The sequence below is a fragment of the Carboxylicivirga agarovorans genome, from assembly GCF_050589845.1.
Classification (GTDB): domain Bacteria; phylum Bacteroidota; class Bacteroidia; order Bacteroidales; family Marinilabiliaceae; genus Carboxylicivirga; species Carboxylicivirga agarovorans.
Genome location: NZ_JBNGPA010000010.1, coordinates 57,672 through 173,014 on the forward strand (window position 1 = coordinate 57,672; position 115,343 = coordinate 173,014).

89 protein-coding genes (2 of these 89 cut by a window edge) are annotated in these 115,343 nt (G+C 39.5%); 45 read left to right on the top strand and 44 right to left on the bottom strand.

What is annotated here, in order from left to right; translation table 11 throughout:
• Positions 1 to 943: the 5' portion of an L-glyceraldehyde 3-phosphate reductase gene (mgrA, locus tag ACRD69_RS12300; RefSeq protein WP_430815393.1), read on the bottom strand. The gene continues 53 nt to the left of window position 1, outside the view; 943 of the gene's 996 nt are visible here — the first part of the coding sequence; its start codon is at positions 941 to 943; its stop codon lies off the left edge, out of view.
• Between the two features lie 12 nt (positions 944 to 955).
• On the bottom strand, positions 956 to 2,236 hold the full coding sequence (locus ACRD69_RS12305) for a M64 family metallopeptidase (protein WP_430815394.1): 1,281 nt from the start codon (positions 2,234 to 2,236) through the stop codon (positions 956 to 958).
• Between the two features lie 136 nt (positions 2,237 to 2,372).
• On the opposite strand from ACRD69_RS12305, the gene ACRD69_RS12310 reads away from it, so the two are divergent.
• Both ACRD69_RS12310 and ACRD69_RS12315 read left to right on the top strand, forming a co-directional pair.
• Complete coding sequence (locus ACRD69_RS12310) at positions 2,373 to 3,668, top strand: mechanosensitive ion channel family protein (protein WP_430815395.1); 1,296 nt, start codon at positions 2,373 to 2,375, stop codon at positions 3,666 to 3,668.
• Between the two features lie 237 nt (positions 3,669 to 3,905).
• Positions 3,906 to 4,370, top strand: a complete 465-nt coding sequence (locus tag ACRD69_RS12315) for an Lrp/AsnC ligand binding domain-containing protein (protein ID WP_262327816.1) — start codon at positions 3,906 to 3,908, stop codon at positions 4,368 to 4,370.
• Between the two features lie 49 nt (positions 4,371 to 4,419).
• Here ACRD69_RS12315 and ACRD69_RS12320 read toward each other — a convergent pair whose 3' ends face one another.
• The 6 genes from ACRD69_RS12320 to agaR all read right to left on the bottom strand — a co-directional run bounded on the left by ACRD69_RS12320 (position 4,420) and on the right by agaR (position 9,502).
• Entirely contained in the window at positions 4,420 to 4,977 is a 558-nt protein-coding gene (locus tag ACRD69_RS12320) for a hypothetical protein (RefSeq protein WP_430815396.1), read from the bottom strand.
• Positions 4,970 to 5,881, bottom strand: coding sequence for a bifunctional metallophosphatase/5'-nucleotidase (locus ACRD69_RS12325; protein WP_430815397.1), 912 nt, complete (start codon positions 5,879 to 5,881; stop codon positions 4,970 to 4,972). The genes ACRD69_RS12320 and ACRD69_RS12325 overlap by 8 nt, the downstream gene beginning before the upstream one ends.
• Entirely contained in the window at positions 5,871 to 6,629 is a 759-nt protein-coding gene (locus tag ACRD69_RS12330; protein ID WP_430815398.1) for a 5'-nucleotidase C-terminal domain-containing protein, read from the bottom strand. Before ACRD69_RS12330 ends, ACRD69_RS12325 begins: the two co-directional genes overlap by 11 nt.
• 274 nt (positions 6,630 to 6,903) lie before the next feature.
• Positions 6,904 to 7,617, bottom strand: a complete 714-nt coding sequence (locus ACRD69_RS12335; protein ID WP_430815399.1) for a hypothetical protein — start codon at positions 7,615 to 7,617, stop codon at positions 6,904 to 6,906.
• A gap of 177 nt (positions 7,618 to 7,794) precedes the next feature.
• Positions 7,795 to 8,571 carry a peroxide stress protein YaaA gene (yaaA, locus tag ACRD69_RS12340; RefSeq protein WP_430815400.1) on the bottom strand — a complete coding sequence of 259 codons (777 nt, stop codon included), beginning with the start codon at positions 8,569 to 8,571 and terminating at the stop codon, positions 7,795 to 7,797.
• A gap of 148 nt (positions 8,572 to 8,719) precedes the next feature.
• A complete protein-coding gene (gene agaR, locus ACRD69_RS12345) occupies positions 8,720 to 9,502 on the bottom strand; it encodes a transcriptional repressor AgaR (RefSeq protein WP_430815401.1) in 783 nt (260 codons plus the stop codon).
• Positions 9,503 to 9,802: 300 nt separating this feature from the next.
• Between agaR and ACRD69_RS12350 the strand changes: the two genes are divergently transcribed.
• The 6 genes from ACRD69_RS12350 (at position 9,803) to ACRD69_RS12375 (ending at position 15,694) form a co-directional block, all read left to right on the top strand.
• Positions 9,803 to 10,840, top strand: a complete 1,038-nt coding sequence (locus ACRD69_RS12350) for an amidohydrolase family protein (protein ID WP_430815402.1) — start codon at positions 9,803 to 9,805, stop codon at positions 10,838 to 10,840.
• Positions 10,841 to 10,857: 17 nt separating this feature from the next.
• The gene (locus tag ACRD69_RS12355) at positions 10,858 to 11,802 is read left to right on the top strand and encodes a tRNA-dihydrouridine synthase (protein ID WP_430815403.1); all 945 of its coding nucleotides are present in this window, start codon (positions 10,858 to 10,860) and stop codon (positions 11,800 to 11,802) included.
• 175 nt (positions 11,803 to 11,977) lie between these two features.
• Entirely contained in the window at positions 11,978 to 12,592 is a 615-nt protein-coding gene (locus tag ACRD69_RS12360; RefSeq protein ID WP_430815404.1) for an SIS domain-containing protein, read from the top strand.
• Between the two features lie 2 nt (positions 12,593 to 12,594).
• Complete coding sequence (locus tag ACRD69_RS12365; protein WP_430815405.1) at positions 12,595 to 14,115, top strand: phosphohexomutase domain-containing protein; 1,521 nt, start codon at positions 12,595 to 12,597, stop codon at positions 14,113 to 14,115.
• Positions 14,116 to 14,117: 2 nt separating this feature from the next.
• Complete coding sequence (locus ACRD69_RS12370; protein WP_430815406.1) at positions 14,118 to 14,660, top strand: hydrolase; 543 nt, start codon at positions 14,118 to 14,120, stop codon at positions 14,658 to 14,660.
• Positions 14,661 to 14,737: 77 nt separating this feature from the next.
• Positions 14,738 to 15,694, top strand: a complete 957-nt coding sequence (locus tag ACRD69_RS12375) for a PfkB family carbohydrate kinase (protein WP_430815407.1) — start codon at positions 14,738 to 14,740, stop codon at positions 15,692 to 15,694.
• Between the two features lie 3 nt (positions 15,695 to 15,697).
• Here ACRD69_RS12375 and ACRD69_RS12380 read toward each other — a convergent pair whose 3' ends face one another.
• Entirely contained in the window at positions 15,698 to 16,705 is a 1,008-nt protein-coding gene (locus ACRD69_RS12380) for a substrate-binding domain-containing protein (RefSeq protein WP_430815408.1), read from the bottom strand.
• Between the two features lie 126 nt (positions 16,706 to 16,831).
• Here ACRD69_RS12380 and ACRD69_RS12385 point away from each other — a divergent pair, with 126 nt between their 5' ends.
• Both ACRD69_RS12385 and ACRD69_RS12390 read left to right on the top strand, forming a co-directional pair.
• Complete coding sequence (locus ACRD69_RS12385; protein ID WP_430815409.1) at positions 16,832 to 18,604, top strand: methyl-accepting chemotaxis protein; 1,773 nt, start codon at positions 16,832 to 16,834, stop codon at positions 18,602 to 18,604.
• A gap of 215 nt (positions 18,605 to 18,819) precedes the next feature.
• Positions 18,820 to 20,106 carry a KamA family radical SAM protein gene (locus ACRD69_RS12390; protein WP_430815410.1) on the top strand — a complete coding sequence of 429 codons (1,287 nt, stop codon included), beginning with the start codon at positions 18,820 to 18,822 and terminating at the stop codon, positions 20,104 to 20,106.
• A gap of 29 nt (positions 20,107 to 20,135) precedes the next feature.
• Here the strand turns inward: ACRD69_RS12390 and ACRD69_RS12395 are convergent, their stop codons facing one another.
• Together ACRD69_RS12395 and ACRD69_RS12400 are read right to left on the bottom strand one after the other, a co-directional pair.
• Positions 20,136 to 21,755, bottom strand: a complete 1,620-nt coding sequence (locus ACRD69_RS12395) for a diflavin oxidoreductase (RefSeq protein ID WP_430815411.1) — start codon at positions 21,753 to 21,755, stop codon at positions 20,136 to 20,138.
• 320 nt (positions 21,756 to 22,075) lie between these two features.
• Positions 22,076 to 23,278: a transaldolase family protein gene (locus ACRD69_RS12400; RefSeq protein WP_430815412.1), complete on the bottom strand. Its 1,203-nt coding sequence runs from the start codon at positions 23,276 to 23,278 to the stop codon at positions 22,076 to 22,078.
• A gap of 168 nt (positions 23,279 to 23,446) precedes the next feature.
• On the opposite strand from ACRD69_RS12400, the gene ACRD69_RS12405 reads away from it, so the two are divergent.
• The 15 genes from ACRD69_RS12405 to ACRD69_RS12475 all read left to right on the top strand — a co-directional run bounded on the left by ACRD69_RS12405 (position 23,447) and on the right by ACRD69_RS12475 (position 48,713).
• Positions 23,447 to 24,667 (top strand): L-serine ammonia-lyase, encoded by a 1,221-nt coding sequence (locus ACRD69_RS12405; protein WP_430815413.1) that lies wholly within the window; start codon positions 23,447 to 23,449, stop codon positions 24,665 to 24,667.
• A 123-nt stretch (positions 24,668 to 24,790) separates the two neighbouring features.
• Complete coding sequence (locus tag ACRD69_RS12410; RefSeq protein ID WP_430815414.1) at positions 24,791 to 25,231, top strand: NfeD family protein; 441 nt, start codon at positions 24,791 to 24,793, stop codon at positions 25,229 to 25,231.
• Positions 25,232 to 25,258: 27 nt separating this feature from the next.
• The gene (locus tag ACRD69_RS12415) at positions 25,259 to 26,179 is read left to right on the top strand and encodes an SPFH domain-containing protein (protein WP_430815415.1); all 921 of its coding nucleotides are present in this window, start codon (positions 25,259 to 25,261) and stop codon (positions 26,177 to 26,179) included.
• A gap of 392 nt (positions 26,180 to 26,571) precedes the next feature.
• Entirely contained in the window at positions 26,572 to 27,870 is a 1,299-nt protein-coding gene (locus ACRD69_RS12420; protein ID WP_430815416.1) for a NapC/NirT family cytochrome c, read from the top strand.
• A 2-nt stretch (positions 27,871 to 27,872) separates the two neighbouring features.
• On the top strand, positions 27,873 to 29,171 hold the full coding sequence (locus ACRD69_RS12425) for a Gfo/Idh/MocA family protein (protein ID WP_430815417.1): 1,299 nt from the start codon (positions 27,873 to 27,875) through the stop codon (positions 29,169 to 29,171).
• 274 nt (positions 29,172 to 29,445) lie between these two features.
• On the top strand, positions 29,446 to 29,754 hold the full coding sequence (locus ACRD69_RS12430) for a hypothetical protein (RefSeq protein ID WP_430815418.1): 309 nt from the start codon (positions 29,446 to 29,448) through the stop codon (positions 29,752 to 29,754).
• 17 nt (positions 29,755 to 29,771) lie between these two features.
• Positions 29,772 to 29,936 carry a hypothetical protein gene (locus ACRD69_RS12435; protein WP_430815419.1) on the top strand — a complete coding sequence of 55 codons (165 nt, stop codon included), beginning with the start codon at positions 29,772 to 29,774 and terminating at the stop codon, positions 29,934 to 29,936.
• 364 nt (positions 29,937 to 30,300) lie between these two features.
• Entirely contained in the window at positions 30,301 to 31,830 is a 1,530-nt protein-coding gene (gpmI, locus tag ACRD69_RS12440) for a 2,3-bisphosphoglycerate-independent phosphoglycerate mutase (protein WP_430815420.1), read from the top strand.
• Between the two features lie 289 nt (positions 31,831 to 32,119).
• A complete protein-coding gene (locus ACRD69_RS12445; protein WP_430815421.1) occupies positions 32,120 to 32,785 on the top strand; it encodes a ferredoxin--NADP reductase in 666 nt (221 codons plus the stop codon).
• A 2-nt stretch (positions 32,786 to 32,787) separates the two neighbouring features.
• Positions 32,788 to 33,831 carry a dual-specificity RNA methyltransferase RlmN gene (rlmN, locus tag ACRD69_RS12450; protein WP_430815422.1) on the top strand — a complete coding sequence of 348 codons (1,044 nt, stop codon included), beginning with the start codon at positions 32,788 to 32,790 and terminating at the stop codon, positions 33,829 to 33,831.
• A 626-nt stretch (positions 33,832 to 34,457) separates the two neighbouring features.
• Positions 34,458 to 35,264 (top strand): outer membrane protein assembly factor BamD, encoded by an 807-nt coding sequence (locus tag ACRD69_RS12455; RefSeq protein WP_430815423.1) that lies wholly within the window; start codon positions 34,458 to 34,460, stop codon positions 35,262 to 35,264.
• Between the two features lie 339 nt (positions 35,265 to 35,603).
• Positions 35,604 to 45,287, top strand: coding sequence for a putative Ig domain-containing protein (locus tag ACRD69_RS12460; RefSeq protein ID WP_430815424.1), 9,684 nt, complete (start codon positions 35,604 to 35,606; stop codon positions 45,285 to 45,287).
• 11 nt (positions 45,288 to 45,298) lie between these two features.
• Positions 45,299 to 46,276, top strand: a complete 978-nt coding sequence (locus ACRD69_RS12465; protein ID WP_430815425.1) for a PorP/SprF family type IX secretion system membrane protein — start codon at positions 45,299 to 45,301, stop codon at positions 46,274 to 46,276.
• On the top strand, positions 46,227 to 47,783 hold the full coding sequence (locus tag ACRD69_RS12470) for a hypothetical protein (RefSeq protein WP_430815426.1): 1,557 nt from the start codon (positions 46,227 to 46,229) through the stop codon (positions 47,781 to 47,783). The genes ACRD69_RS12465 and ACRD69_RS12470 overlap by 50 nt, the downstream gene beginning before the upstream one ends.
• Before the next feature lie 36 nt (positions 47,784 to 47,819).
• Entirely contained in the window at positions 47,820 to 48,713 is an 894-nt protein-coding gene (locus ACRD69_RS12475) for a radical SAM protein (protein WP_430815427.1), read from the top strand.
• Position 48,714: 1 nt separating this feature from the next.
• Here the strand turns inward: ACRD69_RS12475 and ACRD69_RS12480 are convergent, their stop codons facing one another.
• From ACRD69_RS12480 to ACRD69_RS12490, 3 genes are all read right to left on the bottom strand, one after another.
• Positions 48,715 to 49,863, bottom strand: a complete 1,149-nt coding sequence (locus ACRD69_RS12480; RefSeq protein ID WP_430815428.1) for an MFS transporter — start codon at positions 49,861 to 49,863, stop codon at positions 48,715 to 48,717.
• A 99-nt stretch (positions 49,864 to 49,962) separates the two neighbouring features.
• A complete protein-coding gene (locus tag ACRD69_RS12485; RefSeq protein WP_430815429.1) occupies positions 49,963 to 50,337 on the bottom strand; it encodes a DUF3127 domain-containing protein in 375 nt (124 codons plus the stop codon).
• A gap of 9 nt (positions 50,338 to 50,346) precedes the next feature.
• A complete protein-coding gene (locus ACRD69_RS12490; RefSeq protein WP_430815430.1) occupies positions 50,347 to 50,802 on the bottom strand; it encodes a peptidylprolyl isomerase in 456 nt (151 codons plus the stop codon).
• A gap of 308 nt (positions 50,803 to 51,110) precedes the next feature.
• On the opposite strand from ACRD69_RS12490, the gene ACRD69_RS12495 reads away from it, so the two are divergent.
• From ACRD69_RS12495 to ACRD69_RS12505, 3 genes are all read left to right on the top strand, one after another.
• Positions 51,111 to 51,689: a hypothetical protein gene (locus ACRD69_RS12495; RefSeq protein WP_430815431.1), complete on the top strand. Its 579-nt coding sequence runs from the start codon at positions 51,111 to 51,113 to the stop codon at positions 51,687 to 51,689.
• 503 nt (positions 51,690 to 52,192) lie between these two features.
• Positions 52,193 to 52,771, top strand: a complete 579-nt coding sequence (locus ACRD69_RS12500; protein WP_430815432.1) for a hypothetical protein — start codon at positions 52,193 to 52,195, stop codon at positions 52,769 to 52,771.
• A gap of 502 nt (positions 52,772 to 53,273) precedes the next feature.
• Complete coding sequence (locus ACRD69_RS12505; RefSeq protein ID WP_430815433.1) at positions 53,274 to 53,852, top strand: hypothetical protein; 579 nt, start codon at positions 53,274 to 53,276, stop codon at positions 53,850 to 53,852.
• Positions 53,853 to 53,955: 103 nt separating this feature from the next.
• Here the strand turns inward: ACRD69_RS12505 and ACRD69_RS12510 are convergent, their stop codons facing one another.
• The 4 genes from ACRD69_RS12510 to ACRD69_RS12525 form a co-directional block, all read right to left on the bottom strand.
• A complete protein-coding gene (locus tag ACRD69_RS12510) occupies positions 53,956 to 54,933 on the bottom strand; it encodes a PorP/SprF family type IX secretion system membrane protein (RefSeq protein WP_430815434.1) in 978 nt (325 codons plus the stop codon).
• A gap of 16 nt (positions 54,934 to 54,949) precedes the next feature.
• On the bottom strand, positions 54,950 to 55,855 hold the full coding sequence (locus ACRD69_RS12515) for an Ig-like domain-containing protein (RefSeq protein WP_430815435.1): 906 nt from the start codon (positions 55,853 to 55,855) through the stop codon (positions 54,950 to 54,952).
• Between the two features lie 378 nt (positions 55,856 to 56,233).
• Positions 56,234 to 57,250: a PorP/SprF family type IX secretion system membrane protein gene (locus ACRD69_RS12520; protein WP_430815436.1), complete on the bottom strand. Its 1,017-nt coding sequence runs from the start codon at positions 57,248 to 57,250 to the stop codon at positions 56,234 to 56,236.
• Positions 57,251 to 57,258: 8 nt separating this feature from the next.
• On the bottom strand, positions 57,259 to 61,782 hold the full coding sequence (locus ACRD69_RS12525; protein ID WP_430815437.1) for a T9SS type B sorting domain-containing protein: 4,524 nt from the start codon (positions 61,780 to 61,782) through the stop codon (positions 57,259 to 57,261).
• A gap of 671 nt (positions 61,783 to 62,453) precedes the next feature.
• On the opposite strand from ACRD69_RS12525, the gene ACRD69_RS12530 reads away from it, so the two are divergent.
• A complete protein-coding gene (locus ACRD69_RS12530; protein WP_430815438.1) occupies positions 62,454 to 63,728 on the top strand; it encodes a S28 family serine protease in 1,275 nt (424 codons plus the stop codon).
• An 81-nt stretch (positions 63,729 to 63,809) separates the two neighbouring features.
• Here the strand turns inward: ACRD69_RS12530 and ACRD69_RS12535 are convergent, their stop codons facing one another.
• The 3 genes from ACRD69_RS12535 to ACRD69_RS12545 form a co-directional block, all read right to left on the bottom strand.
• On the bottom strand, positions 63,810 to 64,178 hold the full coding sequence (locus ACRD69_RS12535; protein WP_430815439.1) for an arsenate reductase family protein: 369 nt from the start codon (positions 64,176 to 64,178) through the stop codon (positions 63,810 to 63,812).
• Positions 64,179 to 64,371: 193 nt separating this feature from the next.
• On the bottom strand, positions 64,372 to 64,827 hold the full coding sequence (locus tag ACRD69_RS12540; protein ID WP_430815440.1) for a hypothetical protein: 456 nt from the start codon (positions 64,825 to 64,827) through the stop codon (positions 64,372 to 64,374).
• 141 nt (positions 64,828 to 64,968) lie between these two features.
• A complete protein-coding gene (locus ACRD69_RS12545; protein ID WP_430815441.1) occupies positions 64,969 to 65,940 on the bottom strand; it encodes an HAD family hydrolase in 972 nt (323 codons plus the stop codon).
• 195 nt (positions 65,941 to 66,135) lie between these two features.
• On the opposite strand from ACRD69_RS12545, the gene ACRD69_RS12550 reads away from it, so the two are divergent.
• The 3 genes from ACRD69_RS12550 (at position 66,136) to ACRD69_RS12560 (ending at position 68,468) form a co-directional block, all read left to right on the top strand.
• On the top strand, positions 66,136 to 66,414 hold the full coding sequence (locus tag ACRD69_RS12550; protein WP_430815442.1) for a hypothetical protein: 279 nt from the start codon (positions 66,136 to 66,138) through the stop codon (positions 66,412 to 66,414).
• Positions 66,415 to 66,709: 295 nt separating this feature from the next.
• Positions 66,710 to 67,897 (top strand): hypothetical protein, encoded by a 1,188-nt coding sequence (locus tag ACRD69_RS12555; protein WP_430815443.1) that lies wholly within the window; start codon positions 66,710 to 66,712, stop codon positions 67,895 to 67,897.
• A 4-nt stretch (positions 67,898 to 67,901) separates the two neighbouring features.
• On the top strand, positions 67,902 to 68,468 hold the full coding sequence (locus tag ACRD69_RS12560; RefSeq protein ID WP_430815444.1) for an FMN-binding protein: 567 nt from the start codon (positions 67,902 to 67,904) through the stop codon (positions 68,466 to 68,468).
• Between the two features lie 162 nt (positions 68,469 to 68,630).
• Here the strand turns inward: ACRD69_RS12560 and dinB are convergent, their stop codons facing one another.
• Positions 68,631 to 69,698 carry a DNA polymerase IV gene (gene dinB, locus ACRD69_RS12565; protein WP_430815445.1) on the bottom strand — a complete coding sequence of 356 codons (1,068 nt, stop codon included), beginning with the start codon at positions 69,696 to 69,698 and terminating at the stop codon, positions 68,631 to 68,633.
• A 220-nt stretch (positions 69,699 to 69,918) separates the two neighbouring features.
• On the opposite strand from dinB, the gene ACRD69_RS12570 reads away from it, so the two are divergent.
• Together ACRD69_RS12570 and mnmC2 are read left to right on the top strand one after the other, a co-directional pair.
• Entirely contained in the window at positions 69,919 to 71,349 is a 1,431-nt protein-coding gene (locus ACRD69_RS12570) for an MATE family efflux transporter (RefSeq protein ID WP_430815446.1), read from the top strand.
• A gap of 126 nt (positions 71,350 to 71,475) precedes the next feature.
• Positions 71,476 to 72,153: a tRNA (5-methylaminomethyl-2-thiouridine)(34)-methyltransferase MnmC2 gene (gene mnmC2, locus ACRD69_RS12575; RefSeq protein ID WP_430815447.1), complete on the top strand. Its 678-nt coding sequence runs from the start codon at positions 71,476 to 71,478 to the stop codon at positions 72,151 to 72,153.
• Between the two features lie 164 nt (positions 72,154 to 72,317).
• Here the strand turns inward: mnmC2 and ACRD69_RS12580 are convergent, their stop codons facing one another.
• Positions 72,318 to 72,449 carry a hypothetical protein gene (locus ACRD69_RS12580; protein ID WP_430815448.1) on the bottom strand — a complete coding sequence of 44 codons (132 nt, stop codon included), beginning with the start codon at positions 72,447 to 72,449 and terminating at the stop codon, positions 72,318 to 72,320.
• A 213-nt stretch (positions 72,450 to 72,662) separates the two neighbouring features.
• Here ACRD69_RS12580 and ACRD69_RS12585 point away from each other — a divergent pair, with 213 nt between their 5' ends.
• Positions 72,663 to 74,297, top strand: a complete 1,635-nt coding sequence (locus ACRD69_RS12585; RefSeq protein ID WP_430815449.1) for a dipeptidyl-peptidase 3 family protein — start codon at positions 72,663 to 72,665, stop codon at positions 74,295 to 74,297.
• A gap of 140 nt (positions 74,298 to 74,437) precedes the next feature.
• Here the strand turns inward: ACRD69_RS12585 and ACRD69_RS12590 are convergent, their stop codons facing one another.
• The 6 genes from ACRD69_RS12590 to ACRD69_RS12615 all read right to left on the bottom strand — a co-directional run bounded on the left by ACRD69_RS12590 (position 74,438) and on the right by ACRD69_RS12615 (position 83,136).
• The gene (locus ACRD69_RS12590) at positions 74,438 to 74,755 is read right to left on the bottom strand and encodes a rhodanese-like domain-containing protein (RefSeq protein WP_430815450.1); all 318 of its coding nucleotides are present in this window, start codon (positions 74,753 to 74,755) and stop codon (positions 74,438 to 74,440) included.
• A 91-nt stretch (positions 74,756 to 74,846) separates the two neighbouring features.
• On the bottom strand, positions 74,847 to 76,850 hold the full coding sequence (locus tag ACRD69_RS12595; protein WP_430815451.1) for an FAD-dependent oxidoreductase: 2,004 nt from the start codon (positions 76,848 to 76,850) through the stop codon (positions 74,847 to 74,849).
• A 247-nt stretch (positions 76,851 to 77,097) separates the two neighbouring features.
• Positions 77,098 to 77,736: a Crp/Fnr family transcriptional regulator gene (locus tag ACRD69_RS12600; protein WP_430815452.1), complete on the bottom strand. Its 639-nt coding sequence runs from the start codon at positions 77,734 to 77,736 to the stop codon at positions 77,098 to 77,100.
• A gap of 16 nt (positions 77,737 to 77,752) precedes the next feature.
• Positions 77,753 to 81,457 (bottom strand): metallophosphoesterase, encoded by a 3,705-nt coding sequence (locus ACRD69_RS12605; protein WP_430815453.1) that lies wholly within the window; start codon positions 81,455 to 81,457, stop codon positions 77,753 to 77,755.
• On the bottom strand, positions 81,457 to 82,329 hold the full coding sequence (locus ACRD69_RS12610) for an SdiA-regulated domain-containing protein (RefSeq protein ID WP_430815454.1): 873 nt from the start codon (positions 82,327 to 82,329) through the stop codon (positions 81,457 to 81,459). The genes ACRD69_RS12605 and ACRD69_RS12610 overlap by 1 nt, the downstream gene beginning before the upstream one ends.
• 132 nt (positions 82,330 to 82,461) lie before the next feature.
• Complete coding sequence (locus ACRD69_RS12615; RefSeq protein ID WP_430815455.1) at positions 82,462 to 83,136, bottom strand: Pycsar system effector family protein; 675 nt, start codon at positions 83,134 to 83,136, stop codon at positions 82,462 to 82,464.
• A 138-nt stretch (positions 83,137 to 83,274) separates the two neighbouring features.
• Here ACRD69_RS12615 and ACRD69_RS12620 point away from each other — a divergent pair, with 138 nt between their 5' ends.
• From ACRD69_RS12620 to ACRD69_RS12655, 8 genes are all read left to right on the top strand, one after another.
• Positions 83,275 to 84,513 (top strand): threonine/serine exporter family protein, encoded by a 1,239-nt coding sequence (locus ACRD69_RS12620; RefSeq protein ID WP_430815456.1) that lies wholly within the window; start codon positions 83,275 to 83,277, stop codon positions 84,511 to 84,513.
• Positions 84,514 to 84,700: 187 nt separating this feature from the next.
• Positions 84,701 to 85,876 carry a THUMP domain-containing class I SAM-dependent RNA methyltransferase gene (locus tag ACRD69_RS12625; RefSeq protein WP_430815457.1) on the top strand — a complete coding sequence of 392 codons (1,176 nt, stop codon included), beginning with the start codon at positions 84,701 to 84,703 and terminating at the stop codon, positions 85,874 to 85,876.
• Between the two features lie 100 nt (positions 85,877 to 85,976).
• Complete coding sequence (locus ACRD69_RS12630) at positions 85,977 to 86,933, top strand: NAD(P)H-dependent flavin oxidoreductase (protein WP_430815458.1); 957 nt, start codon at positions 85,977 to 85,979, stop codon at positions 86,931 to 86,933.
• Positions 86,933 to 88,171 carry a M16 family metallopeptidase gene (locus ACRD69_RS12635; RefSeq protein ID WP_430815459.1) on the top strand — a complete coding sequence of 413 codons (1,239 nt, stop codon included), beginning with the start codon at positions 86,933 to 86,935 and terminating at the stop codon, positions 88,169 to 88,171. Before ACRD69_RS12630 ends, ACRD69_RS12635 begins: the two co-directional genes overlap by 1 nt.
• A gap of 3 nt (positions 88,172 to 88,174) precedes the next feature.
• The gene (locus ACRD69_RS12640; protein WP_430815460.1) at positions 88,175 to 89,452 is read left to right on the top strand and encodes a M16 family metallopeptidase; all 1,278 of its coding nucleotides are present in this window, start codon (positions 88,175 to 88,177) and stop codon (positions 89,450 to 89,452) included.
• 262 nt (positions 89,453 to 89,714) lie between these two features.
• Complete coding sequence (locus ACRD69_RS12645) at positions 89,715 to 91,943, top strand: RelA/SpoT family protein (protein WP_430815461.1); 2,229 nt, start codon at positions 89,715 to 89,717, stop codon at positions 91,941 to 91,943.
• A 295-nt stretch (positions 91,944 to 92,238) separates the two neighbouring features.
• Positions 92,239 to 92,700, top strand: coding sequence for a Fur family transcriptional regulator (locus ACRD69_RS12650; RefSeq protein ID WP_430815462.1), 462 nt, complete (start codon positions 92,239 to 92,241; stop codon positions 92,698 to 92,700).
• Positions 92,701 to 93,070: 370 nt separating this feature from the next.
• A complete protein-coding gene (locus tag ACRD69_RS12655) occupies positions 93,071 to 94,336 on the top strand; it encodes an adenylosuccinate synthase (RefSeq protein WP_430815463.1) in 1,266 nt (421 codons plus the stop codon).
• Positions 94,337 to 94,511: 175 nt separating this feature from the next.
• On the opposite strand, the gene ACRD69_RS12660 is transcribed toward ACRD69_RS12655, so the two are convergent.
• The 4 genes from ACRD69_RS12660 to ACRD69_RS12675 form a co-directional block, all read right to left on the bottom strand.
• Positions 94,512 to 95,885, bottom strand: a complete 1,374-nt coding sequence (locus ACRD69_RS12660; RefSeq protein WP_430815464.1) for an MFS transporter — start codon at positions 95,883 to 95,885, stop codon at positions 94,512 to 94,514.
• A 75-nt stretch (positions 95,886 to 95,960) separates the two neighbouring features.
• Positions 95,961 to 97,424: an aminoacyl-histidine dipeptidase gene (locus ACRD69_RS12665; protein ID WP_430815465.1), complete on the bottom strand. Its 1,464-nt coding sequence runs from the start codon at positions 97,422 to 97,424 to the stop codon at positions 95,961 to 95,963.
• A gap of 128 nt (positions 97,425 to 97,552) precedes the next feature.
• Entirely contained in the window at positions 97,553 to 98,653 is a 1,101-nt protein-coding gene (locus ACRD69_RS12670; RefSeq protein WP_430815466.1) for a DUF4831 family protein, read from the bottom strand.
• Positions 98,654 to 98,985: 332 nt separating this feature from the next.
• Positions 98,986 to 100,494 carry an NAD(P)H-hydrate dehydratase gene (locus tag ACRD69_RS12675; RefSeq protein WP_430815467.1) on the bottom strand — a complete coding sequence of 503 codons (1,509 nt, stop codon included), beginning with the start codon at positions 100,492 to 100,494 and terminating at the stop codon, positions 98,986 to 98,988.
• A gap of 359 nt (positions 100,495 to 100,853) precedes the next feature.
• On the opposite strand from ACRD69_RS12675, the gene ACRD69_RS12680 reads away from it, so the two are divergent.
• Positions 100,854 to 102,389, top strand: coding sequence for a peptide MFS transporter (locus ACRD69_RS12680; RefSeq protein WP_430815468.1), 1,536 nt, complete (start codon positions 100,854 to 100,856; stop codon positions 102,387 to 102,389).
• Between the two features lie 48 nt (positions 102,390 to 102,437).
• Here ACRD69_RS12680 and ACRD69_RS12685 read toward each other — a convergent pair whose 3' ends face one another.
• The 10 genes from ACRD69_RS12685 to ACRD69_RS12730 all read right to left on the bottom strand — a co-directional run bounded on the left by ACRD69_RS12685 (position 102,438) and on the right by ACRD69_RS12730 (position 113,148).
• Positions 102,438 to 103,250: a universal stress protein gene (locus ACRD69_RS12685; RefSeq protein WP_430815469.1), complete on the bottom strand. Its 813-nt coding sequence runs from the start codon at positions 103,248 to 103,250 to the stop codon at positions 102,438 to 102,440.
• Positions 103,251 to 103,523: 273 nt separating this feature from the next.
• The gene (locus ACRD69_RS12690) at positions 103,524 to 103,883 is read right to left on the bottom strand and encodes a hypothetical protein (protein ID WP_430815470.1); all 360 of its coding nucleotides are present in this window, start codon (positions 103,881 to 103,883) and stop codon (positions 103,524 to 103,526) included.
• A 133-nt stretch (positions 103,884 to 104,016) separates the two neighbouring features.
• Positions 104,017 to 104,475 (bottom strand): hypothetical protein, encoded by a 459-nt coding sequence (locus tag ACRD69_RS12695; RefSeq protein WP_430815471.1) that lies wholly within the window; start codon positions 104,473 to 104,475, stop codon positions 104,017 to 104,019.
• Between the two features lie 22 nt (positions 104,476 to 104,497).
• Entirely contained in the window at positions 104,498 to 106,306 is a 1,809-nt protein-coding gene (locus ACRD69_RS12700) for a V-type ATP synthase subunit I (protein WP_430815472.1), read from the bottom strand.
• An 8-nt stretch (positions 106,307 to 106,314) separates the two neighbouring features.
• Positions 106,315 to 106,923 carry a V-type ATP synthase subunit D gene (locus tag ACRD69_RS12705; protein ID WP_430815473.1) on the bottom strand — a complete coding sequence of 203 codons (609 nt, stop codon included), beginning with the start codon at positions 106,921 to 106,923 and terminating at the stop codon, positions 106,315 to 106,317.
• Positions 106,923 to 107,426 carry a DUF2764 family protein gene (locus tag ACRD69_RS12710; protein WP_430815474.1) on the bottom strand — a complete coding sequence of 168 codons (504 nt, stop codon included), beginning with the start codon at positions 107,424 to 107,426 and terminating at the stop codon, positions 106,923 to 106,925. The genes ACRD69_RS12705 and ACRD69_RS12710 overlap by 1 nt, the downstream gene beginning before the upstream one ends.
• 2 nt (positions 107,427 to 107,428) lie before the next feature.
• Entirely contained in the window at positions 107,429 to 108,043 is a 615-nt protein-coding gene (locus ACRD69_RS12715; protein WP_430815475.1) for a hypothetical protein, read from the bottom strand.
• A 116-nt stretch (positions 108,044 to 108,159) separates the two neighbouring features.
• Positions 108,160 to 109,470, bottom strand: coding sequence for a V-type ATP synthase subunit B (locus tag ACRD69_RS12720; RefSeq protein ID WP_430815476.1), 1,311 nt, complete (start codon positions 109,468 to 109,470; stop codon positions 108,160 to 108,162).
• Positions 109,467 to 111,242 carry a V-type ATP synthase subunit A gene (locus ACRD69_RS12725; RefSeq protein ID WP_430815477.1) on the bottom strand — a complete coding sequence of 592 codons (1,776 nt, stop codon included), beginning with the start codon at positions 111,240 to 111,242 and terminating at the stop codon, positions 109,467 to 109,469. The genes ACRD69_RS12720 and ACRD69_RS12725 overlap by 4 nt, the downstream gene beginning before the upstream one ends.
• A 631-nt stretch (positions 111,243 to 111,873) precedes the next feature.
• Positions 111,874 to 113,148, bottom strand: a complete 1,275-nt coding sequence (locus ACRD69_RS12730) for a cystathionine gamma-synthase family protein (protein ID WP_430815478.1) — start codon at positions 113,146 to 113,148, stop codon at positions 111,874 to 111,876.
• 127 nt (positions 113,149 to 113,275) lie between these two features.
• On the opposite strand from ACRD69_RS12730, the gene ACRD69_RS12735 reads away from it, so the two are divergent.
• Complete coding sequence (locus ACRD69_RS12735) at positions 113,276 to 113,764, top strand: Lrp/AsnC family transcriptional regulator (protein ID WP_430815479.1); 489 nt, start codon at positions 113,276 to 113,278, stop codon at positions 113,762 to 113,764.
• On the opposite strand, the gene ACRD69_RS12740 is transcribed toward ACRD69_RS12735, so the two are convergent.
• On the bottom strand, positions 113,761 to 115,343 hold the end of the coding sequence (locus ACRD69_RS12740) for a ligand-binding sensor domain-containing protein (RefSeq protein WP_430815480.1). It continues 1,774 nt past the right edge of the window; the window shows 1,583 of its 3,357 coding nt (coding positions 1,775–3,357); its start codon lies off the right edge, out of view; it ends in the stop codon at positions 113,761 to 113,763. The two genes, ACRD69_RS12735 and ACRD69_RS12740, sit on opposite strands and share 4 nt — an antisense overlap.

Sequence of the window (115,343 nt, forward strand, 5' to 3'; positions counted from 1 at the left end):
ATTCAAGGTTATTCAATGCTGCAAGGTTGTTTGCCAATTGTTGTGATGATGACGCACCAACCAGTACCGATGTCACTGTTTTGTTACTCAACAACCAGGCTATAGCCATCTGAGCCAGTGATTGGTCGCGCTTTTGTGCCATTTCATTTAGAGTAACAATAGCGTTTCTCTTCTCTTCCGTTAAAGCCGATTCTTTAAGAAAATGTGCTTTAGCCATTCGTGAATCAGACGGTATATCTTTCAGATAGCGATCAGTGAGCAGCCCCTGTGCCAATGGTGAGAACGGAATACATCCAATTCCCCTCTTATCAAGCACCTCTGTTAGTCCATTTTCAACCCACCGGTCAAACATATTATAACGTGGCTGATGAATGAGGCAGGGCGTTCCCAATTCGCGCAAAATCGATTCGGCTTTCTGCGTTTGTTCTGCACTGTAATTTGATAGTCCCACATACAAGGCCTTTCCCTGACGAACAATTAAATCCAGTGCCGCCATAGTTTCCTCAAGTGGGGTATCAGGATCGGGACGATGGTGGTAGAAAATATCCACATAATCCAGCCCCATACGTTTCAGGCTTTGGTCAAGACTTGAAACCAGGTACTTTTTCGAACCCCATTCCCCATATGGACCGTCCCACATCAGGTAACCTGCTTTGGTGGAAATAACCAACTCATCGCGGTAGGCTCTCATATCCTGTTTCAAAACCCTTCCCAATGTTTCTTCAGCTGACCCTGGAACAGGTCCGTAGTTATTGGCAAGGTCAAAATGCGTCACTCCGTTATCAAAAGCATACAACAAAATATCACGCGCATTACTAAAGACATCCTCTGAACCAAAGTTATGCCATAAACCCAGAGATATGGCCGGCAATTTTAAACCACTACGTCCGCATCGCTTGTATAGCATTTTGTCGTACCTGTTAGTTGAAGCCAAATAATCCATTATTATCGTATTTTAATCAGTTACAAATTCAATCATTTTCGTTAAAGCTGCCTGGCAGGCAGGACAAAAACCTTCAGCCTCATTGGTTTTCATGCGACAGTTAACTGCCGGTCGATAAACGCCCTTTTCAACATATCCGCCTCCTTCAAATACCCCGGAAACATCTTCATATTTCTTACTCACCGGGGTTGGAATTGGTGTTGATGGATCTACCAGGTGCTTCCATTTACTATCAAAGTTAACCAATGTAGTGATATTTGGTTGCCATGGCTCCACATTTAAATCAAAGAAATTTTGATAAGCTACATCTGAAGTATAATATTCATCGGCCAGCCCCCCGAAACCATGCCCGATTTCATGCAGCATAACTTCCCTGGCACTCGGATGATCAGAAGTACCTATTGAAAAATGATTATAAATACCTCCTCCTCCGTACTTATCAGAGTTAACCAGAACACAGATATGATCATAAGGGGCACACGCTGCTATATCACGAATGGATATAACATCGCCTGTTTCAAGGTAACGATCAATATAAAAGGTATTAAACGAAGAATTAACAGCCGTATTTACCCACTTATCCCTCCTCGGATTATCTGCCTCCGAATCTATTGAAGGAGAACAAACAGCCCAGAAATTGATCTTATGCTGTTGTGATTTATAAGGCTCCATGGATAAAATATAATCAGCCATTCTTTTTACATCGGCTTTAAATTTATCCATCTCATCCAATTGGTATCCTTCAGCAATAAAAGTCAAATCGACCATATTGGCAGGCTCTCCATTATCAACAAGTTTAACAACCTCATAGTCGGGTACTTTTTCTTTCCTGATATTCGTATCATCAGGATTAATGACCATGGTGAGTAAAGCATTATAACTTCCATCTTTCCTGCGCTCATTCAATGTGAATATAACCTCCTCCTTTGGGTATGGGAAAGTTACGGTCTGATAAAACGCTTTATTAATAGATTTAGCTTCTTCGGTTGTTCGCCACTCTTCAAACAGCGTACAAAACCCTCTTGAGTAGATAAGCTCATCACTTTCCTTATTTCTGATCGTAAAATGATATTCGCCATATCCCAGCTCATCAACAAGATTATTTATTGAACCGCCCCAAAATGGCTCTTGCTTTATCTCTAATAAATAGACTGACTGCATATGTTTATTACCACCCAATATCAAATCAACCCGCATCGATTGATTTTCAAAGTATTTATCAAAGTCAGTCTGTGCATTGCTGCAGGCAGCAAACAGCAAGTAACTGATGATTCCAAAAATTACTGTTCTCATAAAATGAAATTACATTATATTGTACTGGTGTTGTATCAGGGTAATTTTTATCCTTTTTACAACTGCCAATTTATTACAGAATATTATTCTTTACAATTATACTAGTTTTATAACACTAAATCAGAAATTATACTTTATGGATGTCGTGAACTTAAATAAATTAAGCAAACTGCTCACTGAGCAACTAACTTCTGCCGGGGTTACTGATCTTTACATTAAGTACATTTTAACGGCTTTATGGCTATGTGTTACTCTTCTGGTATGCTGGCTTGCCAACTTTATTACCCGGAAATTCATTACCAAAGCTCTTGAGAAGGTCATTCGAAAAACAAAGTCTAAGTATGACGACCTCTTAGTTGACCGAAATGTATTAAGCAGAATTGCGAACCTGGTACCTGCTGTCATCATTTATGTCATGCTGGGTATTATATTTGAGCCCTTTGGCCACACCGACATTGTTATGCATCTGCAAAAAATAGTTAGCAGTATTATTGTCTTTATTATATTATGGGCCTTTATTGCACTGCTGGCTGTTATCAATGACATTTACAACACCTTTTCGTATGCCAAAGAGCGCCCTATAAAAGGCATGATTCAAATTATACAAATAGCTGCCTCCTTTTTAACAGGCATTGTCATTATATCCATATTATTTACAATTGACATCTCAAAAATATTGACAGGGCTTGGCGCAACTGCAGCCATTTTACTGTTGATATTTAAAGATACCATACTCGGCTTCGTAGCAAGTATTCAACTATCAGCCAATAAAATGGTAAGCAACGGCGACTGGATAACAATGCCTACTTATAAAACAGATGGAACAGTGATAGACATTTCACTTAACACTGTAAAAGTTCAAAACTGGGATAAAACAATTACAACCATTCCTACCTACAAAATGGTGGAAGACTCATTTATTAACTGGAAAGGAATGGAGCAATCGGGAGGTCGTCGTATTAAACGATCTGTCAATATTGATATGCAAACAGTTAAGTTCTGTTCATCTGAAATGATCGAGCGCTTTAAGAAAATTCGTCTGCTTAAAAAGTACATCCAGCAAAAAGAAGAAGAAATAGTAAATCATAATGCGCTTATCGAAGGACAATCAGCATCCGAAAGCCTGGCTAATGGTCGCAGACTGACGAACCTTGGTTTATTTAGAAGGTACCTGGAAGAATATCTGCGCGAACATCCAATGACACTCAACAACATGACTTTCATGGTCAGGCAATTACAATCAACAGAGAAAGGTCAACCCATTGAAATTTACGCTTTCAGCAAAGACCAGGAATGGGCCAATTACGAATCAATACAAGCTGATATTTTTGATCATATACTTGCCGTTGTTAGTGAGTTTGATTTAAAAATATATCAATTGCCCAGCGGCGCTGATATCAATCTGGCGAATTATGGCAATCCCTCTTTATAATCGTTATAAATTGTAGCAGGTATTAATGAATTAAAAAGAGGTACATTTTGTAATTAATTGTTAATTAGTAGTTTTTAAGAACTTTGCTATGGTTTGAATTTAAAAGGATTATATAAACAATTGCAACGATGCCTGTTAAATTCCGTTGGATATTTACTTATAATGTTTTATTTTCGTACCAAACTATTAATAAAAGAGTATAATTAGTTACGAATCCTAACATTTGTCATATAGAGCATGGAGACCAGTTTACAAATCGATAGTTTAGATAAGAAGATCTTATCACTTATCACAAAAAATGCAAGAATTCCATTTCTTGAAGTAGCACGTGAATGTAAAGTTTCAGGTGCAGCTATTCACCAACGCATTCAGCGCTTGATGAACATGGGAGTTATTAAAGGTTCAGAATTTATTATTAATCCTGCCAAAATTGGTTATCACACCTGTGCTTTTATGGGTATCTTCCTAAAGAAAGCAAGCTTGTTCGATAAAGTTGTTAAGATGTTGGAAGAGGTACCACAGATCGTTGAGTGTCATTACACAACAGGCCAGTACGCTATCTTCATCAAAATATACGCCAAAAGTAACGAGCATCTGAAACGCATCTTACACGATAAGCTTCAGGCAATAGCAGGTATCTCAGCTACAGAAACGATTATCTCACTGGATGAAAGTTTCAAAAGACAATTACCTATTGATTAATACCAGAATCTAAGATATAGATGAAAGGCTCCACAACGGGAGCCTTTTTTTATAGCTGATGAGTACCATTAATAATATCAAACAAGGCGGGATTAAATCTTTCGAATGCTTGACTTAACAGCCTATACAAACTCGATTGTTTAACATCGTCCCCGCTTAAGACCTTCTGATGTAAAACGCCCATTTCAAATTTATCACTGTGACCATTAAGAATTAGATGCGGCAATGTATTCATCGTTGCTTCCACAGGGTATTCGCCATCCTTAAATACACCTTTATCTAACAAAACAGGATGAGCTTCGAAAAAATTAAACGTATTATCACCAAGGAACAAGTGAACATTTAATCGCAAGCTTAATGGTATCACATAAAAGAAATGAAACTTTTTTCTATCGTCTACCAATGATATGCTTACACAGTTTTCGGATCGATTAACAAGTGAAAACTTAACATTCCAAAGGAGATCATGATGAGCACTTAGTTGTTGCCTAACAGCATTAATAAAAATTAAACGAGGCAGAGCAATGCTTTCAAAGTGCTCATTACCTTCAAAGCGTTTACTTAAAACGCCTATTCCTTCTTTACTTAAAATAATTGTTTCAGACATGGTAAATTGAATTGACCAAAGCTACTGATTTATTATTATTTGCTGTTAAAGTAAGATCAAGACGCCCCAGGCGAAGACCTCCCCAGCCGGCCTGACTAACAATCACCTCATCACCGTCGAGGTTCACAATCCGATCCGGCTCATCCATAAACGTATGAGTATGGCCGCCAAGTATTACGTCAATATTTCTTGTATTCCGGGCAACCACAACATCTGACACTTTTGCATCCCTGTACTTATATCCCAGGTGTGACAGAGCAATAACAACATTGCAATTTTCCTCCTTTTTTAATTGATGAGCCAGTTCGTTTGCAAGCTCAACAGGCTCCAGATAAACAGCCTCTTTATATGATTTAGGATTCACTAATCCTGCCAATTCAATGCCCAAACCTATCAGGCCAATTTTTAACGATCCTTTTTCAATGACCTTATGGGGAATGGTCAAACCATTCAATACCGATTTAGAAAAGTCGTAGTTACTGCAAATAAAAGGGAAATCAGCTCTTCTAACATTGCCTGCAAGTGCATCAATCCCATTATCAAATTCATGATTACCCAATGTGGCGGCATCATAGCCCATTTTATTCATCAGTTCAATCTCAAGCTTCCCTTTGTAGATATTAAAGTAGGGTGTTCCCTGAAAAATATCGCCACAATCCAGTAAAATAACATTCTCCTGCTCTTCTCTGATATTGCTTATTAATTGGGCTCTGCGGGCAAATCCTCCCTGCCCAGGCCATCGTGAATGAGACGCTGGAAATGGATCGATCTGACTGTGGACATCATTCGTATGTAAAATGGTCAAACGGGCATTGGATGAGGCACAACTATTTAACAAAGGACTTAAACCTATTGCAGATGCACCTAGCATGGTCTTCTTAATAAAATCTCTTCTACTCTGCATAATATATCCTTTTATCCAGTTCGCTATTTACCTTTTCACCTTCAGCCGATAGTTGCTTGATATGTTGAATTATGGCATCCCGCACCTTTAAGCCTGTACCTTCCCGCTTTAAAGCTTTACTAAACACTGCGAAATGATCACCCCCATCTGCCAGATAATCGGACGTAGCCACAATATATGTTCTGTCTTCAAGTGGCTTATTGTTAACTTTTATATGAATCGCCTTTCTATCTTTAATTCCAAATGACGCACCAGATATCCCATCGCCTCCAACACTGGCCATGAAGTTAAACAGCTCTTTCATCTGCTCATTTGTCATTGTCAAATAAACAATTTCATTCTCAAATGGCATCAGCTGGTAAATATTTTCAACTGTGATATTACCTTTTTGTAAAGGTACACGTAGTCCTTTTACGTTGACAACACATACATCTACCTGTTCAAAACTATTCAGGCTATTGCATTGCCGACGAACCAAATCTGTTACAAAGTTAGACAGTAAGCCTTCCGGAAATCCCCCGCTTAATTCTTGTTCTGCCACTCCTATAGTTTTTTGCATTTCAGCCTGCAAACTATCACGGTAAGGCTGAATTAGTTTTTCCAATCCATCACTCTCACCGACCAAACTGTCTATTATTACATATTTGCTCGAACTGTTTTCTATTCTATAATCAGTGTTTTGGCATCCGGACAACAAAACCACAAAGACAATGTAAACACTGATAATCTGCCTATTAATATATTTCATCGATTATTTTACGGGTTAAACCATCTAATATTATAAGGCACAAGAATACAAAAAGGTTTCAATAATATTGTTAAAATGTCATGAAATTTCGGTTAGAAAGGATGCAGATACTACTTACACCAAAAAAACTAAGAACGCTTTATTGTAATTAATACTGAAAACGACACATCTTCTTAAATCAAACACAAAGGACACTAATATATCATAGTGTCCTTTGCAAACTAGTATATCATTCTCATAATCTGTCTACTATAGCACTAATAATTACATATTACTACTTGATACGATCAAGATATAACTTTCTTATTCCCATTAAATACTCCCTGTCAATATTAGGATTATATATACGCACCATATCAACAACACCAAAATTCTGGTGAAAATGTCCGACGGCTGCATCAAACTTACTGAAATCCCAATTGTTCTTTACTTTCTTGGTCAAGTCTTCAAAGTATTTCCATGGTAATTTATGAGGAATGGTAAAATAACCATGATCTTTCTCGTCTAAATCAAAGTATACCCCTTCTTCAATCTCCTCCAGGGTAAAGAATTTTTTCAGGCGTATGATAGCCTGACCTGTAATATTCTTTGGTTTCTTTTTAAACTCTATCCCTTCATCACTATATCCGGCTTGCAAATCAATAATCTCATTGAACGAATCCAGATGTCGTACCCGGATTACATCATAATCCTTGTTATAAAGGTGCACATTACCTGCCGCGGCATTAAAATCAGAACTAAAATACTTTTTAATGTTCTGAGTAGCACGTGTTACCTCCTCAAGCGTATATAATTTTTTTAGAACCAAATAAATATACAATGGTTTCGAATCAGAAGGAATATCGCTATAATAACCAAAATAGCCGGGGAAAGGCTCTGGTGCTTCCAATACAAATGTATTTGGAAGGATCTTGTCTTGCATGGTTACCAATGATTCCTGTTTCAGAAGGTTCCCATACCTTTGCAAAATAATTTTTTTAGAACTCATAGATGTGTGTTTTAAAAATTAAACTCTCGACTTAATTGATGGGCTTTAGAGGCTTTTCAACAATGTCTGGGCAACCCACATTACATTCATCATTCAACAAGTCAAAGTGTAAAGCGGTCGTTTGTCATCTAAAAAGTTATTAAAAAAAATGTTTGCAATCAAACACACTGATTCTTTTTAACCTTCGTGATCACGTACAAACACCAATTCATCTTTTTTTGACAGATCAGCTTTGTAATAGTAACCACTCTCATTGAAGGCTATCAGATCTTCAGCCAATGTAATCTGATTTTGAATGATAAAGCGGGTCATCAAACCACGTGCTTTTTTGGCAAAGAAACTTACAACTTTATACTCTCCATTCTTCCAGTCTTTAAATACCGGTGTTATTACTCGTTGCTTAAATACCTTTTTATTGATTACCTTAAAGTATTCATTGGAAGCCAGGTTAACCAACACATCAGACCCTTGTTCTTTCATATCCTTCTCCAGCAATTTGGTAATCTCATCACCCCATAGCTGGTACAGGTGCTTATTATTACCAACCCTTAATTTGGTTCCCATCTCTAATCGATAGGGCATAATACCATCCAGAGGACGCAGCAGTCCATAAAAGCCTGAAAGCATTCGCAACTTTTCATTGGCAAAAGCAATCTCCTCAGCATTTAATGAATAAGCATCTATGCCATTATACACGTCGCCTTTAAAAGCAAAGAGTGCTGCTTTTACTTCATCTTCCTTAAAAGGATATTGCCATAGCTGAAATCGATGATAATTAAGCTGAGCCAACTGTGAACTTATCTTCATCAAAGACATCAGTTCTTCAGGCTTTTTCTTCTTTAATTCTTTAGCAATGGTCTTTGCCTGTTTCGGAAATCGAATATCCGATAATGTCAATTGTGGCGCCTGGGTTTCATAATCCAATGACTTGGCAGGTGATATAATGATATGCATACTCTTATTTGTTTTTAACTCTAAATCTGTATCTGATATAACTTTCGAATCTCAGTTTAAAACAGTAATGAAATTTAATGGTTCAGATGCTGAATCAAAAAAAGGACTACAATCGCAGCCCTTTTCAATAACTCACTCTAAGAAAATATTATTCTGTAATTATTACCTCAACTCCGGCATTCAGGAGCTTTTCCTTATCCTCTTCTGTAATGCCTTTATCGGTAACCAATATATCTACTTCATTTATTTGACCTATTACAGCCAAACTTCGCTTTTTAAATTTGCTTGAATCCATAACCAGAATAACCTTTTTAGCCATTTTTAGCATGGTTCTGTTTAGGGCTGCTTCTTCAAGATGAGGGGTACTGAATCCAAGGTTTACATCAATTCCATCAGCACCAATAAACAATTTATCGCAAAAGAAATTCTTAAAGTTGTTTTGTGCGATAGAACCAACCAAAGACAAGGATTTTTTACGCATTACTCCCCCTGGCATAATCACATTTATCTGCTCCAGCTCAGCCAGTGGACCTGCGATATTTAAAGCATTCGTTATCACTGTAAGATTTTTAAACTTACTTAAGTGAGTCGACACTTCTTTAGTTGTCGTTCCGCTATCTAACACAATCGTATCACCCTCTTCAATAAGGCGGGCCGCTCGCTTACCTATAGCCTCTTTTTCTTTGGCATTTTTCACCTTTTTATCTGAGAGCTTCATATCAAGAGTCACCTTATCGGTTTTGATAGCTCCGCCCCGTGCCCTTATCAACAGGTTTTTGTGCTCCAGCTGAGTGAGGTCGTTTCGGATGGTAACCTCACTTACATTAAATTGCTCACTTAACTCATGAACATTCACCTGGCCTTTTTCATCTAATAATTTAAGAATTAAACCACGACGGCCAACTGTAGTATTCGGATCAAAATCATTCATCTTAACATTCTTTTCTTATCAAACAGTGTTTGATCAGTATAACACTGCGCTTTTTCTTACAAAATAAGTAAAAATATCATTAAGCAAGCATATGAAAGCAACTAAGTTATCATTCATTACTAAAACAATCTTATCAAAAAGCCATATTACTTATTTATCATTACAAATGCTGATTTTTCGAAAGACACCCAAATGATAAACTAAGGATACGCAAACTGTAATTTGAAAAAACAAGTGACTCCCAATTTTCCTGACTTTTATTTGTTTAATTTGTCAACAATTTATTGAGAAATGCGAGATATGGAAAAGGAATCATCCTATTCAATGAACGATTTTTATTCAATCAAAAAAATTGACGCTCACCTTCATTATTATACCTACAATGAAGCATATATTCGTTTTGCCCAAAAGAATAACATGCACCTTGTTTCGATCAATGTAGATTTTATGGAGGATGAATGGATGCAACTTTCCGAACAAAAAAAGATTGCCGGTTTTCATAAAGAAAAAAGCCCGGACATTTACTCATATATTGGTGCAGTTCCTTTAAAAGAAAACATTTCACCGGATGTTATTGAAAAAGCCTGTCAACAGCTTGAACAGGCGATAAAAAACAAAGCCATCGGTGTAAAGATCTGGAAGAATGTAGGAATGAAGATTTCTTTCAATGATAGCCTTGTAATGATTGACAATGCTGTTTTTACTCCACTCCTGAAGTGTCTTGAAAATCTTAAATTTCCTTTACTCGGACATTTTGGTGAACCGCTGAATTGCTGGCTCCCTTTAGATAAAATGACTGTGGAATCGGATAAAAAATATTATTCTTCACATCCTGAATTTCATATGAACCTGCAGCCAGACATGCCCGGTCATGCTGATCAGATAAATGCCTGTAATCAAATGCTGGCTGATCATCCCCGGCTAAACTTTATCGGTGCCCATCTGGGAAGCAGCGAATATAGTATTGATGAAATAGCCCGAAGACTCGATAAATATCCGAATATGAATATGGATCTGGCAGAACGAGTTTGTCATCTTCAACATCAGGCTATCAGCGACCATCAGAAAGTTTATGACTTTATGATTAAGTATCAGGATCGGTTGATTTATGGCTCCGACATGGTATTTACAGACAATAAAAGCGAAGAAGAACAGATAAGGGAACTTGAAAGACGATGGATCAGTCAATGGCAATTCTTCACTCAAACCAACACTCAGAATACATGGGAAGTAAATGGTTCTTTTAAAGGATTAGGTCTCCCAAAAGAAGTGATTAATAAAATATACTTCGGCAACGCCATAAAAACTTATCCCGCATTGAATTTAAAAACGTATTAAAACAAGTAGCTACGAACATGGTATCAGACACGCCTGTGAAATTATATATGGCTCCTCTCCAAAGCTACACGACTTCATTTTACCGAAAAGCTCATGCCATGACTTTTGGTCATATGGACAAGTATTTCACGCCGTTTTTTGACGATGCCGACACCAGCCTTAACAACCTAAATAAACATTTGGAGTTACTACCATCGTTCAATAAAAAACTGAGAATTGTTCCTCAGTTAGCAAGTAACAGCCCCCGGTTTTTAATTGATTTTGCCAATGAGGTACGCTCCCTCGGCTATCATGAGATCAACTTAAACATGGGATGCCCCTTTCCAATGCTGGTTAAGCGCGACAAAGGCGGTGGATTATTGGCTAAACCTGAATTGGTCAAACAACTATTGGAAAGCTTTTATTCCGAAACAGAGAATATGCAACTATCCTTAAAGATCAGGCTCGGCATTAATGATATTGAAGAAGGCAGAACAATTGTTAAACTGGCAAACGATTATCCAATAGAAGAATTAATAATTCACCCACGTTTGGTAACTCAGAAATATAGTGGAGATGTTAATTGGGACGAATTTGAAACTTTGTGCTCCTTAAGCGATCACAGGTTAATAGCAAATGGCGATATTAACAGCCATGCTGATGCCTGTACTATTATTGATCGTTTTTCTTCTGTCAAAGGCCTTATGCTGGGACGTGGATTACTGATGCACCCGGCCTTACCTGCTTCCATTCTTAAACACAAGCATAATAATCAATTAATGGACCTCCATGAGAATTATTTTCACCTTATAACTGATCATTATACAAACTGGAACCAGGCATTCAATTATCTGCTAACTTTTTGGCATTATCCGTTAAGCATCAATCAGGATCTAAAGCGACATTTACGCAAATTAAAAAAGCACAACAAACCCGACATTTACCAGGATTGGCTAAAACAGCTCAGAATCCTGGTTAGTTAGAATGCTCGTAATACCTGCAATATGATCTATTAAGATTCTCACGAACCAATATCTACAAGAAGATCTTTTATATGATCAAAAATTAAAAACTACCTGTAACGTCGCTTTTCAATGATAAAGCTCAAAATAAATTCGTAATTAAAATGGTACATTTGTAGCCTAAAAAAATACAACCATGGTTTTAGAAGACATAAAAAGCATATTAGAACATGAGGCGCAGGCGGTAAGTAATATTCCTGCAACCGATGATTTTATTAAGGCTGTTGATTTAATTCATCAATATGTTCACGAAAAGGGTGGCAAACTTATCACCTCGGGTATGGGTAAAGCCGGACAAATTGCTATTAACATGGCAACGACATTCAGCTCCACAGGAACTCCATCTTGTTTCCTGCACCCAAGCGAGGCCCAGCATGGAGATCTTGGGGTTGTTCAGGAAAATGATGTTTTACTGATGATCTCTAACTCAGGTAAAACAAGGGAAATAATTGAATTAATTGATCTGGCCCGTGGCCTTCGTCCTAATATCCCAATTGTGGTTATAACCAGTAATACTGAATCTGTTCTTGCAAAGGAAGCCAATGTATGCATCAGCACTGGTAATCCGAAAGAAGTTTGTATCCTGGGATTAACTCCTACTACATCAACCACTACCATGACTGTTATTGGCGACGTATTGGTTGTTCTTCTCATGAAAAAGATAAATTTCTCCAATACTGATTATGCGAAACGACACCATGGTGGCTACCTTGGACATAAATCGCGCGAAGCAGCAGGACTAAACAAGTAACTATGGAATTTAACTGGAAAAAACTACAGAATGGCTCTGACATTCGCGGTGTTGCTTTAACTGGCGTTGCCGGTCAGGAAGTAAACCTTGATACCACTATTGTAGCCAAACTGGGCACTGCCTTTTACCAATGGTTGTCTGAACGCAATACAAACAGTAATACTGTAAAAATTGCAGTTGGTATGGATTCACGATTATCTGGTCCTGAGTTAAAAGCTGCTTTTATTGAGTCACTGGTCAATGCCGGTGCTGAAGTAATGGACTGTGGCATGGCTTCGACGCCAGCTATGTTCATGACCACTGTTACTGAACCATTCAATGCACACGGAGGTGTAATGCTAACTGCCAGTCACCTGCCTTTCAACCGTAACGGTTTAAAGTTTTTCACACCAGAGGGAGGTCTGGAAAAACACGATATCACTGCTATTCTTGACATAGCAGAGTCATTGCCTGATCAATCAGAAAAGAAACATGGTTCGGTCAATGAAGTGGATTTTATTGACATTTATTCGAATATTTTAGTTGAGAAAATCAGAAAAGAAGTCAATTCCAAAGATAATTATGAGCAACCTCTTAGCGGCTTTAAAATGACTGTCGACGCCGGTAATGGTGCAGGAGGCTTTTATGCCAATAGGGTGCTTGAAGTATTGGGTGCCGATGTGAGCAGTAGCCAGTTTCTTGAACCTGATGGAAAATTTCCAAACCATGTACCCAACCCGGAAGATGCTATTGCAATGAAATCCATTTGTGATGCTGTAAAAAAGCACCAGACCGATTTAGGTATTATCTTCGATACTGATGTTGACCGCGCCGCTATTGTTGATGAAAATGGCCAACCAATAAACAGAAATGAGTTGGTGGCTCTTTCTGCTGCCATCGTTAATGAAGAACACCCAGGCTCAACCGTAGTAACCGATTCAATTACATCAGATGGTTTAGCATGGTTTATCAACGATGTGTTAAAAGGTAAACATCACCGTTTCAAACGTGGTTATAAAAATGTTATTAACGAAGCCATTCGCTTGAATGAAACAGGAGAAGAATCGTGGTTAGCGATTGAAACTTCAGGCCATGCCGCTTTAAAAGAGAACTTTTTCTTAGATGATGGTGCCTACCTTGTTACCAAGTGCGTCATCAAAATGGCCCAGTTGAAACTAGAAGGTAAATCCTTAAACTCACTTATCGAGAAAATGCCTGCTCCGGCCGAAAGTAAAGAATTTCGTATCAATATCATTACCGATGATTTTAAAGCTTATGGCGAAAAGGTAATTAGCGAACTGGGACACCTGGCTGCTGCCAAGAATGGCTGGGATCTTGTACCTAATAATTACGAAGGCGTAAGGGTAAGCGTTGACAATGGCACCAAAGGCTGGTTTCTTCTTCGATTATCCTTGCACGACCCAGTTATTCCGCTCAACATTGAATCGGATAACGAAGGTGGCGTTGAAATGATAGCAAAAGAACTGGTTTCATTTTTTGAAACCTTTGAACAATTAGACTTAAAATCATTAATAAACAGATAGAAATGAGATTATTAAAGGAGAATGTAATTGGTGTTGTAGTTGACATTCAGGAACGCTTGTTTCCACATATCAACGAAAACGAAAAGCTTGAGAATAATACCAAAATATTAGTTCAGGGATTAAAAGCTCTTGATGTTCCTTTTTTAGTAACTGAACAATACAAAAAAGGCCTTGGTGATACCATTGCCGGCATTGAGGAATTAGTAAAAGAAGATCCGCATTTTGAAAAACTGGCTTTTAGCTGCTGCGATGACCCTGCTTTTATGGAAGCTCTGGAGACCAGCACTAAACGTGTTGTTATTCTGGCAGGTATGGAAACTCACATTTGCATGTTGCAAACAGCTGTTGACCTTAAAGAAAGAGGTTTTACCCCCGTTATAGTAGAAAACTGCGTTAGCTCCCGTACTGAAGAAAACAAACGTATTGCTATGGAGCGTTTTCGTAAAGAAGGCATTATTATCACAAGCTACGAATCAATACTTTTCGAATTGTGTCGGGTAGCTGGTTCTGATGCATTTAAAACCATCAGCAAGTTGGTTAAGTAATTGAAATTACATATTTTGCAAGCCACCTTTATTTTAAAGGTGGCTTTTTTTATTGGGATATTGGAAGAGACGTGAGTATGAGAAGAATATTTGGGATTGGAGAAACGGTATTAGACATCATCTTTAAAAATCATCAACCTATTGCAGCTAAAGCAGGAGGAAGCGCATTAAACACTCTGGTTTCCTTAGCCCGTGTGGATGTACCGGTTAATTTCATAACTGAAATTGGCAGAGATAAAGTCGGTGAAAACATCATGCAGTTTTTAGTCGATAATAAATTGAGCACGGATTACGTTTGCCGCTTTACCGAGGGCAAATCCGCTTTGGCACTGGCCTATCTTAATGAAAACAACGATGCTGAATATGAATTCTTTAAAGAATATCCCAAACAACGCCTGGTAGGAGACATACCTGAATTTAATGAAAATGATATTGTTATTTTTGGCTCTTACTTTGGTTTAAATCCAGCCATTCGCCCCCGTTTGCTTGAGTACTTAAAAGTAGCTAAAGACAATGGGGCGTTAATTATTTATGATCCTAATTTCAGGAAGCACCACCTGAAAAACCGTGAAAAGTTAATTCCGGTTATTGAAGAGAATTTTCGTATTGCTGATCTGGTAAGAGGGAGTAATGAAGATTTTGAAAATATTTTTAAGCTGAGTAATCCCACTGAAGTATATGCTAAGGTTGCTGCCCATTGCAACAATCTGGTTATCACAGCTGGCTCAAGAGGCGTATATACTTTTGGCAATGCCTACCACCATCATTACAAAGTACCTATTATCAATCCGGTCAGTACTATTGGAGCTGGTGATAATTTTAATGCAGGCATTATTAAGGCATTGCTTGACTTCAATATTTTGAAAGAAAATGACCAACTTAAATTGTCAGCTGACGACTGGGTTCATATGGCGGCATATGCCATTGAATTCTCATCAGAGGTATGCATGAGCATTGACAATTATGTTGACGTTCACTTTAAAAGCAGTTTTGCCTCTAAAGTTGAACGCCGCATTGCTTCTTCAAGTAATTAACTACTACTCATAGATCTCTTCGTAGGTATAGAAGCCTGTGTCCTTAATAAGAACCTGGTCTACATTATCCCTGGTGACTGCAATTGATGGCACTCTTAAAGTAGGCACCTCAATCTGGCCATTATTTGTCGTACCGCTGATCAGATCATTGATCTTTTTATCATTCGACACTAACAGTAGCATTGCCTCAGCAGCCTGGCTGGCAGATTCTTTCAAGGGATGAAAAGCCGTCATTTGCTGCTTACCGGCAACTATATTCCTAACGCCATTAATAGTTGCATCTTGTCCTGAAATATAAACCGGCTTATCGACATTGTATTTTTCAAGTACTTCAATACAACCATTTGCTATTCCGTCAAAGCCTGCAAATATTATATCAGGAACCTGTCCCGATAATGAAATAAATTGATCCAGCTCGTAAGCAGCATTAACACCACTCCAGTCCTCAACAAAGGTATCGTACAATAAATTAATATTACCCGACTCCATATGTGGCTTAAGGTTCTTATGAATGGAAGATGCTAATCCTACTGCATTTCTGTCATATTTATCACCTCCCAGAATAATCACATCACCAGATGGCTTCACCTTAATGATCTCTTCAACCATCATTTTACCCAACTCAAAGTTATCACCAGACACAAAAAAATCAAGCTCACAATTCTTGATTAGCCTGTTATAGGCCAGCACTTTAACTCCTCGCTCCCGCCCTTCCCTCACAATGGCAGCTGCGGTATTGGCATTGACAGCGATTATGGCCAACCCGTCAATACCTTTATCAAACATTTCAAGCGCTTTCTGATACTGAGTCGCTTCATCTCCATTAGCATGCTCTACATATACAGTGGCTCCTTGCTTTTGTGCATAATCCTTAAAAAAGTCAGCTTCCTTGTTATAGCGAGCCGTTTCTGATGTAGAATAAAGAAATCCAAGCTTTACAGACGAATCAGATTGGCAGGCGTTAATTAAAATAACAAGACAAAAAATTATTGGAAATTTTATGTTGCGCATATTTAAATTGATTTTAAATGACAGGTTTAAGCGCTAAAATTAATATTTTATGACAATAATATTTTTAAAACATGATTTTTTTCACATATTTCGTAACGTATTTGCAACTAAAAACAACCAACAAGTATGAAGTGGAAAGATCTTAAAATTCGCTCCAAAATCGGGAGCGGTTTTGCTCTTATTATGTCGGTAATAATAGTGATTGGCATTGTACTATTCATCAACTTACTGAATATCAATAAGGGAGTCAAAGAACTAACCAATACCTATATACCCATCGTCCGTGAAGCTGGTAAACTAGACCGTTATTGGCATGAAACTCGTGAATTTGCCCGCTCCTATGACTTTACAGGCAACATCTATTACAAAAACAGGGCGGAAAAGAGCTTTGAAAAAATGGCAACTGCTCTGGGTGAAATTAAGGAGATCCTAAATAACGACCTTGAAATAATGACCGATGCAGGTGTTGATATGCCTTTGCTTATCAACCAGGTTGAGCTGTATCAAAAAACAACATCTTCTTATTATGCCCTGTTAGTTGAATCTTCGAAAAATAAAATCGATTACCTGGATGCCCTGCAGCAAATAAACGCATTAAACAGCTATAACGCCAAACAGGCAAGTCAGGCTTTTTCTAAGCTAATTCTTAAGGTTTACAATAACGATGTAAGGCTGGATTATAGCAACATCACAGAGATCACAGAGATTTTTGACGAGATAAAGAATAAGCTCAGTACTAAAAACTTAAACTCAAGTGAAAGTAATTTGATTGAAAAAGCGCTTGAGTCCATGGGTAACTATTTAGGCTCGTTAAGACAGCTTAAAACAGAAGAATTAAAGCAGTTTGAATTAGCTAAGAGCATCATGTGGGAAGTAGGGGCAACAGCTGACGTTGGCCTGGACATGATGATGAAAATGGGGGACCAGAGTGAGCAAATAATCTCCATGCAACGCCATATACTAACCTACTCATTAATTGCCATATTAGTCTTATGGTTCAGCCTGGTATTCTTTTTGTCAAAAGCTATTGCCAAACCGGTTGAACGGAGCATTGAGCAAGCTCAACGACTGGCCAAAGGAGATTTATCAGTACAGTTCATTGCTGACCGTAATGACGAGGTAGGGAAACTTTCGAACGCACTTAACACAATGGTTACCAACCTCAAAAACATGGTTGAACAAATTACAAGCAGTGCCACTGAAATAGTAAGTGCCAGTACACAGTTATCCAATGGAGCCAATGAACTATCTGATGGTGCGACTCAGCAGGCCTCATCAGCCGAAGAGGTGTCTTCATCGATGGAAGAGATGTTTGCCAATATTCAGCAAAATACCGATAACTCAAGAACAACTGAGAAAATTGCCAACCAGGCTTCAAAGGGTATTGCCGATAGTAATAAGGCATCTAAAATAGCAAGCGACAACATTGAAGAGATCGCTGAAAAGATCAGCATCATCAGTGACATAGCTATGCAAACCAATATTCTTTCACTTAATGCTGCGGTTGAAGCAGCTCGTGCCGGTCAGGAAGGAAGAGGTTTTGCTGTGGTTGCCGCAGAGGTAAGAAAATTAGCGGAACGCAGTCAACAAGCCGCCAATGAGATAACATCGGCTTCAATGGAAACAAAAGATTCATCACGCATCGCCAGGGATAAACTGGATACCATTACCCCTGAAATTGAAAAAACGGCACACCTGGTTAAAGAAATCTCAACAGCTTCAATGGAACAGTTAAGTGGCGTCGAACAAATTAACAGTGCGCTTCAGCAATTGAACCAGATCACACAGCGAAATGCGGCAAGTGCAGATGCTATTAATAATGCAGCACACTCGCTTGAACAATTATCACTTCAACTTGAAGAGGCTGTTAAATTATTTGACAACAATAAATCCGTATAAATCTGAAAAGGATGATAAAGGAAGCAGAGAGCTACTAAATTATCATAACTCAGATACAAAAATAAAACGATGCCTGATCAACTGATCGGCATCGTTTTTTTTATGCCTTCAATCTCCTTCTTGAAAGTTTATTGGCACAAACTAAATATTGACACAAAACAATTCTTTCTAATCAATGTTGCTATTGATAAGGACCAATAGAAAGAGTTTTTAATATGAAAATATTTAGTTACAACGTTAAGAATTTCAGACAGATTGAATACATAAAAATGCTTCCGGAAAGTGTGAAGCAGGAAATTGAAATTGTTTCAAAGGTTTTACCGTTCAAGGCCAACAATTATGTAGTTGATTACCTGATAGACTGGACCAATTATGAAACTGACCCGTGCTATATCCTTACTTTCCCTAACAAACACATGTTAAGGCCCGAGGATTATGACAAAGTAAAATGGGCAGTTGAAAACGGGAAGTCAGAACAGGAAATCACGGCAATAGCAAATGGTATTCGTCTGGGACTTAATCCACATCCGGCCCAACAGCAATCAAATATCCCATCGTTAAATGGCACACCACTACCTGGAGTGCAGCATAAGTACCGTGATATTGCCTTGTTTTTTCCAACACAGGGTCAAACATGCCATGCCAATTGTACATTTTGTTTTCGCTGGCCACAATTTGTAAAAGACCTGGACCTGCAGTTTTCAATGAAGGAAATTGACCAGGTATGTCAGTACTTTAAACAGCACGAACACCTGCACGAGCTTTTATTTACTGGTGGCGACCCAATGATCATGAGTCCCAGAACAATCAGTAAATACATCGATACCATTTTTAATGCTGATATTAAAAATTTACGTACCATAAGGTTTGGTACCAAGTCATTAACCTGGTGGCCATTTGTATTTTTACCTCAATACAACGAAGAGGCGCAGGAGATGCTTGACTTGTTTAAACGAATTGTCGACAAAGGTATTCACCTGTCAATAATGGCTCACTTTAATCATTACCAGGAAATGTCCAATAGTGCAGTGGCCGAAGCCATTGATAATATACGTGCTACCGGTGCGGAGATCAGAACCCAATCCCCATTATTAAATAATATTAATGCTTCGGCTGAAGTGTGGTCAACCATGTGGGAACAGCAGGTTAATATGGGAATGGTACCTTATTACATGTTTATTGAACGGGAGACCGGACCCTATGAATATTTCCAGGTTCCTCTGGCTAAAGCCTACAATATTTACACTGATGCCATGCGAACAACTTCAAGTCTGGCCAAAACTGTTACAGGACCATCCATGTCAGCGGCTATGGGTAAAGCCCAGGTTATGGGTATCGTTGAAAATCCTTTAAATGGGGAAAAATACTTCCAGATTCAATACATACGTCATCGCGATTACAAAGAATCGTACAAACCATTTTTAATGCATTACGATGAGCATGCGACCTGGATTGATCAGCTTAAACCGGTTGAACCGGCAAACATTAAGCAAACAGTCTGATGATACTGAAATAAAAAAGGAAGAAGTGCTTAATACACTTCTTCCTGGTATTGTTTATTTGCTTTTAATTGATCAAAATGTTGCTGCGCCTCATTGTCGCTAATACCATTGTGTCTACTTAAAATATTCACAAAGCTTTTTCGCACCGAAGCCCCTAACCTATCTTTACTTCCACACACATAAACCACTGCACCTTTATTGATCCAGCTTAGCATGTCTTCAGCTTTTTCTTCAATTATGTGGTTCACATAGAACTTCTCGGCCTGATCACGCGAAAAGGCAGTACTCAGCTCATGTAGCATACCTTTATTTTTTAGCTCCATGAATTCTTCCTGATAAAGAAAATCAGATTCACTGTTTCGCTCACCAAACAACAGCCAGTTTTTTCCTTTGGCATTACGGGCGAGACGCTCCTGCAAGAATCCCCTGAAAGGCGCAATTCCAGTGCCGGCTCCAATCATGATGATGGGCACATTATCATCTTCCGGTAATCTGAATTTTGATATGGTTTCCAACGTAACAGGTACCATGTCCCCCACATTAAGACGATTCCAGAGAAATGATGAGCAGACTCCATTTCTCATCCTTTTTTCATCACCGTTTTCAATCACCTTTACTGTAATATCAGCAATCTCGCCTACCTCACTTCTACTTGAGGCGACGGAATACAATCGTTGACTCAGTTTTCGTAAAACACTTAAAAACTGCTCAACGCTGTAACTGCCAGGAAAGTCACTCACCAGATCAAGTACATCTTTTTCAAAAGCATAAACCTCCAGCTCTCCCGGCTTATTTATCAGTTCAGTAAGCGCATCATTGTGAGCTATTTCAGCATACTTTTGAACAACAAGAGGCGTAATCAATGTCAGCTCATAATCATGTATCAGAACATCCTTTAGTAAACGGGTGCTGTCTTTATCGCTAACGGGGTAGGCCTTATCAAAATTGAGTGTCCTTAACAATTCATCCACGTAGCTTCGTGAATTGGTTCCGTAAACACCAATGGCATCACCAGGCAAATATTCTATCCCTGAGTTTTTAAGTGATAAACTCACATGAAGTACTTTTTTACTACTATTAAGGCCTGTTAGAAGTCGCTTCTCAAGCAGTTCTGCCTTATAAGCCGAATGGGTATCTCCATCCAGCTTCAAATCAAATGTAAAACCTTCTTTAACAGGCTCATTTACAATCGGCAATTGACCTTTAAAAACGTCAAACACATCAAGTACCCATTGCTTGGCTGTCTCTTCGAAGTCAATATCACACTTAACATGTTGCATTACTGCACTGGCACCCAAATCATTCAATCGCTTATGAATATCCTCACCTGTTTGACAATAGTACCTGTAACTACTGTCTCCCAGTCCAAGAACAGCAAATTTCGCATGCTGCTTTGAGATGGCATCACTGTGAAGAAATTCATAAAAACCTTCAGCTTGAACAGGAGGCTCTCCTTCTCCATGTGTACTAACAATTACCAACAGATTTTCCATTTTCTCAATTTCCTGGAAATCCATTTCAGGCATTGCCAGCAAGACTGACTGATAACCTATACTTTTAGCATATTCATCGGCAAGAACAGCCACGGATTTTGCATTCCCGGTCCGACTGCCATAGATAATGTGTAGTGTATCTTTATATTGACTCATTTTAATTACTTTTTTGACTACAAAAGGAATTAAAAGAGGAATTGTTCAGCTGCTCTCCAATAAATCATGGAATAAATTCAATCAGGAAAGCGATATGGCCTCTGAAGTATCAAACATTACATTTAAGTAATTAATTTTCAAATCTAAAGAGGCACTCTGTTCCATGATTCATACACGGGCATTATGGATAGTTTCAATTCCTTGGCTGTCACACTAAACACCTGTTATTGCGACAACAACAGACTTATACCCCTAACTCACAACACCATAACACACCTCCCATCACTGCTCTCTTCCTACGTCTCCGATCTTTGGAACTGCTACAAATAGCTAACAATTCGCCCGTCCAATGCAGCCTGATCTTTCATAAAAGCATATAAACCAGCCTTATTAAGTAAAGTATCGATACCTATTTCAAAATTCTCGATTCTGCCACTCCATTTATTATGCTGTGGTATTTTACCGTCTTCCTCAATTTGCTTAAGTTCATTTTCATTGAGCTCCGGAAAAATATCATGGCAACCGTATTTATGGAATTGTTCAACCAACACATTCTGATTGGCAGGAACCTTTGTTGACAGTTTAACTGCAACCCCACGCTCCTGATCATTAACCTGCCACAAGTGCTTTAAGTTAAGCTGCTTGATTAATGCGTCACTTGGCATCTCGATCGAAGAATCAGCCTCATATCCCCGATTATTAAACTCTTTAACCCCACCTACCGGAATGGTCAACACATCTGTTCCTGCCAAATCACTAATCTGTTCCGCGGTTCTTATACTTGCTGCAATCAGTTTGGTAGTGGCGTAGCCCCTTTCATTTACTTTACGCAGACACTTCTGCGCCTCAGCTGTTACTTTTTCACCAATATGGCCGGCAGTTGTAAAACCGTTGTTCGCAAAATAGGCGCCCACCCTGCCAACAAACACATTGGAATAAGCTGGCTTGGCAATCATACTTGCCAAAACATTCTGACGCACACTGAAGCATAAAGTCATATTAACAGGAATTCTTTCGTCATGTAATTTTCGGGCGGCAATTAAACCTGCTGCTGTAAACGGCACTTTGATAATAAACTGTTCTTTACACAACTCAAACAAGCGCTTTCCAACCTGGTATGTCATTTCAATATCATGGGCATAATCGGTGTGCAATTCAACACTTACCTTACATTTAAACGCTTTAGCCAAACGCAAACCATGGATCGCATTAAGGCAAAATGCCACTTCATTCACTTTTTCTTCCTGGCTTAAGCCATTAAGTTGTTTTCCTACGTCGTTAATAACAGCATCATAAACACCTTTCTGCACTTCGGCATTAAGCAAGGTATTATTGGTTGTTAATGCCGAAAATTCATTGGTCCACAATTGCGAAACGGCATCAAAATCACCGGTGTCCATCCATAAATTACTGCCCGAGCATAGTAGCTTAGACCAGTTATTATCAGATTCTGCTTGCTGTGGATGGGTTTGATGTTGATTGACAACATCGAAAAGAAATTGATCAGGTATTGAATTTTTCATAGTATGGAGGATTGATTGTAATAAATTTAACAGATACTTTTCTGTAATTCAAGACCCGGGCAATATTTAAAATTGATAAAAATCAGCTCTTAAGCTCTGTTTTTTTATCTCAAAGGAGTAGTTCGATAATGCCACCTTCCTTACATTTGTCAATGTAAATCAATTAATATGATGGAGTCAATCAGAGAGATATATAAAATCGGAAGCGGCCCTTCCAGCAGTCATACAATGGGCCCCAAAAAAGCTGCGGAATTGTTTATAAAACGTCAGCCCGATGCTGCTTCATACAAGGTTACTCTTTATGGAAGTCTGGCTGCTACCGGTAAAGGCCACTTAACAGATTATGCCATCGAGCAGGTATTTGAAAAGAAGCAATTGCCTTTAAGTGTTGAATGGAAACCGGATGAGTTTCTTCCGCGCCATTCCAATGCACTTACCTTTTACTCGTTCGATGCGGATAACAAGGAAACTGATCGATGGACTGCCTACAGTGTTGGAGGAGGAACTATTATTGATGACTTCACGCAGGACGAAACAAAAACCGTATATGAACTCACCACTCTTGATGAAATTTTAAAATGGTGCGACACTAACGGCAAACACCTTTGGGAGTATGTTGAGGACGTTGAAGGACCAGAAATATGGACATACCTGGAGAAAGTCTGGAAGGTCATGAAATCGGCCATCAAAAAAGGTTTAGATGAGGAGGGTGTATTACCTGGCGCTTTAAAACTTCCCAGAAAAGCAGCTTCTTACTATACAAAAGCGAAAAACTTCAGTGGACGCATGGAGCGACGTTCAATGATTTTTGCCTATGCACTGGCCGTTTCTGAACAAAACGCGGCAGGTGGGACCATCGTAACAGCACCAACCTGTGGGGCCAGCGGGGTATTGCCGGCTGTTCTTAAATTTGTTGAAAGCTATTACGAAACATCTGATAAGAAGATTCTAAGAGCACTGGCAACTGCCGGTCTGATTGGTAACCTGGTTAAGTACAATGCCTCCATATCTGGTGCAGAAGTTGGCTGTCAGGGTGAGGTTGGAACAGCCTGCGCTATGGCTTCGGCTGCTGCCACTCAATTATTTGGGGGAACAATCTATCAAATTGAGTATTCAGCCGAAATGGGACTGGAACATCACCTGGGATTAACCTGTGATCCTATTGCGGGTTTGGTTCAAATACCTTGTATCGAACGTAATGCTTTTGCTGCAGCCCGGGCCCTTAATCATAATACCTATGTTTTATTGTCAGACGGACGACATCGGATTACCTTTGATGAAGTGGTTAAAGCAATGAAGCAAACCGGACACGACCTGCCAAACATATACAAGGAAACATCAACCGGAGGTTTAGCAGTATTTCATCAGGCAAGAAACATGATGGATTAATTATAATAAACAGTAAGAGGCTCAAACGAGCCTCTTTTTTTTAACGTTTATTATGGTAATCCCCGGTTGTTACATAATCAAATTTTCCTATATTTAATCTTACTAAACCAAACACATTAAATCATGGAAGTCTTATCAAATGCCGCAGTTATCTGGTTTATAGCCGGGGCTGTTTTACTACTACTCGAGTTTATAATCCCGGGGGTTTTTATCTTATTTTTCGGTGTCGGTGCATTAATTACCGCACTCTGTGTTTACCTGTTTGAACCATCGTTGGCTGTACAGTTCCTCATTTTTAGCGCTACATCAGTCCTTTCACTTATTTTTCTGCGATCATTTCTTCTCAAAAAACTATACAAAATGCCCGATCTGGTTGACGATCCGGATGAGGAGTTTGTTGGTGAAGTGGGTGAATGTATCAGTAACATTCATCCTGAATCTGATGGAAAAGTAGAATTCAAAGGTACAACATGGACTGCTTCGGCAGGTGTTGAAATAATTGCCGGCGCAAAAGTCAAAATCATCAGAAAAATAGGCCTCATACTTGAAGTTGAGCCAACTTAATTTTAAACCTCTAATTATTTTCATTTTATGGATGCACAAAGTATTGTATTAATTGCGGTTATCGTCGTAATTGTAATCATTCTTCTATCTTGTATTAAAATCGTACCTCAACGTTCTGCATACATCGTTGAACGCTTGGGTAAGTTTAACGGAACCTTAACGGCAGGATTCCACTTTTTAATGCCATTCCTGGATAAAGTATCGTACAAACACACACTAAAAGAAGCCGCCATTGATGTTGCTTCTCAGTCATGTATTACCAAAGATAATATTGCAGTGGAAGTAGACGGCGTATTATACCTGCAGGTAATTGACCCGAAAAAAGCTTCATACGGAATTGACAACTATGGCTTTGCAGCCATTCAAATTGCTCAAACCACAATGCGTAGTGTCATTGGTCGTCTCGACCTGGATAAAACATTTGAAGAACGCGAAACCATTAACACCAGTATTGTTGAAGCTGTTGATAAAGCAAGTGACCCATGGGGAGTAAAAATTACGCGCTATGAGGTAAAAAATATTACTCCTCCGCAAAGCATTAAAGATGCCATGGAAAAGCAGATGCGTGCTGAACGTGAAAAACGTGCCATGATCGCTGAATCGGAAGGTCAGAAACAAGCTAAGATAAATGTTGCTGAAGGTGATAAACAAGAGTTGATCGCCAAGTCGGAAGGTGAAAAACAAAAACGAATCAATGAAGCCGAAGGTAAAGCTGCTGAAATTGAGTTTGTAGCCACTGCTACCGCTAAAGGTATTCGCGAAATCGCCGCTTCTATCAATGAAAAAGGTGGCATCGATGCTGTTAATCTTCGCGTAGCTGAACAGTACCTGGGTGAATTTGGTAAATTGGCGAAAACCAATAATACCATGATCATTCCTTCTAATATGTCTGATGTTTCAAGCATTATCGCTACTGCCACATCTGTATTAGATCAAACAAAAAAATAGTCATGTAATTCAATGACTTAAAAGCGGACTTAGGTCCGCTTTTTTTATCTACATAAATAAATTTCCGAAAGCATTTGTAAGTTACTTAGCTTTCTCAACATTATTATTATATAATCTGATTATATTTGACACTAATAAATCAAACCTTATTCTTTACGACTTTTTTGAAAATGAATGAATGTCATATGAATAAAACAAATTAAGAGAAACGAATGGGTTAAGAAGTAACTCTGAATTCCCTGCATGCTTTGCTTATATCATTGCAAACTTTGCATGAAACTTATATTGTGAACAGCACTTTTACATATGTCTTTATGGAGCTTATCAACTACGACGGAGTTCTGTAAATACTCACAATTGACTCATTGAATAAAATTAGTACAAAAGACTTCATGAAGAAAAGGGCAACAATTCTTTTGTTAGCAGGCGTTGTAATTCTGTTATTGAGTTTTTTATTAAAAAAGGCCGATAACTACACATCAACAAATGAATACTGTAACAGCTGTCATGTGCATGACCATGCTCATGCGTCATGGATGGAATCTGTTCACTACAACACAGCCCCGCACCTGAAAAAAACACGATGTGTCGATTGCCATTTACCACCTAAAGGACAGGCATACTATAAAGAAAAACTCAAAGCCGGCGTGCGTGATCTCTATGCCTTTCATTTTAAAGACAGCAGTGAATATAACTGGTCTGCCAAGTCACAAATTGAACATGCCAGCCTCCACACTTTTAAAGAATCCTGCATACGATGTCATCCAAAGTTATTTCCGGTGAAACTGTCTGAAAACGGAGAAATGGCTCATTGGCATTATACACGGAATAAGGAAGAGATGCATTGTATTCAATGCCATATAAACATTGGTCATGGTAATGAGGCCAAAGCTACGCATAACAGGTCCTTCCTTAGAGATAATTCAGGTGTGGATACCACATATGCAGAAGCGGCAACAATAAATACTTTTAGCTCTTATACCGAAACCATACCTGGCAGTGATGTCGCTTTCAGGATGATCGCTGTTAAAGGGGGAGCACATCATTTACAAAAGGACACATTCATTAACAATTTCTTTATTGGTGAGATTGAAGTCAGCTGGAATGAGTACTTTCTTTTCCTGTCTGAAACAGAAGCTGAAGGACGGCATGAGAATCAGGAACTGGATGGAATATCAGGAGCTACACCACCATGGGGAAATCCGGATCAAGGCTGGGGGTTTGGTAAACGACCAGCAATTACCATGACACACCATGCCGCCCTAACGTATTGCCGTTGGCTATCATTAAAAACAGGCAAAAACTATCGACTGCCAACTTCATTGGAATGGGAGTTTGCTGCTACAAAGGCCATACGCGATACAGATATAAACAATCAAATAGCCAACACAAATAATACTCATACAATAGAGCCTGGCTCCATACAAGCCGATCAACTGGGTACGAAGCACCTGTTTGGCAACGTTAAGGAATTCTGCAGTGATGCTGCCGGCAATAATGAATTCATCATTAAAGGTGGCTCCTTTAAATCTGATATAAACGAACTCTCACCTCAATTGTCCGAAACAACACAGCATAAACAATGGCTGAAGACCGATCCGCAGATTCCTAAGAGCATCTGGTGGTATTCCGATTGTAATGATGTAGGATTTAGAGTAGTTTTAAGCTATCAACCTGAGCAAAAAAATTAGTTATGAGTTATTCGCGTCGCGACTTCATCAGTAAAAGCCTTTTGGCTGGCAGCCTCACATTAGCAACGGGTGCATTAAGCTGCCAGCGAAAAAAAAATGAATCAGCCTTATTGTCAGAAGCGCCTGACGGCAAAATACTTAAGGCAGGACTCGTAGGATGTGGCTCAAGAGGAACCGGGGCGGCACTCAACTTTCTTGATGCTGGTCCATCTCTTGAAATTGTTGCTTTGGGCGATGTATTTAATGATAAGCTTTCTACTTGCAGGGCCAATTTAAAATCGGAAAGAAATATAGAGATCGATTCGGAGAGATGCTTTGTTGGCTTTGATGCTTTTGAAAAAGTAATTGATGCCGGTATCGATATCGTGATACTGGCAACACCTCCTTACTTTCGACCACAACACTTTGAAGCGGCCGTAAAAGCAGGTAAGCATGTTTTTATGGAAAAACCTGTAGCTGTTGATCCCGTTGGTGTACGTTCGATTTTAATTAATGGTATTAGAGCTGAAGAAATGGGCTTATCAGTTGTTACCGGCACTATTAAACGGCACCAGGAAGATTACCTGGCTACATACAATAAAGTGAAGCTAGGCGCAATTGGAGAGATAACTTCAGGTAATTGCTATTACAATCAGGGTAAACTTTGGCATGTTAACCCCAAAGCTGAATGGAGTGAACTGGAAGCAATGGTTCGTAACTGGGTTAACTGGACCTGGTTATCCGGCGACCATATCGTAGAGCAACACATTCATAACCTGGATCTGATGAATTGGTTTATTGGCAGCCCCCCGCTTAAAGCAACAGGCTTTGGTAGTCGTCATCGACGAACGACCGGTGACCAGTACGATAACTTCAGTGTTGATTATATTTACCCTAACAATGTTCATGTGCATAGCATGTGTCGGCAAATTAACGGCTGCTCCACCAATGTGAGTGATTACTTAAGAGGTACGCACGGCTATACCAATTGCGAAAACACCATTTTTGATCAGCAGGACCAGGTTAGATGGAAGTATCCCTTAAACGAAAAACAAAGCAACGATCGCTGGTACTTCTTCTGGAGAGCCTTTGTCCAGGAACATGTCGACCTGGTAAGCGCTATCAGAACAAAACAGCCGATTAATGAAGCCAGACAAATAGCTGAATCCACATTAACAGCCATTATGGGACGTATTTCGGCCTACACCGGTAAAGAAGTAACGTGGGATGAAATGATGAATAGTGAAATTAAGCTTGGACCGAAACATTTTGTAATGGGAGATGTAAACATTGATAAAACCATTCCAGTACCAGGACAATAGTGGAAAAAAACACAGATATATCATGCCCCGAATGCAGGTCTTCCTGGAACAAAGATGACCTGATCAGAAGCTGTTGCAATTGCTTTTGCTGTACCGGCTGCGAAATATACATATGTAGCGAATGCCAACATGAAATTACTATTCGTCCAATTGGCAATCCTCCTGAAATTAAGTACAATAAAGAATAGTTTTAATTTTTCTTCCTATTCATGGTAGGGTAAAACTCCTGCGATACGGTAAATGAGTAAACAAGTAAAACTTAAAACTCATTACCATGACAAAGAAACTATATCTGTTGGCAGTTGCCCTGTTTTTAATCTCTTCAATAGTTACAGCAAACAATCCGGTTAAGAAAAGACAAGTTAATCAGCAGGCGCGAATCAACAATGGCATCGCTACGGGCGAACTAACAAAAGCTGAAACCATACAGCTACAAAAGCAGCAAATACATATCAACCGCACCAAAAAAGCGGCCAGAGCCGACGGTGTTGTAACCAAAAAAGAACGTGCAGTCATTCAGCACAAGCAAAATAAGGCAAGCGCCAATATCTATCGTAAGAAACACAATAAGATCAGTCGTTAATTAATACTAATACTCTTATGCTGCAATTCGCTATACTCTCAATTATACTTAGTGCCTTTATCCTTGTTCACATGTGGAAATGGGGAATAAGTGATACAAGTAAAAAACAATACAAAAAGCCATCCAAAGAAGTATTCTCATTTAAGAATGGTGCTTTCAAATACGAAGAACAGGAACTGTAATTAAAAGACTTTTTTCATAACCTTGGATTTATATTCAATAAACTGTGCTCAATGTAATAGTTGAGCCAGTTTTCTACTCATGCAACGCACAAGTCGGATAATCTTTTATCCGGCTTGTCTTGTTTAAGTATGTGCCCTCATGCCTGAGCGTTTTTTTTGATAATCCTGATTAATTACATTTTTTTAACGTTTACGGCTATTCCAGCAATAAACCATCATCCATGTGCCTTGTTTACTTTTAGGCAGTTAAAACATTTTCGGCAAATAAGCAGAACCTTTTAATTTACTGTTAATTTGTCTATTTTTGCGCCGTTTTAACAGATGATTATAAAGCAAATACACAAAAAGATTTAAATATTATCACATGAGTAAGAAAACGATTTTGATCATCCTTGATGGATGGGGATACGGAGACCACTCGAAATCAGATGGTATCTTTACAGGTGAAACGCCATATTTCGATAGTTTGGTTAAGAATTACCCAAACTCTCAGTTACAAGCCTCTGGCGAAAATGTTGGTTTACCTGACGGACAGATGGGTAACAGTGAAGTGGGTCACCTTAACATTGGTGCCGGACGCGTTGTATACCAGGATTTGGTAAAGATCAACCGTGCATGTGCCGATGGTTCAATTGCTCAAAATCCGGAAGTTGTTAAAGCTTATTCATATGCTAAAGAAAACAACAAGCAGATTCACTTCTTAGGTTTATTATCTAAAGGTGGTGTGCACTCAAGCCAGGAGCACCTTTATAAATTATTAGATATTGCCAAAGAATACGGTATTGAAGAGCGTGCTTTCGTTCATGCTTTTATGGACGGACGTGACACTGACCCGAAAAGTGGTAAAGGCTTTATGGCTGAATTGCTTCAGCACATGGACAAATCAGGTGGTCAGGTAGCGTCAATGATCGGTCGTTATTATGCCATGGATCGCGATAAGCGTTGGGAACGTGTGAAAGAAGCCTACGACCTGATGGTTAACGGAACAGGCAAAGCAACGACAGACATCCTTTCTGCAATAGATGAGTCGTACGCCGAGGGAGTGACCGATGAATTTATCAAAGCCGTTAGCCATGTTGATGCTGAAGGCAAGCAGGTTGGAACCATCAGTGAAGGTGACGTTGTTGTATTCTTCAACTTCCGTAATGACCGCGCACGTGAAATTACCCAGGTATTAACACAACAAGATATGCCTGAAGAAGGAATGAAAACTATTCCTTTGCACTACTGCACAATGACTCCTTATGATGCTACTTTTGAAGGCATGCATATTTTATTTGACAAAGATAACGTGTCAAATACAATTGGAGAAGTTGTTGCCAATGCCGGCTTAAAGCAGTTACGTATTGCTGAAACAGAAAAGTACGCTCACGTAACATTCTTCTTTTCCGGTGGTCGCGAAGCTGTGTATGAAGGTGAAGATCGTATCCTTGTTAACTCACCAAAAGTAGCAACTTATGATTTACAGCCTGAAATGAGTGCTCACGAAGTAAAAGATAAGATCGTGGCTGAGTTAAACCAGAATAAATATGATTTCATTGCATTGAACTATGCCAATGGTGACATGGTTGGTCACACAGGTGAGTACGATGCAATTATGAAAGCTGTAAAAGCTGTTGATGAGTGTCTTGAAGCAACTGTTGAAGCTGCCAAAGCAAACGGTTATGAGGCTATCATTATTGCAGACCATGGTAATGCCGACAATGCGATCAACGCCGATGGTTCTCCAAACACGGCCCACTCGCTGAATCCGGTTCCTTTCATTTGGGTAACTGAGCGTCAGGGTGAAATTAAAGATGGTATTTTAGCTGATGTAGCACCTTCAGTTCTTCGCTTAATGAACGTTGAGCAACCAGAAGAAATGACTGGTAAAGCATTGATCGAACTGAAGTAATTATACTAGACAGATAATAAAAGTGGCTGTTCCTGATAAACGGAACAGCCATTTTTGGATTTATGGTGATTGATGCCCTGAGGCAAAATACCCGATATTTCAAACCAAAAACAGAAGAGCAGCGGACACTGTGATAAAGCGACATGTGTGAAAAAGGTTTTTCAGTTTCAGGTCCAGTATTTAGCTTGCTGATCCGGCCAATCTCCTTTTCTCCGGTTTATCAAATTAACAAATCGCCAAATCCACAAACAAAACATCCACTACAGCGTTTCATACAAAAATTGCATTGATGAACCAGCACAAAAGAAAAGATCTAAAAGCGGTAAACGTGACCGGTAACCGGCTTTTAAGCGATGGTGTCCATTACATATCTGTTGAGAAACCCTTTGCTTTTAAAGCAGGACAGGTAATTGCCGTGGCAATGGATCCAAATGATGAACCACGCCTCTACTCCATTGCATCAGGTACACACAAAAAACATCTCGGTATTCTTTTTGATGTGAAACCTGAAGGAGAGTTAACACCTCCATTATCGCTTGTCAAAGCTGGTGACACACTTTATATTTCAGAACCATTTGGGAAATTTTTATGCCAGGATACGCCTGCCACATGGATTGCCACAGGTACCGGCATCGCCCCATTTATATCACTGGTTGAATCAAAACAAGCTAACAATGTACAATTATTACATGGTTCACGTACTTTGGATAAATTCTTCTTTCAGGATTACCTGGAAGAGCAATTGGGCAGTCACTACCTCCGCTTTTGTACAACTGAGTCCAATGAAAAAACAATAGAAGGTCGCCTGACAGGCTATCTGCAAAATACGCAGGACCTGCCAACCAATAATAAATACTATCTTTGCGGCAGTTCGCAAATGGTAATAGATGTCAGGGAAATTTTGATCGCCAGAGGCGTTGCTTTTGATAATATTATAGCAGAAATATATTTTTAGAAATGAGTAAAGAGGCATTATACGGAAAAACGCTCAGTGAGTTAAAGGCATGTGTGAAAGAGTTGGGTTTGCCCGCATTTACCTCTAAGCAGATTGCTGATTGGTTGTACAAAAAACACGTAACAACCATTGACGACATGAGTAACTTGTCGAAAAAAGCAAGAACTCAATTGAATGAGAAGTATGAGATAGGCTTAATGCCACCACAATCGTTTCAGGAATCGATCGACGGCACAAAAAAATACCTGTATCAAACAAGCAACCAGCAGTTTATTGAAGCCGCTTATTTACCTGAAGAGAATCGCAATACCTTATGTATCTCATCTCAGGTTGGCTGTAAAATGGGCTGTTTATTTTGTATGACTGCTCGCCAGGGCTTCCAAAAAAACCTGACAAGCAATGAAATACTGAACCAAATCGCCAGTTTACCTGAACGTGACACATTGAGCAATGTGGTGTACATGGGCATGGGCGAACCAATGGATAACATTGATAACGTGCTCAAAAGCCTCGAGATTATTACAGCCGATTGGGGCTATGCCTGGAGTCCGCGTCGTATTAATGTATCAACCATTGGCGTAATACCTGCCATGCGCCGTTTTATTGAAGAGTCGGAAGCCCACCTGGCCATTAGTCTTCATTCCCCTTTTAATGAAGAGCGCAAACAGCTCATGCCAATCGAAAATGTTTATACTGCCGAAAAACTGGTTGAAGCCTTACGTGATTATGACTTTGGTCGTCAACGTCGAATCTCATTTGAATATATCATGTTTAAAGGTGTCAATGATACGGCTCAACATGTGAAGGGCCTGCTTCAGTTGCTTAATGGAATTAAATGTCGAATTAATTTGATACATTTTCACCCGATACCCAATTCTCCACTTGAGGGAAGCGATTATAAAACCATGGAATTTTTCCGCGATAAATTATCCCAGAAGGGTATCACCACTACCATCCGAAAATCAAGAGGTGAAGATATTTATGCCGCATGCGGTTTACTTTCTACCAAGAAACTATTAAAAGAAACCAACGAAAAAGATTATTAGGCATCTTAGCAAAATTGGGGCATGGCATAAAATTCAGTCAACAGCCATTGCAGGTGATAAACTACAATTGAGCGTCTGTAAAAAAACACTCCCCAATAAGCATTGAGTATACTTGATTTAATGGACTTTATCAATTAACAAATTACTTACCGGGCTGTAAAACCGAGGCGATATACCTGCCAGACCAGACCTTCGCTAATTCTTCTTATTGTTTATTCTTTTCTGTCGATACCTGACGGTACTCAATACATAAAACTGTAAAAGCATAGCACTTTGCCTGCTTAATGTTTTAATCAAGTTAAACTCGTACCAAACTCAAATTAAACTCAGACTAAACTCAGACTAAACTCAGACTAAATTCGACTCGAATTGAATTTGATATGAATTTAGTCTGTATTAAATATGTATGTACATCTAAATTGCTAGCTTATTATCATAGAGTAGAAACTATCTGATTTAGTAATGAGATCAGATGATATTTTAAGCCAAACTCTTATTGAGTTGTGAAACGCGGTTAGTAGTTAACAACATCAAGAAACAATCGATTTAATGCCTCCCGGAGTTTCTGAACAGATACTGGTTTTATCAATAGTTCTTCTTACTTTTGACTAACAAACATAAAAATCATGAAGACGTTCCCATTAACAATATTGCTATTCACAATACTATTCGTAGCTTGTGGTCCGGGGCAGGAAGAATTGGCTAAAGAGAAATATAATCGTGCAGAACAACTGTTTAATCAGAAGAAGTTCAACGATGCTAAATTAGAGATTGATTCCATTGAAGAATTGTACCCGAACCAAATTGAATATATTACACGTGGTAATGATCTTTTACGAAAGATCACCATCGAAGAACAACGGCAAAACCTGGTTTTTCTCGACAGCATGTTACAGGTAAAGCAATCTGAACTTGAACCTTTGATGAAGAGCTTTATTGAATCCTCTGACTATGGAGCTAAAAAAATCCTTATTCATAAACGACAAAAACCAGAAAACTCCTATGGCAGAACTTATTTGAGAGCACACCTTGATCTGGAAGGTAATTTCTACATTTCGAGCCGCTACACAGGTGCCGAAAGAATTTATCACGACCAGATAAAAGTCTATTTCAGCGGTAATAACGCATTGAGCGAAGTAATTAAAGAAGATGGTTTTAACAACCGTCATTTTGAAGATGGCGAAACTCAATGGGAAGTTGTTAACTTCAAAGACGGCAAAGACAATGGTGTTATTGACTTTATAGCCAACAACGCCAACCAGTCACTAAAGGTACAGTTCAGAGGTAAAAAATACTATTACATTGTAATGGAAAAATTTGATAAAGAAGCCATTCGTGATGGTTATGAAATCTCTTTTGTTCTTAAGGAAATAAAACGAATAAAGGAAGAAGTTGACAAGGTTAAAGCGGAGCTTGGCAGACTTAATGCATAGAGAAAAAATAATACATAGCCAGAGAGGACGTTTAACTTTAAGTTAGCCCAAAGACAGCTAAGAATTACGCAAAGGTCGCAAAGTGCAGATAATAATACGATGCATTTTGCGACCTTTGTGCACTTTCTCTTTTGCAATCTTTGCGAAAATGTTTTTATGTATAAAACCCTCTTTTGGGCTCAATATTTCTTTAATTCCTTAATTCTTAAACGTTAACTTCAAAATCACCTTTTTGAGGCAGTTTTTACAGTCATTTTTTGGCCTTTCATCAAAAAAGTAAGCTAAAAGCCATATAACTTAATAACTTGGGTATTTAGTTTTTACCAAAACTACTTCGTTATGCAAACCCAAAGCCCAATTAACAGGTTGTTAAAAAAAACTTGTCTTACCTTATTCGCAATACTATTACCTGGTTTGATCATTGCTCAAGATGATTTCTCTTCGACACCAGTAACTGAGGCTGACGAAGATGCCACCTATTCGTATACCATTATTGCTACTGATGATGGCGTTGTTGATAATGTGGCATTCTCATTATCCGTCAGTCCTTCAGCCCCATGGCTATCGATCAATGATACTGATGCCAATGACGGGCAGGCTGTATTAACAGGAACCCCGACCAACAATGAAGTTGGCTCCTACGAAGTAAGCATAACAGTCAATCCGGAAACGACGCCAGACACACAGGTATTCACACTGACAGTGAACAATACCAACGATGAACCGGAATTTACTTCAACACCGGTTACAGAGGTTGATGAAGATGCCACCTATTCATATACGATTACTGCTACCGATGCTGATGCTGACGATAATCCAACCTTCTCATTGTCGGTTAACCCGGCAGCTCCTTGGTTATCAATCGATGATTCGGATGCCAGTGACGGGCAGGCTGTATTAACAGGAACCCCGACCAACAGTGATGTTGGATCCTACGAAGTAACCTTAACGGCTAATCCGTCAACAACACCCATCACACAGGTATTTACACTAACGGTAACTAACACCAACGATGAACCGGAATTTACTTCAACACCGGTTACAGAGGTTGATGAAGATGCCACCTATTCATACACCATTACGGCTAGCGATGCAGATGCTGACGATAATCCGACCTTCTCATTGTCGGTTAACCCGGCAGCTCCTTGGTTATCAATCAATGATTCGGATGCCATTGACGGGCAGGCTGTATTAACGGGTACACCTACCAACAGCGATGTTGGATCCTACGAAGTAACTTTAACGGCCAATCCGTCAACGACACCCATCACACAGGTATTTACACTAACGGTAACTAACACCAACGATGAACCGGAATTTACTTCAACACCGGTTACAGAGGTTGATGAAGATGCCACCTATTCATACACCATTACGGCTACCGATGCAGATGCTGACGATAATCCGACCTTCTCATTATCCGTTAACCCGGCAGCTCCTTGGTTATCAATCGATGATTCGGATGCCAGTGACGGACAGGCTGTATTAACGGGTACTCCTACCAACAGCGATGTTGGATCCTACGAAGTAACCTTAACGGCTAATCCGTCAACAACACCCATCACACAGGTATTTACACTAACGGTAACTAACACCAACGATGAACCGGAGTTTACTTCAACACCGGTTACAGAGGTTGATGAAGATGCCACCTATTCATATACGATTACTGCTACCGATGCTGATGCTGACGATAACCCAACCTTCTCATTGTCGGTTAACCCGGCAGCTCCTTGGTTATCAATCAATGATTCGGATGCCAGTGACGGGCAGGCTGTATTAACGGGTACACCTACCAACAGCGATGTTGGATCCTACGAAGTAACCTTAACGGCTAATCCGTCAACAACACCCATCACACAGGTATTTACATTAACGGTAACTAACACCAACGATGAACCGGAATTTACTTCAACACCGGTTACAGAGGTTGATGAAGATGCCACCTATTCATACACCATTACGGCTAGCGATGCAGATGCTGACGATAATCCGACCTTCTCATTATCCGTTAACCCGGCAGCTCCATGGTTATCGATCAATGATTCGGATGCAAGTGACGGGCAGGCTGTATTAACGGGTACTCCTTCCAACAGTGATGTTGGATCCTATGAAGTAACCTTAACGGCCAATCCGTCAACAACACCCATCACACAGGTATTTACACTGACGGTAACTAACACCAACGATGAACCGGAGTTTACTTCAACACCTGTTACAGAGGTTGATGAAGATGCCACCTATTCATACACCATTACGGCTACCGATGCAGATGCTGACGATAATCCAACGTTCTCATTATCCGTTAACCCGGCAGCTCCTTGGTTATCAATCAATGATTCGGATGCCAGTGACGGGCAGGCTGTATTAACGGGTACACCTACCAACAGTGATGTTGGATCCTATGAAGTAACCTTAACGGCCAATCCGTCAACAACACCCATCACACAGGTATTTACACTGACGGTAACTAACACCAACGATGAACCGGAGTTTACTTCAACACCTGTTACAGAGGTTGATGAAGATGCCACCTATTCATACACCATTACGGCTACCGATGCAGATGCTGACGATAATCCAACGTTCTCATTATCCGTTAACCCGGCAGCTCCTTGGTTATCAATCAATGATTCGGATGCCAGTGACGGGCAGGCTGTATTAACGGGTACACCTACCAACAGCGATGTTGGATCCTACGAAGTAACCTTAACGGCTAATCCGTCAACAACACCCATCACACAGGTATTTACACTAACGGTTAACAATACCAATGACGAACCGGTATTTACTTCTACTCCTATTACTGGTGCAGCTGAAGATGCTGTTTATTCATATACCATTATCGCCACTGATGATGATGCGGATCAAAATCCGACATTCTCATTGTCGGTCAATCCGGCAGCTCCTTGGTTATCAATCAATGATTCAGATGACAGTGACGGGCAGGCTGTATTAACAGGTACACCTACCAACAGTGATGTTGGCTCCTATGAAGTAACCTTGACAGCCAATCCGTCAACAACACCCATCACACAGGTATTTACACTGACTGTTTCCAACTCAAATGACGAACCGGTATTTACTTCAACACCTGTTACAGAGGTTGATGAAGATGCCACCTATTCATATACTATTATTGCTACTGATGCAGATGCTGACGATAATCCGACATTCTCATTATCCGTTAACCCGGCAGCAGCCTGGTTATCAATCAATGATGCAGATGCCAGTGACGGGCAGGCTGTATTAACGGGTACTCCTACCAACAGTGATGTTGGGTCCTATGAAGTAACCTTGACGGCTAATCCGTCAACAACACCCATCACACAGGTATTTACACTAACGGTTAACAATACCAATGACGAACCGGTATTTACTTCTACACCTATTACTGGTGCAGCTGAAGATGCTGTTTATTCATATACCATTATCGCCACTGATGCAGATGCAGATCAAAATCCAACATTCTCATTGTCGGTCAATCCGGCAGCTCCTTGGTTATCAATCAATGATTCGGATGCCAGTGACGGGCAGGCTGTATTAACAGGTACACCTACCAACAGTGATGTTGGCTCCTATGAAGTAACCTTAACGGCCACTCCATCAACGACACCGGTCACACAGGTATTTACACTGACTGTTTCCAACTCAAATGACGAACCGGTATTTACTTCTACACCAGTCACAGAGGTTGATGAAGATGCCACCTATTCATATACCATTACCGCTACTGATGCAGATATTACTGATAATCCAACATTCTCTTTGTCGGTCAACCCTTCAGCCCCATGGTTATCAATTAACGACGCGGATGCCAGTGACGGGCAGGCTGTATTAACGGGAACACCTACCAACAGTGATGTCGGCTCCTATGAAGTAACCTTGACGGCTAATCCGTCAACGACACCCATCACACAGGTATTTACACTGACGGTGAATAATACCAATGATGAACCGATATTTACTTCTACTCCTGTCACAGAAGCAGATGAAGATGCCACCTATTCATATACTATTATTGCTACTGATGACGATGTGGATGATAATCCGACATTCTCATTATCTGTTACCCCCGCTGCTGATTGGTTATCGATTAATGATACGGATACCAATGACGGGCAGGCTGTATTAACCGGTACACCTACCAACAGCGATGTCGGCTCCTATGAAGTGACCTTGACGGCCAATCCATCGACGACACCAGTCACACAGGTATTTACACTAACGGTTAACAATACCAATGACGAACCGGTATTTACTTCTACTCCTATTACTGGTGCAGCTGAAGATGCTGTTTATTCATATACCATTATCGCCACTGACGATGATGCGGATCAAAATCCGACATTCTCATTATCGGTCACCCCTGCTGCTGATTGGTTATCTATTAATGATACGGATACCAATGACGGGCAGGCTGTGTTAACAGGTACACCTACCAACAGTGATGTTGGTTCATACGAAGTAACCTTAACGGCCAATCCATCAACGACACCGGTCACACAGGTATTTACACTGACTGTTTCCAACTCAAATGACGAACCGGTATTTACTTCTACGCCAGTCACAGAGGTTGATGAAGATGCCACCTATTCATATACCATTACCGCTACTGATGCTGATGTCACTGATAATCCAACATTCTCTTTGTCGGTCAACCCTTCAGCCCCATGGTTATCAATTAACGACGCGGATGCCAGTGACGGGCAGGCTGTATTAACGGGAACACCTACCAACAGTGATGTCGGCTCCTATGAAGTAACCTTGACGGCTAATCCGTCAACGACACCCATCACACAGGTATTTACACTGACGGTGAATAACACCAATGATGAACCGGTATTTACTTCTACTCCTGTCACAGAAGCAGATGAAGATGCCACCTATTCATATACTATTATTGCTACTGATGACGATGTGGATGATAATCCGACATTCTCATTAAACGTTGACCCGGCAGCCCCATGGTTATCAATTAATGATGCAGATAACAGTGACGGGCAGGCTGTATTAACAGGAACTCCAACCAACAGCGATGTTGGCTCCTATGAAGTGACCTTGACGGCCAATCCATCAACGACACCAGTCACACAGGTATTTACACTGACAGTGAATAACACCAATGATGAGCCGGTATTTACTTCTACACCGCTTACTGAAGTGGATGAAGATGCTGTATATTCCTACACTATCATTGCTACTGATGATGATTCGGATGATAATCCGACATTCTCATTGTCGGTCAACCCTGCTGCTGCCTGGTTATCGATCAATGATACCAATCCTGACGATGGACAAGCTGTGCTTACAGGAATACCTACCAACAGTGATGTTGGAACTTATGAAGTGACCTTAACGGCCAATCCGTCAACAACACCTGTTACACAGATCTTTACACTAACTGTAGTTGACCTTTTCGGCGAATTAACCATTACACAGTCAGCTAATGGTGCTGAAGGAGGAACAAATGGCTCATTCAGGATCAACCTGTCGAGACAGCTAGTTGACGCAACAAATATTACGGTATCGACTTCAAACAACTCGGCTGTAGAAGGTGATGATTTTACGATAGGTACTATTCAGATACCACCTAACACAAGTTTTGTGGATGTGCCGGTAGAGATTATCGATGATGACCTGGTTGAAACAGATGAAACCGTAACAATTACACTTAACACTTCTGATAATGTTGATGCCATCATTGCTTCACCGGATAATGTAAGTATTACCATTGCTGATAACGATGGTTTTATAAGCATTTCTGATGATTTAACAATGAATGGAGAAGAAGGCGGCAACAATGGTTCATTTACCATCACCTCATCCAGACAATTTCCGGTGGCCACAAATATAACCGTGTTAACATCCAATAACTCTGCTGTTATTGACAATGACTTTACAATTGGTACCATTACACTGGATGCCAATACCAGTTCAGTGGTTGTTCCGGTAACAGTTATTGATGATGATTTGGCTGAAAACACAGAAGATGTAACTATTACGCTTGATGCTGTTACCGGCAATTCCAATGCTCACATTGCCGTTTCAGACATTAGTACCACACTCGCTATTGCAGATAATGACATTCCTGATTTAAACATCACGGGCGGGCCTTTCACCATTACTGAAGGTTCTTCTGGTAACATTTTTAGCGTTGGCTTAAGCGCTCAACCGCAAAACAATGTAGTGGTGGACATTAGCTGTGTAAATCCGGATATTTCTTTTACACCCGCCACTATTACTTTTACAAATGCGGACTGGGCTGATAAAGAAATCAGTTTCTCTGCTGCCGGTGACAGCGATCTGTTAAGTGAAACGGACCCGATCAATATATCTGTTAACGATGCGGGCAGCGATGATTTATTTGATGGTTTAAGTGAAACCATTGGATTAACAGTTACCGATACTGATGCTGCAGGCATAGTAATAACAGGTGGCCCACTTACGGCTGACGAAGGAAGCACAGGCAATACCTTCTCTGTCGCGCTGGCGGCACAACCCGCAAGTAATGTTGTTATTGATATAAGTTCGGTCAATACTGACATTGATTTTTCTCCATCGTCACTAACGTTTACCAGTTCCAGCTGGGGAGATCAGGAAGTGAGCTTCACGGCCAATGAAGATGATGACCTCATTGATGAACTGGACCCAATAATTGTTGCAGTCAACAATGCCAGAAGTGATGACGAATTTGATGATCAATCATCCGTTATCAATCTTACTATTAACGATAACGATATTGCAGAGTTATCTATTGCAGGTACTACAGCAGCTGAAGAAGATGCCACAAGTGGTTTATTCACTATTACAGCCTCACAGGCAACACTTGGTGAAACGGAAATAAGCCTTAACATTAGCGGATCTGCAATAATGGGCACTGATTATGAAGCTATCAATTCAACATTGACAATGCCCGACGGTTCCAATGCATTAACTATTCCAATTAACCTTATACCCGATAACCTGGTTGAGGGGTTGGAAAATGTGCGTATTGAGATGCTCAGTGTCAATAATGACAAATCAGGTATCTCCGTATCAGAAGCCACAGCTTCTATTAACATCTTAGACAATGATATTGCCGATCTGGTGATTTCCCAAACAACCTTCTCTGTTAACGAAGGTACTAACGATCATACCTTTAATGTGGCACTCAGCGCCCAACCTCAAAGTGATGTGGTTGTTGATTTAGTAAGTAATAATCCGGATATCAGCTTATCTGCCAACACGCTTACATTTACAAATGAAAGTTATGGTAATCAAACTGTCACATTTGACTGTCTTGATGATGATGATTTAAGCGATGAATCAGCCAATATCACCATTGAGGTAAATAACCCTCTGAGCAATAGTCTTTTCTATAACTTAAGCTCCCAGATAACCGTTGACATTACGGATAATGATACACAACCGGAGTTTACCTCTACACCAATAACTGTTACCAATGAGGATGCCGTATATACCTACAATATTAACGTAAGTGATGCCGATGGCGATATACCGCTTATTACACTGGTTACACCAGCTGATCCTAACAGCACCTGGCTGTCACTTACCGACAATAATGATGGTACAGCAGTTTTATCGGGCATACCTCTTCAGGCTGACGTAACCGGTTCTGGAGATCCTATCGATGTTACAATAAGAGCAGAAGATGATCTGACATCTATTGAGCAATCCTTTACTATTACAGTTAATAATGTTAATGATTCTCCGCTCATCAGCAACAGTTCATTCTCAACACCGGAAAACCAGGCGCTTACAATTGCTTTAAGCAGTTTTGCCAGTGATGAAGATAACAATATTGATCCTTCAAGTCTGATTGTTACCTCAGCTCCCGACTTCGGAACTGTTGACACCGATACTCCAGGTGAAATAACCTATATACCGGCCAACGGTTTCTCAGGAGAGGATAATTTCAATGTGCAGATACAGGATCTGAACAGGGCATACAGCAATGTGGGTACCATAACCATAACGGTTTCCAACGAGGCTCCGACAGCCATTGACGACAGCTATACAACATCTGAAGACAGATCAATTGTTATGAATGTTCTGGAGAATGATACGGATCCTCAAAACAATCTATCAAACAGTTCATTAATTGTTATTGATGCACCTTCATTGGGTACCGCTGAAGTTCATATAACTGACGGCACCATTACCTACACACCTAATGCAAATGAGTATGGTGAAGATAGCTTTACTTATCGCATTTGTGATGAAGGTGGTTATTGCGACCAGGCAACCGTTAGCATCACCATCACCCCTGTTAATGATGCCCCTCTTGTTAATGACGATAATTTCACATTGGATGAAGACAGTAATCTTGATTTGGCTATTCTTGAAAATGACAGTGATATTGACGGTTCTTTAAATACGGCGAGCCTCGCCATTATTACCGATGCCACCAATGGTACATTAACCATTAATGACAATACCATTAATTATTCACCTGATGCAGACTACAATGGTTCTGATAGCTTTGTGTATTCAGTGGCTGATAATGAAGGCATCAGTGAACAGGCAATGGTATCGATAACCATCAACGCCGTTAATGATGCTCCTGTTGCTATCGATGACGAAGGTGAAACAAGCGATGTAGCATCTGTTGTTATTAATGTTCTTGCCAATGACTACGATGTCGATGACAACCTTGATCTGGCCTCTCTGTCAATTCTTAAATTTCCGGATAATGGCTCTGTTGAAATTAACGGAACAACAGGAAACATCACCTATGAGCCCAATGAAAATTACTTTGGCACCGACAACTACCAGTACCAGATATGTGATACAGATGGTGAATGTACTGAGGCGACAGTGCGGATAACAGTTACCAGTGGAAACACCAAACCAATTGCTAATCCGGACTATAAGCAGGTAGATGAAGATGGTCAGATCAGTTTTAGCCCATTGGAAAATGACAATGATCCAAATAATAACCTAGATGTAGAAAGCCTGGAAATTATTGAAGGGCCAAAGTTTGGTATTCACCAACATACTGAAGGAAGTGATATAATAGTATATACTCCAAATGCCAATTATTTTGGAAATGATACCATCGTATACAGGATTTATGACCAAGGCAGTCCTTCCTTATCTGATCAGGATACTGTGTTTATAACGGTTAATCCGGTCAACGACCTGCCTGTGGCTGCTGATTATAATCTGGATGTATTTGAGGGAATACCTGCAACGGTTAACCTGGCCGAACTGGGAAGCGACATTGAAATGGGTGTTTTAACTATTTCAATTGCAGATAATACGAACATTGGAGGTACAGCCCGTGTATTAGACGACCAGCAAACGCTTGAGTATACAGCAAACTTTGGCACACGATGTTTAGCATTTGAACTCTTCTACACATTACGCGATGAGGAAGGTGGTGAAGACGATGCCACTGTTTTCATTGATGTGATCCCTATGGATACGGATAATGATAACATTCCTGACCACATTGAGAATCCTGATAATAACAACCGGGATTCGGACAATGATGGCATACCTGATTTTGAAGATGACGATTCGGATGGCGATGGTATTTCTGATATTATTGAAGGCGGTATTTCAAATATATGTACAGACATGCCGCTGGATACAGACAATGATGGAGTTCCCAACTATCTGGATAAGGATTCAGACAATGATACAGTGCCAGATAATGAAGAAGGAATTGCTGATTGTGACAATGATGGGTTAGCCAATTATATCGATTCATTTGATGACTGCGCTGACAGGGCAAGCATTGATGTACCTGAAACCTTTACACCAAATGGTGACGGTATTAATGATTACTTTATAATAAAGGGCGCCACTTCAGAAGATCTGAAGAACAATGAACTATTTGTGTTCAATCGCTGGGGCGGACAGGTTTATCATATGGTCAACTATAACAACACCTGGGATGGTAAATCAAATTCGGCCACACTCGGAAGCGAAGAACTATCGGAAGGAACCTATTTCTATGTGTTCAAGTCAAAAACAGGCACATTAATAAAAGGAACAGTTTACATTAAGCGATAAAACACCTAACTATGAAAGTGAATATCAGACGACAGCTATCGCTTAAACAAAGCGATCTAATAAAACTAGCAGTTATATGTTGCGCTTTACTTGCAGGTTCATTAACACAAAATGCAAGAGCACAACAAGACCCGATGTATACCCAGTACATGTTTAATACACTGGCTTATAACCCTGGCTATGCCGGAACACGTGAGGTGTTAAGTATAATGGCGCTGTCGCGCCATCAGTGGGTAGGTTTCGACGGAGCCCCGTCCACACAAACGCTGACAGCCCATTCGTCTGTTGGAAAAAATATCGGACTTGGGTTCTCACTGATGCACGACAGACTTGATCCAACGCGACAAACCGGTGTATATTTTGATTATGCCTATCGTCTAAAGATTAATGACAAGAGTAAGTTATCCCTTGGTATTAAAGGAGGTTTTAACTTTTATCAAAACAACTTCTCAAGCCTTAGTACCGGCAATGTAGCAGACGACCCTGCCCTGAGTGGTTCAGACTACAATAAGTTTTTGCCCAATTTTGGCTTTGGTCTTTTTTATTATTCTGATAAATTTTACTTCGGAGCTTCCGTACCTAAACTGCTTGAAAACAAGCTTGACAACGGTGATATTGAAGTTCTGGGAACAAGCGGTAAAGAGGCACGTCACTACTTCTTTACCAGTGGTTACGTTTTTGATCTGAACGATAATGTTAAGTTCAAACCAAGTGTGTTGGCCAGGTTAACACAGGCTGCACCAATGTCTTTGGATATTAACATGAACTTCCTGCTTAGAGATAAACTCTGGGTTGGAGGATTCTATCGCATTGAAAGTTCTTTTGGGGCTATTGTACAATATCAATTTAACCAGCAGTTTAAGGTTGGATATGGATATGATATGACCACCAATGAATTAAGTAATTACAACAACGGCACACACGAAATAATGTTATTATATGAGTTTAATTTCACAAAAGAAAAAGTTCAGCATCCTAGGCATTTTTAAGGCTAAAGTACTGTTGCTTATAATGGCTTTTGGCATTTCTCATTTGGCCCTTTCTCAATCCAAGGACCTTGAAAGTGCTGATGAGTTATTTAATAGTTTTAGCTATAACAAAGCTATTAAGGCTTATAAAAAACTAATAAAAAAAGGCCAGCACACGTATTATTGCTACACTAAAATTGCTAAATCCTATTCTAAGCTAAACAACTTTGAAGAAGCTGCTGTATGGTACACTAAGTGTACTGAGCATGCTGATTTTGATTCTAGAATATACCTTGAATTAGGGCAGGAATTATTGAAAGCTGGTAAGCAGCAAGAGGCCTCTGAGAATTTTCACAAGTATTACCAGCAAAACAATATGCCACATCAACTGGCTTCACTCACCTTTATGGAATACTACAATGAACTTATGAGAGATTCCAGCAGGTATAAGGTGACGCCCTTGGAAGTCAACACTTCATTTGATGAGTTTGGTCCGTCTTTATTAGGCAATGACTTGGTTTTCACTTCTAACCGTCCGGTTAAAAGCGTGGCTAAACGAAGTGACGCCTTAACCGGACAGGCATTCTTCGATCTATACTCCCTGAACAATGAGACAAGAGAGGTAAAGGAGTTCAGTAAAGAGTTGCAGACCAAATACAATGACGGGCCAATCTGTTTTTCGTCCGATTCAAAAACAGCTTACCTGACACGAAACGCCAGTTATGATACCAGGGAAATAAACACCCTTGATATATTTGTTTCGCAATTAGCCAATGATAAATGGTCGAAAGAGGTTAAGCGCCTTCCGCTTAGAAAAGGCAATTACACTGTGGCACATGCCTATATAACAAGAGACGATAAATTCATTTATTTTTCGTCAAATATGCCAGGTGGATATGGAGGAATGGACCTTTATGTATGTGAACTGAAAAACGGTTACTTAAGTCAGCCTCGCAACCTGGGCCCTGTTATTAATACAGCGGGTAATGAAATTTTCCCTTTTATTAATTCAAAAGGAACTCTATACTTCGCTTCTGACATGCATCCGGGGCTAGGCGGTTATGATTTGTTTTTCTCGACACAGGCCGATGGTAATTTTAACCTTCCATTTAATATTGGCTATCCGGTCAATACCACAGCTGATGATTTTAGTCTTGTTATGGATCCTGGTGAAGCCTCCGGTTTTTTTGCATCAAACCGGCAAGGCGGAGCGGGCGGTGATGACATCTATGCGGTTCAATTTATAAAGCCTCTGGCCTATTGCATTATTGATGCGAGTATACACAGTGAAGAAGATTCAACGTTATTGTCAAATGCCCTTATTAACATTACCGATGTTGAAACCGGCAAAATGATGACAATTAAATCGAATCAATCGGGTAAATTTAATTGCTATCTGAAAAAAGATAAAAAATATACGTTTGAGGTCAAACGTAAGTTCTACTCTGACTTTAAAGGAGTTCTGACACCAGAAGAGCTTCAACAATATGATGTATTGAAATTAAATATCGGACTAAAGGAAAAGTAGGTTTTTTATCGCTCTTGATTTATTACTTTTGCGGTAATGAATGAGTCTTTTTTAGTCTATCACGAGCCCGTTTTTCGCCCTCCATCGGAGGCGAATTCTGTTATATTACAAGTTACTCACGGTTGTAAATGGAATAAGTGCAACTTTTGCGAAATGTACACAAGCAAAACCTATTCGGTTAAACCACTGAGTACTATCACAAAAGAAATCACTTTACTATCAGGAATGCACCCCAATGCCTATCGTATATTCATTGGTGATGGTGACTTGTTTACTGTTGACTTTTCTATTATTCTGGAAACACTGCAGCTTCTGAAGGCAAATTTCAGACAGCTTAAGCGTATCTCTTGTTATGCTTCAGCAAGAGAACTGGATAAGTTTGACAAGTTACAGTTGGTTCAGCTAAAAGAAGCAGGACTTGATTTATTATACATTGGCCTTGAATCAGGAGACAATGAGGTTTTATCATTAATCAATAAAGGCACAAGCGCTGAAGTGCAGGCTGCTGCCTCATTGAAAGCAAAAAGTGCTGGTTTCAAGTTGTCTGTAATGATATTGAATGGCATCGGAGGCCGTAAGCATACCGTGAATCATGCCATAAACTCTGCTAAACTTTTAAACCAGATACAGCCTCAATTACTTGCTATGCTGGTTATCTCATTTCCCTATGGATTTGAGCACTTTAAAAATCGTGTTAAAGGTGATTTTGAACCATTATCGCAATTGGAGATGCTCAAGGAAATGCGACTTATACTTGAGAACCTGGAACTAAAAAGCACTGTATTCAGAAGTGATCATGCTTCAAACTACCTGGTTTTTAAAGGCGGTTTAAACCGGGACAAGGATAAGTTCATTAATCAACTTGACCACATTATTGAACATACCATTCATGTGCCAAAACCACATTTAAATGAAAGTAGATTTTTATAATCTACTTTTTCATTTTCAGGACTACCGGTAAGGATAGAAAGGCCAGAGCACCAACTATTTTATAAGTTAACTCAAGGCTAAGGTAATCTCCCATCAGACCAACCACCATAACCATAACTGCACCGATTAGAAAGGTTGTGGTCATAAAAAGAGAGTTTACAAAATTGTTATGCCGGGTTTTGTATTCATTAACGATGGCTAAAAACACCGGTCCTGTTGCAAATAAAAATAAGCCGGTTGCTATTAAGGCCGCTATTTGAAGCCATCCGTCTGTATAAAGAAATGCAAAGAACAATACGGGTGCTCCAACAGATGCAATAAGCAAGGTATTTCGGCGTCCTATTTTATCTGAGATTGTTCCCGCGAAGAATGTACCAACAACACCTGCTCCTTGCAAAATAGCCAATGCAATACCTGCAAACCAGGTTGACTCTCCCCTGCCGGTTAAAAAAACAGGCAGGTAAAATGTCAAAGCCGATTTCATGGCAGCTCTGAAAAATAGTATTAAAGCAATACTGCTGATCAGTGGAAAAAAGCTTTTAAAGGTTTTCAGATATTCAAGGCTACGCCCTGACTGTACATTTTCAGCAATTGATATATTCCTTAGCCTGAAATACAGGATAACTGAGGCCAGTATACCTGTTGGAATAAAATAGCTTACGCCTCTCAATCCCCATAATTCAACAGCACCTAGTACAGCAACCGGTCCTGCCGACCGAGCCAGTTCACCTCCTACCATATAGAAGCTCATACCCATACCTATGCGGTTCCCCGACACTTTACGCATCATTACAGGTGAGGGAACATGAAAAAAGGAACTACTGATACCGCTCATCAATACCAATAGTATTAAGGTAATTTTATTTGGTGCAACAGGCACCAAGCTCATGGCAATGGCTGTTATGGCCGGTGTGAATATGACAAAATACCTTGCTTTGGTGCGTTCTGCCAACATACCAACCAATGGGTTTAGTAAGGTGGGCAGGCGCTGAACTACAGACAGAAAACCGGCAAAGGTCAGGCTAATACCCATCGAGTCGCGCAATAAAGGTAGAAGAGGAGCCAGAAAGGCCGTATATATATCATGAAAAAAATGCGCAACCGTTAGTAAACTAACTTTTCCTATTTGAAATTGACCTTCCTTATTCATTCTATTCCATTCATCTGATGAGGTAATAACAGACCTGAACTGGCTGCTTAAAATGGGAAACAAAAAAAATCCCGGGCTTAAACCCAGGATTTCTATTATTTAAAATGGTAAATCTTCTTCCGGACTGGCAGGCGGTATATCTGCCTCGTTAAATGAAGGCGCAGGAGCATCTGGTGGCAATACTGCCTCTTCTTTTTCAATGCGCCAGGCTTCCAGGTTTGAGAAATAATTAACGCGACCATCTTTTTCCCACTTGCGGCCTCTGATATTAAAACTCACCTTTATTTTATCACCCAGCTGGATCGGATCCATTAGGTTACACCTGTCTTGTGTTAATTGAAACTTAATAAAGTCGTTCCAATCAGAATTACGCTCATTTACTACTTCAATAACAAATTCGCGTTTTTTAAAACTCGCACTAATATCTTGTGTATCGTCTTTTACGATTACGTTTCCTGAAATTTCGAAATTCATTCTACCTGTTTATTCGTTTACAACTACTTTAATTATTTCATCTCCCTGACGGATATCATCTATTACATCAAGCCCTTCCACAACCTTACCAAAGCAAGTATGCTGTCGGTCAAGGTGTTGTGTATTTTCACGACCATGACAGATAAAAAACTGAGAACCGCCGGTATTACGTCCTGCATGAGCCATTGATAAAACCCCACGATCGTGATACTGATTATCACCATCTAACTCACAATCAATACTGTACCCTGGACCACCTGTACCTGCACGAGGACTGCTTTTATCTCTTGAGTGAGGACATCCCCCCTGAATTACAAAATCAGGAATTACCCTGTGGAAGGATAAACCATCATAAAAGCCTTCTTTTGCCAGCTTAACAAAGTTATCAACGGTATTAGGTGCATCGTTCTCATAGAACTCAACCTTCATAATACCCTTTTCGGTATGAATTTCTGCTGTTTTCATCTTTAATATATCTTTTTTCCTTTATCTCTAACGACCAAGCAAAAGTACGATAAATTGTTGAAGCATCACAGTAGATACTTTGCTCATTTACCTGAATTTATTTATTAAAATATTCCTCATGTCGCCATGCCGGATCAGATATATTTCAGCTGTTCACTTCCGCACACCACATTGTTACGCAAACGGTCAATATTAAAAGACTAAAAAGTCCGCTAAATACCTCAATAGCCTAATTATGTATTCTTTACGGATTTTGGCACGCCAATTGATTTACTCTCAACGTTGTTAATTAATAAAAACTAATTGTCATGAGAACTTTAAATAACCTAACTAACGTAAAATCTATTTCAAGTGTATTGTTTATTGCATTAGTAATGTCATTAAGCCTTTCGGCACAGCCAATGATGAATGATTCATTCGACTACGAAACTCAAATGGAAGTTGAAACATGGATGACTGATCTGGAATCTTTTAATATTATTGATGAACCGACATTGGAAGTAGAAGAATGGATGACTGATTTAGATTACTTCTTTACTGAGGAAGTTGAAGTTATTGAAGTTGAAGCATGGATGACCGATCTAAGTGAATTCTACACAGAAGAAACTGAAGTAATGGAAACAGAAGAGTGGATGACAGACCTTCGATCATTCTATGTAACTGATGAGATGCCTTTAGAAATGGAACCATGGATGGCAAACCTTGACGAGTTTACAAATACTTTCGATACTTATTTAATGGCCGATGCTGATGAAGTGACTCTGGAAGTTGAAGACTGGATGACTAACTTAAATGATTACAGCAAAGTGGACGCCAATGAGATTGAAGGAATCAAGCAGATAGATATTGAAAGTAACTGCCCTGTTCTTATCGCTTTAAAGAACTAGAAAAACAAAGTCATGACAACAACATATCTCCTTGCCGGTAAATAGTTACCGGCATTTTTTATGCTTAAAAAGTAACATGTTCAATTCTGATAGATTCTTGACTTCCTCCTTAAATGACAACTCTTTAAACGCTTTATTGCTAATTATTACAATGCCAACATAGTTATTACCAGGCAGGCACGTCCTTTTTAAAATGGATGCAAAACTTGATTGAAAGAGATGATTGATACGCGCAAGAGATGGATATGTCGCTTCAGACTTCCCTTTTCCTTCGTCAAAGCCGCCATGACGCAATATCCACTCTTATCACTGACTTTCAACCCATTCCATTCTCTTGTTATTCATCGTTCACTTTCGAACACCACTTTGTTACGTTAACGGTCAATATTAAAAGACCAGAAAGTCCGCTAAAGATTCTATATATCTATCCCAGTGTTCATTACAATCTTTGGCACATCGATTGATATACAATCAGCGTTGTTAAATATTAAAAACCAATTGTCATGAGAACTTTAAATAACCTAACAAGCGTAAAATCTATTTCAAGTGTATTATTTATAGTATTAGTAATGTCATTAAGCCTTTCGGCACAGCCAATGATGAATGATACTTTCGATTATGAAGCTCAAATGGAAGTCGAGAACTGGATGTCTGATCTTGAATCATTTGATAATAATGACGAAGCAACAATGGAAGTAGAAGAATGGATGACCGACATGGATAATTTTTACACTGAAGAAGTTGAAGTTATTGAAGTTGAAGCATGGATGACCGATCTAAGTGATTTCTATACGGAAGAAGCTGAACTAATTGAAACAGAAGAGTGGATGACAGACCTTCAATCATTCTATGTAGCTGATGAAATGCCTTTAGAAATGGAACCATGGATGGCAAACCTTGATGAGTTTACAAATACTTTCGATACTTATTTAATGGCTGATGCCGATGAAGTAACTCTGGAAGTTGAAGATTGGATGACTAACTTAAATGATTACAGCAAAGTAGACGCCAATGAGATTGAAGGAATCAAGCAGATTGATATTGAAAGTAACTGCCCTGTTCTTATCGCTTTAAAGAACTAGAAAGACTAAGTCATGACAACAACATATCTCCTTGCCGGTAAAAAGTTACCGGCATTTTTTATGCTTAAAAAGTAACATGTTCAATTCTGATAGATTCTTGACTTCCTCCTTAAATGACAACTCTTTAAACGCTTTATTGTAAATTATTACAATGCCGACATAGTTATTGCCGGGCAGGTACATCCTTTCTGAAAGGATGCAAAACTTGGTTGAAAGAGATGATTGATACGCGCAAGAGATGGATATGTCGCTTCAGACTTCCCTTTTCCTTCGTCAAAGCCGCCATGATGCAATATCCACTCTTATCACGGACTTTCAACCCATTCCATTCTCTTGTTATTCATCGTTCACTTTCGAACACCACTTTGTTACGTTAACGGTCAATATTAAAAGACCAGAAAGTCTGCTAAAGATTCTATATACCTATCCTAGTGTTCATTACAACCTTTGGCACATCGATTGATATACAATCAGCGTTGTTAAATATTAAAAACCAATTGTCATGAGAACTTTAAATAACCTAACAAGCGTAAAATCTATTTCAAGTGTATTATTTATAGTATTAGTAATGTCATTAAGCCTTTCGGCACAGCCAATGATGAATGATACTTTCGATTATGAAGCTCAAATGGAAGTCGAGAACTGGATGTCTGATCTTGAATCATTTGATAATAATGACGAAGCAACAATGGAAGTAGAAGAATGGATGACTGACATGGACAATTTTTACACTGAAGAAGCTGAAGTTATTGAAGTTGAAGCATGGATGACCAATCTGGTTGATTTCTATACGGAAGAAGCTGAAGTAATGGAAACAGAAGAGTGGATGACAGACCTTCAATCATTTTATGTAGCTGATGAAATGCCTTTAGAAATAGAACCATGGATGGCAAACCTTGATGAGTTTACAAATACTTTCGATACTTATTTAATGGCCGATGCCGATGAAGTAATTTTGGAAGTTGAAGACTGGATGACTAACTTAAATGATTACAGCAAGGTGGACGCCAATGAGATTGAAGGAATCAAGCAGATAGATATTGAAAGTAACTGCCCTGTTCTTATCGCTTTAAAGAACTAGAAAGACTAAGTCATGACAACAACATATCTCCTTGCCGGTAAATAGTTACCGGCATTTTTTATGCCTACGTTAAAAATTAACAAAAATAAGAATACAGCTTTTACTAGAAATAACGAATTGACTGTACGCCTTTTTCTTCCTCTTTCTTTGTCACTTTCTTACGATTGAAACGCCTGTCTCTGTTGCGCCTGATAAAGCTGTTACTATCAATGGTCAATGAAATTTCATGACTCCCCGAGTTCAATGAAGGCTGAGCACCAATGGAAAAATCGTAAGAATAACACACCGCCATTGACTTTGAAACCCGGACACTTAGCAATGAGGCCAAAGTATTATTGGTTCGGTACGAAGCACCAACCCAAAACAGGCTCTTATACATCATTTGCAGATTCAAATCGAAAGAGTGATTGGCAGACGTTCGCAGACGTGCCAGGAAAGATGGCTTTAAAAATACATTATCACTTACACCAAAGGCATATCCGGAGGTTAAAAAGGCTGTACGATATAATTCCAACACAGCGCCACCTGTTTCATCCTGTGACAATTCATTGTTTAATATCTGAGGGATAGATAGACCAAAATAAAATGTAGGAGAATAAACAAATGCTCCTGCTCCAAAATTTGGCTTTAGGCTATTTTCAATGTTCTGAGCAAAAACCGGATCATTATCTTCAATCACTTCGAGCGATGACAAACCAATATTATAATGACTTAGCTTCGCACTCATTCCCAATGACATAAACATATTATGATTAAGCCTGATCAAATAACTGTAAACTGCGGTAAATTCATTATTTTGTATTGGTCCGTTTTTATGATGCAATAAACTGGCTCCCAATGAAGCCATGCGTTTATTAAGAGGCGAGTGTACATTTATGGCATAGGTCGACGGAGCATCTTTTATACCCATCCATTGTTGGCGGGACAGCACATTAACACTAAACGAATTACGGACTCCTGCATAAGCCGGATTTATCATCATCTGACTGTTCATGTACTGAGATGATATCATATCAGCCTGTGACCATGCATCCATCGCCACCAAGATACCCAACACTGCGAGTATGACGAGTTGCCACATTCTATGTCTTCTGCTTTTACCTGGCAACATAAACAAATCCTGTTAGTTGTTTATCAAATCCGTTTATCGTAATAATATAATAATAAGTACCGGCGGCAACCATCTTTCCTTTATTATTCCCTTTATTGGCAATGCCATCCCAATCGTTTTGATAATCATTGCTTTGATAAACCTGACTTCCCCATGAATCGACAATTGTTAGTTTAATACCCTGGTAGGTTGAGAAATCAGGCACAAAGAAAGTATCATTTATACCATCACCATTGGGAGAAAAGCCTTCGGGAATATAAAAGTCAATGTCACCCCCGTGTCTGACATCAAATAATATTTTAGCCTGACTGCAATCGTTATCTACATCACAAATAATGTATTCAAGCGAATCTTTACCTACAAAACGACGCTCAAACTCTACCTCAAGCATATTATCTGTGTTCAGGTAGAAATCACCCTGTTTCAGTTCGCCAAGAATGGTGATGGTTAAGGGGCCGTCTCCTTCAATAATATCATTGTCCAAAAAATCGATTGTAACAGGAGTCCCATGCAGATATGTAACTGAGTCATTAACGGCTTCAGGCTTAAAATCTACATTTTCAATATCAACGAAAACACTGGCTTCATCGCAGCTGCCATCGGTATTGCATACCTTGTATTTAAAAACATCTTTACCAACAAACGAATGATCAGGAATAAATGTAATGGTATTATCAGATTCTACGACCGCTTGCCCATTTTCAGCTTCGCTAACAATGGTTAAACTGCCAACTCCATTCCCGAGACCAAAATCATTGTTTAACACAGGAATATTAACAGGTTTATTTTCTAATCCTTTAATCAGATCATCATTAGCATAAACAGTTTCCTGTCCTTTTAATTGACTTGTAAAAAAGACCGATAACAATAATATGACGACATATCTATACATAAAATCCACTTCTTCTGAACGTCCCGATAATCAAAAGTAATATTAATAAGTTTAATTCAATATAAATTCTTAATCGAACTCTTATTTAGAATCAAGACTTAAAGCATTAAACACAAATCCTGATGCCTCATTCGTTTTGCGTATTACACTTCAGAGTTGTATAGCTCTGTGTTCATTTTTCTTCAAGCCGCTTGTTAACAGCGGTCGTTTTGTCTTTCTAATCCGGTTGTACTGTGCTTATATTTAAATGTCTAATTTGTGATATATCACCTAAAAACTAAGCACCATTCAATCTCCATTAAGGATTAGCATTATAGTTTCGACTCACCAAACTGTTTGCCTGCATCAGATCTCCAGGTTATTCAACGATTTAATTTGCTATCTGTTTAACTTGAGTCGCTTAAGAGCCTTATTACGCTTGTTTCTATTTCGTTCGGAGCAGGGAATGGAAGCCTTCGATTTATCTTTACAAATCCGGTATTTGCAGACTAATTGGTAAGCACTACCATAATCGAGCTGTGCACCGGTTAAGCCTAGCTGATATTCAAGCCCTACAATAAAGTTATTAAGCTGAACGCCTCCTGCCACTCCAAGCCCGAGGCTCTTGCCAAAGCGATGATCCATGGTACGGCGATAACTAACTAATCCCCATAATGAGAGATTAGGATCAGGCGTGGGGAAAAATCCCTTAACACTTAAATCTAATTTACTATCAACCAACATATTTCGGCGATACATAATCAAAGGTTCAAGAAATACATCGCGATCTGCCAATTTAAATGTCGTACCGCCGTGTATATGAATATCTGAGGTCAAAGCCGGTTCATCTTCGTGACTGTACATGGGGTTATTCTGAGGTAAAATATTTGTAACCGAAAAACCCACATGATATTCGTTGTATTTAAATAAAATACCCGCATTTGAATTAAATCCCCAGCCACTATCATTTGCGCCTGAAATGGCCGGATCTAAAATGGCACCATCACTTAATTGCGTTTGGTCAACCGAGCTCTGCTCCGCATTAACAGACAAACCAAAGGTCATTGATGCTGTTCGCCGGCGTTTTCTTGTAAACATCACCTCATATGACAAGGAGGTCTGAAAACCCATTTCGGAATAAAAACCATTTCTATCATTATAAAAATAAGTTCCCATTCCCAGACCTTTCGTTAAGGGTCCCTGGTAACTGAGCACTTGGGTTGTTGGGGCATCGTCCATGCCGAACCATTGTTTCTGATAATAGGCACTAAACTCGTAACAGCCTTTATAAAAGCCAGTTCCAGCCGGGTTCATCAGATACAGGTCATACATGTACTGATTGGTTATATAATATTTCTGTGCTTTGGTTACTGAAACAGCAGCCACCAAAAACAACATTAGTATCAACTTCTTCATCTTATCACCTATCTCTTAAGTGTAATGTGTCCTTTTACGTACTTTTTGAGAGGTAACACTTCAATCACGTACCAGTATGCATCTGAAGGCACAGGCTTACCAATATACTCTCCGTTCCAACCTGGCTCTGAAGCCATATATTCTATCAATAGCTTTCCAAAGCGGTCATATATTTTAATGATAGAATCAGGGAACTTATCCATCCCATCAATTTCCCATCTGTCGTTGAATCCATCTCCGTTTGGTGTGAAGAAATTCGGAATATCTATATCAACTATTGAGTTTATAGTAACTGTGTCACTTGCCATGCATGTATTAACATCGCGAACCTGCACTATATACGTGCCATTTTCCAGCTCTTTAAACAAACTTTCTTCTTGCCATTCTTCATCATTGAGCGCATATTCATATGGTTCAGTTCCACCTTCGGCCAGAATGCCAATTTGCCCATATACTAAAGTGTCAAGCTGTGCAATAAGCGGCGTTTCATTAAACACAATTGTTGTTGTATCGTGTAGCCAGAAACAGCCATCAAGGACACTCACCCAATAGTCACCGGGCTCTTTTGCTGTATATGTAGGTAATTGAGTTCCATCAAACCAACGATATTCGATAAAATCATAGCCTGCCTCAAGCAATAATGAATCACCGTTACAGATAGCCGTATCAGGACATAGCTCATAGTCAGGTTCAGGTAATGCATGTATCATTCGTGTATCAAAGCCATAGCAACCATTTATATCTGTTACGGTAACCACATTAACTGTGTCTGATAAATTGGCATATGTCGATGGTCCACTAGCACCGTTATGCCATTCATATGATTCAAAACCAGGTGTAGCTTCCAAAAGAATCACATCTATTGGACAAATTGAAGTGTCAGCACCAATGCTGACATCTGGAATCGGATACCAGTTAACCTGGGCTGTTGCCTCACCAACACAACCTTTGTCCGTTTCCGCCGATAAGGTATAAGTACCCTTTGTAACGTTGATGGATGGTGTTGTTGCTCCATTTGACCATTTAAAATTAGTTAAACCGGCAGGAGCGTGTAAGGTTCCCTGATCACCTGAACACACAGTTGTATCGGCAACAAGCATATTTGGCAAAGGATTAGCTGTGATCAAAACATTATCTTCTGCTGTACATCCCGAAGCGTTTGTCACTTCACATCTATAATTACCACTTGCGGTAACTGCCAAAGATGATTCGTTAAGACTATCATCTCCATTCCAGCGATATGCGACATGCGAAGCATTAGCAGTTAATGTAATCACATCACCTTCGCACATTTCACGATCAGCTCCCAGGTTTACCTCCGGCACTGGCAATGTGATAATTACAACTGTATCTTCACTTTCGCAACCATTAGCATCTTCAATGAACAAACGATACGAGCCAGCCTCATTGGTATTCCAATCAGCATTTGCAATAAGGTGAACATCGCCACCAGCGTTTACTTTATACCAGTCGTATGAATTGGCTGTTACTATCGGATTACTCAATGTAACCGTAGTGTTTTCGCAAGATTCAACCGGATCAGGCAGATTAATAGCTGTCGTTGTGTGTTCTCCCACAGTCACATTATCTGTAGCCGAACAGCCATGCTCGTCATAAGCAGTAACCGCATAGTTTCCGGCTCCGTCTATTTCAAGTTGTGCTGTTGTCCAATCGGCAAAATGACTTTGCCCGCTATTCCATACCAAATAGTCAAAAGCTCCATCTCCTGCTGTAAAATTATTTACTGAAATGATCTCTGTTGCTTCGGGACAAATATTAGCTGGTGCTGCAAGGCTAATTGAAGGGTTCAAACGTCCAGCCACAGTAATCTCACTTGTTTTTGTACAACCTCCTATTGTTGCTTCAACCATATATATTCCCGGTGTGGAAACCGTTATTTCGTTCCCACTTAAGGCATTATCCAATACACCGTTAAAATACCACACATATCCATCTGTATAACCTTCGGCAACCGCAATATCCAACACCTCACCATCACAAAGGTCAGCTTCCAGATCCTGTAATTCGGGAGCATCCACAAACGACACTTCCACATCGTCGGCCACTGCACAACCATCATTATCAATAGCAGTCACAAAATATCGTCCGCTATTAGCGGGCGTTGCCGGGCTTATCTCGTATTGATATTCGGGTGTAGGTGTAGGCAGAGGATTGATGGCTCCCACTCCATCTTGCTGGAAGCTCCATTCATAGTCAGAAAAATCACTTCCCTGATTAATGGTTAATGTAACGCCCGCACATTCTTCCCTGTCAGGCCCCAGATCAAAAGGTTTCGGCGCCAGGAAATCAAAATTAAACTCATCGCGCGTTGTACAACCGTTGGCATCAGTTATTTCCAACCAGTAATCACCAACTACATCAACAGATAATTCAGCACCCGTAGATGCATCAGACCATAAATAGGAATAAGCTGCGCCTGTCAACGGGGCTGGTATGGTCGTCGTTGCAGCCACACAACCAAGTTGATCAGCAATGTCAAACACAGGTAACGCATTCACTGTCACAGCGAAATCCTGTGATACAGGACAGCCTTCTGCAGCCCATACAGTAAGCGTATAAGTACCGGAGCTTTGAGGCTCAATAAAGCTTTGGGTTGGATCGGCATTTAAGACACTTCCATTATATGACCATTCAAATCGTTCAATTCCTGTATCATCAGCCACTATACGCTCTCCCACACATACTTCTGTTCTGTCCAGTGTAATAACCGGCAGAGCATGAGTGGTTAATTGTTTACTATCGGTATTTGAGCAGTTAAGGTCACCTGTTACTGTCAGCCAAACATCCCGGGTTTCACCCTCTGATAGTGTCACTGAAGTGGAGTTTCCGCTCGTACCATCAAACCATTCATACGTGCCCAGGCCGGCAGGCACTTCAAAGTTGATGGTTTCATCGGGACAAACAATCGTGTCAGCACCTAAATCAAATTCCGGTAATAAAAACTCGACATAAATACTATCTGTTTGCATGCAGCCACCAAAGTTCACTTCGGCCTGAACCCAGTAGGTTCCCGACTGCGAGACAGCAAAAGTAGGGTCAGTTGATTGAACCACACTGCCGGTGTGTTCTGAAAACCAGTTATAGGACTTCATCGGTTCGGCAGTACGCAATACTATTTGATTGCCCTGACACTCTTGTGTAGGTCCCTCCAGACGAAGCTGTCCATAGGAAGAAAAGTAACCATAACTTGTACTCCCCTGATTTTCATCCAGGATACTTAAATGAAACAAACCATTTGTATTTTCAATGGAATGGGGCGCACCAGTTGTAATATTCAATTGGATAACACCACTATACCATGTTTCATCAGCCGGTCCTGTATCAGTACCAACAACCTTTTCCCAGCTAATAGCATCCAGGTCGTTACGCACATTACCATTCTGATCTCTGAAGATAAATGAATTAAGATTCTTTTCCTGCGTTAATATCTGCACCCAGAACTCAAGTGTAAAAGTGCGGACAAAACTGACGTACTTGGAGCCGGTACAGCTTGAACTAGGCAATATGGCACTCCCCATTTCATTCCCAGTCCTGTTCCATAAACTGGCCAGCTGATAAGCATAAACGGGCTTATCGGCATCAATGTAAAGCGCATTTCCTTCTATATCCAATTCCAACTGTTCGCCCCTTGACAATCGACGAACAAGTTGTCTGGAATTGTATATCACTTTCACATAGGTGTCATCCTGGGTTGCCAGAACATATACCTTATTGATCGTACGGGTATCAGGGTTTGTATTAACAGCGATGTATTCAGTTCCGATAACAGAAGTTGGTATCAACTGATCTCCGATAAGGTCGTAAGGTCCATATCCGGAACCTTGCCAGATACTATCATCACTGATTGTTATTGCTATATCTTTATCAGAAGTAATATATGTTCCGGCAAGAGAAGAGCCGGGTGAAGCATCATTTTGGTTTTCGATACAATAACTCTGCCCTCTGTTTAAAACGATTGTAAACGGTACATTGGCAGCATGACCAACAACTGCAACAGTTGGTACAATGGTAATACTTGTATTATCTTCGGTGGCAACAATGTCCACTTTTTCATCAGCAATCTGGCGATGTGGCTTATTACGATAGGTATTTTGAGAAGGCACAAAGAACTCTGTTCCAAGTCCGTTGTGTCCTTTCAGGGTAAATTTATCAGGGTTTACACCATTGGCTACTTCATAATAAACAGTAATATCTTCATCAGAGGTAATTAATATACCTTTATTATTAACATTGTCTGATGGGTGATTTTCAACCACATCCTTATCCAGATCAATGCGCTCCTGGGTATTGGCATTAATCCTGATATTTTGAATTATTCGCCCTCCATCAGCAGGCATGCTAACAGTAACGTTTGCGTCATTATCAAGTGCAGTTATCCTGAATACAATAGGTTCATCACCGTGGTCAACAGTAACATCAGGTGCAACAAACCAAAACTCTCTACCTACCTGAGCATTAGCCGTTAGTGACAATATAAACAAACAAAAAAATACAAATAAGCTCTTTCGCATTGCATTAAAATTAGGTCATACAAATACTACAACACATTCATTATGAACATGAAAAAACATCTCTCAAGTAAAATATTTACTTGACCCAACACACCTTTTCAACCTAGCTTACTCGTAATATAGCTCTGATCAGAGCTAAAAGTCATTTCCGTCCAACCCTTTACTTTAAGCTTTCTATTTAATACTGCAATTTTAGTTATAAGGTTGCAAAAACCGTTACATATTTAACTAAATTATTTTTCAACAAGTGAAGTGGTGAATTTTCATTTAGCTATAGCGTTTATTCACACCGAATTGTTTAAAATGAATTAAAATTAGCATAGTCTTTTTCGTATCACTTATAAATACCCTATTTTAGTCCTGTTAAGAAAAGGAAATGTATATAACTGCTACACATTTTAATACCTTAAATAAATCCGGCAAAGGACTCTACGAATGCTGGATTAATTGATTTATTCCAATCAATCATTACACTTTTTGATCAACATTAGCTGACTACTGATAAATAAGCAACGAACACGAAGTTTATTTTCCACCAGCTATTACTCGATACAACTTATACAAATCTGTTCGTAATTGTACTTCTATCTGTCATTGACTGATCAATTACTTCATTAGTTTGTGCAATTGAATACATTAAAAACAAACTCGATCAACTAATTACATACACAATGAAAAAAGCATTTTTAGCGATTGCAATGATATTCATGTTTTTAGCGTCATGCCAAACAAGAATATCATCGCCAGGAGAGCTATTCAAACTTTCCGACTCGAACACTTATGAGGAAATTTCAACTGACACAATGCACTTTGAGCAATCGTGGCTAATTTTCTTTACGCAACCTCTTGATCACAATGCACCTGAAAAGGGCAGTTTTCAGCAGCGCATATGGTTATCACACAAAAGCACTGATGCCCCTATGATTTGTGTTACTGAAGGTTATTCAGCAAAACGAAACTACACAACAGAATTAGCCTCATTAACAAATTCAAACCAACTTATTATTGAACACCGCTACTTTGCAGAATCATGTCCAGACAGCATTGACTGGCAATATTTAACAGTTGAGCAGGCTGCCGCAGATCATCATCGCATTATCCAGTTTTTCAAGCAACTTTACAGAGGCAAATGGGCTACTACGGGTATCAGTAAGGGAGGACAAACGGCTATTTTCCACAGGGCCTTGTACCCTAATGATGTGAACCTGAGCGTACCCTATGTCGCACCTGTTAACCTGATGCGAGAGGACCAACGTTTATTTACATTCTTCGAGGAAGTTGGGACACAAGAAGAGCGTGACAGGATACTTAACTTTCAAAAAGCAGTATTTGACAACAGAGATGAGATTATGCCGCTTTTTAAGAGCTACGCCGAACAAAAAGGGTATACTTTCAGAATGGGATATGATAAAGCCTTTGAACTGGTAGTACTTGAATACCCTTTCTCATTCTGGCAATGGGGCAGCCAGGTTGCGGATATACCAGAGCCCGATGCTTCGGTAAACGAATTGTTCAAGCACCTTAGAACAGGCAGTGATATAGGCTATGTATCTGACCAGAGTTGGAATGATATCAAACCATTTTTCTACCAGGCTTATAAGGAGCTGGGTTATTACGCCTATGTTCCCGGTGAGCTTTCACCATATATTAAGGGATTTGATAAAGACACCATTAGTAGTAGCATGTTTGCTCCGGGTGGAGATACCTTAAGATTTGTTCCGACCATGCAAACCGTCATGGAGAATCTTGAAAGGTCAAACCCTGCTATTATTGCTATAATCGGAGAAAATGATCCTTGGGGAGCAACCTCCATTGACAATCAGAACCTGAGCAACACCATGAGAGCCGTTGCGCCCGGAGGCTCCCATCTAACCCGTATAAAAACACTTCCGCAACCTCTACAGGATGAAGTGATCAAGAAGATAAGACAAATATTAAAGGAATAAAACAATAAAAGGCTTCCAGAACGGAAGCCTTTTTATTACTACGTGGTTTCTAAAATTTGGGTTAGGTAGTAATGGATATCTTTATTTATTTGTTGATACTAAATACTTCGTTAATAAATCAACTGTAGACTTACTGTTACCAACAAAAATTTTATCATCAATTATAAAAACCGGTCTCTTTAAAAAAGTATATTCTTCACTTAAAAGTTGCCTGTAATTCTCTTCGCTAAGATTCTTATCTTTCAACTTTTGTTGTCTGTACTTTTGCGATTGCTTATTAAAAATAAGCTCATAACCGCCGGTCAAACTTGCTAAAGAATCAACTTCTTTCAAACTCAGAGGCTCTGACTTGACATCTCTGACTTCAAAATCTCCAAAAAGCTTTACCTGCTTATAAATACGCTTACAGGTATTACAACTATTTAATAAATAAACTTTTCCTCTCGGCACAACTTCTTGGGTTTTCGGTTAAATCAGTATCAAAGATAACAAAGCACCTTAAAAGAGAGCCTTAATGTTCTAAGTATTAATTTACAATTTGGTAAACAACCTGTTTTTATAGATAAACGCCTGTTTTTTGTACACTACACAAAAAAGCCTTCCTAATTAGAGAAGGCTTATAAGGTACATATCTTTTTAGTAATCAGGTACCAGAACCACTACCGAATACCCAACGTATATTTAATCCAAATGAGTCAACTCCCAGGTTAGTGTCGTCAATGATCCAGAACGTCGGTCTCCAATCCATTCCGAGAACCAGAGGCACTTCATTAAATCGATACTCCAATCCGATCTCGCCGGATGCCCCTAACCAGAATTCATCACCAATTAAAGTCGATGGTCCAACACCAACATACCAGTTAAACGCTTCTTCTCCCAAAGGACGATAAAGAAAATCCCATAAAACATCCAGCCCCATGTAACCGTCCCAAAAAGCGACATTACCATGCACGCGACTAAATTGTCCAAGCGAAAAAACTCCGTCAACAGCTGCACCGCCATTTCCGTTTGAACCTCCAAAGCGCACCCCAACTTCCTGGGCATTGCTATTAAAAGTGATGCTTGCCAAAAGGGCAAAAACAAATAGTAATCTTCTCATAATTTAAATGCTTGTAGTTATTAATACATTTTAAGACCCCAACACAATGTATCCAACTTATAACTATAGTTATTATTCAATTATTTTACTTAGTTCTGTACCTGTAATGCCTCGCTACTTAATATAGTAGGTGTCTATCGATCAATTATCTGAGAATATAAGCTTAAAGTCATTTTTCATACTAATTTCAATCCAGTCTTTGTCAGCACATAACTGCTTCATCTCTTCATCATTATACTTATACTCCCGTTCTTCATCATCATGGTTAACAATCATTTGCAAGCTCACTTTGGCGTTTTTTGAATATTGTAACATGTGGTAGTCGCCTTTAGAATTGCCAATAGCCACTACAGGAACTTTCCCTATCTTATTCAGAATATTGACCGGCTTACCGGCTTCATCATTGATGGGTTGAACAAACTCATGCTGACGGGTTAATGTTGAAGCTCCCACATTCTCTTTGAAAGCTGTTAAAACTGTAGAACCAATAACATTGGTAACAGGTATACCAACCACTTCGGCACAAAAGCCGCGTGTAAACTGAGGATCTGAACCTGAAACAATATAAACGCTGTAAGCATTGTCTTTAAGCAAATCGATCATTTCCAGAACTGGCTGGTAAACCAGGTATTTGTATGACTTTCCATAACGTTCATCTTTTACCGTTTCGAAATATGTATTGACTGCTTCCTGGTATTCTTCGTTTGTAAAGCCATCGGTTGCGTAGAGCAAAACACTATATAAGCCATCGGGAGCAAAATAACCTACCTCTTTAAAGTATGACCAATCTTCTTCGGCTATGGCTTTAAAAGGCTGCTTTTCTTTTAGTTCAGGTTTTTCAGCCATTCGCATATGCATTTGACGCACAGCAAAATCAAACAGAACATAGTTGGGCTTTTCCAGCAAAATGGTTCCATCCATGTCAAAAACGGCAATTCTATCTTCAGGCGCTATAAAATCAGCACTTGTTTCATTGGTAGTTTTTTCAATAAATTCGATAATTGCACTGCGTGCCTTACCATCGTTCCATGAAGGTAAAATCTCTTTTTGCTCCTTAACCGGAACATTACAGGCTGATAATACAAGTATTAGTAACAGGCAAAAGTTCTTCATGCATCTATTTTTTTTAAATAAACAGTTTTCAAGTTAAATAGTTAAGTCTTTAAATTCAAGTAAACCTGAAAAGGAAAGATATTCCCATAATATTGACAGCGTATTATTATAAAGGAAGATAGAAAGCAGTATTTTTAACGTGACAAATAAATACTTACATTTGCATTTGTATTTAATACATTAAAACATACTATTATGGCTAGTGTCAGAGAATTAAAAAAAGACATCAACTTCCTTGCTTCGGAATTAATTACCGAAGCTTATATCAAGCAATTAGTAAAAGATGATGTTGATAATGATAAAATTGCTGAAGTAATGGTTAAGGCTATTGAATTCAGAAATGAATTAATTGCCCGTGCCAACCATCCTGATGCAAAGGACAACCCGAAGATGGTCAAGAAATTCTATCAAACACTTAGAAAGGATATGATGGAAAAATTCTTATCAATTTCTAAAGACACAAACGAGCTTTAAAGAGCCGTACTGATAAAACATTAAAACTTCCATCATTAAATGATGGAAGTTTTTTTATCCCCACATGTTGGTACGCTACTCCAGGCAAAAACTGACACCTGTCACAATCAGATACACATAACACTGTATTACTGCCACTTAAATATACGGCAGAAATATTCGACTCAACTCTTTTTCCCTACTTTTGGGGATTTCAGCAGCATATCCATTCCCGTAATTTTGTACCGTAATATTTATGAATAATCTCCCCTCACAAATTATGGGGACAAGTACAACAACGGGAAACATTAATAAAATGAAAAAAATTTTCGCTATCGCCGCTCTTATGGCGATGTTAACCAATGTTATTGCTCAAAACGATCAGGCTAATCAGCAACAACTCAACTCAGCACAACGACTACTTAACTCCAACCAGGGATTGACCATTGGTGGTTATGGTGAGGTACATTACAACCAGGCTCTTGTCGGAGACACTTACAATAATGGTAAGTTAGATGTGCACCGCGTCGTTATGTTATTCGGATACAACTTTAACGAAAAGACACAATTTGTAACCGAGCTTGAATTTGAGCACGTTAAAGAGGTATATGTTGAGCAGGCATTTATTCAGCACAAGATTTCAAATGCATTCCAGTTCCGTGGAGGTTTGATGCTTATACCAATGGGTATCGTGAACGAATATCACGAACCTAATACCTTTAACGGGGTGGAGCGTCCACTTATAGATAAATACATTGCACCAACTACTTGGCGAGAAATTGGAGCCGGTTTTACAGGTAACATCCTACCAGCTTCAATTCGTTACCAGGCCTATATAGTTGGTGGTTTCAACGGTTATGACGGATCAGCTAAGTTCAGTGGTAAAAATGGATTACGTAAGGGACGTCAAAAAGGTGCAGAAGCTTATGTCAGCTCTCCAAACTTCACAGGTAAAGTAGAATATTTTGGCATCAGAGGCCTGAACGTTGGTTTATCAGGATATTTTGGTGATTCTCAGAGCACATTATACGATGGCATTGAAAAAAGTGACAAAGAAGCTGTAGCTGCTGCCGACTCTTCAACCATTGGAATGTCAATGATCGGTCTTGATGCACGTTACACCTACGGTGGTTTACAACTGCGTGGTCAGTACTATTACACTTCTTTATCAAATACAAAACAGTACAATGAGTTTACAGGCAGTGACGTGGGAAGCTCAATGTTTGGTTACTATGTAGAAGCAGGCTATAACGTATTTAAGCACATTGATGCCATTGAAACAGACCTTATTCCATTTGTTCGATTAGAAGCATATGATACGCATAATAAAGTTGATGGTAACATTACGAAAAACGATGCGTACGATGTAAAAGCCATTACAACCGGCTTAACATGGAAAATGACACAAAATGCAGTATTGAAAGCTGATATGCAATTTGTTAAAAATGCTGCTACTGATAGTTATGCAAAAACGTTTAATGCCGGATTTGGTATCATGTTCTAAGATTATGAAGAAGTCAGTATTTACACTTGTATTTGTTTTATGCTCTTGCCTGGCATTTGGCCGGGGTGATATTAATTATGAGCACAAAGCCATTAAAAAGACCCTGGTTAAAAACTGCCAGTTAACCAACGTTCAGTTGGAAGAAATCTCTTTTTCAAAAGAGGATACGGACAGCATGCAGGGCAAATTTTTCACCCTTACAAGTGACAATGCCGACTCAGAAATTACACATATGTACATTGGTCGTGTTAACAGTTGCCGTGCAGGCGGCTGTTCACGTCCTGGTGCAACGCCTTTTGGCGAATCGGAGTACTTTGATTATATGATACTCTTTACTAAAGAGTCGAAGGTGGCACTGGTTAAAGTTTTCAATTACCAGGCAACACATGGCCATGAGGTAACAGCCAAAGGCTGGCTTAAGCAGTTTATTGGTTATGGCAGCGACGAAAACGAGCTGGAGGTTGGCCGGAATATTGACTCAATATCGGGTGCAACCATCTCTGTAAACGGAATTACTGACGATATCGGTAAAAAAACCCGTATACTGGAGGCTTACCTTTCCAAGTCGTAATAAGGACCTTACAGAACACAGGGGTAACAATATAAACAGACAGGCACTGAAAGGCGGAGCATTGCATAAAACGCTCTGACATTAAGTGCCTTTTCTGGTCAGAAGCACCAATATTTCCACTAAGGGTTAAATCTGTCTTAAAGTATGATTATATAATACTACTTAGTCTTCAAAGTTAATTTTCAGCTGCAAAGCATCAGTTTCTTTTTCAGTATTAAAGTTCGATACCGTTAGCCCTAATAATCGAATCGGACGGTTAAGGGGCGCCTCCGCCAGCAGGTCGGTACAAAGTTCATCCAGGAGCCTGTTTGAAATTAATTGCTCTGTTGTTTTAGAGCGTGTTATTTGTTCAAAATTATCAAACTTTACTTTTAATGTCAGGGTCTTACCCGCTTTGCCACTTTTGCTTAACCGTTTGGCAAGCCCTTCTTTCAGCCTGTTGATTTCCAGCTTAATTTGTTGTTCATCGATTAAATCTTTACCAAAGGTATTTTCTATACCAACTGATTTTCGTTCACGATGCGGACGTACCGGCCTTTCATCAATACCTCTTGCTATATCGTAAAAGTACTGACCGGCTTTACCAAAGTAGTGGACCATACGAGGTAAATCAAAGCGAAGCAGATCTTTGCCTTTATGAATATCGAGCAAGTGCATTTTTTCAGCAGTCTTTTTACCTACCCCAAAAAACTTTTCAATGGGCAATTGCTCTACAAATGCCTGCACATCTTTTGGCCTGATAATATACATGCCGTTGGGTTTTCGCTGATCACTGGCCACCTTCGCCAAAAACTTATTGGCACTAACACCAGCTGATGCTGTTAATTGTGTTCTCTCAAATATTTTCTGCTTTATCTCGCGTGCTACTTGTGTGGCAGAATCAATGCCTTTTTTGTTTTCTGTCACATCTAAAAATGCCTCATCAAGTGAGAGGGGTTCAACCAGGTCGGTGTATTCAAAAAATATCTCCCGAATTTGAGCTGATACTTCTTTATACACTTCGAAGCGATGCTTTTGAAATATTAGCTTGGGACAACGCCGCAAGGCCACTTTTGATGCCATAGCCGAACGAACGCCAAACTTTCGGGCTTCATAACTGGCCGCCGCAATAACTCCCCTGTCACTGCTACTACCCACAACAACAGGTTTGCCCTGCAATTCGGGGAAGTCGCGTTGTTCAACGGATGCAAAAAAAGCATCCATGTCAATATGAATTATTTTACGTAACAAAGGCTGATATCGATTGAGGCTGCAAGTTATAAAATAAGTCTTGAGTTGAGGAGTTGATTAGTTGTTAAACTGATTAATTGTCGAACTGTCGACTTGTTGTTAGGTGTAATAGTTGAACTAATAAGCTGCGGAACTTTAAATATTCGAACATCCAAACATCATAAATCATCATTAGTAAATCACCATTCATAACTCCATAAGCGCTATCTTCGCACTTGAAATGAAGAAATCTGTTGACTTAACGCAAGGACCTATTTTTAAACAGCTGGTTAAACTGGCATTGCCAATAATTGGCACCTCTTTGATGCAAATGGCGTATAACCTGACCGATATGATCTGGTTGGGACAACTGGGTAGTAACGCTGTAGCTTCGGTGGGGGGAGCTGGATTTTTCATATGGCTGGGCATGTCATTATTGCTGGTCACGCGTGTTGGAGCTGAAGTTGGAGTATCGCAGGCATTGGGCCGTAAAGAGCAGGAAACAGCTGCACGATTTGCACGCCACTCATTATTCTGGGCCGTAGTGCTTTCAATTGTCTTTGTTGCCATTACCCTGGTATTTACGCCACAACTGATAGGCATCTTCCGCTTATCAAAAGGAGTGGTCGAAAATGGTGCTATCCTTTATCTTCGTATTGTGTCCATTGGCTTTATTTTCACCTTTGTCAATCCTACTTTTCAGGGTATTTACAATGGGGTTGGTAACAGTCGCCTGCCATTTTATTATTTACTGGTAGGTTTGGGTCTTAACATGTTGCTTGATCCACTGCTGATATTTGGTTTGGGCTTTATACCTGCCATGGGAATTAAAGGAGCTGCATGGGCAACCGTGGTGGCACAATTTGTGGTATTCGGCATCTTTTTCGTTCGTTTTGTATGGAAGAAAGAAATCATCAACCCTGATTTCAGACGCTTTAAACTGAGCAAGGATATCTCTTTGAAGATATTCAAACTGGGAATGCCGGTTGCTGCAGAAAGTTCATTGTTCGCCTGCTTTGCCCTTATATTAGCCCGTATGATAACTAAATGGGGTGACATTCCGATCGCTGTTCAAAGCGTTGGTGCGCAGATTGAAGCCATTTCGTGGATGACCTCATCGGGCTTTGCGACGGCACTGGGCAGTTTTACAGGGCAAAATTTCGGCGCCGGAAACTGGGGGCGTATAAAAAAAGGATATTATACCACACTGGGAATTGGCATTTTCCTGGGTACCATCGTGACTGTTTCATTTATCTTGTTTGGAAAGGAAATATTCTCATTGTTCCTGCGTGAGCCTGAACCTTTGCAAATGGGTATTATATACCTTAAAATATTAGCAGTATCACAGGTATTTATGATCATTGAGATCATTACAAGGGGAGCCTTTAATGGTATAGGAAGAACGGTTCCTCCTTCGATCATTGGCATTGTATTTACGGGTGCCCGTGTCCCGGCAGCTATGGTCCTGTCGCTCGAAAAATACCTGGGCATGCTCGGTATCTGGTGGGCCATTAGTCTTTCAAGCGTAGTCAAAGGCATAGGATTGATGGGTTGGTATATGGCTGTACTTCATCGCTCGGGCAATGATAAACCATTAAAAAATAAGATACGATTATCGTTCTTACCCACACGCCAGCGGCAACAAATAAAAATTGAGGAAATTGAAGAATAGTAGTGAGTCGTGAGAGATTATTTATTTGATATGCTCAAGTGAAGAAGTTTAAGTTTTAGAATCTGGTAAAACATATAGTACATCAACTGCCGGCTTTCACAACCGGTTGCTAACAAGCTAAAAGTCATGCTGAAGGATAAGTCAAGAAAAGTAGAGTTAAAAGTGTCGGCCGATGGCTCGCATACTTTATTTGTACCTGAGTTGGATGAACATTACCACTCGGTTAATGGAGCACACAATGAATCAATGCATGTTTTTATTGAACCGGCCTTAAAACACTGTAAAAAACAGAAGATCAGCATTCTTGAAATAGGTTTAGGAACAGGACTCAATGCTTTTCTGACAGCAGAGAATCAGGGAAATAAAAGCATTTTTTATCATGCCCTAGAAAAATATCCTCTGGAAAGCTCGGCTGCTAACAGACTTAACTTTGCCAAAAACAAAGAAGAACAGCAACTATTTGAAAAGCTACATCAATTACCCTGGAACCAGGAGGAAGAATTACAATCGGGCATGACGCTTCTAAAGGACGAAAATGACCTGACCAGTCTTACATTTTTACGCAAATACGACCTGGTTTATTTTGATGCCTTTGCCCCTGAGGTTCAACCGGAGATGTGGCGTGAAAGTATTTTCAGAAAAATTTATGAGTCAATGAATACTGATGGCATTTTAACTACCTACTGTGCTAAAGGAGTTGTTCGTCGAACCATGCAGGCTGTAGGATTTACAGTAGAACGACTGCCCGGTCCTAAAGGGAAACGTGAAATGTTGCGTGCCATTAAAAAGAACACAACAGCTTAGCCGTATAACACTTCATCATAAAGGTGTATATGCTGTAATGAACAGCTACGCATTAAGGTATCCTGTTACATGATAACACGTAAGTACTAAGCCTGCATAAGCTTTTACTATGCGTTAATATACATTTCAATTGTACTTTCGATACGCGCCTGGAGTTTTGATACCTAATCGGGTGTCCAGTTTGTTCGGATTGTTGATAACTCCTCTATGTTTTCAGCAAAGTGTTTTGTTATGACCTGGGAAGCAACGAGCATATTAATGTTACTGTATTTGTAATTTCTTTTAGTTGTTGACATTGGATACACATTTGAATTAATAATTCCTGTACTGCAACAGTTTAATTTCTAATGCACGACGAAGAAAATTTAAAAGGGCGTGACAAAAGGGTAAAAAAAAAAAAATGATTTATCAGTGTCAATAATTAAACCTGCTTATGATCATTGTCAGCCTATATTATTATTTGTATTTTCAGCTCTCAAACAATCACTATCAACTCAAAACAAGACAAAATGACTAAGTTATTTATGCCTTTATTGGCTTTGATCTTTTTGGTGAGCTGTCAGGAACAGGCGCCTAAATACACCAGTTCCATTGACAATATTCAACAAAAAGTTGAGGAATTTATTCCTGTAAAATTAACAACTGACCTATCTGTATTAACAGAAAAAGAAAAGCAGATGCTTCCTATCTTATTTGAAACAGCTCAAATAATGGAAGACCTGTACTGGAAGCAGGCATGGGGTAAGCGTGATGAATTACTGAACAATACCGATAACGAGTATTTAAAGAAGTTTATCAAGATCAATTACGGTCCCTGGGAACGTTTGAACGATAATCAATCGTTTGTAGCCGGTATCGGAGAAAAGCCAAAAGGAGCACAATTCTACCCTAGCGATATGACCAAGGAGGAATTTGAAGCCTTTGATCACCCTAAGAAATCAGACCTATACACTATTGTTAAGCGATCTGAAGATAGCTCTTTAGAGGTACTGCCTTACAGCGAAGCGTTTAAGGCTGAGCTGACAAAAGCTTCCGAACTGCTTATGAAGGCAGCTGCACTTGCTGAAGACGAAGGTCTTAAAACCTACCTGACGTTACGTGCTGAAGCATTGATGAGCAATGATTACCTGGCAAGTGACATGGCCTGGATGGACATGAAAACCAACACCATTGATTTTGTTGTTGGTCCAATTGAAACTTATGAAGATGCTTTGTATGGAAGCAAAGCTGCCTTTGAATCATTTATTTTGATTAAAGACAAAGAGTGGTCGGACAAACTGGCTCACTTTGCTGCTTTGTTGCCACAACTGCAGGAGTCATTACCTGTACCTGCTGAATACAAAAAAGAAGTTCCGGGAACAGACAGTGACTTAGGAGCATATGATGCATTATACTATGCGGGCGACTGTAACGCCGGTAGTAAAACCATTGCCATTAACCTGCCTAATGATCCACAGGTACATATTGAAAAAGGCAGTCGTAAACTGCAATTGAAAAACTCAATGCGTGCTAAATTTGATAATATACTTATACCGATCAGTAAAGTGGTCATTACTCCTGAGCAACAAAAGCACGTGAAGTTCGACGCTTTCTTTGAAAATACCATGTTCCACGAAGTAGCACACGGTTTGGGTATTAAAATGACCTTAGATGGTAACCAAAGTGTTCGTGAAGCCATGAAAGAAACAGCTTCATCGATCGAGGAAGCAAAAGCTGACATTCTTGGTTTATATATGGTGAAGCAACTGGCTGAGATGGGCGAGTTAAGCAATAAAGACCTGATGGATAACTATGTAACTTTTATGGCTGGTATTTTCCGCTCTGTTCGATTTGGTGCGGCGAGTGCACATGGTAAAGCTAACATGATGCGCTTTAACTATTTCCAGGAAAAAGCAGCTTTCACCTACGACAAAGAAACTGGTTTTTATACTGTTGACTTTGATAAGATGACTGAGGCTATGAATAATTTATCGGCTGAGATCCTGATCATGCAAGGTGATGGCAACTATGAAAAAGCTCAAAAGATGCTTGCTGAAATGGGAACTATCCGCCCTGCATTACAAGCCGATCTGGAAAGAATTGCTAAAGCTGGTATTCCTCGTGATATTGTATTTGAGCAGGGACCTGCGGTAATTGGTATGTAATTACGATACTATCCGACAAACTAAAACAAAAAGGCGATCGCTACAGTAGCGATCGCCTTTTTGTTTCCAACACTATATCCCGACCCATTTGTTTAAGTCGTATTATATTCATCCCATCTCTTTGGGAGATCATTTTATTATCAGCTGTTCATCCAGCGATCCAGCTTATGCCAGCCGCCTGCATTATGCACCTCATCAACACCATTTGATAGTAACTTTCCTTTAGCTGAGGCACTTCGCATGCCCGATGCACAACATACCACAATAGGAGCATTTAGCTTTTTCAGCTTTTTAATGGCCGATTCATTTAATCGCTCTAATGGAATATTGACCGAACCATTAACGTTACCATATTTAAACTCCTGTGGCGAACGCACATCAACAATTCTGGCACCGCGTTCAAGGGCGTTTAAAACTTCTTCTTTTCTCTTTCCGAATAAAAAATCAAATATACCCATACTATTTTGCAGGTTTAATCTATGTTTTTACTAATTACCTGAATATGATATAAAATATCGACATCAGGTTATTGATCGTTTGAATGTGTACTTACATATGAGCCATCATGGCAGCTATACCCCCACCATTTGTTACATTGGTATATCCTCGCTGTTGCAAAATTTGCATGGCATATGCAGAACGCGCTCCTGAAGCACAGTACACGATTATTTCCCTGTTGGTATTTGAACCAAAGTCGGCTTTGCCAGCTGTTATATCATCTAGTGGAATATTAACAGCATCAGGAAAGGCCCCGGTCATAAACTCACCCGGCGTGCGCACATCGACTACCAAACGGCTCATCTCGTCCTGTGACACATTTTGATTACTTTCGACTTCAGTAAGCTCCTCTTTTCCATCAATACTTTTATGCTCAACCGGCAATAAGCTTACTTCAATATTCTTAAATCCAACCGCCATGGCATGACGTTGAAGCGAGGTATGTCCTCCAGAAATATTATAAACTTCATCAAAGCCTGCTCCTTTTAAGGTACGTAATGCCTGATGGCCTTTTTTACCGTTTTCATCATAAACGACAACAGGCACCCCTTTTGGAATAGCTTCAAGGTGTTGCGGTAACATTTCCAGTGGCAGGTGATGTGCTCCTCTCAAATTGCTCTTTTGATAAGCAAATACATCACGCACATCCAGGACAACAAGGCGTTTTCCAATGACAAACTCATCTAATTCAGAGGCTAATAAAGAAGGACTGAATCCTGATAGTTTATTTTCAGCAGCATAGGCAGCCATATTCATGGCATCATTGGCAGTACCGATTGGTGGAGAATAAGCAAAATCCATATCCGCAATTTCCTCAATCTTGATCTTAGCGGCAGCGGCTGTTGCCAATATATCCAGGCGTTTATCAGCACCTTTGTAACCAGCAGTCTGACCACCCAGCACAACACCAGTCTGACGATCGTATACGACCATTACACTCACTGTTTCAGCACCGGGATAATAGGATGTATGATGCTCTTTATGTACCACAACTGCATCTGCATCGATTCCTGCGGCTTTAGCTTGCTTCAGCGACATGCCTGTGATACCGGCTACCGCTTCAAAAACCCTTACTACCGATGTTCCGATGGAACCTTTGTATGCGTGCTCACCTCCCAAAGCATTTTCAGCTGCAATACGCCCCTGACGGTTGGCTGGACCCGCCAATGGAATACGAACTTTTTTACCACTCACGCGGTGTTCGATCTCTACCATATCACCTGCTGCATATATATCGGCATCTGAAGTTTGCAGATATTCATCAACCAATAAGCCACCTGCTTTTCCGATTTCAAGCCCTGCATCAATGGCTAACTGCAATGTGGGACGTACACCTATAGATAAAAGTACCAAGTCAGCATCAAGCGTTTCACCCGAATCCAACTCCACAGAACGATCATTAATTTTCTCCACTCCTTTTTCAGTGTGAACACCAACACCATAAGCATGTAATTCACGGGTAATGAAACCAGCTGTTTCAGCATCCATTAAAGACATAACATGTGGCATTTTCTCCACTACATGAACGTTCAGTCCTCTCTTGACCAAAGCCTCAACCATCTCAAGACCGATGAAACCACCTCCGACAACAACTGCTGTTTTTGGATCATTATTTTTAAGATGTGCATCGATCTTATCCATATCATCCAGGGTCCACAGGCTGTAAACATGATCCTGATCTGCACCTGGTAAATCAGGCTGAACAGGACGACCGCCCTGAGCCAGAATCAGCTTGGTATACTCGTATTGTTTGCTGCTGCCATTTTGCATATCCTTTGTATATACCACATGTGCCGTTTTATCAATAGACGTTACAAGGGTATTAACAAACACGTCAACATCATATTGCTCTTTAAAGCTTTGAGGACTTTGGAGAATCAACTTAGAGCGACTCTCAATATCGCCTGCTATATAATAAGGTAATCCACAGTTGGCAAAGGAAACATCAGGTCCTGCTTCAAGCATTGTTATTTGCGCGTCTGGTGAAATCCGTCTTGCTTTTGCAGCTGCAGTTGCTCCTGCAGCAACCCCTCCGATGATCACAATCTTTTCCATATTCATATATTTTTGCTTGTTTTTTATTCTTCGTTAAATTCGGAGACAAAACTAATGCCACAAAAAATACTGTTTTGTGCCTTTGGTCACATAAGGGAATATTATAAGATTTCTGATTCGACTTCACGGTTTGAGACACCGCTTATCCGGCAATTAATTTTATATGGAACAATGAATATATAAGACCTATTCAGTAACCTAAAGGAAGAACAGGCAATATCGAATCAGGAAGCCGGAACAAGGAATTCTATAGGTCTACCAACTCGATCTTATTGCGAGACAAGCTTATTTTGCCAAGTTTTTCAAGTTGTTTGAGCAAGCGCGAAATAACTTCACGCGATGTGTGCAGATCGTCGGCTATTTCCTGGTGAGTCCCAAGTAAGGTATTTGTATTGCGTTCTTCAGATAGTTGAATGAGGTAATCGATCAGACGTTCATCCATCTTTTTAAAGGCGATACTATCAATGGTATGCAGTAATTCCTCAAAGCGCAGGCGGTACGATTGCATGATAAAGCTTCGCCATCCGGCATACTTTTTCATCCAGTCTTCCATACATCGAATGGGCACCATAATAGCGGTAACTGTTTCAATAACCGTTGCACGCACTTCGCTGCGGGCTCGTTCCATACAGCACGATAAGGTTGAAGCACACGTATCACCCCCATTAAGGTAGTAAAGCAATATTTCGTTTCCATCTGTATCTTCACGAACCACTTTGATAACACCTTCGATCAAGAGAGGCATAGCCACAACATCATCACCTATTTCAATAAAATTGTTGCCTGCTTTAAGTGTTTTACTTGTGCAATAGCGCTCCATCTCTGTCAATAAAGACTGTTCAATCAGTATGGGAAACTTCTTCTTAATAATCTCTTTAATATCCATTGTAAGGGTTTTGCTCTTAGAAATTGTACGACATTCTGAAACTAAAGTAGTGACCTTCTTTTGTATATGAGTAGTAAGGCTGCATGACTACCAATTCCAGTATATCCATCCACATGCCGACAGTCTGGCTATGGTGCCAGGTATCAGAATCTTCACCATCGAGCCAAACACGACCGACATCAAAACCTCCCAATACACCTATATCCATTGGCAAATAACGATTATCCCAGTCTATCAATTGCAATCTCAGATCCAGATTTTCGTAAAAGACCTTATCTCCGCGGAATCGGTTATTGCGGAATCCTCTCAGGTTAGTTCTGTTTCCAAGGTTGGGGTACTGATAAAACTGAGCCTCACCACTAATTGACTGGTAACCGATATTATTAGCTAAAACCAATTGCGGATGATTGGTAATTGTTAAGTAGGATTGCATATTCGTACCGAAGGTCCATAAGGTATTTGTATTGGTGACATCATCCTGGTAACTTAAGGATGCATTAAAGCGGATACCATTGGCTGGCTTAGATTCCCGGTCCACAAAATTGATACTGTAATCAAGTTTAAGCCCGACAAAACTATGTCTTTCCAGTTCTTCATCAGTAAAACCAAGCTCAGGATCCTGCCCTACGCGTCCTTCTGTATCTTCGAGCCTAACTGATTCAAAGGTAGGTCCAAATTTAAAGCCTGTATATGAATTACGGCTTTTGAAACTGATAAGTGGTTCAATCCTGTAGGCTCGTTTTCGCACCCAGTTGTATTGCTTTTCCAAATCATAGTTAACTGACTCGTTGCCATACCCAAAAAAGTTTTCAATGCTTGGATAATCAATACTCAAAGAGGGATAAAAGTCAACATTCTTCATCAGATTAGGAAAATGGCCTTCATACATTACGATGAAGGCATCCTGACTTCCAGGCGCAACAAGTGCTGCTACCATTTGCTTCGATTTATAAGGTTCCTGACGCCATCCATGCCTTGTCCATGTATTTGTCAAACCCAGCCAAACGCCATCGTCAAGGGTATATCCTCCCCTGAGGAGAGGCATATTCGTGTTGTATTTAAATCCGTAGCGATCATACTCATTAATATCAACATCATCTGAGGTTTTATTCTTGATATTATCACCTACCAACTCAATGCCCTCAATGGTATCGTAGGCATAAATAGCCTTTGTTGCCGATTGATTGATAACTTTATCATCGTCTTCACCGCCAATTATTCGAACTTTGATCGCCCTGTTGGAAGAGCCATCAATGATAAATTCATCTTCACCACGAAGGCCGTACAAACGCACTTCCCTGGTTTCATCGGGATGAAAAGTTCGTGAATACTTTAAGAGGTCACCCTTTGATTTTCGCTTCACATAGTATTTTACATTCAGTTGACCATCCTCATACCGTGTGATCTCAAAACGATCATCGTTATCAGTAGCTGATACCTCAACTTCGGCGCTGATAAAATCATAAAGCTTACGACTGATTTTAAGCATATTTCCCCTTCGCTCTTTCAGTAATGCTATCACTTCCTTGTTTTGCTCCCGTACTTCAGGAGGCAGGGCCAGTAAGGCAGAGTCAATCACCTTATCTGTCATATTGGCCTGCAGTTCTTTGGTTATCTGCTCCCACCCACTCCATTCAAGGTCATTAAGAAAATATCGATCAAAATACCGCGCATTAAATGACAAGTTTTTCACATCGCGCACATCCCCTTTCATGGTTTTAAATTTCTTCAATAAAAAGGTAGCTACATACACAGGGATTACTCCTTCAAACTTATAAAACACCTGGTCACGGTCACGTGGAATTGGTCGATAGAAGGTATGGTCATCGTCCTTAAAACTTGCCCAGCGCCATTGATCGTCGTGCCTGTCCCAATCATGAATAAATAAATCGAAGAGTCGGGATTTAAGTACCCATTCCTGATCAACAAAGTGTGTTTTCTTTTCACGGAGATTCTCCAACAGATCAGTATAACCAATTATTTTCTCCGAATTACCAAAGTAATCAGCATTACTCCAGTCGCCCGACGGTCGCTGCTCAAGCAGATACACTTCTTCAGGGAAAAAAGCATTGTAATTGCCCAAGCCTCTCTGATGCTTTAAATAAACCAACTCAGGCTGTGTTGAATAAACACCGGCGGCATTTGATAATGACGGAATCATTAGTGCCCCATACGGGTGACTTGCCGAATTCTGATCCTTCATGATATTCAAAGCTCTCAGATCTGCAAATTTAGAGTCGACCAACCTGGTATAATCCTTGTTAATTGATCGCAAAATGTATTGCTGACCATCAGCCTTTTCCATGCGTAAAGAGTTGGATGACATGCCTCCACCTTTCTTAATTGGTGTTAATCCTCCATGCTTTGTTTCCAAATCTATAAGCGGTACATTCACTTCTGTGGCCCACATGCTACGGTATTGCTCACCGAGGAAAAATTTCATTGTTTTACTTCCTTCAAAAACCTTGTTGGCAGCCACAAGTGTATCAGCACCTGCTAAAGGAGGATATTGAATTTCAGCCTTTTCACTACCCGCTTTAGGCTCCCGCATTTGCTGTCGGTACTCCAATACAGGTTGAGCGTTAAAATCACTTACTGTATAATATTCAATCCAGGCCTCAGAGTTTTTGTAAAAATCTATTTTAACAAAGCCGCGAGCCTCACGAGCAAAGTCAGCTTCACCACCTGCAGCGGCATAGGTTACTTTACTTCCCGACCCACTGATGACCTGCTTTATTTCATCATCATCAAAATACTGCAGGTTATGCTCATGTCCAGATGCAAAGGTGACATTAACATCCCATTTTACAGCGGCATAGGTTAAGCCTTCAACCAAATCCTGATACAAGTGGTGGCTCAAATCCTGTATTGATCCGGTGGACTGCCTGTATATCGGATAAACAGAGCCAATGACCGGAAGAGGAATCCACAAACTAGTATTCAAGTCATGCAAAGGAAAAAGGTGATGTTTAAAATTAAAGTATCCACCATGTGTTCCATTACTTTGAAGCGGGTGATGCAGGAAAACAACAATTTCATCATTCTTATAATTCATAAAGATCTCTTCCATTCGCACCAGTAGGTCGCCACGTGTTTTAATGTCACATCCTCTGTTCATCTTCTTCTCGATCTCCCAGTCTTGCAACCACCACTGCGAATCTACAAAAACATATACCAGGTCTTTATCTACTTTCACCACCTTAGGATCACCACAGCCATCACCCGGATAAAACTTCACTTTCTTATTAGTCAGGCTATCACCAAAGGTTTCCACATACTTTTCCTGTCTGTTAATACGCTTTAAACCACCTTTCTTTCCTTTTTTCCAATCGTGGTTTCCGGCAATAAAGTAAGTATTTCCATTGGCCGCTTCTGCCAGTTTAAGTTGAGAATTAAGTATCATTTCACTCAATGCTCTTTCCTCTTTCTTTTTTGACGGTAAACCCAGGGGATAAATATTATCACCTAGAAATACCACATCGGTTGGAGATTGTGTCAGCTGAAGTTGATTATGAACAGCCGATAAGACAAAATTCCGGCCGCTAGTCTCATTATCAAGCTGCCCGGCATCACCTATCAAAAAAAGCGAACGAATTGGTTCTGTCGTATTCTTTCGTTCGTAGTTCTGCCAATCTTTTTCATCAGCACTGTAATAGGGAACATTAACGGTTGAACATCCTATAAACAGGATACTAAGTATATAAACCAGGTATTTTTTCATTATTTGAGATAATTAAACTTGAGCAACTTTCCATTACCACCTTTACCTTCAGAAGAAATATAAAGGTTATTAACAGTATCAAAACAAATTCCTTCGGGTTGAGGCATTGCAGCTGTATCCAGAAAAACAAGATATTCAATATTTTGTTGCTGATTCACTACTAATAACAAACTCCCCCGGGCTGATAAGATATAATAGTTGCGACTAACGGGATGGATAGCTATGCCAGATGGAGAGAAGCGTTTCAATCGCCATTTTTGCTGGGCATCCATATGAAGTTCTTCACCCAGTTTAATCAGATCATCAATATCTATCTCAATGACAGGCTCTTTTCTTAACTTTTCGTTTTCTATCGAATAGCTGTACACAGCTTTTTTACTCCGCTTTTCATTTAATGGCACCCCTTTACATGCAATAAGCAGGCTTTTTGTGATTTCGTCATAACACAAGCCTTCGGCATCACTTTTAGACTTTAATGGTGTTTCAATCTCTTTTGTTTTCTCCTTTGATGCATTGTAACGAAAAAGCTTACCATTGCTTTTTAAAACATATATATGTTTACCTACTTCCGCGATTCCCTCGTAATCGCCGTTTTTATAAAAATCATATAACTTTTCTCCTCCCCCATTCTTTTCTTCAGCCTTGTAAATATTACCTTTTTCATCATTGATAGCAATCAGCATATCTTTATCCTCAACATAATCAAGTCCTGATATTTCCTGCAGTGAACTATTAAGTTCCCACTTGTTAACCGGATTGGGAAAATCGTATGGAACACTGGCAGATTTGTCTACTTTAACAACCTGACTTCCAATCCCGGTACATGAGCATATTAAAAAGAGTACTGGCAATAACCGGCTTCGAGTTTTCATCTTTAATGTTTCTTCGTTGTTGACAAAAGAAAGATAAGAAATCATTTAATAAAATATAAACAATCCTGAAACCGCAAAAAAGATGTACAGACCGGGTTCTGACATTCAAATCGTACTCAACTTAAAATTTGATTAAATCAGACCAACAAGAAAAATGCCGATACTTATGAAGAAAGCAATCAGAAAAACATTGTAAGACCACTGTAATAGTTGGTACTTGCATATGGTATAATGGCTAAGCATAAAACTGGCCCGTACCTGATTACCTATTTGTAATTCCTGGTTACGAACAACTGCATCCATTGATTTTTCATATTCTTCCAGACTAACATGCTTCATCATCATAAAGCTGTTGTGCATAAAATCTGGATATTTTTCCTTCATTTCACGATGATATTTGAATAAACGATGTATATATGCCCCTATAGGGCTGGCTGTTAACAAGGATAAAACCAAAGAAATACCGCTACCAATAAGTAAGACAACACCAATTTTATTCCCTTCATTGATATATAAATCCATCTTTTGACTAAAAAGAATCAACAAAGAAATAATAGCGGTATTAATACGTACCATGATCATAGCTTTTCGATCGGCCATAGTCATTCGATTGATCAACATTCTAAAATGATTACGAAAAAATGTACTCAGAGCTTTTCTGGGCTCCTGCTTGGTATCGTATAATCCTCGTTTCTTTTTCTTCTTAAACCCCTGATGTTCAACAACAGATTCGTCACATATATTCGTATTAAATACTTCCCGGATAACATCATTCTCTGTAGAGTTGGCAGTAAGATTTCTTTCCATTTTATACATCTATATATTTAGATACAAATATATAAAATAATACATTACCCCAACAAATATCAGTTCTCAGACATCGCTAAATGAACAAAAACTTATCTAACTTTGCGGCCAGTTTTAAAAGTATAACAGATTAACTTCATGCAGATTCCCCAACAATACAAGTTCATCGTCCAGCTCGGGAAAGCCCTTCATACTTATGGTGTTCCATCCTACAAATCGCAATTATACCTGACAGAGATTGCCGAAAAAAAAGGCATTAAAGGCAGTTTCATGGATACGCCAACATGGATCAACTATGTGTTCTATGAAGAAGATGAACATACCTATAATCACATAGAATGTGTTCCTCCCGGTGAACTTAATCTTGGAGCACTATCTGAAGTTGTTGAAATAACAAATAATGTCATTTCAAATGAATTGCCAATTACCGAAGCCAAAGAGAAAATAAAGGAATTGGATAAGACAAATTTTGGCTACAGCAGAATCATTGAGCTTTTGTCGTTTATGATATCGGCCGGTTCTTTTTGCATTATCCTAAACACCAATTGGCTATCAGTTCTTGTCGCTACCATGCTTGGAGCAATTGTATATGGAATTACAGCACTGTCAAAACATTCTGGCTACATAAGAAGTACACTTGAATCATTAGTAGCTTTTTTAGCCACAATCATCACTGGCCTTCTTTCAATGGTTTTACCCGATATTAACATTTCAATGACCATACTGGCCTCTATCATTGTTTTTATTCCTGGTCTTTCACTAACCACAGCACTTGAAGAAATTACATCGCGAAGCCTGGTATCGGGAACCGCTAAATTATTTGATGCGCTTGTATCTTTATTCAAGCAGTTCTTTGGTGTGGTACTTGGTTTGGCTCTTCTGCCACTTTTTATTGAACTGAAGCCACATGAGGTAATTGATAACATACCAGCCTGGGTAGACTTTCTAGCCATTCCGCTTCTGTCGCTTAGCCTGATGCCAGTTTTTAAAGTTCGTCTTAAAGATATTCCACTTGGGGTAGTCACTGGTTTTATTTGTTTTTACACAACAATGTTGCTCGATTTTACAGGTATTTTGGTTAGTATTTTTATCGGCACAATAGTAGCTGTTAGTATCAGTAAACTATTTGCCCACTTGACTAAAGCACCTCGTTTGGTGTATCTTATACCCGGTATTATTATGCTGGTGCCAGGAAGTAAGGCATTTATTGGGTTAAGCACCTTATTTTTAAACACCCAGGTAAGCAACAGTGCCATGGGCGAACAGGTGATATATATTTTTATGGGAATTATTGGTGGACTTATTTTTTCAGGCACTTTTATGGATAAAAGACTTGGAGAGAATGCCATCAGTCAAAACACAATTTTCAAGAGGTAAGTAAAGAACGTTAAGAATTGTAAAACACTGCGTGAATAAAAGCCATAGAATAGATTCTTAGTTTTAAGTTTTGTACATTTGCGGCCTCTTTTTAGTGGAGATGGTAAACCAGCCAACCTATAATTTGTAACACCCTGTTATCAAAAGGATAACAGTATTAAGATTTTTTTTTGAAAAACGCGTTAGCATGAAGTTATTAGTAAAAACCTTTCATGGTTTAGAAGATGTATTGGCCGAGGAATTAAAGGGATTAGGAGCCAAGGATGTAACACCAATTAAACGAGCTGTAACATGTACCGGCGATAAAGAAGTTCTTTATAAAGCCAATCTGCACCTGAGAACTGCGCTTCGCGTTCTTGTTCCTGTTTTAACTTTTAAAGCTAAAACAGAAGAAGAGCTATATAAAAACATCTATAAATTCGATTGGTCGGCCTACATTACAGAAGAAAATACCTTTGCCATTGATGCAGTTGCGTTTTCAGATTACTTCAAGCACACAAAATACCTGGCATTAAAATCAAAAGATGCCATTGTTGATCAGTTCAGAGATAAAAATGGTCAGCGTCCATCGGTGAATATCGAAAACCCCGATTTACAAATCAACATTCATGTTTCAAACGACCAGTTCACTGTTTCGCTTGACAGCTCAGTTGAATCGTTGCACCGCAGAGGATATCGTAATCCTCACCATAAGGCACCACTAAATGAAGTATTGGCTGCCGGTATGTTAAAGATTGCCAAATGGCATAAAGACATTCCTTTAATTGATCCGATGTGCGGTACAGGAACAATATTGATGGAAGCTGCAATGATAGCATGTGAAATGCCTGCTAACTTTAAACGTAAACACTTCGGTTTTATGTCATGGGTCGATTTTGACAAAACATTATGGGAAAAAATATATAGCGAAGCTGAGAATAATATCCGTTATCCAAAAGTAAATATTGTTGGTGGTGACAATAATCCACAGGCTATCGATATGGCTAAAACTGCTTCTTTGGATTTTCGACTGAATCGTCAAATCAGAATTGTCCGTTCAAACATGGAAGACCACATGCCTCCTGCTCCCCGTGGTATGATGATTACCAACCCTCCGTATGGTGAACGTTTAACTAAAGATAACATTAACGAATTCTATAAAAAAATAGGCTCCCACCTGAAAAAGAATTACACCGACTGGCAAGCCTGGATCATCACCTCAAACATGGATGCTCTTAAACACGTTGGCCTACGTCCTGATTCTAAATACAAGCTTTACAATGGCTCTTTAGAATGTCGCTTTGTAGCTTATGATATGTTTGAAGGTGAAATGAAGGAATTTAAAAAGAAAGTAAATCGAACAAGAAGACGAATCGATAGTTAATTAATATTGTCAATGTATAATTCGCCTATTTGTTAATTTAAATAGGCGATTTTCGTAAAATAGAATCTTCTTCAAGCCAGAAGTAAGTAAATTAATTATCATGCAAAACAGAATAACAGAACTCTTCAATATTGAATATCCAATCATACAAGGTGGAATGGTTTGGTGTAGCGGCTGGCGTTTGGCTTCAGCTGTCAGCAACAATGGGGGCCTTGGTCTTTTAGGTGCCGGATCAATGTATCCCGATGTACTTCGTGAGCACATACAAAAAATGCAAAATGCTACTGATAAACCATGGGGAGTTAATGTTCCACTTTTGTACCCCAATATTGATGAGCTGATGCAAATTATTGTTGAGGAAGGCGTGAAGATCGTATTTACTTCTGCAGGCAATCCTGCTAAATGGACCGGTTTTTTGAAAGAACAAGGCATTACAGTTGTTCATGTAATAGCCAATGGTCGCTTTGCCAAAAAATGTGAAGAAGCAGGTGTTGATGCCATCGTTGCTGAAGGGTTTGAAGCCGGTGGACACAATGGGCGTGAAGAAACAACAACTCTTACATTAATTCCTTCTATACGGCAGCAAACCAATTTACCATTAATTGCTGCGGGGGGTATTGGCACCGGCAAAGGCATGTTTGCAGCTTTGGCTCTTGGAGCTGATGGTGTGCAAATAGGTTCTCGCTTTGCAATTACTGAAGAATCTTCAGCTCACAATGCATTTAAACAATTAGTTGTTGAAACAGGTGAAGGTGGCACTTTACTTTCCTTAAAAAAGCTTGCTCCGGTTCGTTTAATGAAAAATGCCTTTTTTGAGAAAGTGCATGAAGCTGAGAAGTCGGGTGCTTCGACACTGGAGTTACAAAAACTATTAGGCAAAGGCCGTGCTAAGAAGGGTATATTTGAAGGGGATTTAACTGAGGGGGAACTCGAAATTGGACAGGTTGCATCATTGATAAATGACATTAAACCTGTTGCTGAGATCTTTGCTGAATTACTAAAAGAATACCGCAGTGTGAGAGAAGAGGCTGCAAGCAATCAACGATTTGATTTCTAATGATAAATATTGAAAAAAGAACGTTAAACAATGGGCTGCGGGTTGTGGTTCATGTTGATAAAAGTACTCCATTAGCTGCTGTTAATGTATTGTATAATGTTGGTTCAAAAAATGAACAGGCTGATAAAACCGGATTTGCCCACCTGTTTGAGCATCTAATGTTTGGTGGAAGCAAAAATATCCCATCCTATGATGCCCCCTTGCAAATGGTAGGTGGTGATAACAATGCATGGACAAGCTGTGACATCACAAACTACTATCTGACCTTACCAGCCGCCAACCTTGAAACTGGTTTTTGGCTGGAGTCTGACCGTATGCTTGAACTAGATTTCTCTGAAAAAAGCCTTGAAGTACAACGGAAGGTTGTCATAGAAGAATTCAAACAGCGCTACCTCAATCAACCTTACGGTGATATTCCTTTGCTGATAAGTCCACTTGCCTATAAGGTTCATCCTTACCAGTGGCCTACAATAGGAAAGGACATTGCCCATATAGAAAACGCAACACTCGAAGATGTCAAGTCTTTTTTCTATAGTCACTATGCCCCCAATAACGCTGTTTTAAGTGTTTCGGGTAATGTAAATCCTGACAAGGTATTTCAGCTGGCTGAAAAATGGTTTGGTGCCATTCCTCATCGCGAGCTCGATTCAAAAGAAATAATCAGGGAACCTCAGCAAAAGGAAGAACGCAGACTGGAAGTGGAGCGTAAAGTACCAGCAGATTTAATTCATAAGGTATTTCATATCGGAAGTCGCACTGATGATGATTTCTATACCGTTGATTTGCTTTCTGATGTGCTTTCCAATGGCCCTTCGGCTCGTATGAATCAGTCACTGGTTAAAGGACAACAGCTATTTAGCGAGGTTAACGCGTATATCTCAGGAGACCATCACCCTGGTTTATTTACCGTAACAGGACGCTTATTGCCAGGCATAACAATGGAAAAAGCAGAAGAAGCGATACAGACAGAACTTGACAAAATAAGTGCTGAAATGGTTAGTGATTATGAATTACAAAAAGTTAAAAACAAGATTGAATCCTCACTTGTCTTCTCTGAAATAAGTTTTTTAAATAAAGCCATGAACCTTGCTTCATTTGAATTACTGGGTAAGGCAGAGAATATTAATGATGAAGTGAATAAGTATCAGGCAGTAACTGCCCAGGGCATACTTGATTGTGCTCAAAAAACATTCAGACCGACTAACAGCTCCACTTTGTATTATCGCTCAAGCCAATAAAATATGAATATAAACAGACACGAAGCTCCTGAATTTAAGAACATTGACTTATTTGAGCTATTGCCCATTGATACCTTTGAACTAAACAATGGAATTAAAGTGCATTTAATGCAGGCTGGTTCACAAGATGTTGCAAAGCTTGATTTTTTATTTCCAGCAGGTTCGGTCCAGGCTGCTAAACCATTATTAGCATCAATCACAAACAAAGCTTTAACAGAAGGCACAAGCAATATGAAGGGCGCCGAAATTTCTGAAAAAATAGATTTTTATGGTGCTTTTATTGGTCAACAGGCTTCCTTTCATCATTCAATTGTCACCCTTGTTTCACTAACACATTTTCTTCCTCAAACACTGGAGTTGCTTGAGGATATTGTTAAGAATCCTGTATTTGAACAAAAGGAAATAGACACTCTGATCAATAAACGCAGGCAGGAATACCTGATTGAAAGCGATAAGGTAAAAACACTTGCTACCCGGGCTTTCACTCAAAATCTATACGGCAAAGAACATCCATATGGAAATTATGTAACCATGGATGATTTTGAGAACCTATCACGCGAAGATGTTGTCACATTTCATCAGAAAGCATACATACCGGAAGGAACGCATATTATCATTTCAGGACAGCCGGGCGATAATATTAAAGAATTACTTAATCATCACTTTGGCCAGCAGTGGTCAGATAGATCGCCTTTATGCGATTCCAAACCCGATGCTAAATATAGCATAGAAAACAACATCCTTGTTGAAAAAGAAGATGCGCTGCAATCATCAATAAAAATTGGTATTCCCCTGTTTACAAAGGAACACCCCGATTTTCATGGTATGCAGATACTGAATACTGTGTTAGGAGGATACTTTGGCTCGCGCCTGATGACTAACATTCGCGAAGAAAAAGGTTTGACCTATGGCATTTCCTCTTTTATAATGACATACAAGTATGCAGGTTTTCTGGTGATTAGTTCTGATGTTAAAGCAGAGAACAGAGAATTGGCTGTTAAAGAAATTTATAACGAGATACGCCTTTTACGCGAGAAGTTAATTGACAATGAAGAACTGGAGCTGGTTCGCAATTTCCTGCTGGGTGATATGATTCGTAATTTTGATGGTCCGTTTGCAACATCGGATAACTATCGGGGGTTGATTGACCTGAATTTACCAACTTCATATTTCACGCAGTTCTTTGATGTTTTGAAAAACATAACTGCCAGTGAATTACAACAATTGGCTAAGAAATACTTTAAAGAAGAAAACATTATTACAGTTATAGCTGGTAAGTAAAGCACTTGCTATGCCTAAAAGCATTGTAATCGGTTATGCTGACCATTGCATCAACTTATTACTCAATTTGCACACTTATTCTCTGATAAAGAGAACCTTTACCGGCAAAATCAGTTACCATGCAGGCTAAAACAAAAAGATTTAGCTGATTAAATCTTTCAATGTTCGCTGTCTTTATAGATTAAATTTCAAAGGCGATTGCCAGGTCCTTTGTAACAATGAAAGGAAATAAGTATTTTAGTTCGCTTTAACGACTACGTGCATGACTAAATTGGATTGGGAAGAAGAAGATAAAATGATTCGTGAGCAGTTCAGCAAGCTCATGGAAGCTTGTCCGCGCTGCCAGACACCAGAAAACACCAAGTTGGTGACGAAAGCTTTTGAACTGGCTCATGAAGCGCACAAAGGTATGCGTCGTAAATCGGGCGAACCATACATTTTGCACCCAATCGAAGTTGCACGCATTGCTGCAGAGGAAATAGGTCTCGGCACAAAAGGTGTAGTTGCCGCTATATTGCACGATGTTGTTGAAGATACCGACTATACCGTTGAGGACCTGCAGAATATTTTTGGAGAGAAGATTGCCTCAATTGTTGCGGGACTTACCAAGTTAGAAGGTGTTTTTGACCAAAGCACATCCATACAGGCTGAAAACTTCCGCAAGTTATTGTTGACCATGGTAGAAGATGTTCGTGTTATACTTATCAAGCTGGCCGACCGCCTGCATAACATGCGAACATTAAAGTCGATGCCTGAACATAAACGATTGAAAATTGCCGGAGAAACACTTTACTTTTACGCGCCTCTTGCCCATCGTTTGGGATTGTATGCCATAAAATCGGAACTGGAAGACTTAAGCCTGAAATATGAATTGCCACAGGTTTTTACCAATTTAAGTCAAAAGGTTAAAGACAGCGAAGAACAGCATGTTGAGTTTATCAATCACTTTAAAAACCCAATAGAAAAACGCCTTTTGGCCGAAGGCTATGAGTTTGATGTTGTCGGACGTCATAAATCTATTTACTCGATATGGAGTAAAATGCAAAAAAAGGATCTGCCTTTTGAAGAAGTTTATGATGTATTGGCCATTCGGGTTGTGTTTACGCCCAAAAGCCACCTGCCGGAGAAAACACAATGCTGGGCCATCTATTCGATGATTACCGATATCTACAAACCTAAGCCAGATCGTCTGAGAGACTGGGTATCTACTCCTAAAGCCAATGGCTATGAAGCGCTTCACAGTACGGTAATGGGGCCTGATGGCAAATGGGTGGAAATACAAATTCGCACCAAGCGAATGGATGAAATTGCTGAGCGTGGTTTTGCAGCACACTGGAAATACAAAGGGCAGAAAGAAAAAGAATCAGAATTGGATAAGTGGCTTGAAATGATAAAAGAGCTGCTTGATAATCCAGATGCTGATTCCTTAGAGTTTTTAGATGACTTTAAGCTAAACCTTTTTGCTTCAGAGATAATGATATTCACCCCCAAAGGTGAAGTACGCGTCTTACCCAAAGGAGCAACTGCACTTGACTTTGCTTTTGACATACATACCGATATTGGTTACAAATGCATTGGTGCCAAGGTTAACTTTAAACTTGTACCATTAAGTCATCAGCTTAAAAGTGGTGATCAGGTCGAGATCATAACTTCAGAAAAGCAACAACCGAAATATGACTGGCTTAATTTTGTTACCACAGCCAAAGCCAAAACACGCATTAAGAACGCCTTTAAAGAGGAACGTAAAACCATAGTTTTAAAAGGTGAACAAATACTGGAGAAAGAACTTCACAAAAAGAAACTAACCATTAATTCACGCATCCTTAAAAAGATTCTTGATTTCCATAAAATATCAAAACGCGACGAACTATACTTTAAAATTGGTAAAGGCACTCTAAAGCTCGACAACCTGCATAAAATACTAAGTACCAAATCGTCGAATAAATGGATTCGTTACTGGAAGCTTAATTTCGGAATGTCAGCCGGAAAACAGGAGGCTACTAAAAATGAAGCTCCACAGAAAAAGAAACAGGTCGTATTATCTGACCATGATGAACAGGATCAATTCACCATTTCAGAATGCTGTAATCCAATTCCTGGTGATGATATACTTGCCTTTCAGGATGACAATGATAAAATTATTCTGCATAGCAGAAAATGTCCTGTAGCATTAAAATTAATGTCAAGCCAGGGCAATCGTATTTTGTCAGCGCAATGGGAGTCGCACAAAATATTATCATACCTGGCACTTATCAACCTATCGGGCATTGATCAAATGGGCATTGTCAGTAAAATAACAAAGGTGATATCGGAGGATCAGAATGTTAATATGCGCTCCATAAATATTGAGAGCCATGATGGAATTTTTGAAGGCAACATCTATTTATATATTCATAACACTGAAGATTTAAATAACCTGATCTTAAACATTATGAAAATCAAAGGAGTTCATAATGTAACACGCCAGGAACGAATCAAAGCAGACCTGTAAACGCAGATAAAAGTAAGGTGTAATAATAGAGCTATATTCTTGCGTGACATCTTGTTTTTACTAAACATCGCTTCCCTGACCTGGTAGTTGTGACATGAAATAAATAAACGGTAGAAGTTCATTGATATAATTTGATTCATATAAACCATCTTATTACACCCATAATAGCTCTTACAGCCAACTTTTCACCGTGTTTTCACAAGCGCGTAATGAATTCTGACTAAAAACTTATAAACATTTGTATTTATCACGCTATTTTAATTATTTTTAGGCTCTATTTTAATTGAGACTGCATATGAATAAGGTAGAAGCCAAAGATGTGGTAAAACAGTTATTCACTGAGTACCTTCAACGCAATGGACATAGAAAAACACCGGAGCGTTACGCTATATTAGACGAAATTTACAGCCGTGACGGGCATTTTGACATTGAGTCGCTCTATATCTTTATGAAGAATAAGAACTACCGTGTCAGTCGTGCTACCTTATACAATACCATAGATCTTTTACTGGATTGTAAACTGGTTATCAAGCATCAGTTTGGTAAAAACATTGCACAGTTTGAAAAAGCCTTTGAATCGAAACAACACGATCACCTTATTTGCACAAACTGTGGAAAAGTAATTGAGTTCTGCGATCCCGGCATTCAAACTGTATTAAATAATGCCGCCAGCTTTAACGAGTTTAAAGTATCGCACCATTCATTGTATGTCTATGGAACCTGCAAAGACTGCCTGACGGAAGAAACTAAAGAATAAGAAACTACTTAAAGTATGCTTTTATAATTAATTTGTATCAAATAATTATAAGCTTCGGAGAGATCAATGCATATAGCAGCTCTCTTTATTGATATCTTTTAATAAAGTATAAGCTGAATGCACCAAATTAAACGGTAAGAGAAGACATAAACAGTTTCTCACATTATTCCATAAAAAAACAGAGCTTTACAATAGCTTTTATGCGTATAATGTGTACTTTTACAAATCGGAATTCTGAGCCAATCGGAAGTCCGATTTTTCATGTTAAGACATTGATAACACAGTGTTTAGCATTTCATTGAACAAGACAAAGCGCTTAGTTTAATTTACAAACAACAGGCTCATTGAGCATAAATTAAAACAAAAGAGAATGAAGGTTGATGTTTTACTAGGACTCCAATGGGGGGACGAAGGCAAAGGAAAAGTTGTTGATGTTTTGACTCCTCAATACGATGTCATCACCCGTTTTCAGGGAGGTCCAAATGCAGGTCATACCTTAGAGTTTGACAATTTCAAACACGTATTGCACAATATCCCATCGGGTATTTTCCATAACGATAAAGCCAATATCGTTGGAAACGGTGTCGTGCTTGACCCCATAACGTTCAAAAAAGAAATCGATTCTTTAAAAGAGAAAGGTTTCGACATCACTAAAAACCTTTATATCTCAAAAAAGGCTCACCTGATCCTACCTACACACCGTATTCTTGATGCAGCTTCTGAGGCATCAAAAGGTAAAACCAAAATTGGTTCTACCCTTAAAGGAATTGGTCCTACATACATGGATAAGACTGGTAGAAATGGTCTTCGTGTCGGTGACATCCTTCATAATTTCGAAGAAAAATATGCAGCTCTAAAAGAGAAGCATGTCAAAATGCTTGAAATGTATGACTTCGAATACAACATTGAAGAATTTGAAAAGGGACTTACTGAAGGTATTGAAACCCTTAAGAGCTGTATTATCATTGATAGCGAACACGAAATCAACAAGCACCTTAAAGCAGGTAAAACCATTTTAGCCGAAGGAGCGCAGGGAACCTTGTTAGATATTGATTTTGGTTCTTACCCATTCGTTACTTCTTCAAACACTATTTGTGCAGGGGCTTGTACTGGTATGGGTGTTGCACCAAATAAAATTGGTGAGGTATTCGGTATTTTTAAAGCTTATTGTACGCGCGTTGGTAGCGGACCATTCCCTACTGAATTATTTGACGAAACCGGTGAAGAACTTCGTAAGGCTGGTCATGAGTTTGGTGCTACTACAGGTCGCCCTCGCCGTTGTGGATGGATTGATCTTGTAGCTTTAAAGTACTCTGTAATGATCAACGGTGTTACCCAGTTAATTATGACTAAAGGTGATGTATTAAGTGGTTTTGAGACTATTAAAGCAGCAACGGCTTACAAACTGCCTGACGGAACAACTACTGAGGAATTCCCATTTGAATTAACAGATGATGTTGAGCCAATTTACGAGGAAATTAAGGGCTGGAAAGAAGATTTAACCGGTGTTAAATCTGAGGATGAGTTCCCACAGGAATTAAAAGACTATATAGCTTACCTTGAAAAGCAATTAGAGGTACCTATTACTATTGTTTCTGTAGGTCCTGACCGTGAACAAACCATTGTTCGTAAATAAGACAATTAGTTATTATATATTGAAAGCCTGCACTTTGTTGCAGGCTTTTTTTTGCCCTCATTGTACCGTTATCCTTTTTTATTTATAGCTATCCTCAGAATAAACCTAAAACAAAGGGTATAAAAAAACAGCCACCTGAAATAAGTGGCTGTTTTTACTATTTAGTAGAATACTATTATTTCTGAATATTTGGCCTTTCAAGACCATAACCTTTTTTCTTGTCTTCTGCCTTAAGAGCTATAGCAACAAAAATTGCCAATAAGCCGGTGGCAGCAAATATAACCATTGGTAAAGTATAGTCGTAATGACTGAACTTTCCACTGGCATCAGTTACCTTACAGTATTTTTCCAATACGATACCGATCAACAAAGGCATACCCATTAATCCCCAGTTTTGTACCCAAAAAATCAAAGCATATGCTGAACCCAACTGTTTCTCAGGAATAATTTTTGGGACAGATGGCCACATTGCAGACGGAACCAATGAGAATGTTACTCCCAATAGAATAATAAGAATAATTGCAATGACATAATGGTCCAGACCTGGTGCTGCAAAAACAGAATGCACCGCCAAAAGCATTATCGAACCAATTAACATGATAGTAGCACCCTTTCCTTTACGGTCATATAAGTTACCAAAGAATGGTGTTAATATAATTGTTCCAAAAGGTAACAAACTTGGTATAGCACCCGCAAAATCTTCATTTACACCATACTTATTTATCATTAAGTCGGTAGCATAATACAGGAATGGGAAAATACCTGAGTAGAAAAGAACACATAATAATGCGATTAACCAGAAGCCCTTATTCTTGATAATGAAAAGTATATCAGAAACTTTGAATGCATCTTCTTCAGAAACTTCATCAGCAATACCTTCTGATTTCTCAAGTTTTTTATCCATGAACGTGTACCAAAGGAAAGCGATGAAACCAGCAATCAATAAACCAAGGCCTAACATAACAGGTGCACTAATTGCAGGCATTCCATCAACACCCAAAGCCTTAGCCATTGGCAGAGGCACTGCTAAGGCTAAAGCTGTACCCATACGGGCAGTCGCCATCTCCAGTCCCATAGCCAGGGCCAGTTCTTTACCTTTGAACCATTTTACGATTATCTTGGAAATTGTAATACCGGCAATTTCAACACCCATACCAAAAACACCAAAACCAAGAGCTCCAATGGCAATTGAAGATTTAAATCCAAAAATAGTACCTTCAATTGGAAATTCGATAGCGTAATACTGCAAGGCTGTTCCAACTATCATTGTTAGGGCTGCTCCCAATCCAGTGAATCGCACACCCATTTTATCCAGAATGATACCACCAAAAATCAGCATCAAAAAGAATACATTGAACCATCCATATGCGCTATTCCACACACCGAAATCCGCACTGGTCCAGCCCATATGTTCTTCAAGCAATGGCTTTAAAGGAGAAATAACATAGTTAATATAATAGCCGCAAAGCATCGTAAACGACACAACCGCCAGGGCTCCCCAACGTGCACCTTTTGAATCACGTAGACTTTTGTTAATTACTTCAGTCATTTTAATTTTAGTTAGTTATACGAATAAAAAAGAATAGCCGCAATTGACATTGCAGCTACTCTTTTTTTAATTTATTTATTTTTTAACAGGTACACTTTTCAGTGTTTCTTCCAAATACTCCCAGAATAAACCAACTGTCTCGATGTTTACCTTTTCATCCGGTGAATGAGGGAAACGAATCGTAGGACCAAAAGAAATCATATCCCAGTGCGGGTATGCACTTCCTAAGATACCACACTCCAACCCGGCATGGATAGCTCGGATTTCAGGTACTTTACCCCATTTCTTCTGATAAACATCCTGCATGGTCTTAAGAATTGGAGAATCCAGGTTTGGCTTCCATCCCGGATACTGACCACCAAAACTAATCTCAGCACCCGCCAGGCGGAATACACTTTCCATTTTGGATGCCAATGCTTCAATAGCTGTATTAACTGAACTACGCATTAAAGCCTGCACAATAATTTCGCCATTGTTTGACTTAACAATAGCCAGGTTTGTTGAAGTTTCAACCAAACCCTCCATATCGTTACTCATGCGAATAACACCGTTTGGCGCAGCAATTACACCGTTAATTAAGTCATCTTGCGTTACTTCATCAATTATAGTCGCCGGTAAATCAGTTTTTTCAGCAACAAATGATAAATCAGGCTCAACAGCACTTAATTCTGCTTTGTAAATTTCTTCGTACTCTTCAAGGCTTTCAAGAAATTCATCAGCGTTGGTAGCAGGAACTGTCACAACGGCAAATGCCTCACGAGGAATGGCATTACGTAAACTACCACCATCAATAGAAGCCAGCCGTGCCTCGTCATTTGCAACTGCAAACTTTAAGAAGCGGAACATTAATTTATTGGCATTTCCGCGTCCAAGTGGAATATCCATACCCGAGTGACCACCTTTCAATCCTGTTAATGATAATTTGTAAGCAACAGAATCGGCTGGCACTTCCTCTTCAGTATAAGTGTATTTTACATTGGCATCACACCCACCGGCGCATCCTACATATAACTCACCTTCATCTTCAGAGTCCATGTTTAATAAAATATCACCCTGAAGAATACCAGGCTTAAGTCCGTTAGCACCAGTCATACCAGCTTCTTCGTCCATCGTGATTAATGCCTCAACCGGACCATGCTCCATGTCTGTAGACTGAAGTACAGCCATTGCTGCAGCAACACCAATACCATTATCGGCACCCAGTGTTGTTCCGTTTGCTGTCACCCAACCATCTTCAATATATGTTTCAATAGGATCTGTTTCGAAATTGTGCTCTTTATCGCTATTCTTTTGTGGCACCATATCAATGTGACTCTGAAGAATAACTCCCATACGGTCTTCATATCCTGGTGTAGCAGGCTTACGGATGATGATGTTACCAACCTCATCGCGGATTGTTTCTAAACCTAATGATTTACCAAACTCCTCCATAAAGTCAATGGCTTTACCTTCTTTTTTAGAAGGACGAGGAATCTGAGTTAATTTATAAAAGCTTTCCCAAAGACCCTGGGGAGATAATTTAGCTATTTCGTTATTCATAACTCTTTGTTTAAAAAAGGGATTATTAATTTGTTTATTAGTTACCACGTTGAAAGGTGAAGTTAAACTCAATGTCTGTTATTAAGACATCGGTGACTTAACTATGTCCATCCTGAAACTAAGCTCCATTACTTTCTTTCAATACTCTGAAGTGCTCCTGTTTTAGGGTTGATACGAATACTTACATTGTCCTGTTCCAGAACATTCGATGGCATCGAAACAACCTGTCCATACTGACCCAGGTATACTTCCTGTTCTTTTATCAGTTTATTTTTGTCAATTATTTTAATTGTTGCTTTTCCTGGTCTGTTATAAAATAAACCGTTACGCACTTCCTGGCCTTTTTCCATCACCACTGCAGCATCTGGTAATGGAGTTCCTTCTTCAGCTTCGAGCTCAAAATATACCGGTGCTCCGCTAACATCCATTTTATCAACTATACCCGAGACAGATGAGAATCGGAATAAAACATCATTATTCGTACTCATTTTATCAGGAAAAATATCAAATGACCTTGTCATTGTGTAGGTTTCTGTTTTACCAACAAATAACTCCATGTGCTCTTTTTCAAGCTTGTTCAATTCACGAACCATCACTTCGTATGACTGTCCGTCGGGTGGCAGTTGCTCAAAATCACTGGCCAGTATTTTAAATCGACGTTTACGTATTTTATAAATGTAGTTGGCAGTCTCTTCAGCCATGGCTGCTGTTGAAGTTTTGACTAGTTGCTTTTCAATCATTGCCACATCATTGAAATTAACATCTTCAACACCTGGCAAATCAGCTGCCGTAAACTTCTTTAAGTAACATTCGGCATTGTTAAAATCACTGTTAACTCCAGCTAATACACCCGATGAAGTTAAATTCAAAAACGGAGCTGAAGCGGTACCTGAATATGAAATCGAATAACGCTTGCTATTATCTGGCACACCAAAAGTTTCTATATTAACTGACTTAATCTTCCATTCAACCTTGTCTTCCGTTACCACGTCACTTACATTAAGCATTTTTTGAGAATAGCGATAAAATGGTCCTACTTTATTGATCGTCTTCTCCACTTCCACATTCACACGAATAACAGTTGCAGGTAAACTATAAACCAAAGTATTGCTTGTTGCATTATTCATTTGTGCTACATCCTGCACGTTTACTTTGTTGGGAACAGGCTGTTGTACTGCGCAGGAAGACAGAATTGCAGCAGCACTTATGGCAAGGAATAATTTCTTCATCATCTTAATTATTAATGATTAATAAAGCCCGGATTGCAGCAATAATCAAGCCATATCTCAACAGGCGTTATTCAATAAACGTCGTTATTTACATTAAAGTACGACGACCATCAAAGGTAAACGAAAAAAATTAAAAGCCAAGATGATAATTATCGTGTTGAGCAGTGAAATATCGTACAAATTAAACGCTTGTTTTTACTGAACTGAGAGGAGTGTTTTCTTGATGACGAAAAAGTATATACCAAACCATAAGATAATTAATATACAATTACCTTACGCCAGACTGGCCATTCAAATTAAGAACTATCGATTAGCCTGTGATAGCTTGTTGGCTAGCCTCTTATGGTTTTGTATGCTTTTCCTATATTAGAAATAATATCTGAAGCAACAACAGACTCCTCTGCCGTTTCTCCCAATAACAGATCGGCAGCCAATCCATGCAAATAAACGCCTGTTCGTGCAGCCTCTAGTGTTTGATAGCCCTGTGCCAGCAGTGCAAGCAGAATACCGGTTAAAACATCACCACTTCCGGCAGTTGCCATCCCATAGTTACCGGTCGGGTTAAAATAACACTGTCCGTCAGGCGCAATTACGGCAGTGTAGGCTCCTTTTAATACAAGTGTCACTTCCAAATCTCTTGCGAACTTTATGGCTTTCTGCAATCGTTCATATGAGCTATTGCTTTTACCTGCCAACCGATCAAACTCTCCGGGATGAGGAGTAAGTATTGCATTAGGAGGAAGCAAGGACCACAGCTCATCATCTATTGCTAAAATATTCAAAGCATCTGCATCCAGCACAACAGGCTTACCATCAAGTGATTCTAGTAATTCACGCAAGGCAGTCTGTGTATTGGGTTTGGTACCAATGCCCGGACCTGTTCCAATGGCAGTATAGGTACATAGATCGGGGAACTCAGATAATAAAATATCAGATCGGTCAATATTAGCCATCGCTTCAGGCACTGCTGTCTGAATAATCGGGTAACCCAGGCGAGGTACGTGCGTTGTTAATAAGCCGACTCCTGCTTTCAAACAGGCTTTGGAAGCCAGAACAGCAGCTCCCATTTTTCCATAGCTACCAGCCAGTAACAAAGCATGTCCAAAGTGTCCCTTATGTGAAAAGCGACTATGGTTCTTCAACATGCGCTTTATATGACTTAATTCGGTATGGCACCAGTCGGATGCAGTGCCTTTTATTATTTCAGGATGTAGACCAATATCTGCTACGTGCCACTCCCCTACGTAATATTCATTTTCGGGTAGCAGGAAAGCCAACTTCGGAAACTGAAAGCTGATGGTATGGTCGGCCATTACAATAGCATCCCTGTCATTTGACGCATTATCCTCACCGAATAAACCTGAAGGAATATCAATACTTACCACCTCCACGTCCATGGCATTAATATATTGTACCAAACCTTTTGCCAGCCCCGAAAGGGAGCGGTTTAATCCCGATCCAAACAGGCCATCAATAATTATATCATTCTCACTAATCTGGCTAAACTGTACATCAGAGGTAAAAACTGAAACACTATCCTTAATTCGTTTAAGCCTCTGAAGATTGGTTTTCCCATCTATACTTAACTTATTCTCATCTGCAATTAAATAGATCTGTACTTCCCTGCCGTCTTTGATCAGCATGCGGGCAACAGCCAAAGCATCTCCCCCGTTATTGCCCGGACCGACCAGTACTGAAACATCACCATGCGGATACAGACTATTGAACTTCTTATAAAAATGCAAAGAAGCCCTTTCCATTAAGTCAATTGATGATATAGGTTCATTATCGATTGTATATTGATCAATTGTTGAGATTTGAGTTACTGGGAATATCTTCATTGGAAACACTTATAATTCGACACCTATCAAATTTACAAAGTTTTTAGGTGCCATGATAACTTTTACTCCTGATAAGTCACTACTCAACTTTCACTCTGCTTTACTACCACATTCTGTTGCCATCCATCACATATTTTTTCAAAATGCCTGTTTTTGCTTATAACTGATTATTCAGAGGTATTAAACCAGAATAAGATGATTTTTAATATTTTCTAAATAATTACAGCACATACACTTCTAATGCTCATACAATTACACCTAACCTGTTACAGAGCATGACAGTTACGATTTGTAAGTGACCCAAAAAAACATATATTTGCTTCGCTTTGAATTAACAACTAATTATAAATTAAATAGATATGTTTAAACAACATCCTAAAGGACTTATTCCTGCCGCTCTTGCCAATATGGGTGAGCGTTTTGGTTTTTACACGATGATGGCCATTCTTGTGCTGTTTTTACAAGCAAAGTTTGGATTAAATGGTAAAGATGCAGGACTTATTTACTCTGTATTTTATGCTTTAATTTACATCCTGTCATTGGCTGGTGGTTTTATTGCTGACAAATTAAGAAACTACAAAGGAACCATTTTAAGCGGTTTATTAGTGATGGGCCTTGGTTATGTATTCCTTGCGATACCAACCGGCGCAAACAATTTCACTCTTGTAATGACGTGTTTGGCATTATTCGTTATCTCTTTTGGTAATGGATTATTCAAAGGAAACTTACAGGCATTAGTTGGTCAGATGTATGATAATGAGGAATATGGAAAATATCGTGACTCAGGTTTCTCCTTATTCTATATGTTCATTAATGTTGGTGCCATCTTCGCTCCTTTTATTGCAGTAGGTGTTCGTAACTGGTGGTTAAACACTAATGGCTTTAATTACAACGCTGACCTTCCAGCCGTATGTCACTCATATATAGATGGAACTATTTCTGCTGAAGCAACTACTAAATTTCAGGAAATGGCTAACGTTGCCAACGGTTCAACAGTAACCGACCTTGGAGCATTCGCCACTGAATACCTGAGTGTGTTCTCTACTGGTTTTCACTATGCATTCGGCACAGCGATTATTGCTATGCTTATTTCTTTAGTGATCTATGTAATCAACAAGAAGTACTTCCCAAATCCGGGAGGACATGAAGAAGAAGCAAAAGTTGGTTCTAAAGCTGAAGCACCTCAAATGGATGCTAAAGAAGTAAAACAGCGCTTGTATGCTTTATTTGCAGTGTTTGCAGTTGTTATTTTCTTCTGGTTCTCATTCCACCAGAATGGTTTAACACTTACCATGTTTGCAAAAGACTACACAGACTTAAGTATGATTAATATTAACTTAGGTAGTGTAAGTATCCAGGGAGCGGAGTTATTCCAGTCTATCAACCCATTCTTTGTTGTATTCCTTACTCCTATTGTAATGGCTGTTTTCGGTTGGTTACGTTCACGTAATATGGAACCATCGACTCCTAAGAAAATCGCTATCGGTATGTTTATTGCAGCCCTAGGATTCGTTGTGATGACATTAGGTTCTATGGATTTACCTTTATTCTCTTCTATCGATCCAAACCAGGGTGGTACTCCTCTTGATTTAGCACAAAAAGTAACTCCAATGTTACTTATTGGCACATACTTTATTCTGACGGTGGCTGAGTTATTTATCAGTCCTCTTGGAATTTCATTTGTTTCTAAAGTAGCTCCTCCACAATACCAGGGTATTATGCAAGGTGGTTGGTTAGGTGCAACCGCCTTAGGTAACCAGTTATTATTTATTGGTGCAATTTTCTATGAATCAATTCCAATTTGGGCTACCTGGACAATCTTCGTTGTAGCTTGTATCATTTCAATGTTTACAATGCTATTTATGTTGAAATGGTTAGAAAGAGTTTCGAAGTAATTTGAACTTATCATATACTAAAAAAGCGGCCCATGGGCCGCTTTTTTTTTATGCCTCATCATGAAGAATTAACATTGGATGCTCTGGGTGCAAAACCATTTTTTTCGTGACACTTGGATGGAATAAGCGCTCAAAGAACGACTCATTATGCCGCACAAGCGTAACAATATCAGCATCATTTTCATCCATGAATTTTAAAATACCATTGCTCACATCTTCTCCTTCAATAAAGTTGAAACTTAAATTCAAACCTTCAAAGTGAGATGCAATTTTACTCTCAGCTTCAAGGCGATTAACGTAATCATCTTCAAGTACATTAACAAACATTAAATCCGCATGGAAATGATGTGACAAATCGCGCAAGGGCTCAACAACCTCATCCACCTTAATATCCTTTAAATCGGTGGCGAACACAATTTTATCCGGTTTTTTAAACTTAGCATGTTTCGGAACAACCAAAAGGGCCGCATTAACATGCTTAACGACTTCATAGGCATTACTACCTAATAAAAAGTTTTCAAGAGCAGTTTCTCCACGGCAACCCATTACAATTAACTCAGGTTTGAAATCAATTATTTCATTCTGAACAACTTCCATTAGGTTACCAAAACGAGAAGCTAACTCAACGCGCGCATTAGGAAAACGCCTATGCAAGAGGGACAATTCATTCTTTAGTCCTTTCAGACTTTCTTCGGCCAATTCTTCTTTCACCTGCATGATATACGGACTGCCGCTAAACTCGAGATCGTAAGCATTAAGAAGGTCAAAATACACCTTTTCGTTTTCGAACATCTTGAGGGCGTACATGGCGGCATTCCTGGCAGTGTCAGAGAAATCAGTTAATAACAGAATCCGTTTCATAAAGCAATGTTTTAGGAATTCAGCATATTACTTGCGACACCGGCTTGGATAGCCGTAGGGAAAACTCGTTACCGAACATTTTCGGGAAAGCAACTGGCGCTGCCTGATAATAATTACCAACCCAACCCAATAAGAAACCAACCTATATTAGTATACGGAAATCAGAAATAATAGGTTATATTTTTAGTGTACAGATAGAGGCGATTCATCAACTAAAACCACACGTTAGTCAATATTAGGAAACCTATTTTCAGTATAAGGGTATTTAACAGGTTAAGACAAGGTTATATCCATCCTTCGTAATAAGAAACGCCCTTCCAGATTCTGATCATCAACACTGTGCCCCTCAATTTTGTATGGATCAGACAATTCGGCGATACGATCATCCAGGCAATATTCAACAGCAAAAGGCGCATCAATAACTTCATAACTTACTCCGCGCAACATTAAACGATCATCAATAACATCGCCCTCCACATCAATCGAAATTAGAAACGAGCCCTCATCATATATATATTCACGATATACTAATGTACCTGTTATCTTTTCACCAACTTGCATTAACATGGCATATCCCATGTCAAAACCCGCTTCAAATTGTTCGAAAAATTGCCACTCGCCGGTTAAATTCATGTAGTTAGTTTATAATCTGATGGTAATAGCCCTTGTTTGCCTCATATTGACCCTTACCACTATTCATTTAAAATAAAAAGAGCTGGCAAAGATAGCCAACTCTTTTGATATTTTATGGATATGTTATTATTCCTTATGCGGCTGGAATTCCTCCCATACCAAATACCATTGCCAATAGCGCTACGGTTTCAATAACCCCCATTGCAGCAATATACATACCAGCACCCTGTTTGTCGTCAACAGCTAAGTTAGAACAAGCAGCAGCACCTGCACGACCCTGCATAATGGCTGAAGCAGCAATTGCAATACCTACGAATAAAGCAAAGATCATTTGGTTTGTATAGCTATCGGGATTAAGGTTAGCTCCAATTAAAGAGTTCATGAAGATCATACCATAGATCACCTGACTTAAAGGCATACCTACCATAGCCAATGCCAGTGCAGGTAACTTCTTTTTATCTTTAATTGATTGCTTCCAAAGCCCCATTGCGCCCATGGCTGCAATTCCTGTACCTATTGCTGAACCTACTCCTGCAATTCCTAAAGCGATGGCGTGACCACCAAATCCGTTTACTACTGTTAATAATGTCATCGTATTATAGTTTTATTAGATTTTACTTATTTTTTAATTTGAATGGGTTGTATTCACTACCCGAAAATTCTACGCTGGCATGTCCGGCGTATTCTAACATGTTTAATCGAACTCCATGCACCAGTACAGCCATTGCTGCCAGTGTCATATTTAAGGCGTGTCCAAGCACAAGAACCAATACTGCACCTACTCCTGAAGCAATAGTGGTGATTCCCTCACCAATAGCCATATCATTAAAGCTACTGGCCATCAAAACAGTTGATAAACCAACCGCATACAGTCGGATGTATGAAATAACATCAGAGAAACCATTAATTACATTCAGTGGCAGATTACCTAAAGATGATAACATCCCCTTGAGCAATGGCTGTCCAGGACTTGAAAACAACGCAACCAAGACAGCACCTCCGATAAATAACCAAGGCATAAATTCAGGAGCATCAATGCCCAATACCATTTTATTCACCAGGAAGTACAATCCCCAAACGATAGAAACCCATCCGATTTGGGCGATTGGAATAACACTGTTAATGTATTTCCATCCCTTTTGTAAATGTCCTATGGTTAAATGTACAGCTCCAATAAGGAACATAAATTGCTGAATCCTCAGGTTATCTCCTCCGAAACTAGCCAGTTGCTGCACTTGCAATTGTTTCAAAAACGGAATATTCGCTATAGTTTCTGCCCCAAAATAAGTTCCGGTAAGAACACCCCAGATCATTACAGAAAAAGACAGGGTATAAAACAAACCAAACTCAATTTTCTTTGCAAATCCTGATTTAAAGTGAGCAAAAAGTGTTAAAGCAAAAAAGATCAGTCCATAACCCGCATCTCCAACCAATATACCTGTGAAGAAAGTAAAGAAGATCAAAAATACTTTTGACACATCTATTTCATCATATCCGGGAACCAAACCCATAAAATTCATCACAGGTTTAATCTTACGCGTCCACTTTGGATTTTTAAGCAAGGTCGGCACCAAATCATATTCATCAGGCCGCGGCTCTCTGACCACATAACCCCAACCGTTTTGTTCTGCTACCTCTGTAATATTACTTACTTTGTCTTCAGGAATGTAACCTTCCCAGCAACGCACCTTATCATGATAAGCAATACCACCATACTGAACAGTCCGAATGGTTAAGCGACGGTTTCGTTCTTCAAGTGCCTCAATCAATAAGTCCTTTTGAGCACATAAGCTACTCAACACCTGCTGATTCTCGGTCAACTCGCTATTCTTTTCACTTAAGGAAAGTTCAACCTGCCGCTGCGATATAAGAGGTAATTCTACCTGGTGGTAATTCAGCGATGCATCTTTATCTTCACTGATAAGCACCACCTGACAAACACCATTAGATTGACCTGCAACTTTTATGTTCTCCTTATTACGGAAATTTTTTATGTCCTTTTCAGGAACTTCGTAAAGCTTCAGGAAAATGCCTTTGTCATTAATTACCCGGAGGTCATCAAGCGATACACTCCCCCAGCTCTTATACCATTGCTGCGCCTTAGTAAGCTCAGAAATCTGTTTTTTAAGCTCACTGGCTGACTGATGAGTATTCAGAATCTTCTCCAACAAGGCCACTTCACCTCGTTCTTCCTTTGCATAATCAGCAACATCTGAAGCCAAAGGTGTTTCTGTTCCTTCATATTCATCCAGTATGGCAATCCCCTTCTCCAACTCGGCAATGCGTTTTTGAACACGCTCTATGGACTCATCCTTTGCAGGTTGAAATGGCGATATATGCATTAAGCCCAGGTTACCCAAAACCATTAAATCCTCATCCATGTCATTGGTAGGATTCGCCATAAAGAGCAATAGTTTTTTCATTTTTATAATCATGCCATCACTCCTTCCTTTTGACTGGTTTTAACCACTTTGGCTGTTGCAATTGTCAGACGCTCGTCGTCTTGCAGTTTCTGGCCAATTTTTCGAATCGCGGTTTTCGCATTTGGAATACGGCGATTTTCAAACAGTTTAATACGGGCACGAACATCTAACAGCTCTTCTTCAAGTAAACGAATCTGCTCTTCCAAACAGTCTATTTCAGCCATTAGCTGCAACTGCTCTTTCATTAAGCCAATTGCATCATCTACCCATAATGGTGTATCATCCTCAATAGGTTCTACATTAAAATCAACACCTTCATACTGATATACACGCACCCCTGCCACATCAACAGGCTTTGTGATCACTTCATTGACCGAAATAAAGGTTTTTATATCCACATGTGAATCGCTCATTACAGCAATCCATGGCTCGGCCTTTCGATTGTTCTTTTCAATAACCTGGCGAATCTCATCAATTCTTTCAGCAATAGTATTAATTGTTGACATTAATGATTTCTCCATGGCTTCAAACAAAGGCAGCATACGAAGTGACACCTTCAGTATCTTTTTCTGACGGGCGCGCTCTGTTTTCGTGTATTTAATTTTTACTCCTGCCATTATCCCTCCTTCTTTTTAGGCGGGTTCACAACCGACGCCAATACCTCAGAGCCACGTTCCTTATCGAAAGAATTTAAACGATTTAAAATCTGCAATCGCAGTTTATAAACCATAACCTCTGTCAAAGTAAACGATTCTCCGGCAACAATGGTGTCGAGTTCTTCCCACTGCCATCTCATTATCAGCTTTTCACGCTCCAATGGATTGGCATGTACAACAGTTATTGGAAGTCGCCCTAAACTGGGAGTGCGTCTTTGAGCCTTAGCCGCTCTAAGTTCAGCCATGTCTTCCTTCATCTCGTCCAACATAACGGCTATACTTTTTAGACTCACCTTCCCTTCTGAATCGGTTGCCTGATAAATATCAACCGGTTCAAGTTTTTTAAAGTGCTTTGCCGACAACTGACTTTTGGCATCGTCGGTGAACTCCTCCATTGTAATTGGAGGCACCTGCCCAAATTTCAACGATGGCAAACTACACATTAAATAAACCAAGTTTGACATGCTTAGGCCTCCTGGTTTTGGGTTATGCGCTCAACCAAATCTTTATTTAACAAGGCAAACATAGCCTGCTGTATATCACTGTCGCTTAACACAAACTGCACGCCGCTGCTTTCTTTCGACTGCACTACAATTTTTGCATCATTATTAGCTAGTGGCTTCAGCTCCACGTCATCTTTCAATCCGGCTTTAGTTATAAATGCCTCCATTGCTTTAAGAGTTTCAGAAGGGACAGACACAGCCTTACCACCTTCAATCGACGCAACAACTGCTTTAGTCAATTCCTGCAGATACTGCTCTTGAGTAAACAGGCTTTCGCTTAACCCTCCAAAAATTGACTCCATGTACTTAAGAACGGCTACTTTGGTGGCCTCGATCATATCTCGAGAAGCTTGCTTTAAAGCCATTTGAGCATTATTTTCTGCTTGCTCAGCTTTAGTATTAGCCTCTTCTATAATGGTCTGCTTTTGAGCTTCAGCTTCTGAAATTATTGCCTCTGCTTGCTTCTTAGCTTCTTCAATAATGCGCTGCTTTTCTGCCTCTCCGGCATCAATGCCTTGCTCTTTAAGCTTCGAAACTATCGTTTCCAGGTTTTCTTTATTATCGTGCATTTCTTTCATCTGTTTAAAGTTAATATTCAATTACCAGATGGAACTCTCGATGAATTTGACCTTTCTAAAATCTTTTTCTGAACGGTTAAATTCATGTTCGTTTCATTTTTTTAATAGATAAGCGATTAATTCTTATCCCAATATTCTTCAATCAGTTTTTTACTGAGGCCAGTTTCTGTAGGATCGAAATGGCGCTTAAGAATAGCCCAACATTTATCAAGAGCCGCTTCGAGCTCAATTGGCTCACCAAATGGTTCTTCAATGTTGTCGATAAAATCGGTTCGGTAACGTAATAATTTCTGCGAATATGGGTCGTTTGCAGCACCTACCTCCGATGCCTCATGTGCTTTTTCAGCATCTGCCAATAATGAAGCCATTGCTGTCATGATAGCACGGTGGTCACTTCGGGTTTTTCCATTAACCCCTTGCTTTAAACGCGACAATGAACGGGCTAATTTAAGCTTACCATTTTCAAGGAAAAACTGTCCTTCGGTAATATAACCTGTGTTATCAGGCACTGGATCTTCCAAAGACTCGAGTGTAGTCGCTCCAATAATTGTAATTGAACCCGCTCCTTCAATGTCGGCTGCCACCTCGTAACGCTTAGCTAACTCTGAATATAATGAACCCGGATACCCCTGAAGTGAAGGGATCATATCCTGGTAGTTGGCCACATTACGTAAAATATTTGACCAGTTTGTCATGTCGGTTAACAGCACCAAAACATCTTTTCCCTGGTCACCAAACTCGCGCGCTACACTTAATGCAACATCAGGTAACATTAACCCTTTGATCTGCGAATCACCAGCCAGGTGAGTAAACATGATTGTTTTATCAATATTACCAGATTGTGACAACTGGTCTTTAAAGTACTGGTACTCGTCAAACTTCAATCCGATACCGGCAAAGATGATAACATCAGCCTGAGCTCCCTGTGCAATCTGTGACAATAATCGGTTATATGGCTCTGTAGGACCGGCGAAGATTGGAATCTTTTGAGATTTCACCAATGTATTAAATACATCAATCATTGGAATACCAGTCCACAATGCCTGCTTAGGTACATTTCTTACAGTCGGATTAAGCGTATCTAATCGTGTTGATACTTCTTTTTCGAAGATAACTTCCGGTCCGCCATCAGCAACTTCACCCGAACCATCAAAACTACGTCCTAACATTTTGTTGGAAAAGCCTGCAGTCAGAGGAACTTCATGCATACGTATTTTGGTACGTGTACTCAATCCTGTGGTTCCGTTAAAAACCTGAAAACGTGTTGTATCTTCAGTAATATTGATTGCTTTAGCAAACGATAAGCTTTGGCCCGTGTCTGCCTCCAGCAATTCAACCACATGGTTAAGAGCAACTCCCGGGTTGCCCTCAACTGAGATAAGAGCTTTACCTACTTCGCTAATTTTATTTATTTCTTTTCTTATCATACGGCGTATTCCTCCTGTAAAATAAATTTATCAACTGCATTTGGTAACTGAGCTAATTGCTCATCGGCAGTAGCAGAGTAATTCCAATCCTTCCACCATTGACGCAATTCATCAAACTTGCTCTTAATCATTTCTTTTAATTGCTCATCATCCATATCGCCGGCTTCAAAAGCAATTTCACTGTCAATCAGATTTTGAACAGCCTTATTAATAACATCCAGTCGTTCAGGACGTGTACAAGCATCAATTTTATCAAACGCGTCTTGCTGCATTACGCAGAAGTCAATAGTCAAACCTTTCTGGAACTGGATATAGTTTGAAACAGGCACCTTCTTCAAACCAATTGTACTGATAGTTTGATCAATATCATTGGCTTCATTAAGTGTTCTCAACATTCGTTGACGGTCTTTCCATGATACAAAACCATCGTATACAGAGGTGGTATATACCAAAGGATCAATAGCAGGATATTTTTTTGCATCAGCACGGTCCTGTGACAATCCCCAGAAACCTCCGGTCGCATCCATGGTAGCTTGCGTTACAGGCTCCTGGAAGTTACCTCCGGCAGGCGATACCGTTCCAATAAAAGTAAGTGAACCACCAGTACCAAGGTCTTCACCGGCACGCTGGTACATACCTTTGATCTGATCAGGAATATCCATTGGGAAGGCTTCCGGCCCTGGTATGTCACCCTGACGCCCGCTTCGCTCACGTAAGGCCTGTGCCCAGCGTGAAGTTGAATCAGCTAACATTACCACCTTTTTACCCTGGTATCTATAATATTCTCCAACGGTTAAGGCAATAAACACCGATGCCTCACGTGCTGCCACCGGCATCGAACTGGTGTTACCGAATATACACATACGCTTCATCAGAGATTCTCCTGTGGTAGGATCTTCCAATTCTGCAAATTCCTTAAATACCTCTACGGCCTCACCTGCACGCTCACCACAAGCAGCCATAATCATAATATCGGCAACAGCATATTTACATAAAGAGTGCTGTAACACTGTTTTACCAGCTCCGAAAGGCCCTGGATTACCAACAGTTCCGCCATAACCAACAGGTGCTAACAAGTCAATAACACGTGTCCCTGTTGAAATAGGCTTGCTTGGTATTGCTCTTTCTTTAAATGGAATAGGTGATTTTACTGCATGACGAAAAACCAGTTTAAGTTCGTGTTTATTACCTAACTCATCAGTTACAACAGCAACTTGTTGCGTAATATTTACCGAACTTTTATCAATTATACTTTCAACTGTACAAGGCCCGAAAGTAAAAGGTACCAATATCTTATGATCCACCTTGCCTTCAGGTACTGATCCAATAACATCTCCCCCGGCAACCGTATCGCCCGGTTTTACACTTGGTGTGAAATCCCATAAAATTTCCTCGTCAAGCGATGGAGCATTCATTCCTGGTTTCAAATAAGCGTCTTCTTCGCTCAGCTTATACAAGGGATTTTGAAGACCGTCCCATACACTGGTTAACAATCCAGGTCCTAACAAAACCGATAAAGGAGTGCCCTTAAACACTACTTCGTCACCAATTTTGGCACCAGTTAAATCTTCAAAAACCTGCATTTCCACAATACCTGCATCGGCATTCTTCGGATCAGGCAGTATCTGCAAAACCTCCGCCTGGAGGAACTTTCCATCAACGGAAATCTCAGCAGTTTCACCCATTATCACATCATCAAAGAATCGGGCTTTCACCAACGAATCCTGGATGGAAATCAGGTTCCCTGTCCTCTTTTTATTGATATCGTTCATAATTTATATTTTAAAGCCAGCAAGAAAACTACCTGCCAACTCCCCATTACTAATTAAAAGCATTCAATAATTCAGCCTTAATATGTTTGTTCAACCTAATTGATATTTAACGCATTATCTGAGCTCTTTTTTATAACATCCCTTTTCCTGTCTGCATATCTGTTTGTGAATACGAAAAATCAATGTGCATAATGCCTGAGATCAATACTTCGCTTCAACTAATTAACATTTTTTTAGAAATCAAATATAAGTTTTTTTGACACGTAAACGATATTAATTTAGATAGATTATAAGGAGGAAAATAGTGATAGTTAAAAGGTATAACGAATGTAAATAATTAATCAATTAAATGGAAGTATTAATGAATGAACACTAACAATTTTTGAATAAAATAACATTAAGAAGTTACGAATTTAAAAAGATGACTTATTGCATATTCGGAGTTTTAATTCTTTAATAAGGGTGGACTATTGAACAAAAACCATCAAGCATTACCTACAATCGCTTAATCATGACTATTCCAAAGGCTTACAACAGGCCTTGTACCATAAAAATGAACATAAAAAAAGCCGTCCCACCACAGGACGGCTTAGCAAAACATTAACCATAAAAACCAAATTCAAGCCAAATGCTAGCAAATGGCCGAACTTTGCGCCTTCTTAACCACTTGGAAGGCGTTTTCTATCTGTTCTATCAAATCCTGAGGATTTTCAAGTCCAATACTCAATCTAACTAAGGCAGGAGAAATACCCAATTTCGCCCTGTCTTCTTCCGACACATCAACGTGTGTCATTGTTGCCGGGTGCTGGGCTAAACTTTCTGTTGACCCAAGACTTACAGCTAATTTAAACAATTTAAGATTGTTCAGGAATAAAAATGCTTCTTTTTCTCCGCCCGCAATATCAAATGCTATCATTGATCCTGCTGATAAACACTGACGGTCAAAAATATCTTTTAATTCAGGCTCATCATCCAACAATCCAAGATAGTGTATCTTATCTACCATCGGATGGTCCTTCAGGTAATCGGCTACAACACGCGCACTTCTTGCCTGCTCTTCCATACGTACTTTGATTGTTTCCAAACTTCTTTGTAACAACCAGCTCGAATTAGGATCTAACTGACTTCCAAAAAATGTGCGCATTCCTTTGATTTGTCCGATCAAGTCAGCAGGGCCTGTTACAGCACCGGCAATAACATCACTGTGTCCACCAATAAATTTTGTTGCCGAATAAATGACGATATCCGCACCAAACTGCATTGGGTGTTGGAAAACAGGACCTAAAAAGGTATTATCAACTGCGTAAACGCATTTTTTATCTGCTGTACTAAAATACTTCGCAACTCTTGACACCATCTCCATGTCTATAATAGAGTTGGTAGGATTACCAGGAGTTTCTACGTAAACCATTGATGGTCTGCGTCCGGGATAAGCTTTTTCAACGCGCTCGATGATCACGTCTTCGCCTTCCCCTTTTACAAAACTTACAACACCAATATTAAATTCTGGTAGAACATGATTAAAAAAGTGATCGGTTCCTCCATATACGGGACCCGAATACAATAAAATATCTCCTGGCTTTACAAATGAAAAAACTGTTGTTGAGATAGCTCCCATACCACTGGAAAAGAATGCTGCTCCATCTGCTTCATCCCAAAGTGCCAGTCGTTTCTCCAATATGTCCATATTCGGATGGTTCAAACGAGAATAGATCATTCCCATTTCTTCGCCTTCTTCTTTTTCTCTTAGACCATAGGCTAATTCGAAGAACGCCTTCCCCTCTTCTGCTGAATTGAAGCAGTATGTTGAAGTTTGAAAAATGGGACTTTTTACTGCACCCTGATGTGCGTGTGCATCATAAGCATGTGACATCATCAAACTTTCTGGTTTCATCTTCTTATCCATCGTCGAAATATTTTTTAACAAATTTAGTACATAGCAGTTTATTTAACCATGTTTGCTTTTTATATTGGTGTTTTATTCTGCTTTATATTATTTTTGAAGAATTATTACAATATAAAGAGATACAGATATGCCCCCAACAGAAAAATATTCTCCAATCAACCTTGATGACACTGACAAACGCTTATTAAAACTACTTCAGCAAAATGCTAAAATGACGACAAAACAGCTGGCCCACCATCTTAATTTATCGACTACCCCGGTATTTGAGAGGATTAAACGTTTGGAACGAACCGGTGTTATAGAAAAATACGTTGCCATAATTAACAAAGAAAGAGTTGGCAAGGAGCTGGTCGCATTTTGCAATGTTTCGCTTAAGCAGCATTCGCATGATGTGATACATGAGTTTGAAGAAGCCATAGCAAAACTGCCCGAGGTAATTGAATGCCATCACATCGCCGGTATGTTTGATTATACCTTAAAAGTCATCACTCAAAACATGGACACTTATCACAATTTCATATACAATAAGTTGGCGTCGGTAGACAATGTGGGAAATGTTCAAAGCTCATTTGTGATGCGTGAAATAAAGTCCGGTACAGAGCTGCACCTTGATTAATTGTTAAGATCTAAAGGCAGGTAAAAAAAGAATTTTGTGCCGACACCAGGCTCTGACTCCAAATCAATCCTGCCATTTAAAAGCTCAACCAGGTTCTTGGTAATTGTAAGTCCAAGCCCATTGCCTGCATAAAGGTCTGCGGTATTGTTTTCCACTTTTAAAAAGCGATCAAAAATACGTGATTGATGCTCTTTGCTTATACCAATACCACTATCTTCAACACTGAAGCGCGCGAAGCTTCCTTCCTTAACCAGTGATACCTTAACATAGCCTGAAGCCGTAAATTTAATAGCATTGCTGATTAAATTATTGAGTATCTGCCGGAGCCTGAAATTATCAGAATAGACTGTAACAGGTTCTTCAGGGCAATGCAGCTCAATCTTAAGATTTGGCTTTTCCTTTAATATTTTTGAAGTATAAAATGACTCAAAGACTTCTTTAACGAGGCTTTTAGCATCCAGTGTTTTGAAGATAATCTTCAACTGCCCCGACTCAATCATCGAAATATCAATGATATCATTTAAGAGATGCAGTAAATTGTCGCCATTCGTCCGGATTAAATTAGCAAAATCATCTTTCTCATCGTTGGAAAAAGAACTGTCAAGTAATAACTCAGAAAAACCCATAATGGCATTCATCGGTGTCCGGATCTCATGACTCATATTAGATAAAAATGCCGACTTTAAACGGTCCGATTCTTCAGCCGCTTCTTTGGCAAGTTTTAACTCCCCGGTTCGTTCATCCACCAGCTTTTCCAGGTTCTTTGCAAAGCTTTCCAACTCCTCTTTCTGCCTGATAATCTCATCACGCTGGCGATGAGCTATGTTTCGCTGCAGTTGAATTTCTTTCGTTCTTATACTAACTCTTTGCTCAAGTACCTCCTTATCTTTTTGAACCCGGCTATGGTAAAGGAGTCCCACAATATAGACCAGAATAAGGCATAAACCAACACACAAAACGATAAACCAGGTTCTTTGCCAGAATGGTGGTTTTAAAACCAGGTTCAGGCTTTTTATATTATCACATAAATAGCCTTCTCCATTGGTTGATCGTACCTGTAAGAGGTATTTGCCCGGATTTAAATCAATGAAAGTAAGATTGCGTTTTTTATTCAAAGGAATCCACTCTTCAGAATTTGGCAACATCCTGTAGAAATATTCGATCTCTCCTGGATTCTGATAATCCAAAGCGGCAAAATTAAGGGTAAAGAAGCGCTCATTGGGTTTAAAATAAACAGTACCAGCATTGAGTATTGAGGTATGTATGACCATATCAACATTGGTAGAATCCCTGACTGAAACAGGTTGGCCATACAGCTCTAAAGAGGTAAAAAACAGAGGCGGTACAAATGTTGATTGCCGTATACTATCAGGATGAAAAACATTAAAACCATTTATTCCACCAAATAAAAAGCTTCCATCATCAAGTTGTTCTGAAGCAGAATTAAATTCATTACTCTGCAGTCCATCATCTACATCAAAGTTATACACCTTCCCTGTTCCAAGATTTATTTGTGAGATGCCTTTATTGGTGCTAACCCATAAATTATTGTTACGTTCCAGAATTTGATAGCAATATG

What these genes read in the sequence shown, in the direction of transcription:
- ACRD69_RS12455 (WP_430815423.1), top strand. Translation starts at nt 34,458, where the DNA reads ATGAAGACGTTCCCATTAACAATATTGCTATTCACAATACTATTCGTA.
- ACRD69_RS12510 (WP_430815434.1), bottom strand. Translation starts at nt 54,933, where the DNA reads ATGTGGCAACTCGTCATACTCGCAGTGTTGGGTATCTTGGTGGCGATG.
- ACRD69_RS12615 (WP_430815455.1), bottom strand. Translation starts at nt 83,136, where the DNA reads ATGGAAAGAAATCTTACTGCCAACTCTACAGAGAATGATGTTATCCGG.
- ACRD69_RS12375 (WP_430815407.1), top strand. Translation starts at nt 14,738, where the DNA reads ATGAGAAGAATATTTGGGATTGGAGAAACGGTATTAGACATCATCTTT.
- ACRD69_RS12665 (WP_430815465.1), bottom strand. Translation starts at nt 97,424, where the DNA reads ATGAATAACGAAATAGCTAAATTATCTCCCCAGGGTCTTTGGGAAAGC.
- ACRD69_RS12585 (WP_430815449.1), top strand. Translation starts at nt 72,663, where the DNA reads ATGACTAAGTTATTTATGCCTTTATTGGCTTTGATCTTTTTGGTGAGC.
- ACRD69_RS12625 (WP_430815457.1), top strand. Translation starts at nt 84,701, where the DNA reads ATGAAGTTATTAGTAAAAACCTTTCATGGTTTAGAAGATGTATTGGCC.
- ACRD69_RS12330 (WP_430815398.1), bottom strand. Translation starts at nt 6,629, where the DNA reads ATGAAATATATTAATAGGCAGATTATCAGTGTTTACATTGTCTTTGTG.
- ACRD69_RS12470 (WP_430815426.1), top strand. Translation starts at nt 46,227, where the DNA reads ATGAGTTTAATTTCACAAAAGAAAAAGTTCAGCATCCTAGGCATTTTT.
- ACRD69_RS12355 (WP_430815403.1), top strand. Translation starts at nt 10,858, where the DNA reads ATGGTATCAGACACGCCTGTGAAATTATATATGGCTCCTCTCCAAAGC.
- ACRD69_RS12460 (WP_430815424.1), top strand. Translation starts at nt 35,604, where the DNA reads ATGCAAACCCAAAGCCCAATTAACAGGTTGTTAAAAAAAACTTGTCTT.
- ACRD69_RS12430 (WP_430815418.1), top strand. Translation starts at nt 29,446, where the DNA reads ATGACAAAGAAACTATATCTGTTGGCAGTTGCCCTGTTTTTAATCTCT.
- ACRD69_RS12680 (WP_430815468.1), top strand. Translation starts at nt 100,854, where the DNA reads ATGTTTAAACAACATCCTAAAGGACTTATTCCTGCCGCTCTTGCCAAT.
- ACRD69_RS12580 (WP_430815448.1), bottom strand. Translation starts at nt 72,449, where the DNA reads ATGTCAACAACTAAAAGAAATTACAAATACAGTAACATTAATATGCTC.
- ACRD69_RS12720 (WP_430815476.1), bottom strand. Translation starts at nt 109,470, where the DNA reads ATGATAAGAAAAGAAATAAATAAAATTAGCGAAGTAGGTAAAGCTCTT.
- ACRD69_RS12685 (WP_430815469.1), bottom strand. Translation starts at nt 103,250, where the DNA reads ATGAAACGGATTCTGTTATTAACTGATTTCTCTGACACTGCCAGGAAT.
- ACRD69_RS12540 (WP_430815440.1), bottom strand. Translation starts at nt 64,827, where the DNA reads ATGAGAAGATTACTATTTGTTTTTGCCCTTTTGGCAAGCATCACTTTT.
- ACRD69_RS12590 (WP_430815450.1), bottom strand. Translation starts at nt 74,755, where the DNA reads ATGGGTATATTTGATTTTTTATTCGGAAAGAGAAAAGAAGAAGTTTTA.
- ACRD69_RS12515 (WP_430815435.1), bottom strand. Translation starts at nt 55,855, where the DNA reads ATGTATAGATATGTCGTCATATTATTGTTATCGGTCTTTTTTACAAGT.
- ACRD69_RS12465 (WP_430815425.1), top strand. Translation starts at nt 45,299, where the DNA reads ATGAAAGTGAATATCAGACGACAGCTATCGCTTAAACAAAGCGATCTA.
- ACRD69_RS12710 (WP_430815474.1), bottom strand. Translation starts at nt 107,426, where the DNA reads ATGTCAAACTTGGTTTATTTAATGTGTAGTTTGCCATCGTTGAAATTT.
- ACRD69_RS12560 (WP_430815444.1), top strand. Translation starts at nt 67,902, where the DNA reads ATGAAGAAGTCAGTATTTACACTTGTATTTGTTTTATGCTCTTGCCTG.
- ACRD69_RS12525 (WP_430815437.1), bottom strand. Translation starts at nt 61,782, where the DNA reads ATGCGAAAGAGCTTATTTGTATTTTTTTGTTTGTTTATATTGTCACTA.
- ACRD69_RS12435 (WP_430815419.1), top strand. Translation starts at nt 29,772, where the DNA reads ATGCTGCAATTCGCTATACTCTCAATTATACTTAGTGCCTTTATCCTT.
- ACRD69_RS12365 (WP_430815405.1), top strand. Translation starts at nt 12,595, where the DNA reads ATGGAATTTAACTGGAAAAAACTACAGAATGGCTCTGACATTCGCGGT.
- ACRD69_RS12420 (WP_430815416.1), top strand. Translation starts at nt 26,572, where the DNA reads ATGAAGAAAAGGGCAACAATTCTTTTGTTAGCAGGCGTTGTAATTCTG.
- ACRD69_RS12735 (WP_430815479.1), top strand. Translation starts at nt 113,276, where the DNA reads ATGCCCCCAACAGAAAAATATTCTCCAATCAACCTTGATGACACTGAC.
- ACRD69_RS12555 (WP_430815443.1), top strand. Translation starts at nt 66,710, where the DNA reads ATGAAAAAAATTTTCGCTATCGCCGCTCTTATGGCGATGTTAACCAAT.
- ACRD69_RS12530 (WP_430815438.1), top strand. Translation starts at nt 62,454, where the DNA reads ATGAAAAAAGCATTTTTAGCGATTGCAATGATATTCATGTTTTTAGCG.
- ACRD69_RS12485 (WP_430815429.1), bottom strand. Translation starts at nt 50,337, where the DNA reads ATGAATTTCGAAATTTCAGGAAACGTAATCGTAAAAGACGATACACAA.
- ACRD69_RS12630 (WP_430815458.1), top strand. Translation starts at nt 85,977, where the DNA reads ATGCAAAACAGAATAACAGAACTCTTCAATATTGAATATCCAATCATA.
- ACRD69_RS12495 (WP_430815431.1), top strand. Translation starts at nt 51,111, where the DNA reads ATGAGAACTTTAAATAACCTAACTAACGTAAAATCTATTTCAAGTGTA.
- ACRD69_RS12335 (WP_430815399.1), bottom strand. Translation starts at nt 7,617, where the DNA reads ATGAGTTCTAAAAAAATTATTTTGCAAAGGTATGGGAACCTTCTGAAA.
- ACRD69_RS12405 (WP_430815413.1), top strand. Translation starts at nt 23,447, where the DNA reads ATGATGGAGTCAATCAGAGAGATATATAAAATCGGAAGCGGCCCTTCC.
- ACRD69_RS12415 (WP_430815415.1), top strand. Translation starts at nt 25,259, where the DNA reads ATGGATGCACAAAGTATTGTATTAATTGCGGTTATCGTCGTAATTGTA.
- ACRD69_RS12675 (WP_430815467.1), bottom strand. Translation starts at nt 100,494, where the DNA reads ATGAAGATATTCCCAGTAACTCAAATCTCAACAATTGATCAATATACA.
- ACRD69_RS12380 (WP_430815408.1), bottom strand. Translation starts at nt 16,705, where the DNA reads ATGCGCAACATAAAATTTCCAATAATTTTTTGTCTTGTTATTTTAATT.
- ACRD69_RS12480 (WP_430815428.1), bottom strand. Translation starts at nt 49,863, where the DNA reads ATGAATAAGGAAGGTCAATTTCAAATAGGAAAAGTTAGTTTACTAACG.
- ACRD69_RS12645 (WP_430815461.1), top strand. Translation starts at nt 89,715, where the DNA reads ATGACTAAATTGGATTGGGAAGAAGAAGATAAAATGATTCGTGAGCAG.
- ACRD69_RS12500 (WP_430815432.1), top strand. Translation starts at nt 52,193, where the DNA reads ATGAGAACTTTAAATAACCTAACAAGCGTAAAATCTATTTCAAGTGTA.
- ACRD69_RS12520 (WP_430815436.1), bottom strand. Translation starts at nt 57,250, where the DNA reads ATGAAGAAGTTGATACTAATGTTGTTTTTGGTGGCTGCTGTTTCAGTA.
- mnmC2 (WP_430815447.1), top strand. Translation starts at nt 71,476, where the DNA reads ATGCTGAAGGATAAGTCAAGAAAAGTAGAGTTAAAAGTGTCGGCCGAT.
- ACRD69_RS12705 (WP_430815473.1), bottom strand. Translation starts at nt 106,923, where the DNA reads ATGGCAGGAGTAAAAATTAAATACACGAAAACAGAGCGCGCCCGTCAG.
- ACRD69_RS12600 (WP_430815452.1), bottom strand. Translation starts at nt 77,736, where the DNA reads ATGGATATTAAAGAGATTATTAAGAAGAAGTTTCCCATACTGATTGAA.
- ACRD69_RS12640 (WP_430815460.1), top strand. Translation starts at nt 88,175, where the DNA reads ATGAATATAAACAGACACGAAGCTCCTGAATTTAAGAACATTGACTTA.
- ACRD69_RS12350 (WP_430815402.1), top strand. Translation starts at nt 9,803, where the DNA reads ATGGAAAAGGAATCATCCTATTCAATGAACGATTTTTATTCAATCAAA.
- ACRD69_RS12325 (WP_430815397.1), bottom strand. Translation starts at nt 5,881, where the DNA reads ATGCAGAGTAGAAGAGATTTTATTAAGAAGACCATGCTAGGTGCATCT.
- gpmI (WP_430815420.1), top strand. Translation starts at nt 30,301, where the DNA reads ATGAGTAAGAAAACGATTTTGATCATCCTTGATGGATGGGGATACGGA.
- ACRD69_RS12315 (WP_262327816.1), top strand. Translation starts at nt 3,906, where the DNA reads ATGGAGACCAGTTTACAAATCGATAGTTTAGATAAGAAGATCTTATCA.
- ACRD69_RS12385 (WP_430815409.1), top strand. Translation starts at nt 16,832, where the DNA reads ATGAAGTGGAAAGATCTTAAAATTCGCTCCAAAATCGGGAGCGGTTTT.
- ACRD69_RS12410 (WP_430815414.1), top strand. Translation starts at nt 24,791, where the DNA reads ATGGAAGTCTTATCAAATGCCGCAGTTATCTGGTTTATAGCCGGGGCT.
- ACRD69_RS12305 (WP_430815394.1), bottom strand. Translation starts at nt 2,236, where the DNA reads ATGAGAACAGTAATTTTTGGAATCATCAGTTACTTGCTGTTTGCTGCC.
- ACRD69_RS12550 (WP_430815442.1), top strand. Translation starts at nt 66,136, where the DNA reads ATGGCTAGTGTCAGAGAATTAAAAAAAGACATCAACTTCCTTGCTTCG.
- ACRD69_RS12650 (WP_430815462.1), top strand. Translation starts at nt 92,239, where the DNA reads ATGAATAAGGTAGAAGCCAAAGATGTGGTAAAACAGTTATTCACTGAG.
- ACRD69_RS12655 (WP_430815463.1), top strand. Translation starts at nt 93,071, where the DNA reads ATGAAGGTTGATGTTTTACTAGGACTCCAATGGGGGGACGAAGGCAAA.
- ACRD69_RS12320 (WP_430815396.1), bottom strand. Translation starts at nt 4,977, where the DNA reads ATGTCTGAAACAATTATTTTAAGTAAAGAAGGAATAGGCGTTTTAAGT.
- ACRD69_RS12620 (WP_430815456.1), top strand. Translation starts at nt 83,275, where the DNA reads ATGCAGATTCCCCAACAATACAAGTTCATCGTCCAGCTCGGGAAAGCC.
- ACRD69_RS12700 (WP_430815472.1), bottom strand. Translation starts at nt 106,306, where the DNA reads ATGAAAAAACTATTGCTCTTTATGGCGAATCCTACCAATGACATGGAT.
- ACRD69_RS12360 (WP_430815404.1), top strand. Translation starts at nt 11,978, where the DNA reads ATGGTTTTAGAAGACATAAAAAGCATATTAGAACATGAGGCGCAGGCG.
- ACRD69_RS12395 (WP_430815411.1), bottom strand. Translation starts at nt 21,755, where the DNA reads ATGAGTCAATATAAAGATACACTACACATTATCTATGGCAGTCGGACC.
- ACRD69_RS12390 (WP_430815410.1), top strand. Translation starts at nt 18,820, where the DNA reads ATGAAAATATTTAGTTACAACGTTAAGAATTTCAGACAGATTGAATAC.
- ACRD69_RS12725 (WP_430815477.1), bottom strand. Translation starts at nt 111,242, where the DNA reads ATGAACGATATCAATAAAAAGAGGACAGGGAACCTGATTTCCATCCAG.
- ACRD69_RS12570 (WP_430815446.1), top strand. Translation starts at nt 69,919, where the DNA reads ATGAAGAAATCTGTTGACTTAACGCAAGGACCTATTTTTAAACAGCTG.
- ACRD69_RS12425 (WP_430815417.1), top strand. Translation starts at nt 27,873, where the DNA reads ATGAGTTATTCGCGTCGCGACTTCATCAGTAAAAGCCTTTTGGCTGGC.
- ACRD69_RS12715 (WP_430815475.1), bottom strand. Translation starts at nt 108,043, where the DNA reads ATGAAAGAAATGCACGATAATAAAGAAAACCTGGAAACGATAGTTTCG.
- ACRD69_RS12695 (WP_430815471.1), bottom strand. Translation starts at nt 104,475, where the DNA reads ATGACATTATTAACAGTAGTAAACGGATTTGGTGGTCACGCCATCGCT.
- ACRD69_RS12635 (WP_430815459.1), top strand. Translation starts at nt 86,933, where the DNA reads ATGATAAATATTGAAAAAAGAACGTTAAACAATGGGCTGCGGGTTGTG.
- ACRD69_RS12545 (WP_430815441.1), bottom strand. Translation starts at nt 65,940, where the DNA reads ATGAAGAACTTTTGCCTGTTACTAATACTTGTATTATCAGCCTGTAAT.
- ACRD69_RS12445 (WP_430815421.1), top strand. Translation starts at nt 32,120, where the DNA reads ATGAACCAGCACAAAAGAAAAGATCTAAAAGCGGTAAACGTGACCGGT.
- ACRD69_RS12595 (WP_430815451.1), bottom strand. Translation starts at nt 76,850, where the DNA reads ATGGAAAAGATTGTGATCATCGGAGGGGTTGCTGCAGGAGCAACTGCA.
- agaR (WP_430815401.1), bottom strand. Translation starts at nt 9,502, where the DNA reads ATGAATGATTTTGATCCGAATACTACAGTTGGCCGTCGTGGTTTAATT.
- ACRD69_RS12610 (WP_430815454.1), bottom strand. Translation starts at nt 82,329, where the DNA reads ATGAAAACTCGAAGCCGGTTATTGCCAGTACTCTTTTTAATATGCTCA.
- ACRD69_RS12475 (WP_430815427.1), top strand. Translation starts at nt 47,820, where the DNA reads ATGAATGAGTCTTTTTTAGTCTATCACGAGCCCGTTTTTCGCCCTCCA.
- ACRD69_RS12690 (WP_430815470.1), bottom strand. Translation starts at nt 103,883, where the DNA reads ATGAATTTAACCGGCGAGTGGCAATTTTTCGAACAATTTGAAGCGGGT.
- ACRD69_RS12370 (WP_430815406.1), top strand. Translation starts at nt 14,118, where the DNA reads ATGAGATTATTAAAGGAGAATGTAATTGGTGTTGTAGTTGACATTCAG.
- ACRD69_RS12605 (WP_430815453.1), bottom strand. Translation starts at nt 81,457, where the DNA reads ATGAAAAAATACCTGGTTTATATACTTAGTATCCTGTTTATAGGATGT.
- ACRD69_RS12490 (WP_430815430.1), bottom strand. Translation starts at nt 50,802, where the DNA reads ATGAAAACAGCAGAAATTCATACCGAAAAGGGTATTATGAAGGTTGAG.
- ACRD69_RS12660 (WP_430815464.1), bottom strand. Translation starts at nt 95,885, where the DNA reads ATGACTGAAGTAATTAACAAAAGTCTACGTGATTCAAAAGGTGCACGT.
- ACRD69_RS12730 (WP_430815478.1), bottom strand. Translation starts at nt 113,148, where the DNA reads ATGGATAAGAAGATGAAACCAGAAAGTTTGATGATGTCACATGCTTAT.
- ACRD69_RS12505 (WP_430815433.1), top strand. Translation starts at nt 53,274, where the DNA reads ATGAGAACTTTAAATAACCTAACAAGCGTAAAATCTATTTCAAGTGTA.
- ACRD69_RS12670 (WP_430815466.1), bottom strand. Translation starts at nt 98,653, where the DNA reads ATGAAGAAATTATTCCTTGCCATAAGTGCTGCTGCAATTCTGTCTTCC.
- rlmN (WP_430815422.1), top strand. Translation starts at nt 32,788, where the DNA reads ATGAGTAAAGAGGCATTATACGGAAAAACGCTCAGTGAGTTAAAGGCA.
- ACRD69_RS12400 (WP_430815412.1), bottom strand. Translation starts at nt 23,278, where the DNA reads ATGAAAAATTCAATACCTGATCAATTTCTTTTCGATGTTGTCAATCAA.
- yaaA (WP_430815400.1), bottom strand. Translation starts at nt 8,571, where the DNA reads ATGCATATCATTATATCACCTGCCAAGTCATTGGATTATGAAACCCAG.
- ACRD69_RS12310 (WP_430815395.1), top strand. Translation starts at nt 2,373, where the DNA reads ATGGATGTCGTGAACTTAAATAAATTAAGCAAACTGCTCACTGAGCAA.